General features: G+C 72.3%; 98 protein-coding genes and 4 pseudogenes (2 of these 102 only partly in view). 50 read left to right on the top strand and 52 right to left on the bottom strand.

What is annotated here, in order from left to right; all coding sequences use genetic code 11:
* The 5 genes from eutC to ET495_RS08730 all read right to left on the bottom strand — a co-directional run.
* Positions 1–203, bottom strand: partial view of an ethanolamine ammonia-lyase subunit EutC gene (gene eutC / locus ET495_RS08710; RefSeq protein WP_129204292.1) — the 5' end (the start) only. 727 nt of this gene lie to the left of the window's left edge; only the first 203 of its 930 coding nucleotides appear in the window; it begins with the start codon at positions 201–203; the stop codon falls past the left edge of the window.
* A gap of 4 nt (positions 204–207) precedes the next feature.
* Positions 208–1,575: an ethanolamine ammonia-lyase subunit EutB gene (locus tag ET495_RS08715; RefSeq protein WP_129204293.1), complete on the bottom strand. Its 1,368-nt coding sequence runs from the start codon at positions 1,573–1,575 to the stop codon at positions 208–210.
* Between the two features lie 64 nt (positions 1,576–1,639).
* Positions 1,640–3,094 carry an ethanolamine ammonia-lyase reactivating factor EutA gene (locus tag ET495_RS08720; RefSeq protein WP_129204294.1) on the bottom strand — a complete coding sequence of 485 codons (1,455 nt, stop codon included), beginning with the start codon at positions 3,092–3,094 and terminating at the stop codon, positions 1,640–1,642.
* Between the two features lie 7 nt (positions 3,095–3,101).
* A complete protein-coding gene (locus ET495_RS08725) occupies positions 3,102–3,392 on the bottom strand; it encodes a EutN/CcmL family microcompartment protein (protein ID WP_129204295.1) in 291 nt (96 codons plus the stop codon).
* Position 3,393: 1 nt separating this feature from the next.
* Positions 3,394–4,551 (bottom strand): ethanolamine utilization protein EutH, encoded by a 1,158-nt coding sequence (locus ET495_RS08730; RefSeq protein WP_129204296.1) that lies wholly within the window; start codon positions 4,549–4,551, stop codon positions 3,394–3,396.
* Between the two features lie 475 nt (positions 4,552–5,026).
* On the opposite strand from ET495_RS08730, the gene ET495_RS08735 reads away from it, so the two are divergent.
* From ET495_RS08735 to ET495_RS18625, 5 genes and pseudogenes are all read left to right on the top strand, one after another.
* Entirely contained in the window at positions 5,027–6,607 is a 1,581-nt protein-coding gene (locus ET495_RS08735; protein WP_129204297.1) for a CbiQ family ECF transporter T component, read from the top strand.
* Positions 6,604–8,490: an ABC transporter ATP-binding protein gene (locus ET495_RS08740; protein ID WP_129204298.1), complete on the top strand. Its 1,887-nt coding sequence runs from the start codon at positions 6,604–6,606 to the stop codon at positions 8,488–8,490. Before ET495_RS08735 ends, ET495_RS08740 begins: the two co-directional genes overlap by 4 nt.
* Complete coding sequence (locus ET495_RS08745) at positions 8,477–9,313, top strand: ECF transporter S component (protein ID WP_129204299.1); 837 nt, start codon at positions 8,477–8,479, stop codon at positions 9,311–9,313. The genes ET495_RS08740 and ET495_RS08745 overlap by 14 nt, the downstream gene beginning before the upstream one ends.
* A 298-nt stretch (positions 9,314–9,611) precedes the next feature.
* On the top strand, positions 9,612–10,076 hold the full coding sequence (locus tag ET495_RS08750; protein ID WP_129204308.1) for a hypothetical protein: 465 nt from the start codon (positions 9,612–9,614) through the stop codon (positions 10,074–10,076).
* Positions 10,077–10,287: 211 nt separating this feature from the next.
* Positions 10,288–10,479: pseudogene (locus ET495_RS18625) on the top strand (ISL3 family transposase); the annotation flags it as partial.
* Positions 10,480–10,605: 126 nt separating this feature from the next.
* Here the strand turns inward: ET495_RS18625 and ET495_RS08755 are convergent.
* From ET495_RS08755 to ET495_RS08770, 4 genes are all read right to left on the bottom strand, one after another.
* A complete protein-coding gene (locus ET495_RS08755) occupies positions 10,606–11,118 on the bottom strand; it encodes a DUF6912 family protein (RefSeq protein WP_129204310.1) in 513 nt (170 codons plus the stop codon).
* Positions 11,119–11,145: 27 nt separating this feature from the next.
* Positions 11,146–12,504, bottom strand: a complete 1,359-nt coding sequence (locus tag ET495_RS08760; protein ID WP_245992983.1) for a glycoside-pentoside-hexuronide (GPH):cation symporter — start codon at positions 12,502–12,504, stop codon at positions 11,146–11,148.
* 278 nt (positions 12,505–12,782) lie between these two features.
* Positions 12,783–14,078, bottom strand: a complete 1,296-nt coding sequence (locus tag ET495_RS08765; protein WP_129204314.1) for a hypothetical protein — start codon at positions 14,076–14,078, stop codon at positions 12,783–12,785.
* Positions 14,078–14,734 (bottom strand): CpaB family protein, encoded by a 657-nt coding sequence (locus ET495_RS08770; RefSeq protein WP_129204316.1) that lies wholly within the window; start codon positions 14,732–14,734, stop codon positions 14,078–14,080. The genes ET495_RS08765 and ET495_RS08770 overlap by 1 nt, the downstream gene beginning before the upstream one ends.
* A 131-nt stretch (positions 14,735–14,865) precedes the next feature.
* On the opposite strand from ET495_RS08770, the gene ET495_RS08775 reads away from it, so the two are divergent.
* A complete protein-coding gene (locus ET495_RS08775) occupies positions 14,866–15,075 on the top strand; it encodes a helix-turn-helix domain-containing protein (protein ID WP_129204318.1) in 210 nt (69 codons plus the stop codon).
* 13 nt (positions 15,076–15,088) lie between these two features.
* Here the strand turns inward: ET495_RS08775 and ET495_RS08780 are convergent, their stop codons facing one another.
* A complete protein-coding gene (locus ET495_RS08780; RefSeq protein WP_245992984.1) occupies positions 15,089–15,625 on the bottom strand; it encodes a hypothetical protein in 537 nt (178 codons plus the stop codon).
* A gap of 183 nt (positions 15,626–15,808) precedes the next feature.
* Here ET495_RS08780 and ET495_RS08785 point away from each other — a divergent pair, with 183 nt between their 5' ends.
* Positions 15,809–16,753 (top strand): LysM peptidoglycan-binding domain-containing protein, encoded by a 945-nt coding sequence (locus tag ET495_RS08785; RefSeq protein WP_129204320.1) that lies wholly within the window; start codon positions 15,809–15,811, stop codon positions 16,751–16,753.
* Positions 16,754–16,790: 37 nt separating this feature from the next.
* Positions 16,791–17,333, top strand: a complete 543-nt coding sequence (locus ET495_RS18110; protein WP_211340811.1) for an Rv3235 family protein — start codon at positions 16,791–16,793, stop codon at positions 17,331–17,333.
* 212 nt (positions 17,334–17,545) lie between these two features.
* Here ET495_RS18110 and secA read toward each other — a convergent pair whose 3' ends face one another.
* The 7 genes from secA to mtrA form a co-directional block, all read right to left on the bottom strand.
* Complete coding sequence (gene secA, locus ET495_RS08795; RefSeq protein WP_129204322.1) at positions 17,546–20,494, bottom strand: preprotein translocase subunit SecA; 2,949 nt, start codon at positions 20,492–20,494, stop codon at positions 17,546–17,548.
* An 8-nt stretch (positions 20,495–20,502) separates the two neighbouring features.
* The gene (locus ET495_RS08800; RefSeq protein WP_245992985.1) at positions 20,503–21,969 is read right to left on the bottom strand and encodes a winged helix-turn-helix domain-containing protein; all 1,467 of its coding nucleotides are present in this window, start codon (positions 21,967–21,969) and stop codon (positions 20,503–20,505) included.
* A gap of 47 nt (positions 21,970–22,016) precedes the next feature.
* Complete coding sequence (gene hpf / locus ET495_RS08805) at positions 22,017–22,670, bottom strand: ribosome hibernation-promoting factor, HPF/YfiA family (RefSeq protein ID WP_129204326.1); 654 nt, start codon at positions 22,668–22,670, stop codon at positions 22,017–22,019.
* A gap of 193 nt (positions 22,671–22,863) precedes the next feature.
* Positions 22,864–23,619 (bottom strand): ComF family protein, encoded by a 756-nt coding sequence (locus ET495_RS08810; RefSeq protein WP_129204328.1) that lies wholly within the window; start codon positions 23,617–23,619, stop codon positions 22,864–22,866.
* A gap of 68 nt (positions 23,620–23,687) precedes the next feature.
* Positions 23,688–25,394: an LpqB family beta-propeller domain-containing protein gene (locus tag ET495_RS19150; protein ID WP_129204330.1), complete on the bottom strand. Its 1,707-nt coding sequence runs from the start codon at positions 25,392–25,394 to the stop codon at positions 23,688–23,690.
* On the bottom strand, positions 25,391–27,031 hold the full coding sequence (gene mtrB / locus ET495_RS08820) for an MtrAB system histidine kinase MtrB (RefSeq protein WP_129205951.1): 1,641 nt from the start codon (positions 27,029–27,031) through the stop codon (positions 25,391–25,393). The genes ET495_RS19150 and mtrB overlap by 4 nt, the downstream gene beginning before the upstream one ends.
* A 125-nt stretch (positions 27,032–27,156) precedes the next feature.
* The gene (gene mtrA, locus ET495_RS08825; RefSeq protein WP_129204332.1) at positions 27,157–27,837 is read right to left on the bottom strand and encodes an MtrAB system response regulator MtrA; all 681 of its coding nucleotides are present in this window, start codon (positions 27,835–27,837) and stop codon (positions 27,157–27,159) included.
* A gap of 97 nt (positions 27,838–27,934) precedes the next feature.
* Here mtrA and ET495_RS08830 point away from each other — a divergent pair, with 97 nt between their 5' ends.
* The 4 genes from ET495_RS08830 to ET495_RS08845 all read left to right on the top strand — a co-directional run bounded on the left by ET495_RS08830 (position 27,935) and on the right by ET495_RS08845 (position 33,531).
* On the top strand, positions 27,935–29,779 hold the full coding sequence (locus ET495_RS08830; RefSeq protein ID WP_129204334.1) for a DUF4129 domain-containing protein: 1,845 nt from the start codon (positions 27,935–27,937) through the stop codon (positions 29,777–29,779).
* On the top strand, positions 29,776–30,945 hold the full coding sequence (locus ET495_RS08835) for a DUF4350 domain-containing protein (protein ID WP_129204336.1): 1,170 nt from the start codon (positions 29,776–29,778) through the stop codon (positions 30,943–30,945). Before ET495_RS08830 ends, ET495_RS08835 begins: the two co-directional genes overlap by 4 nt.
* A 130-nt stretch (positions 30,946–31,075) precedes the next feature.
* On the top strand, positions 31,076–32,158 hold the full coding sequence (locus ET495_RS08840) for an AAA family ATPase (RefSeq protein ID WP_129204338.1): 1,083 nt from the start codon (positions 31,076–31,078) through the stop codon (positions 32,156–32,158).
* Positions 32,155–33,531, top strand: a complete 1,377-nt coding sequence (locus tag ET495_RS08845) for a DUF58 domain-containing protein (protein WP_129204340.1) — start codon at positions 32,155–32,157, stop codon at positions 33,529–33,531. The genes ET495_RS08840 and ET495_RS08845 overlap by 4 nt, the downstream gene beginning before the upstream one ends.
* A 7-nt stretch (positions 33,532–33,538) precedes the next feature.
* Here the strand turns inward: ET495_RS08845 and ET495_RS08850 are convergent, their stop codons facing one another.
* Positions 33,539–34,528 carry a stage II sporulation protein M gene (locus ET495_RS08850; RefSeq protein ID WP_129204342.1) on the bottom strand — a complete coding sequence of 330 codons (990 nt, stop codon included), beginning with the start codon at positions 34,526–34,528 and terminating at the stop codon, positions 33,539–33,541.
* Positions 34,529–34,623: 95 nt separating this feature from the next.
* Here ET495_RS08850 and ET495_RS08855 point away from each other — a divergent pair, with 95 nt between their 5' ends.
* Positions 34,624–35,442: an RDD family protein gene (locus tag ET495_RS08855; protein ID WP_129204345.1), complete on the top strand. Its 819-nt coding sequence runs from the start codon at positions 34,624–34,626 to the stop codon at positions 35,440–35,442.
* Between the two features lie 27 nt (positions 35,443–35,469).
* On the opposite strand, the gene ET495_RS08860 is transcribed toward ET495_RS08855, so the two are convergent.
* The 5 genes from ET495_RS08860 to ahcY all read right to left on the bottom strand — a co-directional run bounded on the left by ET495_RS08860 (position 35,470) and on the right by ahcY (position 40,705).
* On the bottom strand, positions 35,470–36,696 hold the full coding sequence (locus tag ET495_RS08860; protein WP_129204347.1) for an acyltransferase family protein: 1,227 nt from the start codon (positions 36,694–36,696) through the stop codon (positions 35,470–35,472).
* 135 nt (positions 36,697–36,831) lie between these two features.
* Positions 36,832–37,491, bottom strand: coding sequence for a response regulator (locus tag ET495_RS08865; RefSeq protein WP_129205952.1), 660 nt, complete (start codon positions 37,489–37,491; stop codon positions 36,832–36,834).
* Between the two features lie 82 nt (positions 37,492–37,573).
* A complete protein-coding gene (locus tag ET495_RS18635) occupies positions 37,574–37,888 on the bottom strand; it encodes a sensor histidine kinase (RefSeq protein WP_245992987.1) in 315 nt (104 codons plus the stop codon).
* The gene (locus tag ET495_RS08870; protein WP_245992988.1) at positions 37,834–38,886 is read right to left on the bottom strand and encodes a sensor histidine kinase; all 1,053 of its coding nucleotides are present in this window, start codon (positions 38,884–38,886) and stop codon (positions 37,834–37,836) included. Before ET495_RS08870 ends, ET495_RS18635 begins: the two co-directional genes overlap by 55 nt.
* A 277-nt stretch (positions 38,887–39,163) precedes the next feature.
* Positions 39,164–40,705 (bottom strand): adenosylhomocysteinase, encoded by a 1,542-nt coding sequence (gene ahcY / locus ET495_RS08875; RefSeq protein ID WP_129204349.1) that lies wholly within the window; start codon positions 40,703–40,705, stop codon positions 39,164–39,166.
* A 253-nt stretch (positions 40,706–40,958) separates the two neighbouring features.
* Here ahcY and ET495_RS08880 point away from each other — a divergent pair, with 253 nt between their 5' ends.
* The 12 genes and pseudogenes from ET495_RS08880 (at position 40,959) to ET495_RS08935 (ending at position 54,387) form a co-directional block, all read left to right on the top strand.
* Positions 40,959–41,498, top strand: coding sequence for a peptidase (locus tag ET495_RS08880; protein WP_245992989.1), 540 nt, complete (start codon positions 40,959–40,961; stop codon positions 41,496–41,498).
* A 300-nt stretch (positions 41,499–41,798) separates the two neighbouring features.
* Positions 41,799–42,761: a sugar transferase gene (locus tag ET495_RS18640; RefSeq protein ID WP_162616417.1), complete on the top strand. Its 963-nt coding sequence runs from the start codon at positions 41,799–41,801 to the stop codon at positions 42,759–42,761.
* Positions 42,758–43,081 carry a sugar transferase gene (locus ET495_RS19155; RefSeq protein WP_129204355.1) on the top strand — a complete coding sequence of 108 codons (324 nt, stop codon included), beginning with the start codon at positions 42,758–42,760 and terminating at the stop codon, positions 43,079–43,081. The genes ET495_RS18640 and ET495_RS19155 overlap by 4 nt, the downstream gene beginning before the upstream one ends.
* A 199-nt stretch (positions 43,082–43,280) precedes the next feature.
* Positions 43,281–44,191, top strand: a pseudogene (locus ET495_RS19405) (glycosyltransferase).
* A 37-nt stretch (positions 44,192–44,228) separates the two neighbouring features.
* On the top strand, positions 44,229–45,428 hold the full coding sequence (locus ET495_RS08900; protein ID WP_129204357.1) for a glycosyltransferase family protein: 1,200 nt from the start codon (positions 44,229–44,231) through the stop codon (positions 45,426–45,428).
* Positions 45,429–45,430: 2 nt separating this feature from the next.
* Entirely contained in the window at positions 45,431–46,705 is a 1,275-nt protein-coding gene (locus ET495_RS08905; protein WP_245993432.1) for a lipopolysaccharide biosynthesis protein, read from the top strand.
* An 8-nt stretch (positions 46,706–46,713) separates the two neighbouring features.
* Complete coding sequence (locus ET495_RS08910; protein ID WP_162616418.1) at positions 46,714–47,829, top strand: glycosyltransferase family 4 protein; 1,116 nt, start codon at positions 46,714–46,716, stop codon at positions 47,827–47,829.
* A complete protein-coding gene (locus ET495_RS08915; RefSeq protein WP_129204363.1) occupies positions 47,826–48,956 on the top strand; it encodes a glycosyltransferase in 1,131 nt (376 codons plus the stop codon). Before ET495_RS08910 ends, ET495_RS08915 begins: the two co-directional genes overlap by 4 nt.
* Positions 48,953–50,308, top strand: coding sequence for an O-antigen ligase family protein (locus ET495_RS08920; protein ID WP_129204365.1), 1,356 nt, complete (start codon positions 48,953–48,955; stop codon positions 50,306–50,308). The genes ET495_RS08915 and ET495_RS08920 overlap by 4 nt, the downstream gene beginning before the upstream one ends.
* A gap of 96 nt (positions 50,309–50,404) precedes the next feature.
* Complete coding sequence (locus tag ET495_RS08925) at positions 50,405–51,784, top strand: tyrosine-protein kinase domain-containing protein (RefSeq protein WP_129204367.1); 1,380 nt, start codon at positions 50,405–50,407, stop codon at positions 51,782–51,784.
* A 90-nt stretch (positions 51,785–51,874) separates the two neighbouring features.
* Complete coding sequence (locus ET495_RS08930; protein ID WP_129204369.1) at positions 51,875–52,372, top strand: CAP domain-containing protein; 498 nt, start codon at positions 51,875–51,877, stop codon at positions 52,370–52,372.
* A gap of 164 nt (positions 52,373–52,536) precedes the next feature.
* Positions 52,537–54,387, top strand: coding sequence for a DUF4012 domain-containing protein (locus tag ET495_RS08935; protein ID WP_129204371.1), 1,851 nt, complete (start codon positions 52,537–52,539; stop codon positions 54,385–54,387).
* A gap of 33 nt (positions 54,388–54,420) precedes the next feature.
* Here the strand turns inward: ET495_RS08935 and ET495_RS08940 are convergent, their stop codons facing one another.
* The 4 genes from ET495_RS08940 to ET495_RS08950 are packed head-to-tail and all read right to left on the bottom strand — an operon-like array spanning position 54,421 to position 58,651.
* Complete coding sequence (locus tag ET495_RS08940) at positions 54,421–56,472, bottom strand: HAD-IC family P-type ATPase (protein WP_245992990.1); 2,052 nt, start codon at positions 56,470–56,472, stop codon at positions 54,421–54,423.
* Positions 56,469–56,969 carry a hypothetical protein gene (locus tag ET495_RS18645; RefSeq protein WP_245992991.1) on the bottom strand — a complete coding sequence of 167 codons (501 nt, stop codon included), beginning with the start codon at positions 56,967–56,969 and terminating at the stop codon, positions 56,469–56,471. The genes ET495_RS08940 and ET495_RS18645 overlap by 4 nt, the downstream gene beginning before the upstream one ends.
* A 24-nt stretch (positions 56,970–56,993) precedes the next feature.
* On the bottom strand, positions 56,994–57,176 hold the full coding sequence (locus ET495_RS08945; protein WP_129205954.1) for a Trm112 family protein: 183 nt from the start codon (positions 57,174–57,176) through the stop codon (positions 56,994–56,996).
* Between the two features lie 11 nt (positions 57,177–57,187).
* Positions 57,188–58,651, bottom strand: coding sequence for a phosphomannomutase/phosphoglucomutase (locus tag ET495_RS08950; protein ID WP_245992992.1), 1,464 nt, complete (start codon positions 58,649–58,651; stop codon positions 57,188–57,190).
* A gap of 98 nt (positions 58,652–58,749) precedes the next feature.
* On the opposite strand from ET495_RS08950, the gene manA reads away from it, so the two are divergent.
* Positions 58,750–59,976: a mannose-6-phosphate isomerase, class I gene (gene manA, locus ET495_RS08955; protein WP_129204373.1), complete on the top strand. Its 1,227-nt coding sequence runs from the start codon at positions 58,750–58,752 to the stop codon at positions 59,974–59,976.
* 186 nt (positions 59,977–60,162) lie between these two features.
* Entirely contained in the window at positions 60,163–60,462 is a 300-nt protein-coding gene (locus ET495_RS08960; RefSeq protein WP_129204375.1) for a hypothetical protein, read from the top strand.
* Positions 60,463–60,517: 55 nt separating this feature from the next.
* Here the strand turns inward: ET495_RS08960 and ET495_RS08965 are convergent, their stop codons facing one another.
* Positions 60,518–60,874: a DUF3499 domain-containing protein gene (locus tag ET495_RS08965; protein ID WP_129204377.1), complete on the bottom strand. Its 357-nt coding sequence runs from the start codon at positions 60,872–60,874 to the stop codon at positions 60,518–60,520.
* 107 nt (positions 60,875–60,981) lie between these two features.
* Here ET495_RS08965 and ET495_RS08970 point away from each other — a divergent pair, with 107 nt between their 5' ends.
* Entirely contained in the window at positions 60,982–61,512 is a 531-nt protein-coding gene (locus ET495_RS08970; protein WP_425471123.1) for a metallopeptidase family protein, read from the top strand.
* A gap of 81 nt (positions 61,513–61,593) precedes the next feature.
* Here ET495_RS08970 and ET495_RS08975 read toward each other — a convergent pair whose 3' ends face one another.
* The 3 genes from ET495_RS08975 to ET495_RS18650 all read right to left on the bottom strand — a co-directional run bounded on the left by ET495_RS08975 (position 61,594) and on the right by ET495_RS18650 (position 66,168).
* Complete coding sequence (locus ET495_RS08975; protein WP_129204379.1) at positions 61,594–63,180, bottom strand: DUF5719 family protein; 1,587 nt, start codon at positions 63,178–63,180, stop codon at positions 61,594–61,596.
* Positions 63,181–63,182: 2 nt separating this feature from the next.
* Positions 63,183–63,743 (bottom strand): hypothetical protein, encoded by a 561-nt coding sequence (locus ET495_RS08980; protein ID WP_129204381.1) that lies wholly within the window; start codon positions 63,741–63,743, stop codon positions 63,183–63,185.
* Positions 63,744–63,813: 70 nt separating this feature from the next.
* Positions 63,814–66,168 (bottom strand): glycosyltransferase, encoded by a 2,355-nt coding sequence (locus tag ET495_RS18650; RefSeq protein WP_129204383.1) that lies wholly within the window; start codon positions 66,166–66,168, stop codon positions 63,814–63,816.
* Positions 66,169–66,612: 444 nt separating this feature from the next.
* On the opposite strand from ET495_RS18650, the gene ET495_RS08990 reads away from it, so the two are divergent.
* A complete protein-coding gene (locus ET495_RS08990) occupies positions 66,613–68,220 on the top strand; it encodes a hypothetical protein (RefSeq protein WP_129204385.1) in 1,608 nt (535 codons plus the stop codon).
* Here the strand turns inward: ET495_RS08990 and ET495_RS08995 are convergent.
* The gene (locus tag ET495_RS08995) at positions 68,201–68,527 is read right to left on the bottom strand and encodes a WhiB family transcriptional regulator (RefSeq protein ID WP_129204387.1); all 327 of its coding nucleotides are present in this window, start codon (positions 68,525–68,527) and stop codon (positions 68,201–68,203) included. The two genes, ET495_RS08990 and ET495_RS08995, sit on opposite strands and share 20 nt — an antisense overlap.
* Positions 68,528–68,668: 141 nt before the next feature.
* Here ET495_RS08995 and ET495_RS09000 point away from each other — a divergent pair, with 141 nt between their 5' ends.
* Entirely contained in the window at positions 68,669–69,442 is a 774-nt protein-coding gene (locus ET495_RS09000; protein WP_245992993.1) for a TIGR03089 family protein, read from the top strand.
* A 3-nt stretch (positions 69,443–69,445) separates the two neighbouring features.
* On the opposite strand, the gene ET495_RS09005 is transcribed toward ET495_RS09000, so the two are convergent.
* Genes ET495_RS09005 through ET495_RS09030 form a run of 7 tightly spaced genes read right to left on the bottom strand, consistent with a single transcriptional unit; the run spans position 69,446 to position 76,665 of the window.
* Positions 69,446–70,189 carry a class I SAM-dependent methyltransferase gene (locus ET495_RS09005; RefSeq protein WP_129204389.1) on the bottom strand — a complete coding sequence of 248 codons (744 nt, stop codon included), beginning with the start codon at positions 70,187–70,189 and terminating at the stop codon, positions 69,446–69,448.
* A gap of 10 nt (positions 70,190–70,199) precedes the next feature.
* Positions 70,200–70,508: a hypothetical protein gene (locus ET495_RS18655; RefSeq protein WP_342770092.1), complete on the bottom strand. Its 309-nt coding sequence runs from the start codon at positions 70,506–70,508 to the stop codon at positions 70,200–70,202.
* Positions 70,509–70,543: 35 nt separating this feature from the next.
* Positions 70,544–71,143 carry a hypothetical protein gene (locus ET495_RS18660; protein ID WP_245992995.1) on the bottom strand — a complete coding sequence of 200 codons (600 nt, stop codon included), beginning with the start codon at positions 71,141–71,143 and terminating at the stop codon, positions 70,544–70,546.
* Positions 71,140–72,273 carry a glycosyltransferase gene (locus tag ET495_RS09015; RefSeq protein ID WP_129204391.1) on the bottom strand — a complete coding sequence of 378 codons (1,134 nt, stop codon included), beginning with the start codon at positions 72,271–72,273 and terminating at the stop codon, positions 71,140–71,142. The genes ET495_RS18660 and ET495_RS09015 overlap by 4 nt, the downstream gene beginning before the upstream one ends.
* On the bottom strand, positions 72,270–73,313 hold the full coding sequence (locus ET495_RS09020) for a glycosyltransferase family 2 protein (protein WP_129204393.1): 1,044 nt from the start codon (positions 73,311–73,313) through the stop codon (positions 72,270–72,272). The genes ET495_RS09015 and ET495_RS09020 overlap by 4 nt, the downstream gene beginning before the upstream one ends.
* A complete protein-coding gene (locus tag ET495_RS09025) occupies positions 73,310–74,953 on the bottom strand; it encodes a glycosyltransferase family 39 protein (protein ID WP_129204395.1) in 1,644 nt (547 codons plus the stop codon). Before ET495_RS09025 ends, ET495_RS09020 begins: the two co-directional genes overlap by 4 nt.
* 41 nt (positions 74,954–74,994) lie before the next feature.
* Complete coding sequence (locus tag ET495_RS09030) at positions 74,995–76,665, bottom strand: DUF2142 domain-containing protein (RefSeq protein ID WP_129204396.1); 1,671 nt, start codon at positions 76,663–76,665, stop codon at positions 74,995–74,997.
* Positions 76,666–76,778: 113 nt separating this feature from the next.
* Here ET495_RS09030 and ET495_RS18665 point away from each other — a divergent pair.
* Both ET495_RS18665 and rfbA read left to right on the top strand, forming a co-directional pair.
* A pseudogene (locus tag ET495_RS18665) lies at positions 76,779–77,453 on the top strand (glycosyltransferase family 2 protein); the annotation flags it as partial.
* 270 nt (positions 77,454–77,723) lie between these two features.
* A complete protein-coding gene (gene rfbA / locus ET495_RS18670) occupies positions 77,724–78,587 on the top strand; it encodes a glucose-1-phosphate thymidylyltransferase RfbA (RefSeq protein ID WP_170220578.1) in 864 nt (287 codons plus the stop codon).
* Positions 78,588–78,651: 64 nt separating this feature from the next.
* Here rfbA and rfbD read toward each other — a convergent pair whose 3' ends face one another.
* Entirely contained in the window at positions 78,652–79,464 is an 813-nt protein-coding gene (gene rfbD / locus ET495_RS09040) for a dTDP-4-dehydrorhamnose reductase (protein ID WP_129205957.1), read from the bottom strand.
* A 113-nt stretch (positions 79,465–79,577) separates the two neighbouring features.
* Between rfbD and ET495_RS09045 the strand changes: the two genes are divergently transcribed.
* The gene (locus ET495_RS09045; protein ID WP_129204400.1) at positions 79,578–80,192 is read left to right on the top strand and encodes a dTDP-4-dehydrorhamnose 3,5-epimerase family protein; all 615 of its coding nucleotides are present in this window, start codon (positions 79,578–79,580) and stop codon (positions 80,190–80,192) included.
* Between the two features lie 39 nt (positions 80,193–80,231).
* On the opposite strand, the gene ET495_RS09050 is transcribed toward ET495_RS09045, so the two are convergent.
* Positions 80,232–81,359 carry a mannose-1-phosphate guanylyltransferase gene (locus tag ET495_RS09050; protein WP_129204402.1) on the bottom strand — a complete coding sequence of 376 codons (1,128 nt, stop codon included), beginning with the start codon at positions 81,357–81,359 and terminating at the stop codon, positions 80,232–80,234.
* 54 nt (positions 81,360–81,413) lie between these two features.
* The gene (locus ET495_RS09055) at positions 81,414–82,541 is read right to left on the bottom strand and encodes a glycosyltransferase family 4 protein (RefSeq protein ID WP_129204404.1); all 1,128 of its coding nucleotides are present in this window, start codon (positions 82,539–82,541) and stop codon (positions 81,414–81,416) included.
* Between the two features lie 109 nt (positions 82,542–82,650).
* On the opposite strand from ET495_RS09055, the gene ET495_RS09060 reads away from it, so the two are divergent.
* The gene (locus tag ET495_RS09060) at positions 82,651–83,781 is read left to right on the top strand and encodes a glycosyltransferase family 4 protein (RefSeq protein WP_281276116.1); all 1,131 of its coding nucleotides are present in this window, start codon (positions 82,651–82,653) and stop codon (positions 83,779–83,781) included.
* Positions 83,778–84,788, top strand: a complete 1,011-nt coding sequence (locus tag ET495_RS18675; protein ID WP_129204406.1) for a glycosyltransferase family 2 protein — start codon at positions 83,778–83,780, stop codon at positions 84,786–84,788. Before ET495_RS09060 ends, ET495_RS18675 begins: the two co-directional genes overlap by 4 nt.
* A 288-nt stretch (positions 84,789–85,076) precedes the next feature.
* Here the strand turns inward: ET495_RS18675 and ET495_RS09070 are convergent.
* From ET495_RS09070 to ET495_RS09090, 5 genes and pseudogenes are all read right to left on the bottom strand, one after another.
* Positions 85,077–86,231: pseudogene (locus ET495_RS09070) on the bottom strand (DUF2142 domain-containing protein); the annotation flags it as partial.
* Positions 86,228–86,581, bottom strand: coding sequence for a DUF2304 domain-containing protein (locus ET495_RS09075; RefSeq protein WP_129204410.1), 354 nt, complete (start codon positions 86,579–86,581; stop codon positions 86,228–86,230). The gene ET495_RS09075 and the pseudogene ET495_RS09070, both read right to left, overlap by 4 nt.
* 11 nt (positions 86,582–86,592) lie before the next feature.
* The gene (locus tag ET495_RS09080) at positions 86,593–87,330 is read right to left on the bottom strand and encodes a glycosyltransferase family 2 protein (RefSeq protein WP_129204413.1); all 738 of its coding nucleotides are present in this window, start codon (positions 87,328–87,330) and stop codon (positions 86,593–86,595) included.
* An 87-nt stretch (positions 87,331–87,417) separates the two neighbouring features.
* Positions 87,418–89,607 carry a glycosyltransferase gene (locus ET495_RS09085; protein ID WP_162616419.1) on the bottom strand — a complete coding sequence of 730 codons (2,190 nt, stop codon included), beginning with the start codon at positions 89,605–89,607 and terminating at the stop codon, positions 87,418–87,420.
* Position 89,608: 1 nt separating this feature from the next.
* Positions 89,609–90,880: a lipopolysaccharide biosynthesis protein gene (locus tag ET495_RS09090; protein ID WP_129204417.1), complete on the bottom strand. Its 1,272-nt coding sequence runs from the start codon at positions 90,878–90,880 to the stop codon at positions 89,609–89,611.
* 37 nt (positions 90,881–90,917) lie between these two features.
* Here ET495_RS09090 and ET495_RS09095 point away from each other — a divergent pair, with 37 nt between their 5' ends.
* Positions 90,918–93,263, top strand: a complete 2,346-nt coding sequence (locus tag ET495_RS09095) for a glycosyltransferase (RefSeq protein ID WP_129204418.1) — start codon at positions 90,918–90,920, stop codon at positions 93,261–93,263.
* A gap of 57 nt (positions 93,264–93,320) precedes the next feature.
* Here ET495_RS09095 and ET495_RS09100 read toward each other — a convergent pair whose 3' ends face one another.
* On the bottom strand, positions 93,321–95,822 hold the full coding sequence (locus ET495_RS09100) for a glycosyltransferase (protein ID WP_245992996.1): 2,502 nt from the start codon (positions 95,820–95,822) through the stop codon (positions 93,321–93,323).
* A 135-nt stretch (positions 95,823–95,957) separates the two neighbouring features.
* On the opposite strand from ET495_RS09100, the gene ET495_RS09105 reads away from it, so the two are divergent.
* Complete coding sequence (locus tag ET495_RS09105; RefSeq protein WP_129204422.1) at positions 95,958–96,263, top strand: hypothetical protein; 306 nt, start codon at positions 95,958–95,960, stop codon at positions 96,261–96,263.
* Positions 96,260–97,897: a glycosyltransferase family 2 protein gene (locus tag ET495_RS09110; RefSeq protein WP_129204424.1), complete on the top strand. Its 1,638-nt coding sequence runs from the start codon at positions 96,260–96,262 to the stop codon at positions 97,895–97,897. The genes ET495_RS09105 and ET495_RS09110 overlap by 4 nt, the downstream gene beginning before the upstream one ends.
* Positions 97,898–97,945: 48 nt before the next feature.
* Here ET495_RS09110 and ET495_RS09115 read toward each other — a convergent pair whose 3' ends face one another.
* Positions 97,946–98,926 (bottom strand): GDP-mannose 4,6-dehydratase, encoded by a 981-nt coding sequence (locus ET495_RS09115; RefSeq protein WP_129204426.1) that lies wholly within the window; start codon positions 98,924–98,926, stop codon positions 97,946–97,948.
* 3 nt (positions 98,927–98,929) lie between these two features.
* Positions 98,930–99,916, bottom strand: coding sequence for a GDP-mannose 4,6-dehydratase (locus tag ET495_RS09120; protein WP_129204428.1), 987 nt, complete (start codon positions 99,914–99,916; stop codon positions 98,930–98,932).
* A gap of 132 nt (positions 99,917–100,048) precedes the next feature.
* Between ET495_RS09120 and ET495_RS09125 the strand changes: the two genes are divergently transcribed.
* The 6 genes from ET495_RS09125 to ET495_RS09150 are packed head-to-tail and all read left to right on the top strand — an operon-like array spanning position 100,049 to position 106,041.
* On the top strand, positions 100,049–100,711 hold the full coding sequence (locus ET495_RS09125) for a NeuD/PglB/VioB family sugar acetyltransferase (RefSeq protein WP_129204430.1): 663 nt from the start codon (positions 100,049–100,051) through the stop codon (positions 100,709–100,711).
* 29 nt (positions 100,712–100,740) lie between these two features.
* On the top strand, positions 100,741–101,820 hold the full coding sequence (locus ET495_RS09130) for a DegT/DnrJ/EryC1/StrS family aminotransferase (protein ID WP_245992997.1): 1,080 nt from the start codon (positions 100,741–100,743) through the stop codon (positions 101,818–101,820).
* A gap of 12 nt (positions 101,821–101,832) precedes the next feature.
* Positions 101,833–102,654 (top strand): DUF4214 domain-containing protein, encoded by an 822-nt coding sequence (locus ET495_RS09135; RefSeq protein ID WP_129204434.1) that lies wholly within the window; start codon positions 101,833–101,835, stop codon positions 102,652–102,654.
* Between the two features lie 2 nt (positions 102,655–102,656).
* Positions 102,657–103,706, top strand: a complete 1,050-nt coding sequence (locus ET495_RS09140; RefSeq protein ID WP_162616420.1) for a glycosyltransferase family 4 protein — start codon at positions 102,657–102,659, stop codon at positions 103,704–103,706.
* Complete coding sequence (locus tag ET495_RS09145) at positions 103,703–104,728, top strand: glycosyltransferase family 4 protein (RefSeq protein ID WP_129204438.1); 1,026 nt, start codon at positions 103,703–103,705, stop codon at positions 104,726–104,728. The genes ET495_RS09140 and ET495_RS09145 overlap by 4 nt, the downstream gene beginning before the upstream one ends.
* A 20-nt stretch (positions 104,729–104,748) precedes the next feature.
* On the top strand, positions 104,749–106,041 hold the full coding sequence (locus ET495_RS09150; RefSeq protein WP_162616421.1) for a glycosyltransferase: 1,293 nt from the start codon (positions 104,749–104,751) through the stop codon (positions 106,039–106,041).
* A 422-nt stretch (positions 106,042–106,463) separates the two neighbouring features.
* Here ET495_RS09150 and ET495_RS09155 read toward each other — a convergent pair whose 3' ends face one another.
* The gene (locus tag ET495_RS09155) at positions 106,464–107,390 is read right to left on the bottom strand and encodes an integrase core domain-containing protein (RefSeq protein WP_245992998.1); all 927 of its coding nucleotides are present in this window, start codon (positions 107,388–107,390) and stop codon (positions 106,464–106,466) included.
* 17 nt (positions 107,391–107,407) lie between these two features.
* On the bottom strand, positions 107,408–107,725 hold the full coding sequence (locus ET495_RS09160) for a transposase (protein ID WP_129202598.1): 318 nt from the start codon (positions 107,723–107,725) through the stop codon (positions 107,408–107,410).
* A gap of 325 nt (positions 107,726–108,050) precedes the next feature.
* On the opposite strand from ET495_RS09160, the gene ET495_RS09165 reads away from it, so the two are divergent.
* The 6 genes from ET495_RS09165 to ET495_RS09190 all read left to right on the top strand — a co-directional run.
* A complete protein-coding gene (locus tag ET495_RS09165) occupies positions 108,051–108,713 on the top strand; it encodes a NeuD/PglB/VioB family sugar acetyltransferase (protein WP_129204444.1) in 663 nt (220 codons plus the stop codon).
* A gap of 29 nt (positions 108,714–108,742) precedes the next feature.
* A complete protein-coding gene (locus ET495_RS09170) occupies positions 108,743–109,822 on the top strand; it encodes a DegT/DnrJ/EryC1/StrS family aminotransferase (protein WP_245992999.1) in 1,080 nt (359 codons plus the stop codon).
* 1 nt (position 109,823) lies between these two features.
* Entirely contained in the window at positions 109,824–112,514 is a 2,691-nt protein-coding gene (locus ET495_RS09175; protein WP_129204448.1) for an FkbM family methyltransferase, read from the top strand.
* Between the two features lie 139 nt (positions 112,515–112,653).
* Positions 112,654–113,535, top strand: a complete 882-nt coding sequence (locus ET495_RS09180) for a glycosyltransferase family 4 protein (protein ID WP_129204450.1) — start codon at positions 112,654–112,656, stop codon at positions 113,533–113,535.
* Complete coding sequence (locus ET495_RS09185) at positions 113,532–114,851, top strand: glycosyltransferase (RefSeq protein ID WP_129204452.1); 1,320 nt, start codon at positions 113,532–113,534, stop codon at positions 114,849–114,851. Before ET495_RS09180 ends, ET495_RS09185 begins: the two co-directional genes overlap by 4 nt.
* A 185-nt stretch (positions 114,852–115,036) precedes the next feature.
* A protein-coding gene (locus ET495_RS09190; RefSeq protein WP_129204454.1) for a hypothetical protein crosses the window boundary here: on the top strand, positions 115,037–115,343 show its start. It continues 1,085 nt past the right edge of the window; the window shows 307 of its 1,392 coding nt (coding positions 1–307); the start codon lies at positions 115,037–115,039; its stop codon lies off the right edge, out of view.

The following is a 115,343-nucleotide window of genomic DNA, read 5'->3' on the forward strand; positions in this document are numbered from 1 at the left end:
GCGATCCCGATGGTGCGCCGGGCCGCCTCCAGGGTCGGGTCGGGCAGGTCGATGACCAGCTCGCCGTCGGTGGCCGTGGCCGCGTGCGGCCGGGTCGCGTCGGGGGTCAGCGAGACTCCCTCGCGGACGAGCTCGGCGATGACCCTCGCCACGAGCTGGTCGATGTTTGCCAGGCCTGCGGCCGGGGTGATGTCGTCGGTCATGGGTTCACCTCTGCAGGAAGAAGGACGGGTCGCCGGCCAGGTCGGTGAGGGCTCCGTCACGCCACAGCCCGATGCCCTCCATCCAGGCCTCGAACTCGGGCAGCGGGCGCAGGCCCAGGGCCTGGCGCAGCGCGGGAGCGTCGTGGTAGCTGGTCGACTGGTACGAGAGCATGGCGTCGTCGCCCATGGGGACGCCCATGATGTAGCTGCCGCCCGCGGCGGCCAGCAGCACGGCCAGGTTCTCCAGGTCGTTCTGGGTCGCCTTGGCGTGGTTGGTGTAGCAGACGTCGCAGCCCATCGAGATGCCCGTCAGCTTGCCCATGAAGTGGTCCTCGAGCCCGGCGCGCGTGATCTGGACGGCGTCGTACAGGTACTCCGGGCCGATGAACCCCACGACCGTGTTGACCTGGTAGGGGTGCCACCGCTTGGCCATCGAGTAGATGCGGGCCTCCAGGACGAGCTGGTCGGCGCCGTGGTGCGCGTCGGCCGACAGCGCCGAACCCTGGCCCGTCTCGAAGTACATGTAGTCGGGGCCCTGCGTCCAGCAGTGCTTGGCCGCGAGCGCCGCCGCCTCGTCGATGAGGCCCACGGACACACCGAAGCTCTCCATGGCCTTCTGCGACCCGGCGATCGACTGGAACACCAGACCGACGGGACTTCCGCGCCGCAGGCACTCCATCTGGGTGGTGACGTGTGCGAGCACGCAGTTCTGCGTGGGGATCTCCCAGCGGTCGATGACGTCCTTGGTCATGTCGAGCAGCCGCGAGACCGAGCCGACCGAGTCGTCGGCGGGGTTGATGCCGATGACGGAGTCGCCCGACCCGTAGGAGAGGCCCTCGTAGAGGGCGGCCCGGATGCCGTCGACCGAGTCCGTGGGGTGGTTGGGCTGGTTGCGTGAGCCGAGCGTGCCGGGCAGGCCGATGGTGTTCTGGCAGTGCCGCACGACGTGGATCTTCTTGGCCGCCAAGATCAGGTCCAGGTTGCTCATGAGCTTCGTGACGGCGGCGACCATCTCACCGGTCAGCCCGTTGGAGACCCGCCGGATCATGTCGGAGTCGGTCGTGTTCGCGAGGATCCACTCGCGCAGGTCGCCGACGGTCCAGCCCTTGATCTCCGCGTAGACCGTCTCGTTGACGCCCTCGTCGATGACGCGGGAGACCTCGTCCTCCTCGATGGGCACCACGGGGTTCTCGCGCAGCACGGACAGCGGGACCTCGGCCAGCACGAACCGCGCGGCGACGCGTTCCGCCTGGCTGTGCGCCGCGATGCCGGCCTGCTGGTCGCCGGACTTCGGCTCGTTCGCCTTGGCCAGGAGCTCCTTGACGGTGCCGAACTCGTAGGTCGTGCCGAACAGCTTGGTGCGCAGGATCATCGCGCCACCTCCTTCGATCGCTCGGGTAGCAGGTGTGGGTACATGTGCCCCTCCCTCGGGTCGGTCACTGGTAGAAGACGAGCGTCTTGACGGAGACGGGCACCACGCGCCCGTCGAACAAGGGCTCGCCGATGTCGATGAAGTCGCCCTCGTCAAGGCCGATCTGGTCGACGACGACGACGGGCTGATCGGGCAGGCGCCCTTTGAGGGTCTGGCCGAGCACCTGCGCGTAGTCCTCCTCGGTGACGAGCACGAGGGGTCGCAACGGCGGGAGGTAGTCGCTCGCGAAGTCGGCGAGCCCGTCGGCGAGGCCGACGACCTGCCGGTAGGCGAGGCGTTCGGGCAGGTCGAGCACGATGGCGAAGGCGCCGTGATCGGCTTCCAGGTCCCAGCGCCGCACCGCTCCGTCGACGGCGGCGCGCACGTCCCGCGGCTCGACATGACCTTCGAGCAGGGACCCGAACCGCGGTTCGACGACGGGCAGGTTCTTGAGCGGCAGGTATTCGGGGTCGGTCCAGATCGTCGAACCGGACAGGGTGACCTGCTGGCTGGAGGCGCCCAGGACGGTGGCCCGCAGCGTCTGCGCCGGCCGCTCGATCCGCAGCGTCTGCCAGCGCGGGTTCTCCCGCAGGGAGCGGGCGAGCAGCGGCCCGACGTCTCCGTACCGGGCGACCTGCGCGAGCGTGCTGCACGGCTGGTCCTCGTAGTAGACGTGCCCGACGCCCCCCGAGACGAAGCACGCCGCCACCGGGCCGTCGAGCGCCAGGGGTGCGGTGAGGGCGACGATCTCGGTCAGGGGCGTGACGTTTCCCAGCACGAGGTCGACGACGACGTCGGCCATGACGTCGGTGAGCCGCCGCAACGCCGCGACGTCGGTGCGCCGTCCGACGACGAGGTCGAGGCCGAGCGCGTCGACGAGGGTCGCCCCTGCCGGCTTGAGGTGGGTCAGGATGCCGGTGGCCGGATCGACCATGGCCTGCCTCCCGCCCACCATGGCCGCGGCGGATCCGATGTGCTTGCCCGAGCGGAACAGGGCCGCGTTCGAGCTTCCGCCCCCGATGTCGACGTTGACGACGGTCGCGTAGTGCTCGGTGGACCAGTCGCACGCGCCCGACCCGCGCCCGGCGATCTGGGCTTCCAGGGCAGGTCCGGCGACGGTCACGACGAACTCGCCCGCAAGGTCGGACAGGCCGTTGAGGATGGCCTCGGCGTTGCGCGTGCGCGCTGTCTCGCCCGTGACGATGACGGCACCGCTCTCGACCTGCGCGGCGTCGATCCCGGCGAGCTCGTACTCCCGGTGGATCATGCCGAGCACGCCGGCGACGTCGATGCGGTCGGGTGCGGCGAGCGGCGTCAGATGGGGCTGCGACTGGTAGAGGACGGCGCGCCCCTCGACCCCGAGCCGTGGCACCAGGCCGCCACGGGCCTGGTTGCTCACGGTCAGGCGCGACAGGACGAACTGGCTCGTCGTCGTGCCGATGTCGATGCCCACGCTGAGCACCTGCCGGGTCTCCGCCACGTCGCCCTCAGCTCTTCCTGAAGGTCACCTGACCCTCGACCTCCACGGAGTCGAGGATCGCCATGATCACGGCGTCGGTGGGTGCGCCCGCGGTGGGCTCGGTGTGCCGGGCAGCGCTGCCCTGGGCCACCAGGACGAGCTCGCCCTGGCCGGCGCCCACGGCGTCGACGGCCACGAAAGGCTCGCCGACGAGCTCGTCGGCGGGCGTCGCGCGGCGCACCACCAGCAGCTTGGCTCCCCGCAGCGACTCTGCCTTGATCGTGCAGACGGCCGACCCCAGGACGCGGGCGATGAGCATGTCAGGCCACCGCGCTGCCGGTGACGGCGCCACCCTGGGCGGGGTCGGGCTCGTACTTGGGCATCGACCGGCCGAAGATCAGCAGCGCCACGACGATCGCGGTGACGCCCGCGACGAGCTTGCCCGCGATGACGGGGAAGATCAGGTCTCGCGAGGCACCGGCGACGAACCCGAGGTGGTCACCGAACGCGAAGGCGGCGGAGACGGCGAACGCGGCGTTGACGACCTTTCCGCGCGGGTCCATGTCCTTCATGATCTGGAACATCGGGATGTTGTTCGCCAGCGTGGCGATCAGCCCGCCGGCCGCGGTGTCGTTGACCCCGATGAGGGTGCCCGCCTTGGCCAGCGGCTTGGAGGCGAACTCGATGATGAGGTGGACGGCCGGGAACGCACCGAGCAGCATCATGGCGATCGAGCCGACGACGGCGATGCCCTCGGACGGCGGGATCAGCTCCCAGCCGGCGGGCATGATCGCGGTGCCCGTGAGCTCCTCGAAGACGCCGATGACCAGGCCGATCGAGATGAGGGCGACCAGGCCCTTGCCGAAGACCTCGAACCCGCGCGTCATGCCGTTGGGGATGAACCACAGGCCGAGCGCGATGAGCACGGCGACGACGATGATCGGTACGAGGTTGGGCAGCACCATCGACATCGGGAAGCCGGCCACCAGGCCGCCGACGAACACGCCGAGCGGGATCGTCACCATGCCGGCGAGGATGCCCTTGGCCAGGTAGCCGCGGTCCTTCTTGTCGATGATCGACAACGCGACGGGGATCGTGAAGACGATGGTCGGGCCCATCATCGAGCCGAGGATCAGGCCGGAGAGCTGCGCGGCCATCGACGGGACGCCGTCGATGCCGGGAGCCATCTCCAACGCCAGCGGCCAGCCGCCCATGTCGCACGCGAGCAGCGTCCCCGCGAACATCGACGGGTCCGCGCCGACGAGCGAGTAGATGGGGGTGATGACAGGGTCGAGGATCCGGGCCAGCACGGGCGACAGCGACATCACGCCGACCATCGCCAGGGCCAGCGGCCCCATCGCGTTGAACCCTTCCTCGAACTGCTGGCCGAGGCCGAAGCGGCAGCCGATCGCGCGGTCCAGACCACCCAGGACCATGCAGATCATGAGGATCCAGACGATGACTTCGTTGATGTCCACGGGTCACTTCCTTGTCAGACCACGAGCACGAGCAGGGCCCCTGCGTGCCGTCCCGGCCCGCCGCCTCGCTGCGGCCGACCCTCGACGGCGACTTCAGGCTAGGGACGCCCGACGTTCTGCGACCGGACAGATCTGGACCAGTTACCCCTCGAACGTCAGGACCACTTCGGCCGGTCGCACCCATGACAATCGCCCGGAAAGCGTGCGTGGCCAGCGCTGACACCGCGTCGGTGCCCGCGCCGCGCGCCGCACCCCTGCCGCGGAGCCGGCCGGCGGACGGGCTACCGTGCACACGTCGGGACGGGAGAATCCGGTGCGAACCCGGAGCTGACCCGCAACCGTGAGGCGCGACGCGCGCCGAGCCGGACCGCCCGCCCCGCACCGCACGACCACCACACCCGTCGCGGACTGCGGGTGGGGCCGCCCCGCGCTGCCGCGGTGCCCACGCCTCCCGCGCCCGTCCCAGGAGGCATCCATGACCGCTGCCCGCTCCATCGGCCGCCGGCTCCCCGCCGCCGCGAGCCTGCTCCTGCTCGCCGCGTGCTCTGCGACACCGGCGTCCAGCCCCTCCCCCGCCGGCCCTCCATCGGGCGACGACGACGTCGCGGCCTGCACGGACGCGGGCGACGTCTGGCTCGTCGTCGCCGCCGAGGACGGCACGCGCCTGGCAGACCAGTGCGTCGGCACGCCCGCGACCGGGACGGCGGCGCTCGACGCGGCTGGACTCGACGTCGCTCGTGACGCGAGCGGCTTCATCTGCGCCGTCGGCGGCGAGCCCGCCCAGTGCCCCGCGGCGTTCGACGGCCGGTTCTGGCAGTACTACACCGCGACCCCGGGCGGCGAGTGGGCTTTCGCCACGGCCGGTTCCGACGAGGCGGTGCCGGCGCCCGGCACGATCGAGGGCTGGTGCTACGGCTCCGCCTGCACACCGCCCGAGATCGCCGATGTGACCGCCCCTCCCCCGCGAGCTGACGAGGTGGGCGCCGCCCGGCCGGGACGCGAGCTGCACCCTGGGGCGTGGTGGGCGTGGGCCGCGGGCGCCGCGGCCGCCGTCTCCCTGACGACGCATGCGCTGCTCGCCGCTCTCGTGGCCGCCGCGGCCGGAGCGGTCGCGCTGCGCCGTCGGCCCGCCGACGGAGCACGTCGCACCTGGTGGCTGTACGTGAGCCTCGGAGCGGCGATCGTCGTCGTGCGGCTGGTGCTCCAGGCCGTGCTCGGGGTCAACCGGGCCGGCACCGTCCTGTTCACGCTGCCCCGGGTGCCGTTGCCGACGTGGGCGGCGGGGATCCGCCTGGGCGGGCCGGTGACCGTCGACGGAATGGCGCTCGCGCTCGGGGACGGGCTGCGGCTCGCCGTCATCGTGATGTGCGTCGGAGCCGCTGCCGTGCTCGCCAGCCCGCGCCGCGCCCTGCGCGCGCTCCCCGCCGCGCTCGGTGAGGCGACCACCGCCATGGCGATCGCGCTGACCGTCGCGCCCCAGCTGCTCGACTCCGCGGCGCGCGTGCGCCGCGCCCGACGGCTGCGTGGGAGCACCCCGGGGCGTGCCCGCCTGCTGCGCAGCCTGGTGCTGCCCGTGCTCGGCGACGCCATCGACCGCTCGGTGTCGATCGCCGCGGCCATGGAGGCCCGCGGCTACGGAGCGACGCTCGACGCCCGCCGCGTCCCGGCGGCGACCGCGGGCCTGACCGCCGCCGCGCTGGGCCTGCTCGGGTTCGGGGCGGTCGCCGTCCTCGGCCTGCCCGGCGCAGGCGCGGCCGGGACGGCGTGCCTGGTCGCCGGGGGCGTGTGCTCGGCCGCGGCCATGACGCTCGCGCGGCGGCGCCTGGCCGTCACCCGCTACCGGCCCACGCCGTGGACGCGCCGCGAGTCGGCCGTCGCGGCCTCGGGTACTGCCACGTTCGCCGTGGCCGCGTGGGCGCTGGCCACCGACCCGGCCGTGATGCGCCCGACGTCGCCGGCGCTGTGGCCAGCCCCCACCCCGGCGATGCTCGCCGTCCCGCTGCTGGTCGCGTGCGCCCTGGCCTGGACGGCGGCGCCCGCGCAGGAGGCTCGATGATCACGTTCGACGACGTCACGCTCACCCCCGCGGGGGCGACCCGGCCCGTGCTCGACGGCGTCTCCCTCACGATCGCGGAGGGCGACCTGTGCCTCGTCGTCGGGCGCACCGGCAGCGGCAAGTCGACGCTGCTCGGCGCCGTCAACGGACTGGTGCCCCACTTCACGGGCGCGACCATGCGCGGCACCGTCACCGTCGCGGGGCGCAGCACGCGCGACCACCCGCCGCGCCAGCTCGCCCGGCTCGTCGGGTACGTGGGGCAGGACCCGGCACGCGGATTCGTCACCGACCGCGTCGAGGACGAGATCGCCTACGGGATGGAACAGCTCGGCATCACGCCCACGGCGATGCGCAAGCGCGTCGAGGAGACGTGCGACCTGCTCGGCATCGGCGACCTGCGCCGCCGCGCACTGACGACACTCTCGGGCGGGCAGCAGCAGCGTGTCGCGATCGCGTCCGTGCTCGCCGCCCAGCCCCGCGTGCTCGTGCTCGACGAGCCCACCTCCGCGCTCGACCCCACCGCGGCCGGCGACGTCCTCGCCGCGATCACCTCGCTCGTGCACGACGTCGGGCTGACCGTCGTGCTCGCCGAGCACCGGCTCGAACGCGTCATGCAGGCCGCCGACCAGGTCGTGTGGCTGCCCGGCGACGGCAGCGCCGTGAACGGGGACGGGCCACAGGTGCTCGCGCGCGCGGACGTGCGCCCACCCCTGGCCGCGCTGGCGCACGAGCTCGGCTGGGCGCGCGTGCCGCTCGACGTGCGGCAGGCGCGACGCACCGTCCGCAGCGAGCACCCCGAGCTCGCGGCGGAGCCCGACGACGTCGGGGGCGTCGCGGGATCTGGGGGCGTCCGGGTGGCGGCGGGACGGGTCGATGCCGGGGCGGTCGGGCGGTCGGCGGGCATCCGGGGCGGGGCGGGGCGGGACGACGCAGGCGCCGTAGCGAGGCGGGACGACGCCGGGGCCGTGACGGGACCCGCGAGCGGCCAGGGCGTGGCGGGACGGCACGACGCCGGGGCCGTCGGACGGCCGGCGGGCACCGGGCGCGACCGGCCGGCCCCCGCCGTGGCCGCGCGCGGGCTCACCGTGCGCTACGGCTCGACGACGGCGGTCGACGGCCTGGACCTGAGCCTCGACGCGGGGCAGGTCACCGTCGTCATGGGACGCAACGGCGCCGGCAAGTCCTCGCTGCTGTGGGCCCTCGCGGGTGCCACGCCGTCGACGGGAGCGCTGACTGTCGCGGGCACCGACCCGCGCCCCCGGGCCGCGAGCGCCGCGCGCCGCGTCGTCGCCCTCGTGCCGCAGACGGCGTCCGACCTGCTGTACCTGCCGACGGTCGCCGCCGAGTGCGCGCAGGCCGACCGCGAGTCCCGGGTCGCGTCCGGCAGCACGGCACGCCTGCTGGCCCGGCTCGACGGCGCCGGCGAGGCCACCGGTGCCCGTGGCCCATTGCTGTGCGCGAGCCCGCATGCCGACCCGGCGGACCTGTCCGAGGGGCAGCGCCTCGGGCTCGTGCTCGCGGTCCAGCTCGTCGCCCGCCCCGCCGTCGTGCTGCTCGACGAGCCGACCCGCGGGCTGGACTACGCGACCAAGGAACGCCTCGCCGGGCTGCTGCGCGAGCTCGCGCGCGAGGGGGCCACCGTCGTCGTCGCGACGCACGACGTGGAGTTCGCGGCCGACGTGGCCGACCGAGCCGTCATCCTGGCCGACGGCCAGGTCGTCGCCGACGGCCCGGCGCGCGAGATCTGCACGGCCTCCCCCGCGTACGCGCCACAGCTCGCGAAGGTGTTCTGGCCGTGGCCGTGGCTCACGCTCGACGACGTGCGCGCGGGCCTGCAGCTCGCGTCGGCGGCAGGCACGGCCGCGACAGGTGGCGTGCGGTGAGCGCAGCGCCGGACCCGCTCACGACCCCGGGCGCGCGGCTGCGCGCCGTCCCCTCCCGCCACGCTCCCGGGTCACCCTGACGGCCGCGGCCCTGATCGGCCTGGTCGCGTTCACGTGGCCGCTGCTGGTCGACCCGGCCGCGCTCGTGGGCGACGACCGCACCGGGGCGAGCATCGCGCCCGTCGTCATGGGCGCGGTGCTGCTGGTGGTCGCGGCGCTCGTGCTGGTCGAGCTGTCGGGGCGCGAGGTGCGCACCACGACGCTCGCGATGCTCGGGGTGCTCGCGGCCATCGGCGCGATCGTGCGCCCGCTCGGCGCGGGCGCGGGCGGCCTGGAGACGGTGTTCTTCCTCATCGTGCTCGGCGGGCGTGCGTTCGGCGCCGGGTTCGGCTACCTGCTGGGGGCGCTGACGATCTTCGCGTCCGCGCTGGTCACCGCGGGAGTGGGCCCGTGGATGCCGTACCAGATGATCGGGGCCGCGTTCGTCGGGCTCGGCGCGGGGCTGCTGCCGCCCACGCGGGCGGGCTCACGCGCCGAGCTCGCGCTCCTGGGCGCGTACGGGTTCGTGGCCTCGTTCGCCTACGGCTACCTGGTGGATCTGGCGTTCTGGCCGTTCGTCTTCGGCACGGGCTCGCAGGCGGGATTCGACCCGTCCGCGGGGGCGTGGTCCAACCTGCGCACGTTCGCGGTGGTCAACACGGTGACGTCGCTCGGCTGGAACCTGGGGCGGGCGGTCACGTGCGTCGTGCTGATCGCGGTGCTCGGCCCGGGCCTGCTGCACGCCCTGCGCCGGGCGTCGCGCCGGGCGGTGTTCGCGGCCTGACGGGCCCCCGCAGGGCCCCATCCGCGACGACGTGACCGGCAACGGGCCGCCCGCCTCCGGCGGCGGCTGCAACCCGAGGTCGAGCTCGTCCTGCCCGCCCGCGAGGGTCTGCCGTGCGACCGTCTTAGGGCGGTGGGGTTACAGGCGGGCAGCAGCACGTACATTTCGGTGATGGTTCTGCACTCAACATTGACGGAACATGGAAGCATGGTGGAGGAGTGCTGACAATGGCTCGGGAACAGTGGCTGCGCGCGAATGGGTGGGAAGTTCCGTAGTGTGTGCGACGCTAGAAGCATGGTTGTCGGTCGCGAAGAAGCGCCTTCGCGACGGTGATCTCGAGTTTTACTTTGACTCGTGTCATATCGACGAGGTCGGTATTCAGTGGTTGGCAATCCGAGACGTTCCGCGCCTTGTTGCCCGCGTTCTCCGCGCGCAAGTGGGCATCGATCCCGGAATGCGGCTCGCGGTTGCCATCCCACTGGAGGAGTCTGTGGAGCCGTACTGCACACCGCCTAGTTTCGACTCTCTAGAAGCGGATGAGTTCGAACCTCCGTCTGTTTATCTCTTCGACGCTAGGCATTTTCAACTGCCGAACGATGACACCGAGCGGGTTAGGCTGCGCTACAGCGGGAACCCTTGGGGGGCAGATTCAGAGAGTGTGTCTGTTGAACTGGTCAGTTGGCGCGACAGCCGTGGACGCAGTCTCGACTGGCCCTACTCAAACACGTTGTGGATCTGGATGGGCAGCAAGCAAAAGGTGTGACTTCACCACGATGGCGTACGACGGGGTCGGGAACCTGACCTCGAAGAAGTAGAGACGATTTGCGGTTCATCCCAGGTGAGCGTGTAGTCGGGTCGCTGGTGGCGGGGCTGGTGTCGGCGCGTCGGTGACCGGGTAGGGGTCGAGGCCTTCCGAAGATGGGGGTTCTCACGCCAACCCATCCGAAAGACCTCGACGTGGACGAACCTACCTTTTGCCCCCTGACCTGACGGCGTTCTGCCGCCTCGACACGCTCGGCCTCGTGGTCGTCGCCCAGCACCTGAGCCCGGAGCGCACGACGCTCGTGTGTCGGGTCGTGCGACGTGATGAGGACCGGTTCTGCAAGCGGTGCGGCGCCGAGGGCGGAGCACGGGACACCGTCACTCGGCGGTTGGCGCACGTCCCCAACACCCTCGAGGCACCTCAGGCCGCTACGCTCGGCCCGGCCGCGCAATCACCGACAAGCGTGTCCAAGATCCAGGGGCAAGGCCCCTAGGCCGCGAGCGCCCGGCCGGGGCGGGCTGCGGGCGCGCTACGCGCGCGGGATCGCCCGCAGCTCCTCGGGCGCGTACCAGAGCAGGTCCCGGTCGGTCACGCGCTGGATCGCGTCGTCGAGCACCGCCTCGGCCTCCGGCGCGTCGCTCGCTGCCGCGTCCAGCACCTCCGCGACGTCCGCGGCCGCCTCGGGCTCGTCGACGTGCACCGCCACGACCTTCGTGCCCGGCAGGCTGCGCGTCACGGTCACCTGGGACGCCGGGCTCCCCTCACCGGGACCGGCCGCGACGGCGTCGTCGGGCACCTCGACGGTGACCACGACGCGCAGCCGGACGCCGTCGGGCGCCCCGGCGATGCGCAGCAGCGAGTCGTGCGCGGCGGCGAGGAACGCGAGCCACTCCCGGCCCTCGTCGTCCTCGTCGGGCAGCGAGGACGCGAGCGCCGCCGTCACCGCGTGGGCCGGCCCGCCCGGAACGGTCCAGGTGGCGGCGGAGGCGGTGACGACGGCGGCGTCCAGCTCGTCGAGCGTGGCAGGCACGTAGAGGCGCATGCCTCGATTGTGCAGGAGCGTGGCCCGTCAGGCCGTCGCGGGCGTTCCCGCGGCGCGCTGCTCGATCTCGGCGTTCATCTGCGTGAGGCGCTCGTCGGTCAGGTCGTAACGGCTGATGATGACCATCGCGACGACCAGCAGCACCGCGGGGATGACGGAGACCAGCCACAGGATGCCGTGCGTGGCCGCGTCCGACTGGGTCCCGGCGTCCGAGCGGTAGCCCGTCAGCGACAGGACGACGCCCGGCACCACGCCTCCCAGGGCCATGCCGGCCTTGAAGAAGATGCCGGTCAGGGCGTTGACGATGCCCGAGATGCGCCGGCCCGTGCGCCACTCGCCGTAGGAGACGACCTCGGGGATGAGCGACCACATGTAGCCGGTGGCGACGATGACGCCCGTCGAGCGGACGAACTGTGCGGCCATGACCAGGCCCACGTGCTCGGCCGGGTCGGGGATGAGGTAGAGCATCGCCAGCCCGAGGATCGCGACCCCGAGGAACCCGAGGAACAGCGGCTTCTTGCCCACCCAGCGCTTGATGCGCGGCACGAGCGGCAGGAACACGAACGCAGGCAGCACGCCCAGCGCGTTGAACCACTGCACCGAGTCCTCGGCGCGCACGACGTCGTTCATGTAGTACGCGGCCCCGGCGTTGCCGACCGACATCATGGCGAACGCCGTGATGAAGAAGAACGCGACGACGCGCAGCGGCCGGTTGCGCCGGAACTCGGTCACCAGGTCGCTGACGCGTACCTGCTCGGCGGTGGCGTCGTCCATGACGACGCGCTCCTTGGTCTGCGTGAACGTGAAGATCAGCACGGCCAGGCCGACGACGGCGTAGATCGCCATTGTGGTCAGCCACCCGCCCGCGGAGGCGGGCGTGTCCCAGTGGCCGTCGGCGGAGAAGAGGCGCACGAGCACCGGCACGCCGAACGCGACGGCGAGCCCGCCGATGTTCGCGAGGAACATGCGGGTCGTGGTGAGCACCGAGATCTCGTCGTTGTCGCGCGTGAGCGAGGAGTTCAGCGCGCCGTAGGGCACGTTGAGCAACGTGTAGAGCATCGACAGGCCCACGTAGGTGACGTACGCGTACAGCAGCGAGCCCGACATGCCCGTCCAGAAGACCAGCACCGCGAGCGCCGACAGGGGGATGCCCGCGAGCACGAGGTAGCCGCGGTACCGGCCCCACGGGGTCGAGCGCTTGTCGACCATGGTGCCCACGATCGGGTCCCAGACCACGTCGATGAGGCGCACCGCGAGGAACATCGTCGCGGCCGCGGCCGCGGACAGCCCGAAGACCTCCGTGTAGAAGAACAGCAGGTACGTCGAGACGGTGTTGTAGATGAGGTTCTGGGCCAGGTCGCCCGACCCGAATCCGATGCGCTGCATCCAGGTCAAGTGATAGAAGCCGTGCTCCTCACCCGGCTTCTGGCGCCCCGAAGCGTCGCCCCCTGGCCCCTGGAGCCTGAGAGCGCTTCCAGCGCTGTCGATGGTCGCCGTCATGGCTGTGCCCTCTCACCGTCGTCGGATTCGCCGCCCGGGGCTGCGGAGCGTCTCGCGGCGCGCGCAGGCAACCCGGACAGGGTGCGCCCCGCAGGCGCCGCACGACAAATCGGCACGCGCCACTGTGGCGAAGGCCACGCCCCCGCTCGGGTCGTCGGCGGCGCTCAGGCCACGGCCCGCCGCAGGCGGTCGGCCACCTCGGCGAACGCCGTCCGCACCGGTGAGCCGGGCGCGTGCTCGGCCAGGCTGCGCCCGGCGAGCAGCGCTCCGTCGACCGCCGGGTCGTCGGGGACGACGACGACGTCGTCGACCCCGGCGTAGCGGGCCATGGCCTCGCGCACGGCCGCTTCGGGACGCGGCCCGACGGCGGCCGCGCGCGCACGGTTGACGACGACGACCGCGGGGGTGGGTACCGGCACGGGCGCCTCGCGCAGCTCCTCGAGGGCCTGCACGAGCCGTTGCACGCCGACAGGGTCGGCGCCACCCACCACGACGACGTCGTCGGCCGCGGCCAGCGCAGCCAGGGTGGCGGCGTTGCGCTGCGGCGCGTGCGTGTCGTACATGAGCAGCTCGTCGGCCTCGATGGGCGAGGCGGTGTCCACGACCGTCCACTCGGCCAGCCGGCGCGCCTGCTCGATCACGACCTCGAGGGCCGAGGCCGGAGCCTCGGGCCACCGGGCCGCGCGCGTCAGGCCCGTGAGCACCCGCAGCCGGGGTGCGACGACCGGGGTCAGGCGTGCGAGCGCGACGACGTCGAGCACACCCTGCCCGGCAGCCCGGCACGCGGCGGCCAGCCCTGGTGCGTCGTCGAGCAGCCCGAGGCGCATCGCCAGCGACGAGCCGTAGGTGTCGGCGTCGACGAGCAGCGTCTCGCCGCCTGCGTCGTCCGCAGGGCGCCCGCGGCCGGGGCCCGGCCGGCGTCCGGCGCGCGGCGGGCCGGACGCGAGCCCCGCGAGCCGGGCCGCGATCTCGAGCGCCGCGGTGGTGCGGCCGGGAGCGCCTCCCGGACCCCACACCGCGACGACGCGTCCCCGTGCGCCGTCGTCGGCCGGAGGCTCGGCGCCCGGATCGGCCGGCGCGGGATCGGCCATCGCGCCGCCCGCCCCTGCCGCCTCGCGTACGGCATCGGCCACGGCACCTTCCAAGGCGGCGGCCGTGGCGTCCAGGACGACGTCGGCCCCGAGCGCGCGCAGCCGCTCTCGGCCGTGCCCGTCGTCGAGCGCGACGACGCGCACCCCGGCGGCGTGCAGCCTCGCGACCGCCTCGCGGTCGAGGCCCGGAAGATCGCCCGAGACGACGGCGACCGTGCCGGCGCCGGCCGCGGCGGCCGCCAGCAGCTCGACGACGTCGCCGCAGCGGCGTGTCACGGTCGCCGTCGAGCCCGGCGCCCCGAGCGCGAGCACCACGTGCGTCTCGGCCGCGCCGCGCACGGCCGACAGGACGGTGACCTCGGCCGCCATCAGGCGTCGGCTCCGGCGACCGGCACGACGTCGACGGAACCGTCGGCCCCGAGCGCCGCGAGCAGGCCCGGGAGGTCGGCGGTGGGGACCAGCACGTGCAGCGTCGTCGAGGAGCCGACGACGAGCTGCGTCCCGGCGTCGTCGACCTGCTCGACCAGGACCCCCTCGACGACCGCCCGCGGGTCGGGGGCGGGCGCGTCCGACCCGGGAGCCGCGTCGGGCACGAACCACACGTCGACCACGCTGCCCTTGCGGACGCGCGCGGACAGCGCGCCGTCGACCGGGACCGCGACCGAACGCAGGTCGAGTCCCGCGGCCTCGCCCAGGGCGGAGCGCGCGACGAGCTCACCGTCGCCGACGGCGCGCGTGACGACGAGCCCGTCGGGCAGGGGCCGGTCCGCGGGCAGGTAGCGGTCGGCACGGTCGCCCAGGCGCACGTCCACGACTCGCAGGGCACCGGGCGTCAGCCTCTCGCCCGGGGTGAGCGCTCCGGCGGCTGCCCACACGGGAACGGTGCGCGACGCCGAGGACACGGCCCACGACCCCAGCGCGACGGAGAGCGCGACCAGGACGATGCCCACGACCAGGCGCGGGTCGCGCCAGGACGGCCGGCGCAGGCGGGGCGCCACGGGGGCGGGAAGTGTCGGGGAGCTCATGGGCGTTCCTTCGTGCTGGTGGTGGGTCGTGTGTCGGTCGACGACATCATCGGTCGTCTACCGTCGCTCAGTGATGGCTGTTGTGGACAAACGTGGTGTGCTGTCGGCACGTGCTGTGCCAGACTGACCGCATGGCCGCCCGATTCCTCTCCCTCGCCGACGTCGAGGAGATGCTCGCGATCTCGTCCCGTCAGGCGTATGCGCTTGTCCGCAGCGGCGAGCTTCCCGCGATCCAGATCGGCGGCAAGGGCGTGTGGCGGGTCGAGGCGACCGAGCTCGAGGCCTACATCGCGCGGCAGTACGCGCGCACGCGTGCGCGGCTCGACTCCGGCCAGATCTGAGCTCACGCCTGACTCACCCGAAGGACGGCGGCGAAGGGGACCGTACGCACGCCGACCGGTGACCGGTCCGTCTCCTCCAGGTCGAGGTGGTCCCCGCCGACGCGCGCCAGCCTCCCGGCCGCCTGCCCCCGGCCGTCCGCACGACGACGCGGGCCCGGTCACGCTGGAGCCCGCGCAGCACGGTGCCCAGCCCGAGCGCGTCGGTGCGCGCCGTCGACGGAACGACGTGCCTGGTCAGACCGGTCACCGACGCGACGGCCGCGAGCGGGACGAGGTGTTCGACCACGCCGCTCGGGCCACGGCCCTCCAGCAGGACCCACGCCGTCGCGACCCGCCGGAGCACGCCCTGGACATGCTCGCCGTCGAGCAGGGTCAGCGCGACCGGCCTGCCGACCACGGCGCGCAGCCGATCGGCGAGGGTCATCGACGCGTGCTCGGCGCGCGTCAGCTCGGCGATCTCGCCGTCCCGCACGACCTGCGCGTGCGCCTCGAACTGCGACTCGAGATCGGCGAAGAGCAGGTCCCATCGTGCGGACCTCGATGCGGTCATCGTCTTCCTTCCGGCATCCGGCATCGGGTGACAGCCCGCGACGCCGCCGCACAGGGTGCCACGGATCGCCGGTCATCCGGGAATCGGCTCGTCCGGCAGGCCTGGACATCGATGACACGGTGTGGTTCTCTTTCGCCCCTGAGGGTCATCCAACGCCATCAAACGTCATCATCGGAGGCTTACGTGAACCATCAACGGCTCACCGGCACCGGGCGACTGCTCGGCCTCGGCGCCGGCCTCGGGGCCGCTGCCATCGCCCTGACGGCCCGTCTCGTCGAGATCGCCCCGCAGGCCGGCTCGCCCGCCGCCCGGGTCGAGGACTGGGTCGAGGTCACCGTCGTCGGTGCCGCCGCGGTCGCGGCCGCGTGGGTCGCCGTCGGCGCGCTGCTCGGGCTCGCCGTCGTCGCCGCCTCCAGGGCGGGCCTGCGCTGGCGCACCGGTGAGGCGGCGATCCAGCGGCTCGCTCCGGGAATCGTCCGCCGGCTCGTGCGCGCGGGGCTCGGCGTCGGCGTCGGCGCGTCGCTCGCCCTCACCCCGGCCACCGCGTTCGCGGCGCCGGACGCGGGCACCGACCCCGCCATCACCGCCGAGAGCAGCCGAGCGGCCGAGGCGCCGACCACGCCCGTGGCACCGCCCGGGACGACTCCCGAGACCGCCGACGCGCACCTGGGCGTCGACCTCGCGTGGCAGCCGACGATCGCTCCGGAGCCCACCGCTCCGGCGCAGGCCGCGCAGGCCGCGCCGACCCCCCGTGACGCGGCAGACGTGGCCCCGGCCACGCCCCAGCCCGCCGCGACGGCCACGACGCCCGCGACGCCCGCCGGACCGCTGCCGACGGCCGGCCCCGCGGCAGCAGAACAACGGACTGACTGGCCGCAGGATGCGGCTCGCACCCCCGACCCCGCCCCGGCGCTCCCGGCTGCGCCGAGCGCCACGCACGACGACGGGACGGTCGTCGTGCTGCGCGGCGACACCCTGTGGGCCATCGCCGCACGCGCCCTCGGCGGCCACCCGACCGACGGGCAGATCCTCGCGGCGACACTGCGCTGGCACGAGGCCAACCGGAGCGTCATCGGCGACGATCCCGACCTCGTCCGCCCGGGACAGATCCTCGTCCCGCCCTCCTGACCCGACGCCCGAGCCACGACCCACCCTGGAGGCCGCGATGTCCAGCACCGTCGACCACGACCCGACACCCGCCACCCGCGCCGTGACCGTGCGCGCCGTGCCCCCACGCCCCGGCATGCCTCCGCAAGCCCCCACGCACCCGCCGCGAGTGCGCAAGGTGCACCTCGGGCGCGAGAGCACGACCGAGCGGAAGGCCGTCGACGACCTTGCCGAGGCGAGGCCCGTCGTCGAGCAGGCCGCTCCACCGCTCCCGGACCCGACCGCGATGTGCTGCTCGGTGGTACGCGCCGCCGTCGAGGTGCTGCGCGGCGAGCGCTCCGCGGTACAGCTCGCCCGCTGGGTCACACCGGCAGTGCTCGACCAGCTCACCGAACGTGCACGCCTGCTGCGCGAGGCCCCGGCTCAGGTGCCGTCGGGCCGGCGACCGGCCCAGGTGCGGCGCGTCCGCGTGGACCGCCGTAACGAGACCGCAGCGGAAGTCACGGTGATCGTCGAGGACAACGGCCGCGTCCGCGCGGCCGCGGCCCGCCTGGAGGCCCGCCGCGGCCAGTGGCGTGTCGCAGTCCTGGAGCTCGGCTAGCTACCGGCCCGCCCCGTCGGCCGGCCGTCGACCCGCGCCCCGCAGTCCAGGGCGACGGACGCGACCACGGGCGCTGGCCGGGGTTCCTCGATCGATCCGCCAGCCGACGGCATCGCCGCGTGCCGTCGCCGTCGGCCACGAGAACGAGAGGTGCCCCTGACACTGTCGATGCAGGTCAGGGGCACCTCCGTGGTGCACGCCTCGTCAGCTGGTCAGCCCTCGTTCAGGCCGTGGCACACCTTGTACTTCTTGCCCGAACCACACGGGCACTGCGCGTTGCGCGGGGTGCCGGGGAAGGTGCGGCCGTCCGCCTCGGCGGCCTGGGCCTCCCCGTGCAGCGCACGGCGCGAGCGACGGGTCGCATCCGTGGCGTCCGACGACGCCGAGACGCCAGTGCTGGACTCGCTCGGCCCGCTGAAGGACAGCGGGACCTGCGGGCCGCGGTCCTCCAGGCCCTTGCCCAGCAGGACCGGCGCCGCCGGCTTCGTCGCGCCCGGCGCCGAGGGAGCCGTGCCCGACGCGTCGGGTGCCTCCTCCGCGGCGGCCTCGGGCTGGGTCGAGGCGTCAGGAGCCGGCGCGGCCGGGGCGAGGTCCGGTGCCGACTGGGCGGCCGCCGCGGCGCCCGCCACGGTCACCGCCGGGGCAGCCTCGGCGGGGGCCTGCTGCACCTGGACCTCCAGGTTGTACAGGAACCCGACCGACTCCTCCTTGATCGCGTCGGTCATGGCCGAGAAGAGCTGGAAGCCCTCGCGCTGGTACTCCACGAGCGGGTCTCGCTGGGCCATCGCGCGCAGGCCGATGCCCTCCTTGAGGTAGTCCATCTCGTACAGGTGCTCGCGCCACTTGCGGTCGAGCACCGAGAGCACCACGCGCCGCTCCAGCTGGCGCATCCCCTGCTCACCGAGCAGCTCCTCGCGCGCCGAGTAGGCGACGACCGCGTCCGAGAGCAGCTCGTCGAGCACCATCTCGCGCGAGACGCGACCGATGCCGCCGGCCTCCTCGACGACGTCGTCGACCGTGATCGACACGGGGTAGACCGACTTGAGCGCCGTCCACAGCCCTTCGAGGTCCCACGACTCGGGCGCGCCATCGGAGGTGGCGCCGTCCACGTAGGCCGTGATGACGTCGGTGCGGAAGTGCGTGATCTGGTCGGCGAGGTCCTCGCCCTCCAACACGCGGCGCCGCTCGGAGTAGATGACCTCGCGCTGGCGCGACAGGACGTCGTCGTACTTCAGGACGTTCTTGCGGATCTCGAAGTTGCGGGCCTCGACCTGCGACTGCGCGGACTGGATGCCGCGCGTGACCATCTTCGACTCGAGCGGGACGTCGTCGGGGAACCCGGCGCGGTTCATCATCGACTCGGCCAGACCCGAGTTGAACAGGCGCATCAGGTCGTCCTGCATCGACAGGTAGAACCGGGACTCGCCCGGGTCGCCCTGACGGCCGGACCGGCCGCGCAGCTGGTTGTCGATGCGGCGCGACTCGTGCCGCTCGGTGCCCAGCACGTACAGGCCGCCGAGCCCGGTGACCTCGTCGTGCTCTGCCGCGACGGCCGCCTTGGCCTCCTCGAGGATGCCGGGCCACGCGTCCTCGTACTCCTCGGCGCGCTCGACGGCGTCGTACCCGCGCTCGGCCATCTTCTGCACCGCGAGAAACTCGGCGTTGCCGCCAAGCATGATGTCGGTACCACGGCCGGCCATGTTGGTCGCGACGGTGACGGCGCCCTTGCGGCCGGCCAGCGCCACGACGGACGCCTCCCGCTCGTGCTCCTTGGCGTTGAGCACCGAGTGCGGCACGCCCGCCTTGCGCAGCAGGCCCGACAGGTACTCCGACTTCTCGACGGACGTGGTGCCGACCAGGACGGGCTGGCCCTTGGCGTGCCGCTCGACGATGTCGGTGACGACGGCGGCGAACTTGCCCTCCTCGTTCTTGTAGACGAGGTCGGGCTGGTCGATGCGGATCATCGGGCGGTTCGTCGGGATCGGAACGACGCCGATCTTGTAGGTGCCCTGGAACTCGGCGGCCTCGGTCTCGGCCGTACCGGTCATGCCCGAGAGCTTGTCGTAGAGGCGGAAGTAGTTCTGGAGGGTGATCGTGGCGAGGGTCTGGTTCTCGGCCTTGATCGCGACGCCCTCCTTCGCCTCGATGGCCTGGTGCATGCCCTCGTTGTAGCGGCGGCCGGGGAGCATGCGCCCCGTGTGCTCGTCGACGATCATGACCTCGCCGTTCAGCACGACGTAGTCCTTGTCGCGCTTGAACAGCTCCTTGGCCTTGATCGCGTTGTTGAGGAACCCGATGAGCGGCGTGTTGAGCGACTCGTAGAGGTTGTCGATCCCGAGGTAGTCCTCGATCTTCGCGATCCCGGGCTCGAGGACGCCGACGGTGCGCTTCTTCTCGTCGACCTCGTAGTCGGCGCCCGCGTTGAGCCGGCGCACCACCTTGGAGAACTCCGTGTACCAGCGGTTGGCGTCGCCCGACGAGGGACCCGAGATGATGAGCGGGGTGCGGGCCTCGTCGATGAGGATCGAGTCGACCTCGTCGACGATGGCGAAGTGGTGGCCACGCTGCACCAGGTCGTCGGTCGACCACGCCATGTTGTCGCGCAGGTAGTCGAAGCCGAACTCGTTGTTGGTGCCGTACGTGATGTCGCACGCGTACTGCTCGCGGCGCTCGGCCGGCGTCTGGCCCGTGAGGATGACACCCGCGGTCATCCCGAGGAACCGGTAGACGCGGCCCATGAGCTCGCCCTGGTACTTGGCCAGGTAGTCGTTGGTGGTGACGACGTGGACGCCCTTGCCCTCCAGGGCGTTGAGGTAGGCGGCCGTGGTGGCGACGAGCGTCTTGCCCTCACCGGTCTTCATCTCGGCGATGTTGCCCAGGTGCAGGGCGGCGCCGCCCATGAGCTGCACGTCGAAGTGACGCTGGCCGAGCGTACGTCGTGCGGCCTCACGCACCGTGGCGAACGCTTCGGGCAGGAGGTCGTCGAGCGTCTCGCCGTGGGTGAGGCGCTCTTTGAACCGGGCGGTCTCCTCCCGGAGCTCCTCGTCGCTCATGTCCGTGAAGCCCTGCTCGAGGGCGTTGACCTGTTGGGCCAGCCCGTGCAGCTTCTTCAGGACCCGGCCCTCGCCGAGCCGGAGCACCTTCTCGAGGATCGCAGGCACGCGTTCTCCTATGTCATGTCGCGGACGCGACAGATCGCCGCTCCTTTGGTCACACCCTCGGCCATCCTAGGCCCGGCCCCCGGGACGTCGGCTCGGGTTCGCCCCTGGGAGAAACGATCGTCCCTCCCGTGTCGCACGTCGCGTCGCCACCTCGGCGCTCCGGCGTCAGCCACGGCCCAGCGCCCCCGCAAGCTCGGGAGCGAGGTCCCCGCCGGCGCGACGACGACGTCGGCGAGGCCCAGCCACCCCGCCATCGCCCGCAGCTCGGCGGCCAGCCGGTGCGCCGTCGCACCCCGGTCCCCCGGTGCCGCCGGCTCGCCGTGCGCGGACTGCACACGCAGGACTCCGCCCCCTGCCGCACGGCGATCGGCCTTGAGGTCGACGCGTGCCGTGATGTGCTCGCCCTCCAGGAACGGCAGCACGTAGTACCCGTGGACGCGTCTGGCCGCCGGGACGTAGATCTCGATGCGGTAGGTCGTGCCGAACAGCTCTTCGAGCCGGGTGCGCTCGAACACCAGCGGGTCGAACGGGCTCAGGAGCGCGGCACCGTCGGCGCGACGCGGCAGCGCGGCGTCGCGGTGCAGGTACCACGGGCCACGCAGGCCCTCGACCTCGACCGGCACGAGCACGCCGTCCTCGACGAGCTCGCGGACCGCGGCCGGGACGAGGGCGTTGGTGACCCCGCGCCTCAGCCGGAAGTAGTCACGCAGGTCGCGCAGCGTGGCGACGCCGTGGGCACGGGCGCCGACCTCGACCAGCCCGCGGATCGCCTCGGCGTCGGTCACGGGCGGCGCATCGAGCACGGAGCGCGGCAGTACGCGCTCGGGCAGGTCGTAGCGCCGCTCGAACTGTGCGGACCGCCCGGCCGAGACCACCTCGCCGGTGAAGAACAGGTGCTCGAGGACTCGCTTGGCCGCCGACCAGTTCCAGCCCCACTCGTCCGTGGCGGGCCTCCCGCCCGCACCGCCCTCGGCGAGCAGCGCGTGGACCTGCGCCGAGGTCACGGGGCCGCGCTCGGCGAGGATCGCGCGCACCGCCGCGAGCTCGGCGGGATGCCGCTCGGCCGCGGAGGCGATGCTGCCCCAGGCGTGGTCGCGGACCGCTCGCCGCCGCCATGCGAGCAGAGGCCACGTCTCGACGGGGACGAACGACGCCTCGTGCGCCCACGCCTCGACGAGCCTGCGCGGGGTGCGCGACGACAGCCGGTCGAGCAGCCCGACGTCGTAGGGCCCGAGCCGCGAGAACGCCGGCATGAGGTGGGCGCGCGCGAGCACGTTGACCGAGTCGATCTGCAGCAGGCCGAGGCGGCGCACGACCGCCGTCACCTGCCGCAGGCCAGGCCCGCTGCCACCGGTCCGCGCCCGGTGCAGGCCCTGCGCGGCGAGCGCCACGCGGCGGGCCTGCGCGCGCGACAGGCGGTCGGGTCGCGCCCGCGCGGGCGCGACCGGCGTGGAGACGACAGTGGCGGCGGTCACCGTTCCATGGTGCCCGCCGCCACCGACATCGGTCGCCGTGCTGCCGGTCAGGTCAGCTCGCTCACCGGAAGGAGGCCCTCGCACTGCTGGTCGAGCTGGACGACTCCGTACGTCCATCCCTTGCGCTTGTAGACCGCCGACGGCCGCGCCGACTCCTTGTCGATGAACAGGAAGAAGTCGTGGCCCACGAGCTCCATCTCGTAGATCGCGTCGTCAACCGTCAGCGGGTCCGCCGAGTGCAGCTTCTGACGGATCACCACGGGCGAGTCGCCAAGCTGGTGCTCGACGGCCTCGCCGTCGGCGACCAGCGAGGTGGACGGCTCGGCAGGCTCAGGCTCGACATCCTTCACCGCGTCGTAGGGGCGGACGTCCACGGGAGCGAGGACGTAGCTGCGGCGGTGGTCCTTGCGGCGGTCCCGGCTGCGGCGCAGCCGTTCGACCAGCTTGTCGATGGCGAGGTCGAGGGCGCCGTAGCGGTCGTCCGCCGCGGCCTCCGCGCGGATCACGGGTCCCTTGGCGCGCACGGTGAGCTCGACGCGCTCGCGCACGTCGGACAGCTTGGGGTTGTTCTCGTGCGTGACCTCGACGTCCACGCGCTGCGCGAGCGGCGCAAGCTGTGTGACCTTGGCGAGCTTGTCCTCCACGTGGCGGCGGAAACGCTCCGGCACCTCCGTGTGCCTTCCGGCGACAACGATCTCCATCGTGTAGCTCCCTTCTTCGGGAGGGCGCCCGCCCACGGGCGCCCGGTGTGGTTCGGCGGCATCCGGTCACCGGATGCCCGTGACGGCACCACCTCCAAGACGCGCCCGAACTCGGGCCAGCGGCTGACCGTGGGTGTGGTTGGCACCCTCGGTGAGACCCCAGGCTAGCCCCGGTCACGGCTCTGCAACAGCGCTACGGGGCGCGTGGCGCATGCAGATCCGCGAAGCGCCCCGGCGGCGGTGTCGCGGCCAGCACGAACGCGCCGACGACGTCCGCCCCCACCGCCTCCAGGCATCGCTCCGAGGCGGCGAGCGTCGCGCCCGTGGTGACGACGTCGTCGACCAGCAGGCAGGCAGGTGCGCCACCGCGACCCGTGCGCCGGCCCGCGGCCGCGAGCGCGCGGACGTCGGCCCTCACGGTCACGTTCGCCCCACGCGCCCTCGCGCCGAGCCCGACCTGGTCGGCCCCGCGACCCCGGCGCAGCGCGGGCGCGACGGCGCCGCCCACGGCCGCCGCGACCACGCGCGCGAGGGGCGCCAGGTGGTCACGCCCGCGGGCACGCCGCGAGGCGGGGCTCGACGGCGCCGGCACGACCAGCAGCGGACGGCGTCCGACGACGTCGTGCAGCGTGGGCGCAAGGCCCGCCGCGGCGCGGGCCGCGGCCCGCACCAGCACGGTGTCGAGGTCCGAGCGGGCGCGGTCCTTCCACGCGACCACGACCCCGCGCACAGGACCTTCGTAGCGGGTGAGCGCCCACACGGGCAGCGGGCCGACGCCGTCGACGCGGTCGAGCCGCGGCACGTCGCGCTCGACGCGGACCGGGTCCTGACCGAAGCTCTCGGCACACGGCCCGCACCACGGCACGTCGGTCGCGCCGCACCCGGGGCACTCGACAGGGACGACGACGCGGGCGAGCTCGCGCAGCAGCGCGACGACGGGGCTGGGCATGCACGCATCGTGGCGCCCCCGCGGCCCTCCCCGTGCGCCCTGTGGACAACCCGTCCGGGTCGACCCGGTCAGCCCGGGAAGGCCGCCAGGGTCACGCCCTGCGCGACCACGGGCCAGACCGCCGAGGACTGGTGCAGGTACAGCACCCCCTGGCCGTCGAGCGCAAGCACCGACCCCGTGCCGACGGTGGCGCTGAGCGACGTCGGCGAGCTCACCCCGCTCAGACGGCGAGCGAGACCGCCGGCCGAGCCGGCCAGACCGCCCACGCCCGCGAGGTACACCACGGCGCCGTCCTCCTGGCCCAGCAGCGCGAGGGCAGCCTCGTCCTGCCACACGGCCTGCGACACGTCACCCACCGACTGCCCGACCGTCACGGGCGTCGCGAGCGCCGTCGGGACGCCGCGCTGGTCGCGCACGATGCCCGCGACCTGGACGGCAGGGCCGCCCGGTCCCGTCGAGACCACGGCCAGCCGGGCGCCGTCCGGTGCGACGCTCAGCGACGTCACGGTGCGGTCCTCGAGCCACGGCGCCGCCACCGAGTAGCGGCCACCGGTCGGCAGGACGGCCTCCACGGGCCCGGCGCGCTCACCGCTCCACGTCACCCCGAACCGGTCGACCGACGGCGCGAGCAGGTCCGCGCCCTCCAGCAGCACGGCACGGTCGCCCGTGACGCGCACGATGCGCGTCGACCCGTCGCGCACGACGACCGTGCTGGCGCCGGAGCCGAGCGCGAGCGCCGTCGGGTCGAGCCCGTCGAGGTTCGCCGCGACGTCGGACTCCACCAGCTCACGCCCCGCGAGCGACCAGAGCTTGCCGTCGCGCAGCACGAGCGCCTGCCCGGTGGTGCGCGGCAGGCTCGGCAGCTCGACGTCGTCGGGCGGCACGATCGGGCCGTTGCGGTCGAGCAGGGTGACGCCCACGCCCTCGCTCACGCCGTCGGAGAGCGTCGCGCGCAGCTGGGCCGCGAACAGCCCGCGCGCCTCGCCCGAGGCCTCGCCGACCTGCTCGGTGAGCGGGACCTGGAGGTTGCCGTCGGGTCCCTCGGTGACCGAGTTGAGCGCGAGCGCCGTGCCTGCCGGCAGCAGCGACGTGACGGCCGCCCCGAGCCACTCGGGCGGTCCCGCGAGGATCTCCTGGACGGCGTTGGTGCGCCACGTCTGCTGCGGGAACCAGCGCACGTCGGGCACCCAGTTCTTCAGGTCGGGCGTCGGGAAGTACAGGCGTGTGCGGTGGTAGGTCGCGTTGAACACCTGGGCCGGCACCAGCAGGCCGTCCTCGAGCGAGGTGATGCGCCACTGACCGCCCTCGCGCGTCAGCTCGAACGTCGTGTCCTTGGTGGTCGGCACGGGCTCCTCGGTGAACGCGCCGCGCTCGTCGAGCGAGGCCACGACCGTCCCCGAGGCGTGCACGACGGCACGATCGGGCTGCTGGTCGAGGCTCTCGGGCGTGCTCAGCTGCACGGGACCGTCGAGCACGACGACCTGGGCGTAGGGCCGCCACTCCGTCACCGCCGACGAGGCCAGGTACTCGCGCGCCACGCTGAACGGCGTCGTCGACGTCGGGCCGGCCTGCGCCGCGAGCAGGAAGCCCCGCACGATCGCGTCCGGGTCGGCGTCGAAGGCGGGACTCGTGGCGATGAAGCCGACGTCGACGCCGCGGGAGACCTCGGAGCCACCGTCGCGGACCCGGCCCGCGACAGGAATCGTCGCGCACCCGGCCGCGAGCGCCGCCACGGCGATCCCCGCGGCCGCGGCCCGCACGCGCCGGCCGATCACGGGCGCACCTGCCCGATGTCGTCGAGCGGCAGCGCGCTCAGGTCCGGGATCGCCGTCGGCGTGGGGCCCTCGGCGGACACGACGACGGGGATCTGCCCCGTGGGCAGGTGGGGCAGCGCACGCGGTTCGGGCACGAGCGGCAGCGGCGGGTCGTCGACCGGCAGGCCCGCGCGGCGCGGCAGCGTGAGCCGGAAGCTCGCGCCCGCGCCGGGCTTGCCCCAGGCTTCGAGCCGGCCGGCGTGCAGGCGGGCGTCCTCGAGCGAGATCGCCAGCCCGAGGCCGGTCCCGCCCGAGGTGCGAGCGCGCGCCGGGTCGGCACGCCAGAACCTGTCGAACACGTGCGCCACCTCGTCGTGGGTCATGCCGATGCCGTGGTCGCGGACGACGACGGCCACCGCGTTGGCGTTGGCGCCCACCGTGATCTCCACGGGCTTGCCCTCCGCGTGCTCGACGGCGTTGACCACCAGGTTGCGCAGGATCCGCTCGACGCGTCGCGGGTCGACGTCGGCGACCGCCGGCTCCTCGGGCAACGTGACCGACAGGAACACGCCCTTGCGTTCCGCGAGCGGGGTGGCCGTGTCGACGACGGCCGCGACGACGCCCTCCAGGTCACGCTGCTCGACGTCGAGCACGGCTGCCCCGGCGTCGAACCGGGAGATCTCCAGAAGGTCGGCGAGCAGCTCCTCGAAGCGGTCGAGCTGTTGCTGGAGCAGCTCCGCGGAACGGCGCGCCCCGTCGTCGAGCTCGTCCCGCGAGGCGTGGATGACCTCGCCGGCGATGCGGATGGTGGTCAGCGGGGTGCGCAGCTCGTGCGAGACGTCGGAGACGAACCGCCGCTGGGCGGCGGACAGCTCCTCCATCCGGCGGATCTGGTCCTGCAGCGACGCGGCCATCTCGTTGAAGGTGCGCGCAAGGGTCGCCATCTCGTCGTAGCCCTTGCCCGGCATGCGCTCGGACAGGTGCCCGTCGGCGAGCCGCGCGGCCGTGGCCGCGGCACGCCGCACCGGGGTGACCGCCTGGCGGGTCACCAGCCAGGTGATGACGCCGATGAGCGCGAGGATCGCCAGGCCGCCGAGCGCGAGCGTGCGCTGCACGAACCGCAGCGTCTCCTGCTCGGGCTGGAGCGAGTAGAGCGTGTAGAAGCCGAACCGGCCGGCCGTCGGCACGTCGACCACCGAGCCGAACACGACGCCCGGCTCGTCACGGCCCGAGTAGGCGAGATCGGCGGGGATGCGTACCGACTGCCACTTCTGGTGCTCCGACGTGAGCGTGGCGCTGCGCAGCTGCGACGAGACGAGCCCGCTGCGCGCCATGCCCTGCGGGAAGGCGATGTCGTTGAGCGCCGCTGCCGGGGTGTCTCCCGCCGAGGCGAACATCGAGCCGCGAGCGCTCGCGGCGCCGTTCCGCTGCGGGTCGGCGAGCGTGATGATCAGGGCCTGCACGTCGGCGCTCGACGTCACGGGCGACGACGCGAGCGCCTCGCGCACCGCGGCCGCCGAGCGCGCCGACTCGATGTCGAGCTGGGAGACACGCTGCTCGAAGAGTCCGTCGCGCACCGAGATCGACAGGAACCCGCCGATGGCCGCGACCGCGACGACGCCGACGGCGAGCGCCGAGGTCACCACGCGCACCTGCATCGACGAGCGCCAGCGGTAGACCGTCGCCCGGGACTGCCGGGCGACCGACACGCGCACCCGCCGCCACAGCACGCCGACGGCCCAGACGCGGCCCCGGGGCGATGCCGAGCCCGTCGCCGCCGCGGTCACGTGGGGGCGCCCGCCTTGTAGCCGACGCCGCGGACGGTCAGCACGATCTCCGGGTTCTCCGGGTCACGCTCGACCTTGGAGCGCAGGCGCTGCACGTGCACGTTGACCAGGCGCGTGTCGGCCGAGTGCCGGTAGCCCCAGACCTTCTCCAGCAGCACCTCACGGGTGAAGACCTGCCACGGTTTGCGGGCCAGCGCGACGAGCAGGTCGAACTCCAGGGGCGTCAGGCTGATGCGGACGCCGTCGCGCGTCACGGCGTGGCCCGTCACGTCGATCTCGACGTCGCCGACCAGAAGCCGCTCGGGGCCCGGGTCCTCCGTGCGTCGCAGGCGTGCGCGGATGCGGGCGACGAGCTCCTTGGGCTTGAAGGGCTTGGGCACGTAGTCGTCGGCGCCCGACTCCAGGCCGAGCACGACGTCGACGGTGTCGCTCTTGGCCGTGAGCATGATGATCGGCACGCCCGACTCGGCGCGGATCTCGCGGCACACCTGGGTGCCGTCCCTCCCGGGGAGCATGAGGTCGAGCAGCACCACGTCGGGCTGCGTCGCGCGGAAGGCGGCGAGCGCACCGTCTCCGTCGGCGCAGAAGACCGGGTCGAATCCCTCGGCGCGCAGCACAATGCCGATCATCTCGGCCAGGGCGGTGTCATCATCGACCACAAGCACACGCGACTTCATGTGGTCAGTCTGCCAGGCGAAGCCTGTGGACGGCGGCCGGTGACCTGGGGTGGCACGCTATCGTGGCCGCACGACTGCACGTCCACACGGGGAGAGCATGAGCACGCCGCAGCAACCTGACGACGTCCGACCAGTGCCGCCCGACCCTGGATCCGTCCCGCCGCCCGCCGGCTGGGGCGACGTGCCGCGCTACGGGCGCTACGGGGCGGCGTCGGCGCAGGCACGCTCGCCCTACGGCAGCCCGGCCGGACCGTCGCCCTACCGCCCTCCGGCCGACCGGCCCGGCATCGTCCCGCTGCGGCCTCTGACGCTTGGTGAGATCTACGACGGCGCGTTCGGAGCGGTGCGGCACAACCCCGCCGTCATGCTCGGGCTGGCCTTCCTCGTCATCCTGGCCGCGACCGTCGTCGGCGTGCTCGTCGGCGAGCTGCTCGTCGCGCCGTTCACGCGCTTTCTCTCCCCGGTCTTCTCCGACCCGGGTCTGCGCGAGACGGAGGACCTCTTCGGCTTCGGCGCGGGCGAGGTGGCCCGCCTGTACGCGACGACGTCCGGGGCCGCCCTGGCGTTCCTTCTCGCCGGGCCGATCGTCAACGGCATCCTCACGGTCTCGGTGAGCCGCTCGGTGCTCGGCGAGAAGGCCAGCGTGCGTGACGTCTGGGCCCGCGTCGGGCCACGCGTGTGGCTGCTGCTCGCCTGGTCGCTCCTTCAGACCGTCGCGCTGCTCGTCGTCGGCTGCGTGCTGTTGTTCGTCACCTTCCTGCTGACCATCGCGGCGGAGCAGGCGTCGACCGCGCTCGCGGTGCTGGTCGTGATCCCCATGCTCCTGGGCACCGTCGCGGTGCTCGCATGGCTCGGCATACGGCTGCTGCTCGTCCCACCCGCGCTCGCGCTCGAACGCGCACCGCTGTGGGCGACCGTGCGCCGCGCCTGGATCCTGACGCGACGCTCGTTCTGGAGGACCTTCGGCATCTACCTGCTCGCCTACGTCATCGTCTCGGTGATCGCCCAGATCATCGCCGGGGCGCTGGGCGTCGTCGGCGGCGTCGCGTCCCTCTCGTCCCAGTCGGTGGGCATGGCGGTCTTCGTCACCACCGTCGTGACGACGGTGATCAGCACGGCCATCTCGACGATCTTCCTCGCCGGCGTGGTCTCGCTGATGTACATCGACCTGCGCATGCGTCGCGAAGGTCTCGACGTCACGCTCGCGGCGACCGCCGCCGCCCGGGGGACTGAGTCGGTGCGGGTGCCGCTCACTCTCGCCGGGATCGTCCTGACAGACGTGCCTGTCGTCCCCGACCGCGACACGGCGCGCCGCTGGCTGGTCGAGGAGCTGTCGCGGTCCGAGTACGCGACCGAGTCGTCGCTGCTCCGGCGGCTCTGGGAGTGGTTCATGGGGCTGTTCGACGGCATCCCGGCGCTCACCGCCCCCTCGTGGCCGGTGCTGCTGGGCACCGTCGTCGTCGTCGCAGCGGTGCTCCTGGTGGCCCGCTGGGTCACCGGACCCGTCCGGCTCGCGCGCACGCGCGCGAGTGCCGCGCCCCTGGTCGCGCCCGACGACACCCGCACCGCCGCCCAGCTGCGCGCGGCGGCCGACGCCGCAGCCGCACGCGGCGACTGGTCGACGGCCGTCGCCGACGGGTTCCGAGCCGTCGTGCGCGGGCTCGAGGAGCGCACGGTGCTCGACGTGCAGCCGGGCCGCACCGCGCAGGAGGCCGCACAGGCGGCCACGGCCCGCCTGCCGGCACTCGACGCACCCCTGCACGCGGGCGCCACGCTGTTCGACGACGTCGTCTACGGGGAGCACGGCGCCGGGCCCGCCGACGCCGCGTCCGTGCGCGAGCTCGACGTCGCCGTCGGAGCCGCACGGGTGGGCCCTCTGCGCGCCACGGCCGACGCCCTGACCGGCGCAGGCGCGTCCCTGGACGGACGGGGACCGACGTGACCGCCGTCGTCGGGGATCGGACCACGGCCCTCGACCGCGCCGGGCGACGCTGGCGCCGCGTCCGCTGGACGCTGCTGGTGCTGGCACTGTTCGCACTGGTGGTCGCCGTCCTCGCGGTCGCTCGCCCCACCACCACGACCGCGGCGTACTCGCCCGACTCGGTCGCACCCGACGGCTCGCGCGCGCTGGCGCAGGTGCTGCGGCGCCAGGGTGTGGACGTGCGGCACGTGACCACCGTCGACGAGGCCGTGCGCGCCGCCGCGCCGGGGACGACCCTCCTGGTCGCACCCGCGCCGCTGCTGACCACCGAGCAGGCCGAGGCGATCGCGCAGGTGCCCGCCGACGTCGTGCTGGTCGCCCCCGGCGGAACCCTCCTCGACCTCGCGACCGACGGCACCGTCGGCCTGTCGGTCCAGGCCGACGGCGGTGACCTCGCACCGGGCTGCGACGACCCCGCCGCCCAGGCGGCCGGAACGGTGCGCCTGTACGCCCCGCTGCTGGTTCTCGACGAGACCGTGACCGCCTGCTATCCGGCCGGCGACGGCGTCGGCCTCGCGCACCTCGACGCCTCCCGCACGGGCCGCGGGAACGTGACCGCCGTCGGCGACCCGGCGCTGCTGCGCAACGACAGCGTGACCGCACAGGGCAATGCGGCGCTCGCGCTGCGGCTGCTCGGCGCGAACGAGCGCCTGGTGTGGTTCGTTCCCGATCCGTTCGACACCACCACCGGCGAGGGGGTGAGCGCGCAGGGCGGCGTCCTGCCCCGCTGGGCGGGCGTGATCGCGCTGTGGGCCCTGCTGTGCGCCGTGGTCGCCGCGGCATGGCGCGCGCGCAGGCTCGGACCGCTCGTCGCCGAAGACCTGCCCGTCGTCGTCCCGGCCGCCGAGACGACGCGCGGGCGCGGACGGCTGTACCGGCGAGCCCGGGCCCGCGGGCACGCCGCCGCCGCGCTGCGCGCCGCCGCAGCCGACCGCATGGCCGGACGTCTCGGCGTCTCGCGCGGCGCCGGAGCCACGACGCTCGTCGACGCCGTCGCGCAGGCGAGCACGCGCGACCCCCACGAAGTCCGGGACCTGATGTACGGACCGCCACCCGCCGACGACGCCGCGCTCGCCGCGCTCGCACGCCGGCTCGACGACCTGGAGAGCGAGGTTCACCGACAGTGACCACCCCCGACGAGTACATCACCCGCCCGGCGGGCGGGCAGACCGACCCCAGCCGGCGCATCCGGGCGGACCCGTCACGGCACCGGCCGGCGTCCCGCCGACGGCAGCCACCGGCCCCGGGCCTGCCCCGGTGGCGCAGGCGCCCGCGCTCGCGCCGGTGGCACCGCCCGCCGGGCCGGTCGTCACAGGGCCCGTCGTCGCCGGGCCTGTCGTCGCCGGGCCTGTCGTCGCCGGACCTGTCGTCACCGGGCCGACGTCCGGCGAGCCCGACCTGCGGCGCGCTCTCACCGGGGTGCGCGCCGAGGTCGGCAAGGCCGTCGTCGGCCAGGACGGCGCCGTCACGAGCCTGCTGATCGCGCTGCTGTGCCAGGGCCACGTGCTGCTGGAGGGCGTGCCGGGCGTCGCCAAGACGCTGCTCGTCCGCGCCCTGGCCGCATCGCTCGACCTGGGCACCAAGCGCGTGCAGTTCACCCCCGACCTCATGCCGGGCGACGTCACCGGCTCGCTCGTCTACGACACGCGCACCGCGCAGTTCTCGTTCCGCGAGGGCCCCGTCTTCACGAACCTGCTGCTCGCCGACGAGATCAACCGCACACCTCCCAAGACGCAGGCGGCGCTGCTCGAGGCCATGGAGGAGCGTCAGGTCTCCGTCGACGGTCAGCCCCGGGCCCTGCCCGACCCGTTCGTGGTGGTCGCGACGCAGAACCCGGTCGAGTACGAGGGCACCTACCCGCTGCCTGAGGCACAGCTCGACCGTTTCCTGCTGAAGGTGGTGCTCAACGTCCCGCCGCGTGAGCAGGAGATCGAGGTCCTCGCCCGGCACGCCGCCGGCTTCGACCCGCGCGACCTGGCCGCGGCCGGGATCCGCCCCGTCGCGGGAGCGGGCGACCTTGCGGCCGCGCGCGCACAGGTGCGCCACGTCGCCGTCGCCCCCGAGGTGCTCGGCTACGCCGTCGACGTGTGCCGGGCCACGCGCCAGTCGCCGTCGCTCTCGCTGGGCGTCTCGCCACGCGGTGCCACCGCGCTCCTGGCGACCTCACGCGCCTGGGCGTGGCTCAACCGGCGCGACTACGTCACGCCCGACGACGTCAAGGCGCTGGCTCACCCGACGCTGCGCCACCGGGTCCAGCTTCGCCCCGAAGCCGAGCTGGAGGGCGTGACGGCCGAGACCATCCTGTCCTCGGTCCTGGCGACGGTCCCGGTACCCCGGTGACGATCACCGGCCGGGCCGTGCTGCTCGCCGTCGCCGGGCTCGTGCCCGTGGCCCTGTGGCCCGTGCCGGGAACCGTCGTGGCGTGGGCCGGGTTCGTCGTCGTCGCCTGCGTCGCCGACGCCCTGATCGCCGCGTCCCCGCGGCGGGTCGAGCTGACGCGGCACGTCCCACCCTCCGTCCGGCTCGGGCAGGGTGCGACGTCCGAGATCGCGGTGGTCAACCTGGGCGGGCGCACGCTGCGCGCGCTCGTGCGCGACGCGTGGCCGCCGTCGGTCGCCGTCGGCGCCGCGTCGGCCGAGGGCGGCGACGCAGCAGGTGCCGCCGTCGGTGCCGCGGCCGCGAGAACCGTCCGCACCGCACGCCACCACGTCAGGCTGCGCGACGGGGACGGCGCCCGGCTCGCCACGCCGCTGCTGCCCACCCGGCGCGGTGACCGTGCCGCCGGACCCGTCACGGTGCGCTCCTTCGGCCCGCTCGGGCTGGCGGCACGGCAGGCCACGCTCGCGGTGCCCGCACGGCTGCGCGTCCTGCCCGAGTTCTCCTCCCGGCGCCACCTGCCTTCGCGGCTCGCACGGCTGCGCGAGATGGACGGCCGCTCCGCGGTGCAGGTGCGCGGTGAAGGCACCGAGTTCGACTCGCTGCGCGAGTACGTCGTCGGCGACGACGTGCGCTCGATCGACTGGCGGGCCACCGCGCGCCGCGCCGACGTCGTCGTGCGCACCTGGCGGCCGGAGCGCGACCGGCGCGTGCTGATCGTGCTCGACTCGGGCCGCACCTCCGCCACGCGCATCGGCAGCGGGGCGGGTGGCACCGGCTCACCGCGCCTCGACGCGTCGATCGAGGCAGCGCTCCTGCTCGCCGCGCTCGCCGACCGGGCGGGCGACCGCGTCCAGGTTCTCGCGTTCGACCGCACGCTGCGCGCCCGCGTCGCCGGCGCCTCGGGACGGCGCCTCCTGCCCGAGCTGGCCGACGCGCTCGCGGGCGTCGAGCCCCGGCTGCTGGAGACCGACTGGCCGGGGCTGGTCGGCCAGGTCCGCACGCACGTGTCGCAGCGGGCGCTCGTCGTGCTGCTCACCGCGCTCGACCCGGCGGCGGTCGAGAACGGGCTGCTCGGCGTCGTCGACCAGCTCGCAGGAACGCACCAGGTGGTGGTCGCGGGAGTTGCGGACGCCGAGGTGGCGGCGCTGCGCGCGGGCCGCGACTCGGTGTCGGTCTACGACGCCGCCGCCGCCGCCCGTGGCGACCTGGAGCACGCGGCCGTGGCGGCGGTGCTGCGCCGCCACGGCGCGCAGGTGGTGGAGGCTCTCCCGGAGACGCTGCCCCCCGCGCTGGCGGACACCTATCTGTCGCTGAAGGCGGCGGGTCGCCTGTGACGCGCGGTCAGCCCGCCGTCGGGGTCACCGCGCCCGCCTGATCCTGGCTCAGGTCGCCCGTCGCACCGGCCCGGACGGCACGGCGGCCGAGCAGCAGGACGTACGCCCAGAAGCCCGCGAGCGCGACCGTCCCGATCGCGATCTTGAGCCACCACGCCAGGCCCGAGCCTGTGACGAAGCCCTCGATCAGTCCGGACACCGCGAGCGCCCCCGCGAGCCCGATCGCGCACGTCACCAGCGCGCGGCCCTCCTGCGCGAGCGCGAGCGACCGCTTGCGCGGCCCGGGGTCGACGATCGCCCAGAAGGTCCTCAGCCCGGCCGCTCCCGCCACGAACACCGCCGTCAGCTCCAGCTGCCCGTGCGGCGCGATGAGCTGGAGGAAGGTGTCGAGCTCGCCATAGGCGGCCATCATGCCGCCCGTCGCGCCGACGCTGATCGCGTTCTCGGCCAGGACGTAGAGGGGGCCGATGCCCGTCACGCCGAGCGCGATCACCTGCGCGCTCAGCCAGGCGTTGTTGGTCCACACCATCGCCGCGAACGACGCACGTGGGTCGTAGTACGCCACGAAAGCTTCGCGCACGTACGCCTCGCGCTCGGCGGGGGTACCCATGGCGGCGAGCGCGTCAGGGTCGGTGGCGACGTGCACCCCCACGACGACGGCGACGGCCAGGCACGCGACGACGACGCCGAGCGTCCACCACCGCACCCGGTACAGTGCGGCCGGCACGGTCACGACGGTGAAGCGCACGATGTCGGCCCACGCGGGCTCGTGAGCACCGGCGATGCGGGCGCGGGCGCGTGTGAGCAGGTCGCTCAGGCGTGTCACCAGCACGGGGTCGGGTGCGGCCGACCTGACGGTCGACAGGTGCGTGGCGACCTCCTGGTAGAGGCGCACCAGCTCGTCCGACTCGGCGCCGTCGAGACGCCGCCGGCGTACGAGGGCGGCGAGCCGGTCCCACGCCGGTGTGTGCACGGTGGAGAAGGCGTCGAGGTCCACGGCCGCTACCCTGCCACAGGACGTCCGGCTGCCGCGCCTGCGTGCACAGGCGGCCGAGGCGTGGAGCACGCGACAGCACGACGAGGGAGGCACGGGTGTACGACGGGATCCTCATCGGGGAGGGAGTGGTGCTCGACGCGCGCCCGGCGTCGTTCGTCACGCGCGCGCTCGGTGGCCTGCTGGACGCGACGGCGACGTTCGTGGCGTTCCTGCTCATCGGGTTCTTCGGCGGCCTGACCTTCGAGACGTTCGGTGCGCAGTGGGCCCAGGTGGGTGGCATCGTGCTCGTCGTCGTGATGTTCGTCGGTGTCCCCGTCACGGTCGAGACCCTCACCCGCGGCCGGTCCCTGGGCAAGCTCGCCACCGGCGTTCGCGTGGTACGCGACGACGGCGGCCCGGTCAGGTTCCGGCACGCGTTCATCCGGGCGATGGTCGGGGTGGCGGAGCTGTGGATGACCTTGGGGGGCGTGGCGCTGGTGGTGTCGCTCGCCAACGCCAAGGGCAAGCGCCTCGGCGACCTCGTGGCGGGCACGTATGCGATCCGCATCCGCGGCGGCAGGGGATGGCAGGTGCCGCTGCAGATGGCCCCCGAGCTCGCCGGTTGGGCCAGGGCCGCCGACATGCGTCGGCTGCCCGACGGCCTCGCGCTTGCCGCGCGGCGCATGATCGACCGCGGCCCACGGCTGGCGCCCGGGTCGCGCATCGCGCTCGCCGACGACCTCGCCGGGCGTGTCGAGCCCTACGTCGCCCCCGCCCCACCCCCGGGGACGCCGCCCGAGGCATTCCTGCACGCGGTGCTGTTCGAGCGCCGGGACCGCGAGCTGGCGAGCGCCCTGAGTGAGCGCGAACGCGCCGGCGAGCAGGCGGCGGCTCTGCACCGCCTGCCCTACGCCATCCCCGATCCGCCCCACTGAGGCGCGGTCCGCTGCGCGGCGGCGGCCTCAGGCGCGCAGCGAGCGCCCCCGCCGGGACTCGAACCGGCCGAATACGCGCACGAGGCCCCACAGGGCCAGCGCGAACGCGCCGAACCAGACCGGCCGGGTGGACCACCAGTCGGTGCTCCACGGCTCCGGGAGCCGTTCGTGCAGCCCGAGCATCACCCCGGCGACGACGGCGAACATCGCGGTGAGGTGCCACAGGTAGACGGTCATCGCCCGGCGCGCCAGCGTGTCGACGACGCGGCGGCCGCGCCCGGTCGCCCACCGGGTGATCGCCTCCCGTGCGAGCAGCACGACGGCGACCTGCATGACGGACTGGGCCACGACGGGCGCCGTCGGCGGTGCGAGGTTGGAGATCGCGTCGCCGGGCATGCCGATCAGGCTCGGCGGGTAGGGGCCGAGCACGACCAGGGCGCAGAGCGCGGCGAACGCGAGCACGGCGGTGGCGCCGAGCGCGAGCCGGCGTGCCGGGGCCGGTGCGGTACGCCGGGCGCGGCCGGTTCCCGCGTCGGCGTACGCCGCTCCGGCGAGGAACGGCACGGCCCACACGAGGATCACGTTGGCCCAGCCGAGGGCGTCGATCCCGGCGCCGAAGCGCAGCAGGTCGACCAGGAGCGGCGCGGCGACCGCGACGCCCAGCGCGCCCCACCGCCAGCGTCGCCAGGCCCGCAGCAGCGCGGGGGTGAGCGCGACGAGCACCACCCACACCCCGAGGAACCACAGGAGCTGCGGCGCCATCGTCGCCAGGCGCCAGACCGCGCCGTCGGGCACGCCGGAGACGAGCAGCGCGCCGACCGCGGCAGCCCACGCCACGGCGAACGCGCCCACGGGCCGGGCGACGCAGCGCAGCCGCGCGCCGAGCACGCGGCCCCACCCGATCCCGGGCAGGCGGGTGTGCTGGTAGGCGGCCGAGGCGCCCGCGGCGAAGAAGAGCAGCGGCAGGACCTGCAGCACCCAGGTGATCGTCCATGCGCTCCCGTGGCCGAGGGCGTTGCCGATCCCCAGGGTCTGCCCGTCCCACGTGGCCTCGGGCATGAGCCAGTGCACGGCGACGATCCCGAGCGTCGCCAGCGCCCGCACGCCGTCGACGAACCGGTCGCGCCGGCCGGCGGCGCCCGGTGCCGGCCGGGGCTGGACGACGTCGGGCGCCGGCCGCGGGCGGACGACGTCGGGCGCCGGCCGGGGCTGGACGACGGCGCCGAGGACGGGCGGGGTCAGGGTGACGGCCATCGGTGGGCTCCTGGCTGGTGGGGAACGAGTCCCCTCCAGCCTCCTGACCTGCGTGTTCATCCGGGAGCCGGTGGGCCTCCGCGGCCGGGGCGGCCTCCCCCGGCGCCGGGCGGGGGTTGTCCCCCCACCGGGCGGTCAGGCGCCCAGGTACCGCAGCACCGCCAGGACGCGCCGGTGGTCCGCGGCGTCGGCCTCCAGACCGAGCTTGGCGAAGATCGAGGCGACGTTCTTCTCGACCGCGCCGTACGACAGGTACAGCCGCTCGGCGATCGCGCCGTTGGAGCGGCCCTCGGCCATCAGCCCGAGCACCTCGCGCTCGCGTGGCGTCAGGCGTGCGAGCCCCGGGTCCCCCGCCGACGACGCCCCCATGAGCTGGGTGACCACCTCGGGGTCCAGCACGGTCTGGCCGTCCGCGACCCGGCCGAGCGCGTCGAGGAAGTCACGCACGTCGGCGACGCGTTCCTTGAGCAGGTAGCCGACACCTCCCGCGCCGGCGGCCAGGAGCTGGCCGGCGTACCGGGTCTCGATGTACTGGGAGAAGACGAGCACGGGCAGGCCGGGGTGCGCCGCGCGCAGCGCCGTCGCGGCACGCATGCCCTCGTCGGTGAACGTCGGCGGCATGCGGATGTCGGTGACGACGACGTCGGGCAGCGACCCGGCTGTGGCCTGCTGCTCGACCTCGCGCACGAGGGCCTCGCCGTCGCCCACCGCCGACACCTCGTGCCCGCGGCGCGCGAGCAGGGCGACGAGCCCGTCGCGCAGGATCGCCGAGTCCTCGGCGACCACGACGCGCAGCGTCGGCGCGCCGTCGTTCACGCCCGTGCCCGGTGCGCGGACGCCCTCGTCCCCTCGCCGGGCACGGCTGCCTGCGGTGGGGTCATGGGCGCGTCTGGGTCGGCAGTGTCACGTCGACCACGGTAGGGCCATCGGGCGGGCTGGTCAGGTGGAACGCGCCGTCGACCGTCGCGACGCGCTCGGTGAGCCCGGCCAGGCCGGTGCGGCGTCCGTCGGTCCCGCCGGTGACGACGACGGCGCCGCCGCACCCGTCGTCGCGCACGCGCAGGTGCAGCGTGTGCGGGTCGGGGAGGTCGACGAGCACGTAGGCCCCGCTCGCCCCGGCGTGCTTGACGATGTTCGTCAGCAGCTCGGCGACCGTGTAGTAGGCGATCGACCGCACCGCAGGGGACAGCACGCCGGGGGTCTCGACGGCCGGGTCGACGTCGACCGTGACGGGCAGCGGGGTGCGCGCGGCGAGCGTCTCGAGCGCGACGGCGAGGCCGTCGTCGAGGGCCGGCGGGTGGATGCCCGGGCGATCTCGCGCAGCTCGGTGAGCGCGTCCTTGGTGGAGGTGTGGGCGGTGTCGATCAGCCCCGCGGCGAGCGCCGGGTCGCCGCCCGGTGCCAGGTGCTCGCGTGCCTCGCCCAGCTGCATGGCGACCGCGACCAGGCGGGCCTGCGTGCCGTCGTGCAGGTCGCGTTCGATGCGGCGCAGCCTGGCCTCGGCGTCCTCGACGGCGGCGGCGCGCGAGGCGCGCAGCTGGGCGACACGGATCGAGCCCGCCGTCGGGCCGAGCAGCCCGCGCGACAGCAGGCGGAACAGGCTGGCGAAGCCGCGGTTGAGGAACGGCCAGATGACGAGGAACGCGAGCCCGCCGAGCGCGACGACGCCGATCCGCGGGGGTGTGTCGGCGAACCAGTACCAGTCACCCGCCATGATCGAGAAGCCGCGGTGCTGCGTGCCGTCCGTCATGGTCTGCAACGGCAAGAACCGCCACCACACCCCGTAGGTGAGCCCGCCCAGGCCGACCGCGAGGAACGTGGTCGAGATGACGAAGGCCGGGATCGACAGCGGGAACACCACGATCAGGAACAGCAGCGCCCGCCACCCGGTGCCGTCGAACAGCATCGCGCTCAGCGAGCGCCAGAAGCCGCGCGGCCGCACGAACGGGGGCGGGTCGGCGATCGGCTCGTCCAGCATGCCGGCGGCCAGGCCCCGGTAGGCGGCGGCCCAGCCCCGGGCGCCGAGCACCAGCCCGCCGGGGGCGAACAGTCCCGCCACCGTGACGACCAGGCCCGAGGCGGTCGCGGGCACGAGCAGGAAGTACGCCAGCCCGAACGGCGCGAGCAGCAGCGCGAGCCACAGATACCCGTACTCGCGCCAGGTGCGGCCGGACAGGGCGGTGGGGATCATCGTGTTCACCCTGCCAGCCTCCCCGATTCGCCTCCCGCGCAGCACGGGGAGCGCCGCCGCGCTGGAGGGGGGACAACCCCCGTCGCTCCGGTCACCCCGCCTCCGCTCCCGCCGCGCTCATCGTCGGCAGGCCGGGTCTCCCCCGGCCTGCCGGACCCGCGGCGGCCGCGTCAGGATGTCAGCGCGCCCCGAGGACGACGACGCGGCCCGGGCGCGCACGCAGGCGGCGGCCCCAGGCGTCGACACCCCCAGGGCCGGCCTCGAACAGCCGCGCGGGTCAGTACCGGTAGTGCTCCGGCTTGTAGGGGCCCTCGACCGGGACGCCGATGTACTCGGCCTGCTCCTTCGACAGCTCCGTGAGGCGCACGCCCAGGGCGTCCAGGTGCGTGCGGGCCACCTTCTCGTCGAGCACCTTGGGCAGGCGGTACACCTGGCGCCCGTAGGTGCGCTCCCCCTCGGGCTTGGCCGCGTCGAGGAACAGCTCGATCTGCGCGATCGTCTGGTTGGAGAACGAGTTCGACATGACGAACGACGGGTGCCCGGTCGCGTTGCCCAGGTTGAGCAGGCGCCCCTCAGACAACACGATGACCGACTTCCCGTCCGGGAACGTCCACTCGTGCACCTGAGGCTTGATCTCGGTCTTGACGATCCCCGGCACCCGCTCGAGGCCGGCCATGTCGATCTCGTTGTCGAAGTGGCCGATGTTGCCGACGACGGCCTTGTCCTTCATCGCCGCGATGTGCTCGGCGAGGACGACGTCCTTGTTGCCCGTGGTCGTGATGAAGAAGTCGGCCTCGTCCAGGACGTCCTCGATGCGGGCGACCTGGAAGCCGTCCATCGCGGCCTGCAGCGCGCAGATCGGGTCGATCTCCGAGACGATGACGCGCGCACCCTGGCCGCGGAACGCCTCCGCGGCGCCCTTGCCGACGTCGCCGTAGCCGGCGACGAACGCGACCTTGCCGCCGATGAGGATGTCGGTGGCGCGGTTGATCCCGTCGGGCAGCGAGTGCCGGATGCCGTACTTGTTGTCGAACTTCGACTTGGTCACCGAGTCGTTGACGTTGATGGCAGGGAACAGCAGCTCGCCCGCCTCGGCCAGGTGGTACAGGCGGTGCACGCCCGTCGTCGTCTCCTCCGTGACGCCCTTGATGCCGACGGCGACCTCGGTCCAGCGCAGCGGGTCCGCCTCCAGGGCGCGGCGCAGCAGGTCGCGCACGACGTTCATCTCGTGCGTGTGGTCGGGCTCGCCCGGCAGCGTGTTCGGCGGCACGACGCCGGCGCGCTCGTACTGCAGCCCGAGGTGGACCAGCATGGTCGCGTCGCCGCCGTCGTCGAGGATCATGTTGGGGCCGGTGCGCCCCTCCTCGCCGTTCGTCGACGGCCACACGAGGATCTGCTCGGTGCAGTCCCAGTACTCCTCGAGCGTCTCGCCCTTCCAGGCGAACACCGGGACGCCCTGCGGGTCCGACGGCGTGCCGTGCGGCCCGACGGCGACGGCGGCGGCCGCCTCGTCCTGCGTGGAGAAGATGTTGCACGACGCCCAACGCACCTCGGCGCCGAGCGCGACGAGCGTCTCGATGAGGACGGCGGTCTGGACCGTCATGTGCAGCGAGCCGGCGATGCGGGCGCCCGCGAGCGGCTGGGACTCGCCGAACTCGGCGCGCAGCGCCATGAGGCCGGGCATCTCGTGCTCGGCGAGGCGGATCTGGTGGCGGCCGGACTCGGCCAGCGCGAGGGAGCGGACCTTGTAGCGGCCGGGAGCCTCGTCGAAGCCAGGCGAGTCCGGGCGCGCGGGCGGAAGCGGCGCAGTCGTGGGCACGGAGAACCTCCGGGAACGGTCTGGGGGTGGTCTGCGGTGCGCTGGGGGCTCCCGTGTGCGCGTGACCTCAGCCTAACGGGCGAGACAAGTAGTCACCCCACGACACAGGTGCGCCAGACCGCGCAACTCGCACCACGGAAACGCAAATGACGGCAACACTGCGGGGCATCCGCGTATCGCCTCGGCAATGCGCACTCGTCGAGCCCTATGTACACCGAGTTCAGGAGTTGAATCCATGCCCCACCTCCGCAGGTTGAGCACCCTCGTTCTGGCCGGAGCGCTCGCCACGGTGCCCGTCGCGAGCGCCGTCGCCGACACCTACCCCGCGACCGAGTACAACGCCACCGTCTCCGACTCGGCTCCCTCCGTCGGCACGCCATTCACCGTGACCGCCACCGGCCCCGTCGGCAACCACGAGCTGACGCTGACCATCACGAGCTCGACACTGACCGACTCGCAGATCCAGATCGCCGGGACCAAGTCGCTGACCAAGCCGGCCGTCAACGGCGTCGCCACGTTCCAGGTCACCCTGGCGGCCGAGGGCACGTGCGACCTTGCCGTCTACGACGCCGCCGGCAAGGAGATCAGCCGCCAGACGATCACCACGGACGGTGCCGCTGCGGCCGCCAAGGGCGCCGCGGCCGGCACGAACGCGTCCGCGGCTGGTGACGCCCTGCCCAGGACGGGTGCGCCGAGCCTTGAGCTCGCCGGACTGGCCGGAGCGCTCGCGCTGGCCGGCGCCGGCGCCGTCGGCCTCGCGTCCGCCCGGCGTCGCCGCTTCGCGCGCGCCTGACGACCGACCACCGATGCCTGGGCCCTGGCGGTCGTCGACCGCCAGGGCCCAGGCATCGCGCTGTGCCGCCTAAGTCGACGGGGGATCACATATGGGGGCAATGACCGACGCCGAGGCGAACAGGGCTGCATCGCTGCTGCCGCACGGGGTACGGGGTGGGCGGGCGCAGGGCGTCGCCCGTCCCGCATGGGAGCGGTCGATCAGTCGGCGCGCCATGGCGGCCGACGCCCTGGCGATCGCCGTCGCCGTCACGATGGCCTACCTGGTGCGCTTCGACCTGCTCGCCCGGGCGACTACCTCATGTCGGGTACGAGCGCCGACTACGTCGTCGTCTCGGTGTGCCTCGGCGTGCTCTGGTTCGTCGCGCTCAGCATCGCCGACACGCGCGACCCGCGCCTCATGGGCACCGGCATGGACGAGTACGCCCTCGTCGTGAACGTGACCCTCGGCTTCTTCGGTCTGATCGCGGTCGTCTCCTACCTGACCAAGTTCGAGCTCGCCCGCGGATACGTCGCGCTGGCGCTGCCTGCCGGCTGCGCGCTGCTGGTGGTGTGGCGATGGGCCGTGCGGCAGACGCTCGTCACCGAGCGCACCCAGGGCCGAGCCCGCACCCGCGCACTGGTCGTCGGAGGGCACGGCACGGTCACCCACATCGTCAACGAGCTCACACGCAACGCGTGGGCTCCCTACCACGTGGTGGGGGCCTGCGTGCCGGACGGCGACGAGGACGCGCTCGCGGGGCGCGTACCCATCGTGGGCACCATCGCCGACGCCGCCCGCGCGGCGCGCGAGGCCAACGTCGAAGCCGTCCTCGTCACCGGCTCCGACGAGATCACCCCCGCGATCCTCAAACGGCTCGCGTGGGACCTCGAACCCACCGGGACCGACCTGCTGCTCGCCTCGGCACTCACCGACGTCGCCGGCTCGCGTGTGCACCGGCGCCCGGCACCCGGGCTCTCCTTGCAGTACGTCGAGGCGCCGCGCTTCGCCGGTGCCGAGCTCGCGCTCAAGCGCACCTTCGACATCGTTGTCGGGATGCTCCTCGTCGTGGTGACCTCGGTGCCGCTGGTCGTGACCGCCGTCGCGGTCAAGGCGACCAGCAAAGGGCCTGTGCTGTTCCGGCAGCAGCGTGTGGGCCAGGACGGCCGGCCCTTCACGATGCTGAAGTTCCGCTCCATGGCCGCCGACGCCGAGGCGCGGCTCGCCGAGGTGCTCGGCGGCGAGGTCGGGGTGTTCTACAAGCCCAAGCACGACCCCGGGTGACGGCCGTGGGGCGGGTCATCCGCAAGTACTCGCTCGACGAGCTGCCGCAGCTCTTCAACGTCGTGGGCGGGTCGATGTCCCTGGTCGGTCCCCGCCCGCAGGTGCCCCTGGAGGTCGCGCAGTACGACGCCGAGATCGGCCGCCGGCTGCTCGTGAAGCCGGGCATGACCGGCCTGTGGCAGGTGAGCGGACGCAACGACCTCACGCTCGAGGAGAGCGTGCGGCTGGACCTGTACTACGTGGAGAACTGGTCGATGGCGACCGACCTGATCATCCTCGCCAAGACGTTCCGAGCGGTGGTGGGGCATGGCGCCTACTAAAGGTCTTCTGGTGCACGAGTGGATCGAGAAGACGGGCGGATCGGAGAACGTCCTGGATCAGTTCGCCGCAGTCTTCCCCGAAGCACCGCTGCTCTGTCTCTGGGACAACTCAGGTGGGCGTTTCGCCGCCACGCGCGTGATCGAGTCGCCCCTCGCCCGAACGCTCCTGCGCGGGCGCAAGGCACTGTCGCTGCCTGCCATGCCAGCCGTCTGGCACGGCGGCTGGGTCACGCCCGGCGACGTCGACTGGGTGCTCGTGAGCTCGCACTCCTTCGCCCACCACGTGTGCGGCAACCCGCGGATCCGCGCTGCCCGAACGCTGGCATACGTCCACACGCCCGCGAGATACCTCTGGGCTACCGAGCATGATCCCCGCGGAAGCCGCTGGGTCGTGCGGCCCGTCGCGCCCACGCTGCGCCGCCTGGACAGACATCGGGCCGCCCACGTCAGCGAGGTGGCGGTCAACAGCGCCTTCGTCCAGGAGCGCGTGCGTCATGCCTGGGAGCGCGACGCGCAGGTGATCTATCCCCCGGTCGCCGTGGAGGCCATCGCCGCCGTCCCGGACTGGCGAACCGAGCTCACGGAGGACGAGCTCGCGACCCTCGACTCGCTCCCGGATCAGTTTCTCCTCGGCGCTTCGCGTCTGGTGGAGTACAAGAGGCTCGACGCTGTCATCACGGCCGGCGAAGCGACGGGCCTGCCTGTCGTCATCGCAGGCGCTGGGCCCCAGGCGAAGGCCCTCCGTCATCAGGCGGAGCACACGCCCGTCGAGGTTCGGCTTCTCGGCCACGTCAGCGACGCGATGCTCCGCGCGCTGATGCAGGCCGCACTGGTGTACGTGTTCCCCCGGTCGAGGACTTCGGCATCATGCCGGTCGAGGCGATGGCCCTCGGGACCCCGGTCGTGGTCAACCGCGTCGGTGGCGCACGAGAAAGCGTCGAGCGGTTGGGGCTGGGTGCCGTCACGGCGTCGCTCGGCAGGCATGACCTCAGAGCCGCCGTCGAGCAGGCCGCCGAGCGTGAGGTCCCGGACGTGCGCGACGCCGCCGTCGCCACCTTCGGAGAGTCCCGCTTCCGTCACCAGATCCGAGAATGGGTGAACCGTGGCTAGCGCACACGAGACGAGCGGGCGCCGCCCCTGCCCGGTCGTGATTCTTTCGACCGCCGACTTCGACAGCCCGGTGTGGACCAACAAGCAGCACCTGGCTCGCGGGCTCGCAGCCTCGCGGGACGTGTACTACATCGAGTCGCTGGGACTGCGGGCTCCGCGCCTGCGCGCCGCCGACATCCGCCGGGCGCTCGACCGCCTTCGCGGACGCCGGTCGTCGGCTCTGCGGCACCACAGGCCTAAAGGACTCGTGGTGCTCTCTCCGCTCGTCATCCCCTTCCATGGACTGAGAGCCGTCCGAACGATCAACCGCCTCCTCCTGCGGATGTTCGTGACCTCCCGCCTCCCGAAGGGCGCGGTGTTCTGGACGTTCTCACCGGTCGACTATGAAATGGGTGACGAGTTCTCAGGACTCGTCTACCACTCGGTCGACCTCGTCCACGAGACTCCCGGCACGCCACGCGACACCCTTCTCGCGTCGGAGCGTTCTCTGATCGAGCGGGCCGACGCAGTCGTCGCCAGCTCCAAGGTGGTGGCCGAGCACCTGGCTCACCTCGGGGCCGCCGACGTGCACCTGTGGGAGAACGTCGCGCAGACGGAACTGTTCTCCGCCGTTCACCGGGAGCGCGAGGATCGCGCGGTCTTCGCCGGCAACCTGACTCCCGTCAAGGTGGACTTCGATCTGCTGCTCGGCGTACTCGACTCGGGCGTGAAGCTCGACCTGGCCGGCCCCATCTCCATCGACGGGCAGGGCCTCGGCGCGGCCGGCGAGAAGGTTCTGGCCCACCCGAACGCCCGCTATCGGGGCCTGCTCTCGCTCGACGAGCTCGCGGACCTCTTCGCGCGGGCCAGGGTCGGGCTGATCCCCTACGAGCTCAACAGGTACACGGACGGCGTCTTCCCCATGAAGGTCTACGAGTACCTCTCTGCCGGGCTGCGCGTGGTCGCCACGCCCCTGCCGAGCCTCGCCGGTCTCGAAGCCAAGGGCCTTGAGACCGCGCCCCGAGAACAGTTCGGCGACCGCGTCCTCGACGCGATGAACGACCGAGACGTACGCAATGCAGAGCTGCGTTCGCAGGCAGCACAGGCCCGGTCGTGGACGCACCGGACAGCCCAGGCCGACGAGCTCGTCGAGGCACTGGCCGCTCGAGCGGCCAGAAGGCCCGTCCCAGGAGAGGCGGGGGCCTCCCGTCGCCTCTCCCGTCACGGGCGCGCGCTCGGCAAGACCGGTGAGTCGTGAGGATGGCGACCGAACGACGTACGGCACCCACGTGGGTGCAGTTCCGCGGCATCATCGCCTACAGCCTCGGGCCCGTTCTTGGACTGGCGAGCGGGCCGATCCTCGCTCGGGTCATGGGGCCCGAGGGACGCGGGGAGTTCGCCACGATCATGCAGCCGCTGACGGTCGCGGGCGCCCTCGCCGGGCTGGGGGTCCCGGCCGCGACGACGTACTTCATCGCGAGCCGCAGGAACTCGCCCACCGCCGCATATCGGCGCGGGCTGTGCGTCGTCAGCGTGCCGAGCCTGGCCGTGTTCGCCTTCATGGTCTGGTACTCCGGCGTCGTCTCCGAGACGCAACCGATCGCCCGCTACATCCTGGTGCTCGCCTGGACACAGGTGGTCGCGCAGGCGGTCGTCTCCGTCCGCCGGGGCTACTGGCAAGGTCTCGCAGGCTGGGCGGTCCTCGACCGCGAACGGTCGGTCTTCGCGGTGCTGCGCTTCGCAGCCATCGCCGTCCTGGCACTGATCGGGGTCAGTGCCGCAAGCCTCTTCGCCGCGGGAGCGCTGGCGGCGTTCGTGGTGGCTGCGGCGCTCCTCTGGTCTCCCGTCCCGAACGTGCCGGCGCGGGCACCCGCGCGCGGGGCCGGACCCACCAGTGAGAGCGATGGCTTGCGACCGTTCTTGCTCTACTCGCTTGCGACGTCTGCAGGGACGATCTGTATCGCTGCGAACAGCAGGCTGGACCAGATGCTCATGCCTGGTCAGGTCTCGAGCCGCGAGATCGGCCTGTATGCGGTCGCCGTCACGGTGGCCGAGGTCCCTCTCATCCTCGCCACGCTCGCCGGTCGCGACGCTCTGCAGATGTCCGGTGCAGGGGCCTCGGCACGTGACATCGCCCGTCACTCCGCCCTTCACCTTGGCCTGATGGCAGGGCTCGCACTGCTCCTCGGGACGTGCGGCGCCTGGTACGTCCCGATCGTCTTCGGGCGCGGTTTCGAAGCCGCCGTGCCCGTCGTGACGGTTCTGAGCATCGCATCGGTCCTCAACGGTGTCGCAGTCGTCATCGGGGCGGTCATCAACGGACGTGGGCGTCCCACCCTCGGGTCCGCCATCCCGATTGCGGGGCTGCTCGTCACCCTGGTCGGTTTCGCCTCGATGTGGGGCCACGTCGACGCCTGGGTCAGCGGGCTGATCGGACTGGCGAGCCAGGGTGTCAGCGCGGCCGTCGCGCTGGTCGTCCTCGCGACTCCGCGACGAACACGCGTACGACAGAAAGACAAAGGGGTCCCAGCATGAGGATCGCGGTGATCGCACGTTCGCTTCCTGCGCACGGCGGCGGCGGGATGGAGCGGGTCACGGAAGACCTGGTCACGCGGTGGGCTCGCACCGGCCACAGCGTGACCGTCGTGACCACTCCCTTCTCGGTGAAACCTGGGGACGGCTCCTCGGACCCGTATCCCGGCCTTCTGGACGTGGTGACCCTCCCTGGCCGGCCCGGGCGCTACAGCTCACGCTGGGGCAAGGCGCTGGCGAGGCTCAGCTTCGACGAGTTCGACGTCGTCTTCTCGGTCAGTTCTGCCGCGCGCACTCTCCTCGGAGCGAAGACCACCAGACCGGTCGTCCTTCAGGCGCACGGGACGTCGCTCGACGAGATCCGCGCCAAGATCGCCAACCGATCCGTCCGCAGTCTGGTACGCCTGCCGAAGAACCTGTTCTGGCTGGGCCGCGACCTTCACGACTACGCCCGTTACGACGCCGTCGTCGGGGTCGGCCCTGCCGTGACGCAGACGCTCACGCGAACCCTGCCCCGCCGGTTCCGGCCCCGCACCTACATCGAACTGGGCAACGGGGTGCCGAAGTCGGCCGAGGACTCCGAAGGTGCGATCCGCGCGGGGGCCGTGTTCGTGGGGCGACTGCACCGCGAGAAGGGCGTGGACCTTGCCGTGCGCGCCGCGGTCTCGGCGGGCGTCCCCCTGCTGATCTGCGGCGACGGACCAGAACGTCACAGACTGGAGAGGCTGCGAGACCGTCTGGGAAGCACCAGCCCCGTCGAGTTTGCCGGGCATCTGGCGCCGCCAGAGGTGCGCCGAGCGGTCCGCCGGGCGGCCGTCATGCTCGTGCCTTCGCGCCGCCGCGAGGTGGGTCTGAACCTGGCCGTGCTCGAAGCGCTGACCGAAGGCACCCCGGTCGTCATCAGCCGGGCCCTCGCCGAGAGCTTCGGCGGCGACCTTCCGACAGGCGTCACCATGGCGGATGGCGTCGCCGACCTCACCGCGGCACTGCGCAGGACTGTCGACGGCACGGTCGACAACGCGCTCATCGCCGCCGGCGCGGTCGGGTTCGACGTCGATCGAGTGGCAGAGCGCTACATCGATGCCTTCCGCGAGGTCGTCGCTCACGCCCAGGAGGGCCAGGCGTGAGCACCCTGAAGGTCGCCTTCTTCCGACACACCGTCTTCCTTCCGTCCGAGCCGTTCATCCCGCTGCAGATGCGGACCGTCTCGGACGACACCGTGCTGATCGCGCGAGACCCCGTGCAACGACCGGTCGACGACATCCCTGTCATCACGCTGAGCGATCAGGGGCGAACCGCGCGGGCGGCCCACATGCTGGGCCGGTCCCGACCGCTGCGGTCCGCTCTCCGCGTGGCTGATGCGGATGTGCTCCATGCGCAGTTCGGAGTAGAGGGCCTGTACTCGATCGCCGCGGCCCGACGGGAGGGGATCGCGCACTTCACGACGTTCCACGGATACGACGCCGCACTGGACCGCAACGCCCTCCTGCGAGCCAGGAAGGTGGCTTGGGTCCGGTACGCCGCCCAGAGACGCGCTCTGCTGCGGTCGGAGTCGCACCTGCTGGCGGTGTCCGAATACGTGGCCCGGAACCTGGTGCGTCACGGTGCACGGCCGGATCGCGTCCGAGTTCACTTCCTGGGCACGGACGTCGACGCGGTCACGCAGTCGCCGGTTCCCGAAGCCCCGACCATCGTGCACGTGGCCCGCCTGGCCGAGGTCAAGGGCGGCGTCTACCTGTTGCGGGCCATGCGTCACGTGCTGCGCGCAGTACCCGATGCCACGCTGCGGCTCGTCGGAAGCGGACCCCTGGAGCACGACCTGCGGACGTTGGCGGACGAGCTGGGGATCAGCTCGTCCGTCACCTTCGAGGGTGCGCTCCCCCACGACGAGGCCATCGACAGCATCCGGTCGGCTCGTGTCGCCGTGTTGCCAAGCATCACCAGCGGAGCCGGACAGGCCGAGGCCGCGTCGCAGGTGCTGCAGGAGGCCGCCGCCCTCGGACGTCCCGTCGTGGCCACTCGGAGCGGCGGCATCCCCGAGGTGGTGGTCGACGGCGTGACGGGCCTGCTCGTGCCCGAGCGCGATGTCGGCGCCCTCGCGGAGAGGATCACCCACCTGCTTCAGTCCCCGGTCGACGCTCAGAAGCTGGGCAGCGCAGGACGACGGTACGCGGAGCAGCACTTCAACGCCCGGGTCCAGGGTGCCCTCCTTGCGGGGCTCTATCGCCGCGCCCTGGACGGGAGAGCACTGTGAGGCCCGTCCTGCTCGCAGTCGCGGGACTGGCGTACCTCGTCGTGCTGTGGTCGCTCCACCCACGGCTCCAAGCGTGGTGGCTTGCCTTCCTCATGGTGCCGCAGGTCTATCTCCCTGGCCTGCCCCTGACCCTGGCCGAGGCCACCGCGGCCGCCGTCGTGGTTCAGGCGCTCGGCCGCCAGCGACGCGCGATGAGCAACCGACCCGTCGTCGCCGGTGCCGTCGTCTGTGCGCTCGCCTCGTTGATCGCCGCGGCATACTCGCCGGACCGCAACGCCGCCCTGTCGACGGCCTTCCGGTTCGCTCTCTTCGCCGGCCTGATCCACGCGAGCGCCTCACTGTTTCCGGAACGGTCCGATCGCCTCAGGGCGATGTGGGCGTTGGCACCCTGGATCGCCCTGGAGGCGGCGCTCGCCATCTACTTCCGCGCCCGGCCCGAACAAGAGCTCGTCTTCATGCGGACCCGCGTCGCCGACACCATCGTCGGCCCCTGGGCAGCCGGGCTCTTCGATGGTCAGGTGAACAACGTCCTCGACCCGCTCAAGTCCGGAGGGCTCTTCGTCAACGGAAACGTCGCCTCCATGTTTCTCGGCGCTTCGATGTTCTTCTGCCTGCTCCTGTTCCGGCTGTCACGGCGGCGTGCCGCCCTCTTCCTTGCGTGCCTGTCAGGCGTCGCGGCGATCGCGACCGGATCGAAGACCGGCGCGGTTCTCACCGTCGTGCTGCTCGTCGTGGCCGCATTGCTTCAGTGGGCGAGAACGTGGTCGCGGCTGGCGTTCGTGCTGGCACTGCTGCCGCTGCTCCTGCTGATCGCCGTGCAAGGGGCGAACAGGCTCGAGCGTGCGATCCCGGTGTTCGGCAAGGAAAGCCTCGACTCGCTCGACTCACGGCTACCGCTGTGGCGCCTCGTCGAGCAGGTGTTCTTCGCCCATCCCACGCTCGGGCTCGGCTATGGCGGTTGGCAGGAGGCCGCTCAGACCACCCTTCCACCCCACAACCTCCTGATCGCCGCATGGGCGAACGGGGGTCTTCTCCTGCTCGGAGGGGTGCTGCTGACCATCGGTGCCGTGCTCCGGAAGTGCCTGCAGGCACTGGGTGACGCGCGCGTCCCCCGGCTGGCCGGAACCGCGGCCACCTGCATCTTCACATGGGTGTTCCTGCACGGGATGGCCGACAACACCGCGATCTACGGCGAGTCCAAGACGATGATCTTGCTGGTGCTCGCACTCTCGTGGGTCACACCTGCCCGCGAGACCAGCGAGGAAGGGCCGGCGGCGAACGAGCCCCGGTCCGTGGTCACGGACGCGGGTCGACGCTCCCTCGTGCCGTCGCTGGAGGGCGCGTGCGTGTGACAAGACCGCTTCGCGCCCAGCCCTCTCACTGCAACAACGACGCGCCCGCGTCTCAGATCGAACCGGCAGACGCCGAGAACGAGGGAAACAGTCTCGATGGAACTCAGTGACATTCTCGCCCTGCTGCGGAAGCGATGGATCACCGTCGCCGTCGTCGGGATGCTCGGGATCACCGTCGGTCTCGCACTCTCGTTGTTGACGACACCGAGGTACTCGGCCACCTCGCAGGTCTTCGTGTCCGTACGGGGCTCGGACAGCACAACGGACCTGCTGCAGGGATCGAACTTCACGGTGCGCCAGGTGAAGTCGTACACGGAACTCATCTCATCGCCCCGGGTGCTCCAGCCAGTGATCGACGACCTCGGGCTCTCCATGAACGCCTCCGCTCTCGCCGAACAGGTCCACGCCGACTCACCGACCGACACCGTCCTCATCAATGTGAAGGTCAGCGACGCATCACCGGAGAAGGCCGCCGCGATCTCGAACGCCGTCGCCGGCTCGCTCGCCACGGTGGTGAGCGAGCTCGAGACACCGCCTGGCGGCGGCAACTCTCCCGTCCAGCTCTCGACGGTCCGGCAGGCATCCGTTCCGATCTCGCCGACGTCCCCGAACCTGAAGCTGGACATCGTCGTCGGACTTCTCGCCGGGGTGGGCGTCGGCGTGGCGCTGGCCATCCTTCGGGATCTTCTGGACACGCGCGTACGCAGCCGCTCCGACGTCGAGAACATCGCGTCCGACTTCCCGTTGCTCGGCGTCATCGGACTTGAGCCGGGCATCGCGAACCGCCCCCTCGTCATCCAGGACTCGCCCCACTCGCTGCGCGCCGAGGCGCTACGGCGCCTGCGGACCAACCTGCAGTTCCTCAGCACCGGGAGTCACGACCACACCTTCGTGATCACGTCCTCGCTGCCTTCCGAGGGCAAGTCGACGACGTCGATCAATCTCGCGATCACCCAGGCCGAGGCTGGTGCGCGGGTCGTGCTGGTCGACGCCGACCTCAGGCGCCCGTCGGTCGCGAGCTACCTCGGCATCGAGGGATCCGTCGGGCTGACGACGGTGCTGATCGGCCGCGCAGGGATCGACGACGTCGTGCAGCCGTGGGGCAACGGGAACCTCGACGTCATCACGGCTGGCCAGATCCCGCCGAACCCGTCCGAGCTGCTCGGCTCGCAGGCGATGTCGGACTTCCTCGCCGACCTGAGGCGGCGGTACGACGTCGTGATCGTCGACACCGCCCCCCTGCTGCCCGTCACCGACGGCGCGATCCTCGCCCGTCTCGCCGGAGGGGCGATCATCGTCGTCGGCGCCGACACCGTGCACCGGCAGCAGCTTGAGGCCGCGCTCACCACGCTCGGGACGGTCGGCGCGCCCGTGCTGGGCCTCGTGCTCAACCGTGCGCGGGCGCGCGCGACGGGCAGCGAGTACGGGTACTACGAGTACACCTCGTCGGGGGGCACGACCGTTCCGGCCAGGTGAAGCACAAGAGGCGGCGCAAGAAGAACCAGCGGCGTGGTGCCGGCACGCCGCCGGAGATGGCGGGCGCACGCGGTCACGGGCGTTCCTGACATGCCCGGACCGCGAGCGTTCTGGGCCGGCGCCCTCGTGCCGACGGCGGCGCTGGTCGCGCTGTGCGGCGCGTGCGCCCCTGCACCCGCGCCGGCCACGGCGCCGCCGACGCCGGCCGATCCCGTCGCCTACGCCTCCGCGCTGGTGCAGGCCACCAACGAGGCGCGGGCCGCTGAGCGCCTGCCCGCGCTGCGCACCTCCTCGTGCGCCACCGACCAGGCACGCCAGCGCCTGGGGCCTCTGCTGGGCGGGCGCAAGCTCACCCATGCCTCGCTCGTGCCCGTCACCCACGCGTGCGCTCCCCCGTCGGGCATGTCCGCCGAGAACCTCAGCCGTGCCGCGGCCTCCCCCGGCGCGGTCGTCGACGCCTGGCTCGCATCCCCCGGTCACCGTGCGAACCTCCTCGACCCCGACCTCACCGAGGTGGGTGTCGCGTGCACCGCCGACGGGGACCGCGCCGATGCACCGATGCTGTGCTCCCAGGTCTTCCTCGGCTGAGCCGTGCCCCGTGGCGGCGTCCCGGTGCCTCGGTGCCCTCACGCGACGTCGGCGGCGCGGTTTTCGCTCTTGGTCGAACGGCGACATCCGCGGCCCCTCGCGTCTGGGGCCGTCCACTATTGCCACGTGCCGTGAGCGCGGCGCGGGTCTGACGAGGGAGAACGATGGCTCACGACGGCTGGGGAGACGGGTGGTCGGACGTTGCCGTCGGCCGGGCACCGAGACGCCCGCTCGCCGAGACGGCCGAGTTCCGTCGGACGCGGCGTCGTCGGCGCCTGTGGGTCGTCTCCGGGATCGTTGCCGTCGTCATCGGCGTGGCGGCCTATGGCGCGTGGCTCGCGTCCGACGTGCTCCGCGCACGCGACGCCCTGGACCAGGTCGCGGCCGCCGTGCCCGGCCTCGAGCGGCAGCTGCGCGAGGACCCGCAGGCCGCCGAGGCCGCACTGGCCGACGTCCAGCGCTCCGCTCACACGGCCAGCGCCGCCACGCACGGCCCGCAGTGGACGCTGGCCTCCGCCCTGCCCTGGGTGGGTGACGACGCACGGGCCCTGGGCACGTTGTCGACGAGCGTGGACCACCTCGTCACCGACGTGCTGCCGCGCCTCTCGGCTGCGGCCGAGGCGGTACGCCCCGACGCCGTGACCCCCCGCGACGGCCGCCTCGACCTCGCGCCGCTGATCGCGGTGAGGGACGACGTCGTGTCCGCCGACACGACGGTCAAGGGCGAGCTCGACGCGGTGAGCAGCCTCGATCGCGACGGGCTGATGGGACCGCTCGCGCAGGCCACCGCCCAGGTGGAGGACCAGCTGCGCTCGGTGCATTCGGTGACGGCGACGGCGGCACGCGCCGCGGTGCTGCTGCCGGCGATGCTCGGGGCCGACGGTCCGCGCGACTGGCTGGTGATCGCGCAGAACAACGCCGAACCTCGCGCCACGGGCGGCATCCCCGGCGCGATCCTGCACGTGCGGGCGGACGACGGACGCCTGACGGTCGTCGAGCACGTGGCGGCCGGGAGCCTCGGACCGTTCGACCAGCCCGTCCTGGCGCTCGACGACAGCGAGGAGGCGCTGTTCGGCACCCAGCTCGGCCGGTGGAGCCAGGACGTGACGCTGACGCCCGACTTCCCGCGAGCTGCGACGCTGCTTCAGGCCATGTGGACGAGCGCGGGGCATCCGGACGTCTCGGGCGTGCTCTCCGTCGACCCGGTCCTGCTCCAGTCGCTGCTCGCAGCGTCCGCACCGGTCTCGTTCACCGACCCGGACGGGGAGTCGGTCACGCTGGACGGCACGAACACCGCGCAGTACCTCATGGCGGACGTGTATGCGGCCTTCCCCGATCCCGCCGAGCAGGACGCCGTGTTCGGCCTGGCCAGCGAGGCCGTTCTCACGCAGTTCCAGACGGGGACCAGCGACGGCGGAGCGCTGATCGACGCGCTGGCCGAGGGCGCCCGCCAGGGTCGCCTGACGGTCTGGTCGGCCGATCCCCAGGAGCAGAAGCTCGTGCACGGCACGGTCCTGTCCGGCGAGCTGCGTGGCGTGGTCCCCGTCGGCGAGACCAACGCGCCTCTCGTCGGCGTCTACCTCAACATGACGACGGCGGGCAAGACGGGCTACTACCTGAGCACCGAGGCCGAGGTGACGGACGCCGCACCTCTCGACAACGCCGCGCAGGCCCTCACCGTGCGGGTCCGGCTGACCAACCGCCTCTCGCCCGCACAGGCCGCTCACCTGCCTGCCTACGTGCTCGGCGACGGGCCGTCCGACGGGACCGTCCGAGTCAACGTGCTCGTGTACGCGCCGGCGAGCGGCGCCGTGGACTCCGTCACGCTCGTCGCGGACGGCAGCACCGGCGTCTTCGCCCAGGAGCAGGACGGGCTCGACGTCGGCGCCCGTACGGTCACCATCGCGCCGGGGCAGACGCAGGAGCTGGAGGTTCGCCTGCGCACGGGGCCGGGCCAGCCGCTCACCCCGCACCTGCGTGTCACGCCGGGCGTGCTCCAGGGCACGGCCCCGTAGGTCGCGGGGCGTCCGTCGCAGGCCTCTCGCCCCTCACGACGGCCCAGGCTTGGGGCCCGGCGGCCGCCCGCGCGGCGGCGCGCCGCTCCCCGCCGCGCGGGCGGCGGCGCGGGCGGCGGCACGGGCAGTGACCCGGTGCACCACCTCCACGAGTGCCGCCCCGGCCGCCCCGACGACGACGGCGACGGCGAGGCGGGCCGGCGTCACGGCCAGCAGGAACAGGTGCCGGGCGACCGGAGGGACGAGCACGGCCGCGGCGCCGGCGGCGGCCAGGCCCAGCACGAGCAGCGCCTTCCACCGGTTGAACGGTCGCGCGAGCACACCCACCGTCCACAACCCGATCAGCAGCACGACGATCGTCGACACGGTGCGCGCGTGCACGGGAGTCGTCCCCGGCTCGACCACCTGGGCCACCCGGAACCCCGTGTAGGCCGCCGCAGCGACGAGCACGCCGACGGGTACCGCGAAACGCAGCACGCGGCGCAGGAACCCTGGCACGTACCGCCGGTCGTTCGGCGCGAGCGCCAGGAAGAAGCCGGGCACCCCGATCGTCAGCGCCGAGATCAGCGTGAGCTGGATCGGCTCGAGCGGGAACGTGCTGCCGGTGACGGCCACGCTGAGCGCGAGGACCAGCGAGTACACGTTCTTGGTCAGGAAGAGGTTGGCGGCCCGCTCGATGTTGGCGATGACGCGCCGCCCCTCGGCCACGACCTGCGGCAGGTGGGCGAAGCGGCCGTCCAGGAGGACGAGCTGCGCGACGGCCTTGGTCGCGGCCGAGCCCGACCCCATCGCGACGCCGATGTCGGCGTCCTTGAGGGCGAGGGCGTCGTTGACCCCGTCTCCCGTCATCGCCACGACGTGGCCGCGGCTCTGGAGCGCCCCGACCATCGCGCGCTTCTGCTGCGGTGTCACGCGACCGAAGACGGAGTGCCGTTCGAGCACGTCGGCGAGGGCGTCGACGTCGTCCGGGAGGGTCGTGGCGTCGACGGCGTCGTCGGGCCCGGACACCCCGGGCACCCCGACGCGCGCGGCGACCGCCCCCACGGTCCGCGGGTTGTCGCCCGAGATGACCTTGAGGGCGACCCCCTGGCGGGTGAAGTACGCGAGGGTCTGCGCGGCGTCGGGCCGCAGACGCTCGGCGAGCACGACCAGCGCCACCGGGTCCAGGCCCCCGGGCAGCGTCGCCCCGGCCGAGGCGTCCACCGCGAGCGCCGAGGCCGTCCGCGCCAGGACGAGGACCCGGCTGCCCCCCGACGCGATCTCGTGGGCGCGCGCGAGCATCGTGTGCGCGCGCTCGCCCTCCGGCGCGACGAGCACCCGCTCGGGCGCTCCGAGCACCCACGTCGCGTCGGCGACCGACACGGCGGCCCACTTGCGCACCGAGGAGAACGGGATCGTCGCCACGACCTCCCACGGGCTCGGGTCGAACGCGTCGGCGACGGCCGCGCCGGTCGCGTTCGGCTCGTCCCGGAACAGTCCGAGCGCCGCCCCGACCACGCCCGCCCCGACCACGTCCGCCCCGACCACGTCCGCCCCATCGGGTCCGACGGCCTCGACCCTGTCGAACACGATGTCACCGTGGGTGAGCGTCCCGGTCTTGTCCAGGCACACGACGTCGACCCGTGCGAGCCCTTCCACGGCCGGCAGCTCCTGGACGAGCGTGCTGCGCCGCGCGAGCGTGATCACGCCGAGCACGAAGGCCAGCGACGTCAGCAGCACGAGCCCCTCCGGCACCATGCCGACGAGCGCGGCGACCACCGCGGTGAGCGCGTCACGCCACCCGTGGTTGGCAGCGCTGCGCATCTGGCTCCACACGAGGACGGGCGCCACGGCCACCATGAGCAGCGAGATCCAGCGCAGCAACCGGTTGGTGCCGGCCTGCAGCTCGGAGCGGGTCAGCGAGAACCGGCGCGCCTCGGCGGCGATCCGCGCCGCGTACGAGTCGGCGCCGACGCGCGTCACCTGGACCCGGCCCTGCCCGGCGACGACGATCGAGCCCGACCGCACGTCGTCGCCGGGTGGCTTCGGCACCGGGTCGGACTCCCCGGTCAGGAGCGACTCGTCGATCTCCAGGCCCGCGCTCACGCGCACCACGCCGTCCGCGGGACCTGGTCGCCCGCCCGCAGCTCCAGCAGGTCGTCGAGCACCACCGCCTCGACGGGTCCGGCCGCGACGACGCCGTCGCGCACGGTGCGCGCCGTGGGCGTGGTGAGCATCGCGAGCCGGTCGAGCGTGCGCTTGGCGCGGATCTCCTGGACGATCCCGACCACCGAGTTCGCCACGACGACGCCGACGAACAGGCCGTTCTGCCAGCGCCCGGTCGCCAGGACGACGCCGAAGAGCCCGACGAGCAGCGCGTTGAACGGCGTCAGGACGTTGGCTCGGACGATCTGCCCGAACGTGCGGCTCGGCAGCTGGGCCGTGTCGTTGGCCCGGCCGTCGGCGACGCGCTGGGCGACCTGCGCGGCCGTCAGCCCCCGGGCGGGGTCAGGCTCCCGGCTGGCAACGCGTCGGCTCGATCCACGACCCGAACCTACCGACCTGCACGCGCCGCGCACCCGACGACGTCGGGATTCGGCCACAGGTGATGCGTGCTGCGGATGACGTCAGTGCGGCAGCGGCCGCGCGTCCGACTCCAGCAGCACGGGGATGCCCTCGCGCACCGGGTAGGCCAGCGGGCGCTGCGGGTCGGTCGAGTGCAGCTCGGGCTCGCCCGCCGGGCTCACGCCGTCGACCAGCGTGGCGCCGGTCACCGGGCAGCGCAGCAGGTCACGCACCCACGGGTCCATCGCGACGCCGCTCACGCCGGCTCGCCCCCGTCCTGGCGCACGAGCGCCAGCACGTCGTCGCGCACCTTCTCCATGACGTCGGCGTCGGCGGCCTCGACGTTCAGGCGCAGCAGCGGCTCGGTGTTCGAGGCGCGCAGGTTGAACCACCAGCGCGGCTGGCCCTCCCAGTGCGAGACGGTCGCGCCGTCGAGCTCGTCCACCTCGACGCCGGGGTAGGCCGCCCGGTACGCGTCGAGCACGCGCGCGCGGGCCGCGGGCACGTCGGCGACGCGCGAGTTGATCTCACCCGAGGCGACGTACGGCTCGTACATCTCCGCCAGCGCCGACATCGGGTGCTCCTGCCCGCCGAGCGCGGCCAGCACGTGCATCGCTGCCAGCATGCCCGTGTCGGCGAACCAGAAGTCGCGGAAGTAGTAGTGCGCGCTGTGCTCGCCGCCGAACACGGCCCCGTGCTCGGCCATCTGCGCCTTGATGAAGGAGTGGCCCACCCGGGTGCGCACCGTCGTCGCGCCCGCGGCCGTCAGCAGCTCGGGCACGGCGCGCGAGGTGATGAGGTTGTGGATGACGGTCACCGGCTGCCCGTCCGCGAGGCCCGCCGCCTGCTCCTTGGCGAGCTCGCGCAGCCCCACGAGCGCCGTCACGGCCGACGGCGAGACGGCGCGGCCGTTCTCGTCGACCACGAAGCACCGGTCGGCGTCGCCGTCGAACGCCAGGCCCAGGTCGGCCCCGTGCTCGACCACGGCCTTCTGCAGGTCCACCAGGTTGGCGGGCTCGAGCGGGTTGGCCTCGTGGTTGGGGAACGAGCCGTCGAGCTCGAAGTACAGCGGCACGACGTCGAGCGGCAGCGCGGGCAGGCCCGCGCCCGTGCCCAGCACGGCCGGCACGGTGTGGCCGCCCATGCCGTTGCCGGCGTCGACGACGACCTTGAGCGGGCGGATCCCCGACAGGTCGACGAGGGAGCGCAGGAACGCCGCGTAGTCGCCCAGCAGGTCGACCTCGCTCACCGTCCCGGGCACCTCGACCGCGGCAGGCAGGCCCTCGTCGAGGAAGGTCTGCGCGAGCTCGCGCACCTGCGCCAGGCCCGTCTCCTCGCCCACCGGGCGCGCTCCGGGGCGGCACAGCTTGATGCCGTTGTAGATCGCCGGGTTGTGCGACGCGGTGAACATCGCGCCCGGCACGTTGCGCGCACCCGACGCGTAGTACAGGCCGTCGGTCGAGCACAGGCCGATGCGGACGACGTCGACGCCCGCCGCGGTGAGCCCGCGCGCGAACGCCTCGACCAGCGCGGGCCCGGAGTCGCGCATGTCGTTGCCGATGACGACCTCGGGCCGGACGCCCTCGACCGCTCCGGGGAGCACGACGACGCGCGCGAACGCCGCACCGACCGCCTCGGCCACCGCGGGAGAGAAGGGGTCCGGGACGGTCCCGCGGACGTCGTAGGCCTTGATGATCGTCGAAAGGTCGATGCTCGCCACGCCGCCAGGCTACCGGTCTGGTTCGAGGCGGGCCGCCACGGGTGGCGGCTTCTGACGTCCGACGCCTGCGGCGAGGCGCCTGCGTCTATCCTGACTCGGTGTCTCGTGTCGTCCCGCCTCGCCCGCTGCGCCTGACCAACACCGTGCAGCGCTACGACTGGGGATCGGTCGACGCCATCCCCGCGCTGCTGGGTGTCGCGGCGGACGGGGGCCCGATGGCGGAGCTGTGGCTCGGCGGGCACCCGAGCGCGCCGTCCTTCGCAGACGTCGACGGCGCATCGGTCGACCTGCCCACCCTCATCCGTGAGGCACCGTCGGCGATGCTCGGCCGCCGGATCGCCGACGAGTTCGGCCCACGACTGCCCTATCTGCTCAAGGTTCTGGCAGCGAGTCGTGCCCTGTCGCTGCAGGTCCACCCCAAGCCTCACGCGGCGCGCGAGGGCTTCAACCACGAGAACGCGCTGGGGCTGCCCGTCGGCTCGCCCAAGCGGTCGTTCCACGACGACCAGCACAAGCCGGAGATGGTCGTCGCGCTGTCCCAGTTCGAGGGCCTCGCGGGGTTCCGGTCGCCGCGCACGATCCTGGCGATCCTGGAAGGCCTCGACGGACGGCTCGTCGAGGCGGTCCGCGCACGGCTGCGTGCCGACCGGAGCGACGCCAGCATGCGCCAGGCCTTCCAGGTCCTCCTCGGTGCGCGCAGCGAGGCGACCTGCCGAGACGACATCGACGTGACCGTGGCGGCCGTCGGCGAGCGCCTCGCGTCCGGATCGCCCTTCGCGCGGGCCGACAGCACCGTCGTCGAGCTCGCACAGCAGCACCCGGGCGACCCGGGGGCGATCGCCTCGCTCATGCTCAACCGGGTCACCCTGGAGCCCGGCGAGTCGATGTTCACCCCGGCCGGTGAGGTCCACGCGTACCTGTCGGGCCTCGGCATCGAGGTCATGGCGAGCTCGGACAACGTGCTCCGCGCCGGCCTGACCACCAAGCTCGTGGACGAGGAGGCCCTCGTGCGCTGTGCGTCGTTCGCACCGCGCATGCCGGTGCTCCCGCAGGTGCACACGTCGGGCAGCCGCGGCCAGGTGCAGACCTACCGTGCCCCCGTGCGCGAGTTCGCCCTCACGACCGCCGACGTCGACCCCTCCGAGGAGGTCGCGCTTCCGGTCGAGGGCCCTCGCGTCGTCCTGTGCCTGGACGGCCAGATCGACCTGCGCACGGCGTCGGGCACCGTCAGTGCGAGACATGGGCAGTCCGTGTTCGTCCCCCACGCTGCCGGTCCCGTGGCCGTCGCGGGCACGGGACACCTCGTGTGCTCGTGGGTTCCGTGACGGCGTGATGCCGTCGTAGATCGCCGGGTCGTGCGACGCGGTGAACATCGCGCCCGGGCGTGTCCGTCGTCAGGACCGCGCAGGACGGGTTCTTCCGCGCGGCATTCCGGGTCGTGGTCGACGAGCCCTTCGAGGACGAGTGGGGCGCCCCCTGCCGTCACCCAGACGCTCAGCGTGCCGTGGGCGATGAGCGCCGACCTGGGCTCCGACTCCGGACGGAAGGTCACGTTCTCCGCGACCTCGGCCGAGGCCCTGGTCACCGTCTGGATGACTGCCGGGCTGATCACGCTCGGGATCCTCGCGCTGCTCCTGCTCGTCGTGGCCGGACTCGCCGTCGTGCTCCGCGGGCGGATCGCACGTCGGCGGCGTGCGGCAGCGGATCACCTGCGGCAGGCCAGGGCCAACCGCACCTCCGCGCCGGTGGGCGCCTGGTCGAGCGACGCGCAAGCGGCGGTCACGGGGTGGACAGAGGCAGACCTGCAATGACCAGGCCATGCGCGAGCAGGCGCTCGGGAGCTCTCCGCCCCCGAGCGCCTGGCTGCTACTCCGCTTCGGTCCGCAGCACCCGCAGGTGCCCGCGTCGCGTCGTCTCGACGGCTCCGACCTCGGGCTCGACCGGGCGCCGCACCCGCCCGGCCTCACGCACGGCCTCGGCGAGCGCCGACAGGTCGTCGGGTGTGGGGCCGGCGTCGGCGTACTGCGGGCTCAGGCGCACCACTTCCCAGCCACGAGGCGCCGTCAGCCGCTCGGCATGCTCGGCGCACAGGTCGTAGCTGTGCGGCTCGGCGTGCTGCGCCAGCGGCCCGAGGACCGCCGTCGAGTCCGCGTACACGTAGGTGAGGGTCGCGACGGCAGCGCGCTGGCACGCCGTCCGCGAACACTGCCTGACCGATCTCACGCCGTGACCTTACGCCCCCGCGCCACCGCGCCTGCCGCCCCACGCCGCGCCGTGACCGGACCGTGTCCCGCGCCGGACGGTCGGGCGGTCGCAGGTAGGCTCGCCGAGTGGGATTCTTCGGCTCGTCACGCGGTGCGGCCCCGTCACCGCGACCGCACGGCCACTCCCGGCGCCTGCGGACAGGCCCCGGTGCTCTCCCCGAGGTCGGCGACCCGGCGCCGGCGCTGCCGACGCGCCGCCGCGACCGGCGCGGCCGTGGACTGCGTGGACCGCTCCTGCCGGCGGTCCTGCCCGCGCACCGCACGCGCGCCGAGGTGTTCGACGACCTCGTGCTCGACGCCGTCGAGGACCTGGAGCGGGGCTGGGCGCGCGAGCTGGCCGGCACGGAGTTCGCGGTCGAGGACGTGCCGCCGTCGGACCCCGCGCCGTGGGAGTCGGGCGGTGCGCCCCTGGGCCGCTGCTACCCGGAGGACTCGGGGCGGGCCGCGCGCGTCGTCGTCTACCGCCGCCCGGTCGAGCTGCGTGCCGAGGATCCCGACGACCTCGCGGACCTGGTGCACGACGTCGTCGTCGAGCAGGTGGCACACCTGCTCGCGCGGACGCCGGAGGAGATCGACCCCCACTTCGAGGGGCGCTGAGGGCGGACGCTCGGGCCCGGCGGCCGCGACGTCGCCGACGCCGGCACGGCCAGCCGGCACCGCGTGGGCTCTCGGTGGGCCCTAGCCCCGCACGTCGACCTCGCGCACGTGCGCGGCCCCCGGCGCGGGAACCGACGCCGTCGGCGCGATGGACGCCACCAGACGGTCGTGCTCGGCGCTGCCGTCCTCGGCGGTGAGCTCGACGGCCCACGCGACCTGTGCACCCGCGGCGGCATCGACGCTGACCAGTGCGGGCGTGCCGCCCGCGGCGAGGGAGCCGACGGCGACACGCGCGACGGTTCCGGCGTGCACGGTCAGCGTCTTCTCCCCCAGCGCCGTCCCGTCGGCGCCGTACACGCGCACGACTGCCTTCGCGGTGCCGGCCGGTGCCGCGGACCCGCGTTCGGCCGGCACCGCGGTCAGCGACACGACGGCCGAGGTCCCTCCGGGCAGTGCCGCCTGGGCACCCTGGCCGGGCTCGGGAAGCGGCTGTCCGCTCACCCACGCGATGTCGTACGGCTGCCCCTGGACGACGGCGTCGGCCGGGATGGGCGCGCTGCGGCTGAAGCTCGCGGCCGCGACCACGGGGACGTCGGCGTCGATCACGATGCCGTAGCCGCCCGCTGCCAGGCCGCCGAGGGGCAGGTCGATGACCGCGCCGGGCTGCAGGTCCACGGTCTCGGCGCCGCGGAGCCGTGCGATGCCGTCGGCGCCGTAGATCGTCACATGGGCCGTGCCGGCCGACTCTCCGGGCGCGAGGATCCTCAGCACCGGGGCGCGCGGGTCGTCGAGAGTCTCGCCCGCCGAGAGCAGCCCGGGGACGGCGACCGACGTCGCGGGGGCGGCGCCGGGCGTCAGGATGTCGACGCCCTGCGGCACCAGGCCGTCGAGGCGCTGCACCTGAAGGCTGGCCGCGACGCGTGCCCCGGTCGAGGTGACGTGGACGGCGACGCGGCGCTGGTCCGGGGCCACGGCCTCGATGCGCGTCGTGCTGCTCTGCCCAGGCCCGAGCACGAAGGTGCCCTGGCTGCCGAGAGCGACCTGACCCGAAGGGCCGAAGACGTCGAGCGCGACGGTCGCGGTGCTCTGGCTCGGGTTCTGCACGGTGAGCACGGCCGTCGATCCCACCTCGGTGCCGCCACCGACGATCCACTGCGAGATCGCGGGCGCGGTGCACGGCGCCGCGGCGAGCCCGCGCAGGTCGCCGCCCGTGGTGACGGACGCCGTCGCGCCCGCGGCGCGGAACGCCTCCTCGGCGACGGGCTGGGCCTGCAGGACGCTGCCCTCCGGGCCAGGATCGCCGACACGGACGGCGGCGCCCCTCCCCGCGGTCAGCGCTCCCGGCTGGCCGCCGAGCGCGCCCCAGGCCGCCGAGGTGTCCGCCGCGCCGAGCACGCCGGCGGCGAGCTGCGTCGTCGTCGTCACGGGAGTCGCGGAGAACTGCGAGTCGCCGACGTCGGCACCCTCGGGGAGCGCGGCCGCCGGCGGGCACGCGAGCAGCGAGGGCGCCGGAGTCACGCCGACGGAGCGCACCGGGTCGGTGGCGACGCCGGTCCCGGTGAGCGCGGTGGCCCACGGGCCGGCGAACAACGCGGCGGCGGCGGTGGCGCCGACCACGACGACACCGGTGGACGTCGCGCCGAGCACACGAAGGAACGAGCGGGCCATGGTCACCTCCCCCGCCGGCGCCCGGTGGGCAGGGCCAGCAGCACATACACCAGCAGGACGACGCCGGCGCCGGCGAACCACCACGGCTGGCGCGGGTCGACGTGCTCGACGGAGAGCCGGCCACCCTCGGCCGGCAGGGCGAACGCCTGCAAGCCGTCGGCGTCGACCACGGGAAGGCGCTGCCCGTCGAGCGTGGCGCGCCAGCCGGAGTCGGCGACCGCGGCGAGCACGAGGGTGCGCTCCTGGTCGGGACTCGCGGCCGGCGGCACCCGGTCGTGCACCTCGACGCCTTGCGACGGCAGGACGGCGAGCGTCGTCGGGCGCCGGTCGGCGGTCGGCGCCGCGTCGGTCACGCGCGCCCAGCCGGGCGCCGGCTCACCGGCGACGGCGACGCGCCACAGCCGTGTGCCCTGCCCCTCGGTGACGCTCTCGAGCCCGGCCACCATGTCGAGCGTCGTCACGAGGTCGCGGTCGGCGCCCGGCGGCGTCTGCACGGCGCCCACGCCGACGTCGGCCAGCCGCGCCGCGAGATCGGTCGCCTGCCCGGTGCCGAGCTCGGCCACGAGCGAGTCGAGGCGGTCGCGACCGGCGCGCTCGGGAGCGTCGACGGTGCCCGCGTCCCTCCCCGCACGATCACGGAGGAGTCGATGAGCGAGGTGCCGTCGGCACGCATGAGGGCGTAGTCGAGCACGCCGTCGTCGCCGCGGTCGACCTGAAGGACCCGCGCGCTGCGGCCGGTGTCCTGCATCTGCCGCCCGACGGCGGGCACGGCGGCGACCGCCGTCGCCCGCAGGTCGCCGACGTCGCGGCCGTCGACGACGGCGAGCGCCCACGAGGCCGCACCCGCGCCGGGCAGCAGCACGAGCGCGCCGACGGCGGCGAGCGCGCCGGCCGTCCGCACGCGGGAGCGTCGTGCCCCGTCGTCGTTCGCGGCGGCCTCGCGCCCCGCGGGCGCTCCGAGCAGCGCGGCTCCCCGAGACCGAGCAGGACGACGCTCACGCCGACGCCGGGCCAGGTGCCGAGCGCGACGGCGAGCAGGCTCGCGGCGAGCCCGATCGCCGCCAGCGCCCAGGCGGCGCGGACCGCGCCGAGGACGCCGGGCCGCACGAGGGCGACGAGAGCGAGGACGACGACGATCCCGCCGAACACCCACGGCGCCACGCCGGCCGCCGTCGCGAGCCAGGCGTGCGCGTCGCCCGCGGCGCCGAACCAGGCGCCGGGCACCTGGGCGTGGCCGAGCAGCAGCTGCCACCCGGCCGGCGCCTCCCCGGGGGCCACGGGGACGCCCGGCTCGGCGAGCAGCAGCCGCCAGCCGCCGTCGGTCCAGGTGCGCGCGACGTACGCCCAGAAGGGCGCGGCGACGGCGAGCGCGGGGACGAGCGTCAGCGGCAGGTAGCGGCGGTCGCGAGGCGCGGCCATGATCCCGACGATCACGCCGACGGCCGCGACCGGCAGCAGCACCGGCGCGCCGCACACGGCCACGGCGAGCAGCAGCCCCGCCGCACCGGTCGCGCCGAGCGATCCGCGGCGCGGGCGTTCCGGGCGCCAGCGCTGACGGCCTCGGGCCACGGCGTCGGGGTGCTCCGACTCGGGCACGTCGATCTCGTCGCGCGCCTGGGCGCCGACGGCGCGCACGAGCGCGAGCGCGGCCCACGGCAGTGCCAGGTGGGCGAGCAGCGCACCGAGCCGGCCGGACTGCAGCGCGCCGAGCAGCGCGGGCGACCCGGCCCACGCGAGGGCGGCGACGGTGCGCGCACTGGTCGAGCGGGTCACGGCTCCGGCAGCGAACCACGCCCCGAGCGCGGCCAGCGGCAGAGCGGCGACCACGAGCAGGTTGACGGCCGTCTGGAGCGAGCCGCCTGCCAGCCAGGCGAGCACGGTCAGCGGCAGGAGGATCGGGTCGCCGGGGGCGCGCGCGCCGAGTCCGCCGTCGACCCACCCCGACGTCGCGGCCTCCCACACCGCGCCCGCCCCGGCGGGCGCGGGCAGCAGCGCGCCGCCGACGACGCGCCCGCCCTGGGCGAGCACGCCCTGCCAGCCTCCGAAGATGGCGACGGCGAGCCCGGCGGTCGCGAGCAGCGCGACCGCCAGCCCGGCGCGGCGGCGCGCCGCGAGCCGGCGCAGCTCGACGCGCTCGAGCTCGCTCGGCGCCCAGCGGGTGCGGTTCGCCTCGGCCCGGGACAGGCGGGCGTCGCGGCGCTCGGCGTACACCTGGCGCCAGCTCGCCAGCAGCGGGTGCAGCACGCGGCGTGGCAGGGTCGACGTGCGTGCGACGCGACGCCGTGCTCGGACGAGCGGTCCGACGCGTACGGCGTTCCACAGCGCGGCGACGATCTCGTCACGCGCCTCGCCGGGGCGTTTGAGCGCGAGCCGGTGCATCGCGGCGAAAGGCGCCCACAGCAGCATCCCGATCACGGCCGGCAGCACCAGCGGTGAGGGCACGTGCACGAGGCGGTGGTGGAGCTGGGAGCGCCGCCGCGGCCCGTACGACGCGGCCTCCTCCGGCGCGCGGCCGCGCCCGTCGCGCAGTCCCAGCAGCCCGGCCTGGGCATGGTGCACGACGGCCCGCGGCACGACGACGACGCGGTGCCCGGCGCGCCGCGCGCGGCGGCACAGGTCGAGTCCGTCGCCGAAGGCCCCGTACTCGGGGTCGGTGCCGCCGAGCTCGCGCCAGACGCGAGTGCGCACGAGTGCGCCCACGAGACCGACGGCGAGCACGTCCTCGCGCGCGTCGTGCTGCCCCTGGTCGATCTCGGTGTCGTCGACGCCCGTCATGCGGCGCCCTAGCGGAGACACCGTGTGGCCGACCTCGACGAGCACGCCGCCGTCGCGCGCGGTGCGTGCGTCGAGCGGCGTCCCGTCCTCGGCGACCGCCCACCGGCGCTGCTTGCAGCCCGCGATCGCGACGGCCTGCGTGTGCTCGACGGCGCGCAGCAGCGCGGCGAGCGCGCCGGGTTCGGGTGCGGCGTCGTCGTGCAGGAGCCACATCCAGCCGTCGGGGGGACGACGCCCGCACCGAGCGCGACGTCGACGGCCTCGCCGAACGTGCGCGCGCCCTCGGCGGCGACGAACCGGGCGCCGTCGAGGCGCAGCCCGAGCGTCGATCCGGTGGACCGTGGTGCATCCACGTCGATGACGACGACGTCGTCGGGCATGCGCTCCTGGTTGCCGAGCGCGGTCAGCGCGGCCTGGAGGAACGGGCTGCGCCCGCGCGTGACGACGACCGCCGTCACGGTCACGACCTGCGGGATCGCCCCGGTGAGGGCGTGCACCACGTCGAGCGCGGCGCCCCTGGCCGAGGGGTCATCGGGGGCAGGCCGCGAGCCTGGGTCATGTCGAGAGGAGTCATCGCGTGTCGATCATCGGCCGCAGCGCGCTCGGATCGCGGGATTTCGGCGCGTCGGCGGGTCGGGGCGGCCCTACCCTGAGCGCGTGCCAGACAGCGCCGCCACGGGTGGCCTCCCCCGCATCCGGCGCGCGGGCGTGCCCGCGGCGGTCTGGCTCGTCGTGCTTCTTCAGGTCACCGTGTGCCTGCTCCAGACGGCCGTGTTCCCGAACGGCCGCTCGCCCGACGAGGCCAAGCAGGTCGACCTCGTCGTCCAGGTCGCCGAGGGCACCGCGTGGCCGTGGCCGTCGCCGGGCACGCTCGCCACGACGGCGGGCGTGCGGGCCGGTGCGGTCCTGCCCCCGGACCGGCTCCACGGTGCCGCGCACCTGGCGGACCGCGACTTCCGGCCGCGCGGTGAGCGCCCGTCGTGGGCGCAGGCGGGCGGTGCGGCGCCGTGGCTTGCCGACGGTGCGCCGCTCAACAACCAGCTCGTCCAGCATCCGCCGCTGTACTACGTGCTCGGCGCGGCCGTCGTTCAGGCCGTGCCCGGCTGGCACGACCTGCCGTTCGACCGAGTGTGGATGGTCTTGCGCTGGGTCAACATCCTGCTCGCGGCCCCGCTGCCGCTGCTCGCGTGGGCGACCGCGCGGCGGCTGCGCCTGCCCGACCCGCTGCCGCTGGCCGCGGCGGGCGCCGTCGTCGCGATCCCCGAGCTCACGCACATCGCATCGTCGGTCAACAACGACAACCTGCTCGTGCTGCTCGGCGCGGCGGCGACCTGGCTCGTGGCGCGCGTGCTCACCGGCGACCACACCGCGCGCACCGCGCTCGCCCTGGGCGGCGTGACGTCGCTGGCGCTCGCGACCAAGGGGTTCGCACTCCTCCTTCCGGCCTGGGTTGCCGCCGCCTACGCTGCCGCCTGGTGGCACGGGCGGCGCACGCGCGGGTCGGCGCACGGCACGCTCGCGGCGTCGCTGTGGGCGCTGGCCGCGATGCTGCCCGGGCTCTCCTGGTGGGCACGCAACCTCGTGCTCTTCGGAGCGCTCCAGCCGCACGGCACCCATGCCGACCAGGGGTACCTGCAGTCGGGCGAGCGCTACACGTGGGCCGACGGCGGGGCGGCATGGCTGCACCGGCTCGTCGACCGGCTGATCACCCTGTTCTTCGTGCAGGACCAGGCTGCGCACCTCCGCCACGACGCCTCATGGTGGGCGTCCAGGGCGGGGCTCGCCGCGCTTGCCGTCGGCATCGGCGTCGCGCTGGTGCGCGGGCCGCTGCGGCGGCTCGACGCGCTCGTGCTGCTGGCGCCCGCCGCGGCGCTCACGGCGATCGTCGCCAAGGGCTCGTACGAACAGTTCGTCGCGTTCCGCAACCTGGGTGCCGCGCAGCAGGGGCGGTACCTCTACCTGGCGGTGGTGGCGATCGTCGTGGTCGCGGTCGCAGGGGCGGTACGGGCGCGCCGCTGGGCGCCCGCGATCGTGCTGGTGCTCGGACTGGGCCTCCACGCAGCCTTCCAGGCTGACGCGTGGGCGGTTCTGTGGCTCCCGGAAGGGCCGGGGTCACCGGCCGCGATCGGCGCGGCGGCCGGCGCGATGGTTCGGCTGCACCCCTTCGGGTGGGCGGCGCTCGGGCCCGCCGCGATCGTGACGACGGCGGGCCTCGCCGTGGCCACGGCCGTGGCGGTGAGCCAGATCAGACGGCGCGGCGCTTGAGCTTGCGGCGCTCGCGCTCCGACAGACCGCCCCAGATGCCGAAGCGCTCGTCGTTCGCGAGCGCGTACTCCAGGCATTCGGCGCGTACCTCGCAGCCGGCGCAAACCTTCTTCGCGTCACGCGTCGAGCCGCCCTTCTCGGGGAAGAACGCCTCCGGGTCGGTCTGGGCGCACAGCGCCTTGTCCTGCCAGCCCAGGAGCGTCTCGTCCTCGACCGGCGTACCGAAGAGCGGGAGCACAGGGGCAACGCGCTCCGGTGCGCGCTGGGCATCGGACGCGAAGTCGTCCTCGTCGAGCAGATTCCACATGGCGGGTCCTCCTGGGCTTTACGGAAACCGCATAAGTGGAATTACACGCGTGTCTTTCGGACGCGTCAAGCCGGATTGTGCTAGCGAGGCCGCCCTCACACAACCTCTCCCGCATTTACACGATGCTTATACCCTGTCCTCGTGAACACCGCGACCGCAGGGCCCAGGACGATCGACGCGCTGATGAACGTGCTGGTCAGCGACCCAGGGCGGCCGCGCCTGACCTGGTACGGCGACGACGGCGAGCGCGTCGAGCTGTCCGGCGCGGTCCTCGCGAACTGGGTGAACAAGACCACCAATCTGCTCGTGGAGGAGTTCGACGCTGGCGCAGGACGACGCATCCTGATCGACCTCGTGCCGCACTGGCGTTCGGCGGTCTGGGTTCTGGGCGCGCTGCGCTGCGGCGCGACCGCGGTGCTGGCCGGCCCCGGCGGGCGCACCCCGGACGGCCACGACCCCGACGTGACGATCACGACGCGCCCCGCCGCGCACACCGGCGACGTCGTCGCCGTCGCGCTCCCGGCGCTCGCACGCCGCTTCGACGGCGACCTGCCCCCGGGCACGATCGACGCCGCCTCTGCCGTCATGACCTACGCGGACACGGTCGGTTGGGCCCCCGCGACGGACCCGGGCGAGCCGGCGATCGTCGCCCCGGCGGCGACGGCGCCCGTGCAGGGCGTGCTGTTCGGGGACCTGTTCGGGTGGGCCTCAGGGGCCGAGCCGCGCGGCCGCGTGCTGCTGGACGGGCGTGCGCCGCTGGTCGAGACGCTGCGCTCGATGCTGGGCGCCTGGTCGGCCGGGGGTTCGGTGGTACTCACCTCCGCGGCGACCGCCACCGCCTTGGCGGGCGACCCCGCCCGCCTGACCCGGCTCGTGGCACAGGAGGGCGTCACCGTCACGCCGTCCGGCCGCTGAGCCTCAGCGCGGAGCCGTCCCCCAGCCGATCAGCCCCGTCCCGTGCTGCGGGAACGCGCGCTGCACGAGCCGGAAGGGCCACGTCCCCGCGGCGATGACGGCTCCCTGGACCGTGGTCGACGGCTGGAACAGCCGTCCGCTGCGTGCCGTCCGGTCGGCCACGGCGTCCTCCCGCACATCGAGGCGCCGCGACGCGATCCGGTTGCGCACCGCCTCGAGCGCGTAGCCGAGCGGCATCCCGTACAGGCGGGTGCCGACGTCGCCCAGGCCCGCGCCCGCGAGCAGGGCCGCCAGCCGCACGGGCTCGTAGCGGCGGAAGTGCCCGACCGCGTCGTCCATCGCCCCGAATCGCGACGGCCAGGCCGGGGTCGAGACCAGCAGGAGCCCACCCGGCCGCAGCCGGGCGGCCCACTCGGCGAGCGCCGCGGCGTCGTCCTCGATGTGCTCGACGACCTCGAACGCGCACACGAGGTCGAAGCCCGACGCGTCGATCGAGTCGAGCGGGCCGTGGACGAGCGTCGCGTCGACGCCCGCGGCCGCCGCGCGTCCGCGGGCGGCCGCGAGGCTCGCGCCGTCGAGCTCGACCCCGGTGTAGCGGTGCCGCTGCGCGAGCCGGACCCCGACGGCGCCCTGACCGCAGCCGACCTCGAGCACGCGGGCGCCCTCTGCGGGCAGCGCGCGTGCGACGAGGCGGGACGCGACGTCCCAGCGCAGCCGAGCGTAGGGGGTCAGCGGCGGCAGCGGCACGGCGCGCAGCCTAGCGGCTCCTCGCGGGACGGACCAGCATGCCCACGGCCGCGAAGACGAGGTCCACCACGGTGAGCAGCGCACGCGTGAGCAGCACGACCAGCAGCACCGCGGCGTGCGGAAGGGCGCCGGCGAGGAGCGCGAGCAGCACCGCCTCACGCACCCCGGCGCCCGCGGGCACGAACACGACGACGAACCCGGCGACCCACGCGAGCGCGTACCCGCCGACGAGCATGACGAGCGTGCGCCCGGTCGCGTCCAGGCCGAGGCCTGTCGCCAGCAGCCACACGTGGACGCCCGCGACCACCCAGCTCAGCACCGACCAGCCGACCGCGACGCCCAGGCCGCCCCAGCTCAGCGGCCGCTCCAGCGGGGGCGTCGCAGCAGCCGCAGCCCGACGCCCACCAGGCGCCCCAGCACCGCCGGAACCAGCAGCACCAGCAGCAAGGGAGCGACCCACGCCAGCCACCCCCAGCCGTGCAGGTCTCCCGCTCCGGCGACCGACAGGCACACGGCCGCCGTCACCGTGCCCGAGACCACCCCGAGCAGCACCGCCAGCGCCATCGCCGCGAGCGACCGGGCTCGCGGCACCTTGTGGTCGGCCCCGATCTCTGCCGCGGCCACGACGTTCCAGACCCCGCCGGGCACGTACTTGCCGATCTGGCTCACGCCGAACACGGCGACCGCCGGTCGCAGCGGCAGCGGCGAGCCGAGGTCGGCGAGCAGCGCCCGCCACGACAGGAAGGTGCACCACACGTAGACGAGCCCGGCGGCACCGGCCCCGGCCAGGTGGGCGCCCGGCATGCGCCGCGCGGCCACGGCGAGCTCGTCCCACGACGCCGCGACCGCGACGACCGCGAGCGCGACGGCCGCCACGAGGAACACCCACCTCACGACGGGCGAGCGCAGCACGGCCAGCGCACGGCGGGCCGACGGGCGGGCCGCGGTGGTCATGCCGCCGCGCTTCCGAGGCTGGCGGCGAGCCGGCCCAGCAGCGGCGCGACGACGACGGCGGGCCGCACCTCGTCGCGGCCGGCCCTCGCCCGCGCTGCCGCGGCGGCGTAGCGGGCCGGGTCCGCGAGCTCGGCGAGGCGGGCCGCGAGCGCCGCCGCGTCCGCCGGTGGTACGAGCTCGAGGTGCTCGCCGAGCGCCCGGCGCTGCGGAGCGGTGTCGGAGGTGACGACGACGCGCCCGGCCGCCAAGCCTTGGTACACCTTGTTGGGCACGACGCGCAGCCCCTTGGGCGTGGCGGAGAAGATGCCGAGGCACACGTGGTGGGAGGCGACGATCCCGGGCAGCGCGGCCGGGTCGATCCACTCGTGCCAGGTCACGCGCACCGAGCCGGCGGTGCCCGACGGCGCGGCGGCCCGGGTCGCGGCGAGGTCCTGGCCGCTGCCGACCATCGTCACGTCGAGCGGCGTCCCGGCGGCGGCCGCGAGCGTGAGCGCCGCTCCGATGACGGGCGCGCCCTGGAGCGGGGTGAACAGGCCGAAGAAGACGACGCGCAGCGGCTCGCCGTCGGCGGGACCCGCCGCGGCCGCGTCGGGCTCGCCCGCCGCGAGCCACGCGTCGGGTGCCCCGACCGGCACGACGACGCCCTTGCCGGGGTCGCGAAGCATCGCCAGGTGCTCGGCGGTGTCGACGAGCACGACGTCGGCGGCCCGCGTCGCCGCGCGGTCCAGCAGCCCCAGCACGCGCACGCGCAGGCCGCGGGCCCCCCGGTCGAGCGCGGTGTCGGCGGCGAAGACCAGGTGGTCGAGCACGAGCGTGGTGCGCGGGTACAGGACGCGCGCGAGCAGCACGTCGAAGTGCCCGAGGTACCCGACGAGCACGGCTGCGGGCGTGCCGCGGCGGGCGCGCAGTGTGACGGCGGCGGCGGTCAGGCGCGCCCAGCACGTGAGCATCCGCACGAGCAGCACGGGCAGGCGCCACGGCTCGCGCAGCATGCGCACGCGTTCGGCCGTGGTGAAGCCGAGCGGGCGGTTGACCTCGACGACCTCACGCCCGTGGGCGCGCAGCCCCGCGACCAGGATCCCGGCGCGCGGGTGACGCGCGGCGTCGTACGTCCCGAAGGCGACGATCACGGGCGGCTCTCCGGGGCGTCGGCCGGCCGGGGCGTCGTCGGCGAGGTCCTGGCCGTGCCGTTGGCGGCGTCGCGGCCGGGATCGCGCACGAGCTCGGGTGCGGGCCCGTACTGGAGCTCCTTGGTGCGTTCGAGGATCTCCTCCGACAGTGTCCGGTTGGTGCTCAGCAGGTCGGCGATGACCAGGAGCGCGAAGCACAGCAGCGAGCCGACCAGCATGGTGGTGCCGAACACGACGGACTGCACGTGCCCGGCCCCGTGCCCCTCGGTCCACAGGACGAGGAACCGCACGAGCGGCACGATGCCCGCGACCCCGAACACGGCCCCGAGCGTGAGGAACACGCCGTACGGCTTGTACATCACGTAGCTGCGGGCGATGGCCTTGCCCGACTGGCCCATGTGCTGCCAGATGTTCTTGAACAGCCGCGACGGGCGCGTCCTGGCGTTGGTGGTGATGGGCACCGAGGCGATCCGCAGTCGCTTGTTGCCCGCCTGGATGATGGTCTCCATCGTGTAGCTGAACTGCGTCAGCACGCTCAGCCGCATGAGCGCGGCACGCGAGTACGCGCGGAAGCCCGATGCGGCGTCGGGCAGCGACGTGCCCGCGGCGACCGACACGACGCGTGACCCGACGCGCTGCATGAGCTTCTTGAACGGCGAGAAGTGCGCGATGGTCGCCGTCTGCCGGTCGCCGATGGCGATGTCGGCCTCACGCCGCAGCAAGGGCCCCACCAGCGCCGGGATCATCTCCTGCGGGTACTGGTTGTCGCCATCGGTGTTCACAACGATGTCGGCGCCGTGCCGCAGCGCATAGTCGATGCCGTCACGGAACGAGCGCGCCAGGCCTATGTTGCGCGTGTGCCGAACGACGTGCTCGACGCCGAGCGCGCGCGCGACCTCGACCGTGCGGTCCGTCGAGCCGTCGTCGATGACGACGACGTGCACCTCGTCGATCCCGGGGATCTCTCGCGGGATCGACGCCAGAACGAGGGGCAGCGTGGCCTCCTCGTTGAGGCACGGGATCTGCACGAACAGCTTCATCGACGGCCTCCAGCCTCGGGAACGGGGGAACTCCGCCGTGCGACGACGGCGCTGCGTACGACGACGGCGACGGCTCCCACGGCGAGCGCCGCGGCGGCACCGACGGTCGCCGCCAGCCAGCCTGGGCTCAGCGGGCTCCACGCCGCCCAACGCGCGAGGGCGTCACCGAAGGTGTCATCCGCACAACGGTAGAACGCCCCAAACGCCCAGGCGAGCCCGCTGGCGCCGGAAAGCAGCCCGAGCCCGGTCACGACGACGAGCGTCACCCGCGCGCGGTCCTCACGCCGCCTGACCGTGTGCCACAGCCCCACGGCGAGCAGCGCGCCGAGCGCGGCCAGGCCACCGTAGACGTACCGCCCGTGCAGCGCGACGAGGCGGTCGGTGTCTCGCCAGAACTGCCACGCGTTGAAGATCACCCCGAACGTCAGCCCAGCGGGCAGCGCGGCGAGCACCAGCGCTCCGCGGCGCGTTCCAGGGACGGTCAGCGCGACGACGCCCGCGGCCGCGAGCAGCACCGATCCCAGCACCACGAGCCGCAGGTCGAGCCAGATCTCGAGCCACGAGAGGTGACCCCAGAACGACTGTGCGACACGCCGCACCGCCGTGGGCAGCACGTCGGCCGCGGGCACGATGTCCAGCCGGGACACGTCCCGCGGGCGCCCCACGGGCTGCACCGCACCGAGCACGAGCACGTTGCGCACCCACCACCATCCGCCCGCGGCGAGGGCGGTTCCCAGCGCGGTCGCGCACCGCGCTGCGCGCGGCCAGAACGTGCCCCGCCAGTCGACCCGCCAGGGGCGCGGCGCGGGCCGCCCTCCCCAGGGGGCGAGCGCGTAGGCCGCGACGACGCCGGGCACGGCGAACGCCGGCATGACCTTGCCGAGCAGCCCGAGCCCGAGCACGACGCCGAGCGCCACGGCCGTGCGCCAGCGCGTGTCACCCGTGACGACGCGCACGCTGAGCCAGGTCACGACGGCGAGAGCGATGACCACGATCGCGTCGTTGTTGGCCGAGCCGAGGATGTTGCCCACCCCGGGCGCGAACAGCGGCAGCGGCGCGGCCACGAGCGCCGCGGGCCACGACCCGGTGAGCCGCCGCGCGGAAGCGGCCGCGAACGGCACGGCGGCGGCGAGCATGGCGACGTCCATGAGCCGCAGCGCGAGCAGCGCCTGGTCCCAGCGTGCGTCGGCGAGGCCTGTGACGCGCAGCAGCGCGGCGCCGACGGCGTACCAGCCGGGCGGGTGCTGGGTCATCTGGTCGACGACGGCGTCGGCGGGCGGCGGCGTCGGGGTCACGGCGTTGCCGGCGTCGATGCGTGTGCGTTCGGCGCGCACCGACGGCGTCCGGTCGACGAACTGCGGCTTGCCGGGCCGCACGATGCGCCGTCCTGGCAGGTCACCGGGCCAGCCGGCCTCACGCTCGGCGTCGGCGACGATGGGCGGCACATACGCCTCGCCCGGCGGGGGCCACCCTCCGCCGTAGGCGATCCGCAGCACGGAGCCCAGGTGCGTCTGCTCGTCGGGTGAGCGGAAGGGTGGGGTGAGCACCGCCCAGCAGACCCCCCATGCGGCCACGAGCACGAGCAGCGCGGCCAGAGCGCGTCGCCAGGCGACGTCGCTCCTCGCGTCCTGAGTTCTCATCGTGCCCGTCTGACGCCTCTGTTCTCTCCACCAGGTGCGGCCTATCGGCGCACAGTCTCGCAGAGTGCGGCGGCATCTCCCTGCGTGACGGGCGCCCTCGGTCGCCGCGCCGCCTGCGCGACCGCGGCAGCGAGCGTGACCGCACCGACGACGGACGTCGCGGCGCCCACGGTCGCGAGCGCCGCTGGCCCCACGGGGCTCAGCACCTCCCAGCGCTCCCAGGCACGCGCCACGGTCCACCCCGCCGGCCGGAAGAAGCCCTCGAACGCGAACCACAGCCCGTAGGCGGTGATCGCGAGCCCGCCCAGCAGCACCACGGGAACAGCGACCCGCATGCGCGCCTCCAGCCCGCCGACCAGTCGCAGCACGGCGACCGCGACGACCACCGCCAGTGCCGCCAGCGCACCGGACAGGTAGCGCCCCTGGAGGCCGACCATCATCCCGTGCTGGTGGTAGTAGCCCCATGCGTTGGCGATGATCGCGCCGGTGAGGATGGTGGGCAGCGCGATCAGGACGAGGGCGGCCCGCCAGGTCCGGCGCGAGGTGAGCGCGACCACGCCCAGCGCGAGCAGCACCAGGGTGGCCGTCAGCCAGAACGCCTGCGGGGTGCGCAGGTCGAGCCACCCGAAGTCTCCGAAGAACGACAGTGCCAGGGTCCGCCACGCCTTGACGACGTACGTCGTCGCGGGCCGTACCACCAGGTCCACGGGCACACGGTCCATCCCGACGGGCTGCACCGTGCCGTAGACGACGACGTTGCGCACCCACCACCAGCCCCCGACGGCGAGCGCGACCCCGCCGGCCAGCAGCACCCGGCCGACGTCCGCGCCCAGGGCGCGCCTGCGCCCGACGGTGCGCGGCCCCAGCACGCCTCCCGGCGCGGTCAGGTACGCCAGCGCCACGACCGGAAGCAGGAACGCGGCCATGACCTTGGTCAGCAGCCCGATGCCGACGACGACGCCGATGACCGTGGCCGTGCGCAGGCTCCGGTCCCCGGTCAGCACCTTGACCACCAGGGCGGTGACCACCGCCCCGACCAGGGTGACGAGAGCGTCGTTGTTGACCGCCCCGAGGATGTGCTGCATCTGGGGCACGAGCAGCGGGAACGTCGCGGCGACCGCTCCCGCCGCGACCGACCCGGTCAGCCGCCGGGCCGACCAGGCGGCGAGCGGCACGAGCGGCGCGAGCAGCGCGACGTCGAGCAGGCGCAGTGCGAGCACCTGCTGGTCCCAGCGCGCGTCGACGAGGCCGGTGGCGTGCAGCACGGCGGCGCCGAGCGCGTAGTAGAGGGGCGGGTGCTGGCTCATCTGGTCGACGTCCTCGGGCCGCGTCGCCGGCCCCCGCGGCAGCGCCGTGGCCGCGTCGACCCGGGCGCGCTCGGCGGCCGGGACGATCACCGCGTCCGCGAACTGCGGCACCGCGATCCGGTCGGTGAACCGGCCGGGGACGTCGGTCTCCAGCGCGACGTCGATGCGCGCCTGCTGGACCGCCGGTGCCATGACGGCGTCGCCTGGCTGCGGCCAGCCTCCGCCGTAGGCGAGGCGCAGCACGCTGTTGAGGTGCTGGGGCTCGTCGGGTGCGCGCAACGGTGGCGTGAGCAACGCCCAGGTCGCGGCGACTCCCACCACCAGCAGGGTCAGCAGGAGGTCGAGGCGCCGGTGGCCGCGCACCTGGCCGACGCTCGACCCCGGCACAAGTCCGGTCAGGTCCATGGTGACCAGTCTGACGCGATCCCCCGCCCGCACGGCAAGTGCCGGACCCCACCGACGGCCGACCGCCAGTTTGGCAGCGAGCGCTCAGATCGCACGGCTAGGCTCGGGTCCCGATGTCCCAGCACCCTTCCGCCGCACCGTCCGGCGCCCTAATCCGCGTCGTGTGCGTCGTCTTCAACCCCGGCGACGAGCTCCGCTCGTTCGTTTCGTCGCTCGCCCTGGCGACGCGGCTGCCGTACGAGCTGGTGATCGTCGACAACGGCGAGTCCACCGACGTCGTCGACGAGCTCGATGCGGCCGGCGAGGCACGGGTCGTGCGCCATCCCGGTGGCAACGTCGGCTATGGTCGCGCCGCCAACGAGGGCGCGGCAGGGACGACGGCACCGTGGCTCGTCGTCGCGAACCCCGACGTCGTCTGGGAGCCCGGCTCGCTCGACCGGCTGGTCGAGGCCGCGACCGCCGACCCGGGCGCCGGAAGCCTGGGGCCGCGCATCCTGAACACGGATGGGACGACGTACCCGTCGGCGCGCTCGCTCCCGTCGCTGACCGTCGGCGCAGGCCACGCCCTGCTGCACACCGTCTGGCCCTCCAACCCGTGGACGCGCGAGTACCGCCAGAGCGAGGCCATCGTCTCGGCGGACGCCCCGCGCGCAGCGGGCTGGCTCTCGGGGGCCTGCCTTCTGCTGCGCCCCGCCGCGTTCACCCAGGTCGGCGGGTTCGACGAGCGCTACTTCATGTTTTTCGAGGACGTCGACCTCGGCGACCGGCTCGGGCGCGCCGGCTGGCGCAACCTCTACGTGCCGGCCGCTCGCGTGACGCACCTACAGGGCGTGTCGTGGAAGCACTCGCCCGCGCCGATGATCCGCGCCCATCACGCGAGCGCGAAGCGGTACCTGTTCGACCGGTGGGGGCGTGGTGGCAGGCGCCGGTGCGGCTGGTCATGGGCGTCGGGCTCTGGGTGCGGGAACGGGCCGAGGTCGCGCTGTCGGAGCGCGAACGACGCCGCGAATCGCGGTAGCGCGACGCGGGCCGCCGCGACTGCGGCACAATGGGGAACCATGCGCGGAATCATCCTCGCCGGCGGCTCCGGCACCCGACTGCACCCCATCACCATGGGCGTGAGCAAGCAGCTCGTGCCCGTCTACGACAAGCCGATGATCTACTACCCGCTCTCGACGCTGATCCTCGCGGGCATCCGGGACATCCTCGTCATCACCACCCCGCACGACGCCGAGCAGTTCCACCGCCTGCTCGGCGACGGCTCGCAGTTCGGCGTCTCCATCAGCTACACGGTGCAGGCCGAGCCCAACGGTCTCGCGCAGGCTTTCGTTCTCGGCGCCGACTTCGTGGGCACCGACTCGGTCTCGCTGGTGCTGGGCGACAACATCTTCTACGGCCCCGGCCTGGGCAGCACGCTCATGCGCTTCCACGACATCGACGGCGGCGCCGTCTTCGCCTACCGCGTGTCCGACCCGACCGCCTATGGCGTGGTGGAGTTCGACGCGAGTTTCAAGGCGCTCTCCCTGGAGGAGAAGCCGGCGCACCCGAAGTCGAACTACGCCGTGCCCGGCCTGTACTTCTACGACAACGACGTCGTCGAGATCGCCAAGAACCTCAAGCCGTCGCCCCGCGGTGAGTACGAGATCACGGACGTCAATCGTCGCTACCTCGAGGCGGGCAAGCTGCAGGTCGAGGTGCTGCCCCGCGGCACCGCGTGGCTCGACACGGGCACGTTCGACTCGCTTCTCGAGGCCAGCGACTACGTGCGCACCATCGAGAACCGCCAGGGCCTGAAGATCGGCAGCCCCGAGGAGGTCGCGTGGCGCCGCGGCTTCCTGTCCGACGACGAGCTGCGCGCCCGTGCGCAGAAGCTCACCAAGTCGGGGTACGGGACCTACTTGCTGGGTCTGCTGGATCAGTGACGACGTGCGAGAGCCCTCCCCGCCGCGCCGGCGGGGAGGGCTCTCGCACGTCGTCGGGCGGTGCTCAGGCCAGGACGACGGGCGCCGCGACCTTCCAGCGGTCGGCCCAGTCCCCGATCGGCTCGACGCCGACGGCCCGCAGCGCGTCGTGGCCGAGCACCGAGTAGGCGGGCCGTGGCGCCTTCGCGGCGAAGGCCGCCGAGCTCACCGGGTCGACGCGCGCGCTCAGCCCGGCGGCGGCCATGATCTGCTTCGCGAACCCGTTCCAGGTCACCTCGCCCGATGACGTGCCGTGGTACGTGCCTGACGGCACCGCGGCCGCCACGAGCCGCACGATGAGGTCGGCCAGGTCGACCGTCCAGGTCGGCTGGCCCTTCTGGTCGTCGACGACGGTCAGCACGTCGCGCTCCGCCCCGAGGCGTGCCATGGTCTTGGGGAAGTTGGGCCCGCCGGCGCCGTAGAGCCAGGCGGTGCGGACGATCAGGTGGTCCGGGTTGCCCGCCCGTACCGCCCACTCCCCCGCAGCCTTGGTGCGTCCGTACGCCGACGCGGGCGCCATCGGTGCGTCCTCCGCGTAGGGCGAGGTGCCGTGCCCCTCGAAGACGTAGTCGGTCGAGATCTGCACGATCTTCGCATCGGCTGCGGCCGCGGCCCTCGCCAGGTTGTGCGGCCCGACGGCGTTGACCGCGAACGCGGCGGCCTCCTGGTCCTCCGCCGCGTCGACGGCGGTCCACGCGGCACAGTTCACGACGACGTCGTAGCCACGCACCCCCGCGAGGGCGGCGGCAGCGTCGGTGATGTCGAGGTGCTCGCGGTCGACGGCGTCGACATCGGCACCGGCGGCGCGGGCGGCGGCCACCACGTCCTGGCCGAGCATGCCGTGCGCGCCGACGACGAGCCAGCGGCCCGTGAGGGAGGGATTCGCGGAGGAGTTCACGCGTAGGATCCTAGAGCCCGCGTCCCGCCCTTCCGACGAGGAGACGTTTCCCGATGCAGATCCGCGAACTTGCCGTGCCCGGCGCCTTGGAGATCACCCCGAGACAGCTCGGCGACCCGCGCGGCGTGTTCCTCGAGTGGTTCAAGGCGCCGGTGTTCGAGGAGGCCGTGGGGCATCCGCTCGACCTGCAGCAGGTGAACTGCTCCGTCTCGGCAGCCGGCGTGCTGCGCGGCATCCACTTCGCCGACGTCCCCCCGGGCCAGGCCAAGTATGTGATGTGCACCAAGGGCGCGGTGCTCGACGTCGTCGTGGACATCCGCGTCGGCTCGCCGACGTTCGGCCGCTGGGACACCGTCCTGCTCGACGACGCCGACCGCCGGGCGATCTACCTCGCCGAGGGTCTCGGCCACGCGTTCATGTCGCTCGAGGACGACTCGACGGTCATGTACCTGTGCTCGGCCGGCTACAACCCGGGCCACGAGCACGGTGTGCACCCGCTCGATCCGGCCGTCGGGATCGAGTGGCCGACGACGGACCGCCACGGCAACGCGCTCGAGCCGCTGCTGTCCGAGAAGGACGCGACGGCCCCGACGCTCGCCGAGGCCGCCGCGCAGGGCCTCCTGCCCGACTACGCCGCGGTGCAGGCGTACGTCGAGTCGCTCGCCTGACGCCGTCGGCGTCGACCTCGATCGCTGCCTGCCACGCGGTCAGAGCAGCTCGTCCAGGCCCGCCTCGCGGACGGCGTCCACGACGGACTTGACCTGCTGCGCGCGCGCCCGCGTGGTCACGAGCAGCGCGTCGGGCGTGTCGACGACGACGAGGTCGTCGACACCCAGCAGCGTGATCACGCGCCCCGTCCCCGGCACGACGACGGTGCCGCCGACCTCGATCCGTACGACGTCGGACCCGTCGCCCACGACCTTGTTGCCGGAGTCGTCGACGCTCGGCAGCAGCGCCGCGAGCGAGTTGAAGTCGCCGATGTCGTCCCAGGCGAAGATCCCGGGTACGACGGCCACGCCGCCGGCGGCCGCGACGGGCTCGGCGATCGCGTGGTCGATCGCGATCTTCTCCAGGCTCGGCCACACTCGCGCCATGACCTCGTCCCGCGCGCCGGTGTCCCACGCGGCGGCGATCTCGGTCAGGCCGGCGTGCAGCGCGGGGCGCTGTTGCGCGAGGTGGCCCAGCAGCACCGAGGTGCGGACGACGAAGATGCCGGCGTTCCAACGGTAGTCGCCGGACGACACGTACTCGCGCGCCGTGGTGGCGTCCGGCTTCTCGGTGAACCCGAGCGCGTGCAGCGCCGACGGTGCGCCTGCCACGCCCAGCGGGCCGCCCGACTGCACGTAGCCGAACGCGACGGACGGACGCGACGCGGCGATGCCGATCGTGACGACGTACCCCTCGCGCGCGGCGGCGACCGCCTCACGCACGGTGCCCTCGAACGCTGCCTTGCCGTTGATCACCTGGTCGGCGGCGAACGACCCGACGACGACGTCGCCGTGCCGCCGCTGGAGGACTGCCGCGGCCAGGCCGATCGCGGCCATGGAGTCGCGGGGGGCGGGTTCCGCGAGGACGTCGGCCTCGGCGAGCTGCGGGAGCTGCGCGCGGCAGGCGGCGACATGCTTCTCGCCGGTGACCAGCATCTGGCCCCGGGCGATCGGCGCCAGGCGGGCGAAGGTCTGCTGGATGAGGGTCTGACCCGCACCGGTGAGGTCGTGGAGGAACTTCGGCGCGCCCTGCCGAGACAGCGGCCACAGGCGGGTGCCTGCGCCGCCCGCCGGGATGATCGCGTAGAAGTCGTCGATCGGGCCCCCGGGAACCTGCTGCTCAGTCATGCACCGAGCATAGGAGACGACGTCCCTCGCCCCGGCGTGACGGCGCTGCGGACGTCACGGCCTCCGGTGTGCTGCAACGTCGTAGGCCTCCACGTGGGCGGCGGCGGCAGCCTCCCAGGTGAACGATCCTGCGCGCTCGACTGCTGCCGTGGCGAGCCGGGACCGGCGCTCACCGTCGTCGATCAGCGCGCGCAGCTCGGCGCCGATCGACGCGTCGTCCGTGCCGCAGTAGGCGACGGCGTCGCCGCCGACCTCGGGCAGCGAGAGCTCGCGCGTCGTCAGGACGGTGGCTCCGCACGCCATGGCTTCGAGCACGGGAAGGCCGAACCCCTCGCCCAGGCTCGGGTAGGCCAGGACGGTGGCCCCGGCCAGGAACCCGGGCAGGTCGTCGAGCGGCAGGTACCCGGGCCGGCGCACCGTCAGGCGGGCGGGCACGGCGGCGACGGCGGCGTCGATCGCGTCGTCCCAGCCCTTGCCCCCGGCGAGCACGAGCGCCGGCGGGTCGTCGAGGTCCGCGCACGCCCGCACCCAGCCCCGGACGAGCGCGGGAACGTTCTTGCGCGGCTCGAGCGTGCCCAGGAAGCCGACATAGGCGGCGTCCCCGATGTCGAGCGTCGCCCGGACGCGCGCCGCGTCGGCGGCGGGCACCGCGTGGAAGCGGTCGTGGTCGACCCCGTGATACGCGACATGGAAGCGCGCAGGGTCGGCCCCGACGAGCCGCACGACCTCGTCGCGTGTGGCCTTGCTGGGCGTCACCAGGGCGGCCGCGCGCCGTGCCGCGACGCGGATCGCGTTGCGGAAGAACACCGCCTTGGACCGCAGGTGCAGCTCGGGCGTCGTGAAGAAGGTCGCGTCGTGCAGCGTGACGACGACGGGAACCCGCGTGGCGAGCGGCATCGTGTAGTGCGGGCTGTGCACGACGTCGGGGCGCACGCGGCGGGCCAGCGCGGGCAGCCCCGTCTGCTCCCAGAGCATGCGCCGGGCGCGGCTCTCGAGCGTGGCGGGGACCGCGACGACGTCCCCCCGTGGAGCGATGCGGCCGAAGAGCTCCGCGTCGCGGGCCTGGGCGGCGATCGTCAGCCTGATCCCGCTTCGGTCGAGCTCGGGCACCAGCTCGTCGACGTAGCGGCCGACGCCGCCCCGGTCGGCGGGGACGGCGGTGGCGTCGAGCAGGACGTGCATCCAGGACTCCAGGTGGTTCGGCGGGCCGTACGAGGCTACCGTGCCGACGGCGCCACGACCGCGGCCGCCTGTCTCGGATGCGTCGGCGCGCACGGCTAGGCTCAGGGCCGTGCGCGCCTCCGACATCCTCGACGTGGCCATGACGGTGGAGCAGCTGTGGCAGCCCGTCCCCGGGGGCTCTGGGACGTATATCCGCGAGCTTGCCGCGGAGCTCGCCGAGCGCGGCGACGTCGTGCTCACGGGGGTACGCGCACGAGGCTCCGACGACGACCTGCGCGGCTTGCCCGGGTCGATGACGCTGCGCCGCTCCCGGCTGCCCCGGGCCGTCCTCTACGAGGCGTGGACGCGGTGGCGGCGCCCCGCCGTCCCCGGCCCCCGCCCGGCCGTGCTGCACGCCACGACGTGGGCCGTACCGCCGCGCACCGCCCCGATGACGGTCACCATCCACGACGTCGCCTTCCGCCGCAGCCCTGAGCACTTCACCAGGCGCGGCGTCTCCTTCTTCGAGCGTGCTCTGGAGATCGCACGGCGCGAGGCCGACTCGATCGTGGTCCCGTCGATCGCCACCCGGGAGGACTGCGTCGCCGCGGGCATCGACCCCGCGAGGATCCACGTGGCACCGCACGGGGTCACGGCGCATTCGGTCGATGACGCCCAGGTCGCAGCCTTCCGCGGGCGCCACCGCATCGAGCGCCCCTACGTCATGTGGTGCGGGGCCATCGAGCCGCGCAAGAATCTCGGGGTGCTTCTGGAGGCGTTCGCCGGCGTGGTCGGCGACACCGATCTCGACCTGGTGCTGGTCGGCCCTGACGGCTGGGGCCGTGCGGCCGACGATCTCCGAGCGCGTCTCGACACACTGCCCGCCGAGCGTGTCCACGTCCTGGGCGCACTGAGCTGGCGCGAGCTGCACGAGGCCTACGCTGCCGCCCACGTGTTCTGCTTCCCGTCCCTCTGGGAGGGCTTCGGCATGCCCGTCCTCGAGGCGCAGGCCCACGGTGTTCCCGTGGTCACCTCCCGCGCGACGGCGATGGAGGAGGTGGGGGGCGAGGGCGTGGTGCTCATCGACCCGCGCGATCCGCACGACGTCGCGGCCGGCCTGCGCGAGGCGGCGGGCCCCCGGCACGCCGCGCTCTCCGCCGCGGGCCAGGTCAACGCCAGCCGCTACACGTGGGCACGTTCGGCCGAGCGGCACATCGGCGCGTACCGCGCGGCACTCGACCACGCGGGCGAGAGGGCATGAGCGGCCCCAGGGTGCGCGCCGTCGTCGTCACCTGGAACGGCGCACACCTGCTGCCCGCGTGCCTTGACTCCTTGCTCGCTCAGGACCTCGGCCCAGAGGTCCTGGAAGTCCTCGTGGTCGACAACGCGAGCTCGGACGGGACGGCACGCCTGCTGGCCGAGCGCTACCCGAGCGTGCGCGTCCTGACCCTCGGCGCGAACCTCGGTTTCGCCGGAGGCGTCGCCGCCGGCACCGCTGACCTGCTCGATGCGGCCGCCGGCGGACGACCCGAGTACGTGGCCCTGCTGAACAACGACGCACGCTTCGAACCGGACGCCGTGCGCCTCCTTGTCAAGGCGGCAGACGCCGCCGCTCTGGCGGGCGAGCACGTCGGAGCCGTCACGGCGACGGTGCTGCTCGAAGAGCGCGACAGCATGGGCAGGGTCCTGGTGAACTCCACCGGCAACGTGCTGACCGGCACCGGCGCGGCCGCCGACCGCGACTACCGCGTCCCGCTCGACGAGGTACGCCCGGAGCGGGAGGTCTTCGGTTTCAACGGGGGCGCCTGCCTGCTGCGCACCGACGCGCTGCGCGAGGCCGGCGGCTTCGACCCGAGCCTGTTCCTCTACTACGAGGACACGGACCTGTCGTGGAAGCTCCGCGAGCACGGCTGGACGGTGATCCATGAACACGCAGCCCGCGCCCACCATCGCCACATGGCCTCGACCCAGGGCGGGGTGAGCCCGACGTTCCGGTACTACAACACCCGCAACTCGCTCGTCGTCATGGCGAGGCACGCTCCCGCGCGCCGCGTGCTCGCCAGCTACGTCAGGCAGTCTGCCGGCGCTGTACGCCGCACGGTGCTCGGCGGCGAGGACCGCCGCGTCACGCTAGCGCGCTGGCGCGGCCTGCGCGATGCTCTCGTCCCCGCTCTCAGAGGGGTCCTGCGTGCCTCCCGCGTCCGGGATGTCCGGAAGGTCCGAGCCTCGCACCAGGAACAAGCCGATCACCAGGATCGCGAAGCCTAGGCTGCCCAGCACCAGCGTGGCCATCGGTGAGACCGGGGAGGCCCACCACTCGACGTTCCAGTCCAGGTTGAAGTAGGGCGCGTCGAGACCCGTGACGAATCGCCGGATCTGCGTGTGCAGCGCGGCAGCGTTCGCCACGACGAGCGCAACCGCGACGACGAGGGTCTGCACTCGGGTCAGCCGGTCGACCCCGTTGCGGATCGGGTTCCACAGGGCCGTCATGACGATCACGGGAACGATCGGCGTCAGGTACCGGCCCTGCACCTCGGCACCGACGGGCGCCCCAGAGACCTGGAGCAGCAGGAGCGGGAGCGCGCAGAAGGCCACGACCATTCCCAGCAGCGCGATTCCCTTGCGCCAGTTCATCGACTGCAGGCCCCAGAACACCAGGGCCGTGGCGAGCATCGTGACGGGAACCCACGTGATCGCGGGCATCGGGGTGTCGAGCCAGTTGAGGGGACCGGTCAGCGAGTCGAGCAGGAGCGCGGGCAGGGCTCGGATGTTGCTCAGGAGCAGCCCGAGGTCGCCTGGCGGATAGTCGGTCAGACCGCTGGACACCGCCGAGCTCTGCGTGCCGGACAGGAAGCCGGCCACGCCGATCGCCGCGACCACCACGGGTGCGGCGACGCGCTTGAGGTCGGCGCGGATCCGGTCCAGGTGCAGCACCGTGGCGGCCACGGCGACCAGGGCGGCGAACGCTCCTGCGTCGCCGCGCGACGCGGCAGCAAGCACGGCCCCGAACGCGGCGAGGCCGGCCAGCGTGTAGCGCCGCCAGGCCTGCGACTCGGTGAAGAACCCGTGCAGGCCGATCCAGGCGGCTGCCACACCGGTGATCGCCCAGCCCGACGGGTTGATGGAGGCAACGAGGTAGACGACCATGGGCGCGGCGACGACGAGACCGCCATAGGCGACAAGGCGTCGGTTCCCGGGTGACAGCAATGCGACGAGCGCGCCCAGGAGCGCTACCCCGAGCGTGCCGTTGACCAGCCGCATCATCATGACCGACGCCGTCATGTCCCCGCCGACGAACCAGTGCATCACGTCGTAGAAGCCGCCCGGGTAGGCACCGTTGTCGACCCGGTTGGTCCAGGCCGGCTCCGTGCCGAGACCGTCGACGCAGGCGCCCGAAGCCGCAGGGTTGAAGGCCGTGCAGGCGGCGGCCGACACGATCTTCTGCGGCACCTTGACGGACGTCGTCTGGTCGTCGTTGACCTTCGTGGAACATGCCCCGTCCAGCGGCGTCGGGCACCAGATCGAGGCGAGGTGCCAGTCCTCGTCGGGCGACGACCCCGGAGGTGACGCCGTGGCCCAGCTGAAGACGAAGAGGAGCGCACCGATCACGGTGACCGCCGCTGCCCCGGCCCGCCAGGCCCGGGAGGAACGCACCGGCCCTCGCCCGGACGGCGACCGAGCGCCGCTGCGGCGTGCGTGGCGGTCGTTCACCGCGCTGAGTCCTTCGTCAGGAAGTCCCGCTCGGCGTTCTCGATCGCGACCGCACGAGCCAGGAGCGTGGTTCGGCGCGCGCCTTCAGTGGCGCGACGTGAGTTCATCGCGAGGCTGCCCACGAAGACGACCACGAGCACGTAGAGCACGAGGTCGGTGCCGCGACCGATACCGACGAGGTCGGCGAGCGCCTGCACCCACGACGGGAACAGGATGGCGAGGACGGCGACGACCAGGAAGGCGATGAGGAACAGCCGCCGGAACGCAATGTTCCGCGACGACGTCGTGATCCGTCCGAGCAGGAACGTGACCACCACCATTCCGGCGACCAGGAGGATCTGCGAGAGCATCAGTTCTCCAGCTAGTTGACGATGAGGTCGATCAGGATGTTCACCGAGTTCCAGAGCGACTGCCCCTTCGCCCGCGAGTAGTCCGTGTAGAGGACATGCACTGGATGCTCGCGCCACGCAAGCTTGGTGTCGGCAAGCTGGTTCACGATCTCGGACGCGTGCGCCATGCGGTCCTGCTTGATGTCGACCAGCTGCAGTGCGTCGTCGCGGATGACGCGCAGGCCGTTGTGCGCGTCGGTGAGCTTCAGGCCCGTCGTCCAGCGCGTGAACAGGACGGCGAGCCCCAGCACGATCTTCTTCAGGAAACCCGGGTCGGTCCGGTCGTCGAGGAATCTCGACCCGAAGACGATCGAGACGTCCTCACGGCGCGCGACGGCCACCATGTCGCGCGCATCCGAGACCTGGTGCTGACCGTCGGAGTCGAAGGTCACGACGTAGCGAGCCCCGCGGCGCCGCGCCCAGACGAACCCGGTCTGCAGCGCAGCGCCCTGGCCGAGGTTCATCGGGTGCCTGACGACGACCGCGCCGGCCGCCTCAGCAACGGCCGCGGAGTCGTCACTCGAACCGTCGTCGATGCAGACGACGTTGCTGAAGGTACCGAGAACGTCCTCGATGACGGAGCCGACGACGGTTGCCTCGTTGTAGAGCGGGATGACCACCCAGACGTCGGGGTTGCGGGGTCCTGAGGGTGGCTCCGCGGGGCTCTCGGCTTCCGTGGGGCGAGGCGTCCCTGAGCCTTCGGATCTCATGGCGTCATGATGCCAGAGTCGCAATACCTGACGACCTTGTGCGTCGCAGCCGGGCGGGCGGTTCCTGACGCAGACGACTCGCAGCGGTCACTCGTAGAGCTCCCGGATCTGGCGCCGGTATCGATCGAGGTCCGCGTAAGGCTCGACGATCTCGGCACAGGCGTCCTGGTAGGCCTGGTAGACGACCGGGTCTTGCAGCTCCACGATCTTCGCGGCGTACTCGTCGACCGTTGCGCAGAGGAACTCCGGGTGGGACGCGAAGAGATCGCCCAGCCCGCCCGCGCCCGAGTTCAGCACGGGGACTCCGAGCGCCAGACACTCGATCGCCGAGAGCCCGAGCCCCTCGTACGTCGATGGCATCAGCGCGACTCGCGCGGCACGGACGAACGGGAACGGGTTGTCCTGGAACCCCTCGAGGAAGACGCGATCGCCGAGCCCGCGCTCGGCTATTTCGCGTGCGCACTCGTCCCGCCGGTCGCCGTCCCCGACGAGCCTCGCCGTCAGTCCCGGGACGGCGGAGCTTGCGGCCGCCACCGCCCTGACCACCACGCGAGGTTGCTTGAGCGCGGTGAGCCTGCCGAGGAACAGCACGCCGGTCGCCGGGATCTGCCTCTCCATGGAGAGCGACGTCACCCGGTCGCGATCGACCACGTTGTAGATGACCCGCACCTTGTCGGCGATCGAGTCGGCGAAGACCGTCCCGCGCGTCGCCTCGTCGGACACGAACACCACGCGACGGAAGCGCCGGCACGCCACCCGGAACACCGCGCTCAACGGGTTCCACGACTTGACGAAGCCCGGGTTCGAGTGGAGGTGCGAGACGATCGGCCCGCGGAAGCCCACGAGCGTCGCCACGACGCTCGCCTTGAAGTCGTGCGCGTGGATCACGTCGACGCGCTCGGTCGCCAGGACCGAGCGCAGACCCGCAGGCGTCAGCCGCGGCAAGGGGACGAACGCAAGGTCGCGCGCGGCGAGCACGTCGCGGATCGGCCCGTCGAGCGAGCAGTACGTCATCTCGAAGTCGGAGTCGCGCAGCAGCTCCATGAGCGTGATGATCACGTTCTCCGCGCCCGAGACACGGTCGGTCCCCAGCAGGTGCAGCACCCGCTGTCGTCGCGGCGCGGTGTCGGTGAGGCGGAGGTCCCGCTCCATCTGGTCGACGACGCGGGCCGTGGTGAACCGTGAGAGCACCTCGGCGTGGAGCGCCTGCGCCAGGCGGTGGCGGCGCTCCGGGGACTCGATCAGTGAGGCCAGCGCCCGTGCCAGCTCGCTCGTCGACGAGCCGACCACGAGCCCGGTCTCGTCGTTGCGCAGGATCTCGACGATCCCGCCCTGCGGCGTGCCGACGACCGCGCACGCCGCCGCACCGGCCTCGAGCAACGAGCTGGGCAGTCCTTCGGGAACGACGGGGGCGTAGACGAAGATGTCCGTTCGAGCAAGGAGCTCGTGGACCTCGCTCTGGGAGATGCGCCCTCGGAACTCGACCCCGGGCACGCGCCCGTACCGTTCCTGGAGCTCCGGCAGGTAGGCGCCGTCTCCGGCGATGACGCACTCGAGGTCGTACCCGCGGTCCGACAGCTCCGTCTGGACGGTCGCGAATGCCTCGAGGAGGGTGTCCACGCCCTTCTGGCGGATCACCCGTCCGACGTACGCGACCGTCAGCCGCGAACGGGCAGGCCGTGGACTCGCCTCGGCGTCGTTCTCGTCGAGGTCGATGCTGTTGTACCAGACGCCTGCGGGCGTGATGCCGAACCGCTCCTGGACGTGCGCGGCGGCTGCCTGCGAGACGCCGTAGACGTCGGTGACGCTGCCACGGATCAGGCGGGTCAGCACGCGCTCGACGACGTCGAGGCCGGTGTCGAGCACCTTGGAGTCCAAGGTCAGCGGCGCCGAACCGTGCTCGATGAGCGAGACCGGGACGCCCAGGCGACGCCCGAACCATGCGCCGACGAGGCTCGTCACGTAGAAGCGCGTGTTGACGACGACGCGCTCGATCCCGGCCCGGCGCAGGTACGCCATGGTGCGGAAGAACCGGCGATCAGGCTTGACCAGCGGGTAGCGGCTCCGCGCGACGGGGAACACCGGCAGGCGGATCTCCTCGATCCCGGCGACGACCTCCTTCCACGGGCCGTCGTCGTAGCGCGCGGACACCACGATGACCCGGTAGCCGCGCTTGACCAGCTCCTCCGCGACGCGCCGGGTGTAGGTCTCGACGCCTCCCACGTGCGGCAGCGAGAAGCCTGAGAAGAAGGCGATCGTTCTGGGGTTCTGCCTCACGTCACGCAAGGTCACTCCGTCTGTTTCGGATCACGATTGCCAGGACGGTGGCGAACACCACGCACTGGACGGCGAAAAGCACCAGGTACAGCCAGCTTGCCCCGAGCAGGCCACCGCGCCGGACCCAGAGCTCGCCCGTGAGGCCGACGGCGGCCGCCACGAGAACGCCGATCGTGTACCAGACCTGCTGGCGCACGATCGTCAGGACCGTGGAGTAGAAGCCCGCCCAGGCCGACAGGCCGCCGGCGACGAGCAGGACGAGAAGCTCGGTGCGGTACGGCGAGAAGTCCCAGCCGCCGGTGATGAGCTCGAGGAGCGGGACCCCCACGACCCAGCCTCCGGCGACCGCGAGGGCCGCCACCGCGCCGATGAGGGCGGTCAGGCGCCAGGTCCACGAGCGGAACGCGCGCAGATCACCCGTGGTCCATTGTGTCGCCATCTTGGTGATGACGGGGTTGAAGATGATCAGGCTCAGCAGCGTGATGAGGAACGGCGCCATCGACAGCCACGTGAAGAACCCCTGGGCCGTCGAGTCCATCGCCGCGTTGATGGCGTACCGCGGCGCGTTCGAGACGTAGAGCGCCACGAAGGTGCCTGCGAACAAGGGGAAGCAGGTGCCGAGGAGGCGCCAGACGCGTGCTCGTGCGATGGCCTTGTCCTCGCCCGAGAGCGGGCTCGCGAACGACTTCGGGAGCATCGCCAGCAGGAGCGCCAGCGACACGATGGTCCCGAGCGCTACCGAGAGCGCCACGTCGCGCGTCACGATGATCGCGACGACGATGACGACCGTGGACAGCACCGAACGGCAGGTCGACATCTTCGAGCCGATGTCGAGGCGTCCGATCTGCTGGAAGTACCCGAGGTAGACATCTTCGAACGCGTCGACCGCGCGCAGGGCCAGCACCAGCAGCACGAGGACCACCGTGTCGCCGGTCGCTCCGTCGGTCAGGAGGTTCACGGCCGCGTACGCGAGGCCGGCCAGGATCATGGCGCCGAGCGTGATCCAGCGCGAGGCGAGGTACTCGTAGAACGAGAACCGGCGCGTCACGTCCGAGGCCTGATAGCGCCGCATCCCGTAGATGCCGATGCCCCAGAACAGGTACGCCTGAGCGACCGCAAACGCGAACGTGCCCGTCGCGCTCGCTCCGAGCGTGTGGGTGATCACGAACGAGATGAGGGTCGGCTGGACGGTGAACCAGATTCCGACGACCGTGTTCCACACAAACCCGGATCGATCGACGTTCCGCGTCTGGGTAAGGATTCGGTGGAGCATCGCCGGGATTCTATCGGCTCTCGGCTAGGGTCTCGCCATGAGAGTCGCAGTCACTGCAACCGCTGACACGGCCGCCCACGCACGAGTGACCGTCCAGTCGCTGCAGGCAGTGGCACCTCATCTGACGTGCCACGTGCTCGACGTGGACGACACGTATCTCCGGGTCGCCGACGAAGAGATCGCGCAAGTCGGCGACCTCGCCGTCGCCGCGAGGACGATCGCGCTCACGCATGACGACGACGCGCATGCCCCGGGGCTGACGGTGGCCTGGGCCGCGGCGCTTCTCGAACACGCCGACGAGGCCGTCGTCGGGATCGCTCCGGGCATCGTGCTGCTCTGTTCCCCCGAGAGGCTGGTGACGGACGAGGCCACCACAGTCGCCGTGACGCGCCGCGCGCGCGCCGGCGCCGGTGTCATGGCGCAGCCCTCCGTGCTCTCCACCGACCTCTTCGTGCTGGGCACGGCGGCTCGGGCGCACCTCGACGAGCTGCGCAGCCTGGCCGAAGGCTGGGCCAGCGCAGCGCGGTCGCTCGACACCATCGTGGCCTACGTGCCCCACCGGCTGGTGGTGGACGACGCCGTGATCGTCTCCCGGTGGAACTGCGACCATCGGACCCGCCTGGTTCCTGGCACCCGTACGACGCTGGCCCGCGAAGGCCGGGATGTCGTCGCACTCGACCTCGCCGAGCACGATCCGTCCGTCCCGTGGCTCTTCAACACGGCGCGCGCCGGATCGACCGGCCCGTGGCTGAGCCGGAACCCCGAGCTCGCCGCCATCGTCGCGGCTGCTGACCTGCCGGGCCCGGACATCGCCCCGGGCAGGCAGGACGCACAGCTCGTGCGCTCGATCGCGCGCACCGCCCAGGTGCGGGGCGACGACCTCGACGACGTGTACGGCCGGCTCGACGAGTGGCTCCTCGAGCTCGTGCCGGCGGGCGACCGGACACCGGTCGCGCGCTACCTCGAAGGGATCTACGCGACGCGCCCCGACCTCCGGGCGGCCTTCCCGTCCGTGCCCGGCCGGGACAGCGCCCACCTGGCGCAGTGGGCCCGCGACCACGGCGTGCGCGAGGCGGCCTACGACCCGCACCTCCTGGCACGCGCCGCCGAGCTCACGGCGAGCGCCCAGCCGGAACCGGAACCCGAAGGAACGATCCGCCCCCACGGCGTCAATCTCGTCGGCTACCTGGCCGGAGAGGTCGGCGTCGGGACGTCGGCGCGCCTCATGGACGCCGCGCTCGCTGCTGCGGGAGTTCCGACCAGCACGTTCGCCGTGACGAAAGACCTCCAGTCGCGAGCCACCGCACGGTTCCGCCACACCGAACCGGTCCGGTTCGACACGACCCTCATCGCCGTCAACGCCGACCAGACGCCGGCCGTCTCCGCGGCCGTGGACGACGTCGTCGCCGGCACCCACCGCATCGGGATGTGGTACTGGGAGGTGGAGGCCTTCCCGGCCGACCGGGACCACGCGTTCGCGCACGTCGACGAGATCTGGGCGGCCACCGACTTCGTCCGGGACGCGATCGGCGCCCGGTCCCCCGTTCCCGTGCGCACCGTGCCGCCGCCGCTGCCGCAGCGCACGGACGGCGACGCCCCCGAAGTCCCCGCGCGGCTCGGGATCCCCACCGACAGGCCCTGGTTCTTCTTCGCGTTCGACTACCTCTCCACGGCCGAGCGCAAGAACCCGTGGGGTCTGGTGGCCGCGTTCAGCCGAGCGTTCGCACCCGGCGAGGGTCCGACGCTGGTCGTCAAGACGCTGAACGCCGGCCGCCGCCCGGCCGAGGCGGAACGCCTCCGGCTGCTCGCGGCGCAGCGCCCGGACGTCATCGTCATCGACGAGTACCTGCACCAGGACGAGCTGACGGCGCTCTCGGCGCGGTGCACCGCCTACGTCTCCCTGCACCGCGCGGAGGGCCTGGGGCTGACCATCGCCGAGTCCATGGCGTGGGGCCGGCCCGTCGTGGTGAGCGCCTACTCCGGCAACATGCAGTTCACGACGGCCGCCAACGCCTACCTTGTGCCGTGCTCCCCCGGGGTGATCCCGCGGGACGCCGAGCCGTACCCGGCAGGGACACCGTGGGGCGATCCGGACCTCGACGTCGGGGCCGCGCACATGCGGCGCATCGTCGAGTTCCCCGACGAGGCCGAGGCGCGCGGGCGGCAGGCCGCCGAGGACATCCGCACGCTCCACTCGCCCGAGGCCGCGGGAGTCGGCATCTACGAGGCGCTCGACATGGCGCGCGCGGCGAGGGCTGCATGTCTCGAACGACGCGAGGCCGCCGCCGAGGAGGCCGCGCGTGCGGCAGCCGCGGCCGAGGACGCCGCCCGGACACTGCGCGGGCGTCTGCGGCGGCGAGTGTCCTCGATCGGCTCTCGCTGAACCTCCTGCGCACACGAGGCGCGGGGCCCGGCAGCGTCCCGGGCCCCGCCGCTCGCCTCAGTTCTTCTGTGCGATCCGGCGCACACGGCCGGCAGCGCGTCGCACGACCTCCGTCATTCCCCCCGCCTGCGAGTACTCGCGCAGGAGCCGGAGATCGCCGAGCACGCTCCAAGGCTTCGGGTGCGCGGACGCGCCGATCGTTACGTCCGCTCCCGTGTGCTCGAGATCCGCGGCGCGTCGCGGGAACCGGCAGAACTCCACGAGCGGCCGGAGCACCGACGCCCAGCGGAGGCTGTCGGCGAAGTCGCTCACCGCGGCCCGGGCTGCGGTGATCGCCTCGTCGTCGAACAGGTACTTCTCGAGCGCTGCCTCGAGAGCGTCGACGTCCTCGGGCGGCACCGTCTGGCCCAGGCCGTGCTCCGTGATGAGGGCGTCGAAGGTGTCGCCGCCTGTCGCGACGATCGGCAGGCCGGCCCACAGGTAGTCGAGGATGCGGGTGCGGAAGCTGAACGCCGTCTCGATGTGGTGGAAGTGCGTGGAGACACCGAGGTCGGCGTCGAGCAGGTAGTTCGCCCGCTCGTTGTAGGGCACCCACCCCTCGTTGAAGAAGACGTTCTTGTCGGTGAGTCCCAGCTCTCCGGCCAGCTTCTTGAGCTCCCACGCGATGCGCATGTCGGGCACGCCGGGGTTCGGGTGCTTGAGCCCGAGGAAGTACAGCTTGACCTCGGGGTGCCGTTTCACGAGGCGGTCGACGGCGCGGACCAGGGTCAGCGGGTCGAACCAGTTGTAGACGCCGCCGCCCCAGAGGATGACCTTGTCGTCGACGCCGATCCCCGGCACCGTGCCCTTGATCGCTCGCGCCGTCTGGATGGGGGCGTCGTCGGCGACGCCGAACGGGACGACGGCGATGAGCGAGTCGAGCGAGTGGTCCTCGTCGTAGACCAGAGCGTTGATGCGCCCCTGGCCGGCGAGCTGCCCGAGCCAGAAGTCGCGCTGCTTCTCGGACGCGCAGAGGAAGAAGTCCGCCCGGGCAAGCTGCTTGTTGAGCGCCTCGGTGGTCCCGCGCACCGCGAGAGCGCGGCCCTCCGGACCGAGGTCACGCGCCTGTTCGAGCTGCTCCAGGTGCATGGGGTCGTAGATGTCCGCGACGAGGATCTTGCTCGAGCTCATCAGCCACGGCGCGCCCTCGAGCAAGAACCCCTGGAAGACGATGACGTCGGCCCAGTCGGTGTCCTTGCGCAGCTGCGGGCCGGCGGCCGTGACAATCTCGAAGTCGGGGCTGGTCACCGTCGCGTCAGACGTCGACAGCAGCCGCACGTCGGCGACGGGGCTCAGCGCCTTGGCGATCTCCCAGGCGCGGATGGCCGGCCCGGCGAGCTTCTCGCCGAGCGGCTCGCCCGTGACGACGAGCACCCTCTGCCGGGACGCGAAGCGCTTGTCGATGCCGAACGCCTGGACGAGCGCGTCATGCCCGGTGTTGTACCCCTCGAACGCATACGCGGCCTCGATCGCCTTGCGGTAGAGGGGGGCGATCTCGCGGTCGCTTCGCCGGCGCCGGGCCTGGATCTCCAGGCGCGCGTCGTGCAGCCCGTCCTCGATCTGCTCCACGAAGTAGTCGAGGGCCAGCGGCCCGGTCAGGGCCATCTTCTGAACCTCGACCGTGCCGACGCCGTCGCCGCCGGGGCGGACCTGGAGGTCGAGCATCCGCGCGTCCGTCGCCGTGCGCGCCATCGAACGGCGAACGGCGAGCGCCATCGCCGCGGGCAGCGCCTGGGCGAGCGACTCGTCGTCGAGGTTCTTGTACATGCTCAGGAGCGCGTTGCGCTCCAGGAGGTACGTCTCGCGGAAGTTCCCGAACTTCTTCATCGTCACGTGGTGCTTGTGGTACGCGAGCGACTCCGGCACGTACCGCACGCGGTAGCCCAGCACGTTGAGGCGCCAGCCGAGATCCACGTCCTCGTAGAACATGAAGAAGCGCTCGTCGAACCCGCCGACCTCGCGGTAGAGGGCCGCCGGTACGAACATCGCCGCGCCGGTGCCGTACAGCACGTCCTTCGCGACGTCGTACTGCGGCCCGTCGGGCTGCTCGGCCTCACGCTTGTACCCTGCGCCCCACCACGTGAGCGAGCCGTCGACGTAGTCGACGAGGTTGCCGTCCCAGTCGAGCACCTTGCTCGCCACCGCACCGATCGTGGAGTCCGCCCGCATCGCCGCGACGGCTGCCGAGATCCACTGCGGCCCGGGGCGCGCGTCGTTGTTGATGAAGCCGACGTACTCGCCGCTGGCGTGCGCGACGCCCGCGTTGCAGCCGCCCGCGAACCCGAGGTTTCCCCCCGACTCGACGACCGTCGCGTGCGGCACTGCCGCCCGGATCTTCTCGGCGGACCCGTCCTGGCTGTCGTTGTCGACGACGATGAGCTCGAGGAGGTCGCGGGGCCACTCGACGTCATCGAAGTAGCCCAGGCACGTGATCGTGTCCTCGGCGCCCTTGTAGTTGACGAGGATGACCGAGACGACGCCCGGACGGGTCGTGTGTGCTGGGCTTTCGGCTGTCGTCACAGGTCGTTCCTCATCGTCGCTCGGGATGCTGCGGCGCCGCGCCCGCCGGTGCCGCGCAGTCCGCGCACCCGGATACGCTGGTCGGCGTCCGGCACCCATTCTTGCCCATCCGGAGACAGCGTGAACAACCCTGGCGTGAGCCCCACACCCGCCGAGACTCCCGCCACCGACCCAGGCCCTGCGGCGTCGGCGCCCACCGAGCAGCAGTTCCGCGAGCTCAAGGCCCGCGTGGAGCAGCTGGAGCACGCGCTCTGGGTCGAGCGTGACCGCGCCATCGGCCTCGAGGCCCAGCTCGAGGCGGCACCCGGCAACGCCGCCCGGGTCGAGCAGATCCTCGCCGAGTTCCACGCGTCGAAGGCCTACCGGACGACCCGCGTCGCGACGATCCCGTTCCGCGCGGCACGCAAGGTCGTCCGCATGGCGACGGGGCGGAGGCCGTGACGACGCCACGCTTCTCGATCGTCACGCCCGTCTACGACCCGGACATCGCCGTTCTCGAGAGGACGATCGCGTCCGTCGTCGGCCAGACGTACCGGGACTGGGAGTGGATCACCGTCGACGACGCCTCCCCCGATGCGCGTGTGCGTGACGTGCTGCGGCAGGCCGCACGCCGTGACCCACGCATCGTCGTCGTCGACCGGGCGACCAACGGTCACATCGTCGCGGCGTCGAACGACGGGGTCGCCCGTGCGCGCGGCGAGTTCGTCGCCCTCCTGGACCACGACGACCTGCTCGCCCCGCACGCGCTCGCGTCGATGGCCGCGGCGATCGACGCCCACCCTCGGGCGGACTACCTCTACTCCGACGAGGACAAGGTCGACGCTCAGGGCCGGCACTACGACACGTTCCGCAAGCCCCCGTGGTCGCCCGAGCGCCTGCGCGGCCAGATGTACACCGGCCACCTCCAGGTGCTGCGCACCGACCTGGTGCGGGAGGTCGGCGCGTTCCGTGAGGGGTTCGACGGGTCGCAGGACCACGACCTCGCGCTTCGCGTCACCGAGAAGGCGCGGGAGATCGTCCACGTGCCCGAGGTCCTGTACCACTGGCGGGCCGTCGACGGCTCGACCGCCGCCGACGAGAACGCGAAGCCCTACACGTGGGAGGCGGGCCGCCGTGCGGTCGCCGAGCACTGTCGGCGCACGGGGCTCGCGGCGCGCGTCGCGCTCGGCCCCCAGACCGGGACGTACCGCGTCACGCGCACCGGTGCCGTCGACGGGGTCGTCTCCGTCGTCATCCCGACGCGCGGCGACGCCGGCGTCGTGTTCGGGCAGGAGCGGGTGTTCGTCGTCGACGCCGTACGCTCCCTGGTCGACCTCGCAGGCGACGTCGACCTGGAGATCGTCGTCGTCTACGACCCTCCGACACCGGCCACCGTGCTCGACGAGCTCCGCGAGATCGCCGGCACGGACCTCGTCCTGGTGCCGTACACCAAGCCGTTCAGCTACTCGGAGAAGTGCAACGTCGGCGTCGCTGCGTCGTCGGGCACCTACGTCGTCCAGCTCAACGACGACGTCGAGATTCTCTCGCACGACTTCGTCACCCAGCTGGTGCTCCCGCTGGCCGATCCGCCCACCGCAGGCTCGCGCGTCGGCATGACGGGCGCGCGCCTCCTGTTCGAGGACGGGACCCTCCAGCACGCCGGGATCAACAACCGGTTCGGCGGGCCGTACAACGCGCTCCAGGGGATGCCCGACGGCGCCGCCGGACCGTTCGGCGCCCTCCAGATCGACCGCGAGGTCACCGCCCTGACCGGAGCGTGCATCGCGTTGCGGCGCGAGACGTGGGACGCCGTCGGCGGGTTCACCGAGACGCTGCCCGTCAACTACAACGACGTCGACCTGTCGCTCAAGGTCGCCAGGCTCGGCCTGCGACGCGTCTGGCTCGCACACGTGCGCGCCTTCCACTTCGAGTCGAAGTCACGGGTGGCCGGCGTCGCGCAGTGGGAGATCGACAGGTTCCGGGCCCGGTGGGGGTTCGGGGCCGAGCGGGACCTCTATCTGCCGGAGGAGCCGCCGGTACCCCTGGGGAGGCGGCTGGCCGACGCCGTGCGCCGCCGCATCGCGCACCGCGGCTGACGATCGAAACCTCGCCTGACGTCCCGCGTACCCGGACCCTCGCGCCGATCAGCGCGAGGAGTCCGGGTGCGCGGTCAGGAGCTCAAGGTCGTGGTCCACCATCCGGCCGACGAGCTCGTCGAACGCGACCGAGGTACTCCACCCGAGTACTCGCTGGGCCTTGCCGGCGTCGCCAACCTGGACCGCAGCGTCGGCGGGCCGGACGAACCGGGGGTCGAGCTCGACATGGGCCTGCCAGTCGTCGATGCCCGCACGGGCGAAGGCCGCACGGACGAAGTCCCCGACCGAGTGGGTCACGCCGGTCGCGACCACGAAGTCGTCCGCCTCGGGATGGCGGACGGCGCGCACCATGGCGTCGACGTAGTCCGGAGCCCAGCCCCAGTCCCGGCGGGGTTCCAGGTTTCCCATCGCCAGCACGCCACCGCCGTCGCGGGCGATGCGCGCTGCAGCCGCGGTGATCTTGCGCGTCACGAACGTCTCCGGACGGCGCGGCGACTCGTGGTTGTAGAGCACGCAGGTGGCGACGTGGACACCGCGACTGCGATATACCGCGGCGCTCGTGTGGGCGTACGCCTTGGCAGCGCCGTACGGCGAGACGGGACGGATCGCGGTCTGCTCGTCCTGGGGAGTGCGGTCGGGCGTCCCGAAGATCTCCGCGCTCGAGGCTTGCACGACACGCACCTGCTGGCCCGTCTCGTCCTGGAGCCTGCGCGCCGCCTCGAAGACACCCACGGCACCTAGCCCACTGACCAGGCCGGTCAGGACGGGCTCGTCCCAGGAGAAGCCCACAGAACTGATCCCGCCCAGGTTGTAGATCTCGTCCGGGCGCACCTCCTGCACGATCTGAGCGACACGCCCGGTGTCGCTCAGATCGCCCAGGTGCGGCGTGACACCTGCTCTGTCAGACAGGAGCACACGCTCGGGCTCGTCACGCACGAGCCCGTGCACGTCCACTCCCTCGGCCACGAGGCGCTCGGCGAGGTAGGAGCCGTCCTGACCCGTGATGCCTGTGATCAGGGCGGTCGCCACGGCTTACTTGCCAGCCAGGTCGGCCTGCTCGCGCAGGTCGTTCTCGACCATCATCGTCACGAGGCCCGGGAAGTCGACCTTGCGCTCCCAGCCGAGCTTCTCGTGCGCCTTGGTGGGGTCACCGATGAGCAGGTCGACCTCGGCAGGCCGCATGAAGCGCGGGTCCTGCTTGACGTACGGGGCCCAGTCCTCGATGCCGACGTGCGTGAACGCGATGTCGAGCAGCTCGCCGATCGAGTGCGTCTCGCCCGTCGCCACGACGTAGTCGTCGGCCCGATCCTGCTGCAGCATGCGCCACATGGCCTCGACGTAGTCGCCCGCGAAGCCCCAGTCGCGCTTGGCGTCGAGGTTGCCCAGCGTCACGTCTTCCTGCAGGCCGAGCTTGATGCGCGCGACGGCGGCCGTCACCTTGCGCGTGACGAACTCGAAGCCACGACGCGGCGACTCGTGGTTGAAGAGGATGCCGCTCGAGGCATGCATCCCATACGACTCGCGGTAGTTGATCGTCATGTAGTGCCCGAAGACCTTCGCCACGCCATAGGGCGAGCGCGGCCACAGCAGCGTCGACTCGCGCTGCGGAACCTCCTGGACCTTGCCGAACATCTCCGACGACGACGCCTGGTAGAAGCGAACCTTTTCCACATCGTCGCCGGCGTACAGACGCACCGCTTCGAGGATGTTCAGCACACCCTTGCCCGTGACGTCCGACGTCACCGATGCGTTCTCCCACGAGTACGCGACGAACGAAATCGCACCCAGGTTGTACACCTCGTCCGGCTGCGCGACATTGAGCGCGCGAACAAGAGAAGAAAAGTCGGTCAGGTCGCCGGTGAGCAGCTTCACACCCGGGACGGTCGCCTCGACCATCTCGCGCTTCGGGTTGTTCTGACCACGGATCAAGCCGTAGACCTCATACCCCTTGCCGAGGAGCAGTTCCGCAAGGTAGAGGCCGTCTTGTCCAGTGATTCCTGTGATGAGGGCGCGTGCCATGAGTTCCTCTGTGTGCGTTACGGTCTCGGACGGGTCAACATTACCGGGGCAATCTTCGACCGAACGGCACACCGCGTCGCAGGACGGTCGTTGAGGCGCCACTCCGGCGTCGCCCTAGGTTAGCCTCTGCGCATGGCCAAGCCCACTCTCCCGTCGGGGGCGCCACGTGTCGTCGTCGTCGGCAACTGTGGACACTCTCGTTCCTGCGTCGATGCGTGCAGCGACGAGACCCTTGGCCTGCTGGTGGGCTGCACGGGTTCCCGGGACGGCGAGCACGGCGAGCTGCGCTATCTCGGAACGGACGCCGTCCTTCCGAGGCTGCTGGCAGAGGGCACGGCCACCCATGCCTTTGTAGCCATCGGTTCGAACTCGCTGCGCCAGCGACTGACCGCATCGGTGACGGAGCTCGGGTATCAGATGGCGAGCATCGTCAGCCCGACCGCACAGGTGAGCCGCACCGCGACGGTCGGCGCCGGCGCCGCCGTGCTGCACGGAGCTGTTGTCGGCGCCTTCGCGACGGTCGGCGAGGGTGCGATCATCAACACCGGATCATCAATCGATCACGACTGCATCGTGGGAGATTTCGCCCATATCGGTCCGGGTAGTCATCTCGCCGGGGGCGCTATTGTAAGCAGCGGCGCCTTTCTCGGCGTCGGCGTCAGCGTCATTCCAGGCGTCACCATCGGCGCAGGGGCCGTCATCGGAGCCGGCGCGGTCGTGATCCGCGACGTCCCCGCCGGCACGGTCGCCGTCGGCATCCCAGCCCGCAACATCCGGAAGGCTCAACCCGAATGATTCCCGTCGCCAGTCCCGTTCTTTCGGGTATGGAAAAGGCGTACGTCGCCGAGTGCATCGACAGCACGTGGATCTCTTCCGCCGGAAAGTTCATCGGGAAGTTCGAGGCAGCGTTCGCGGCGCTCTGCGGCTCCGAGTACGCGGTCGCCTGCAACAACGGGACGACGGCGCTCCACCTCGCCCTCGCCGCGGTCGGCATCGGCCCCGGGGACGAGGTGATCGTCCCGACGCTCACGTACATCGCGACGGCGAACGCGGTCCGCTACTGCGGCGCGACCCCGGTCTTTGCCGACTCCGAGCCGGACACGCTCAATGTCGATCCCACCGACGTGAAGCGCAAGATCACCGAGCGCACGAAGGCGATCATCCCCGTGCACCTGTACGGCCACCCGGCCGACATGACCGCGCTCATGAACATCGCGGACGAGCACGGGCTGACCGTCATCGAGGACGCCGCCGAAGCCCACGGCGCCGAGGTCGACGGCCGCCGGGTCGGCTCCATCGGACACATGGGTGTCTTCTCGTTCTTCGGCAACAAGATCGTCACCACCGGTGAAGGCGGCGCCGTCACCACCGACGACCCCGACCTCGCTGCACGCCTGCGCCTGCTGCGCGGCCAGGGAATGGACCCCAAGCGCCGGTACTGGTTCCCCGAGGTCGGCTACAACTACCGCATGACGAACATCGCGGCAGCCATCGGCCTCGCCCAGCTCGAGCAGTTCGACGCTTTCGTGGCCCGCCGCGACGAGATCGGCGCGCTCTACGACGAGCACCTCGCCGACGTCGAAGGCCTCGCACTCCCGATCCAGCGTCCCGACGCCCGCCGCGTCCACTGGCTGTACACGATCAGCGTCGAGGACTTCACCGACGCCCAGCGAGACCAGCTCATCGAGGCACTCCACACAGACGGAGTCGAGACCCGCCCAGTCTTCTACCCGCTCCACGTCATGCCCCCCTACCTGGAAGAGACGCGCTACCCCGTCGCCGAGCACCGCGGCGCCACCGGAATCTCCCTGCCCACACACGTCGGACTCAGCGACCACGACATCCACGAGGTCTGCGAGAAGCTCATGCGGCATCTGGCCATCGTCCGTGCCGTCCAGGCCTGAGCGCGGCCCTTGATGAACACCGAAACCAGCACTCCGGAAGCCGAACTGACGCCACCTTCGGCGCCGCCTGCCGTCGAGCCGTCGCTCCGTTCGTCTCGCCGACGCCAGACCTTTCGGGACATCCTGGAGGCCCCTGTCGAACGACTCGTCGTCGAGGCACGCGTGGAACCTCGGCGCCGACGACTGCTCGGGGTCGACGTCTCCGAGTTCGGATCCGCGCCGGCGGAAGCAGTAGTCACCACGCTGTACCGGGAGATCCTTGGGCGCGAGCCCGACGAGCCTGGCCTCATCGCCTGGTCGAACCACCTCACCGAAGGCACACCGATCGACGAGTTGGCCAGGGGTCTTGCCTCTTCGGATGAGGCAAGGAACGCGTCGCCAGAGCAGCAGGTCCGCGCGCAGCGCCTGCTCCATCGGATCGGCCTGTTCAGAACACTCGAGGACCTGGGTGCGTACTCCGCACACGCGTACTCCGGGGGCCGACCTGGCCTCTGTGCAGACCAGGTCTTCGTCGCGGCACTGTACGAGGTGGCACTTCGTCGACAACCGGCGCCGGCGGAGCTCGACGCAGAGGCCGCGAAGCTGGAGCACGGCGTCTCGCGTGAATGGATGCTCCGTGCTTTCGCGAGCCGCCGCGAAGTGAAGTGTCGCTTGATCGGGGCGCGCGGCCGGACGCCGAGCAGCGTTCTGCGCTACCTGGTCCACCGCGTCGGATACCTGCGAACCTTCCGCGACATGGTGAACGCAGCCGAGTCCCGAAGGATCGCGGCACTCACCCGCGCCTTCGCCGATCACGCCGAGATACCCGACCAGCACGACGGAAGGACTGTCTGATCGTGCGAGTCGCCATCGCTTCCACGACCGTACCCAACATCGATGGAGGCGGCCGCCTGATCGTCCGGTGGACCGCTGACGCGATTCGGGCCGCCGGCCACGAGGTCGAAGAGTTCTACTTCCCGTTCCCGCCCGGAGTCCGCCCCACGATGGCCGCTCTGGTCGGGTTGAGAGCCGTGCCGCTCGCGACGAGCTGTGATCGGCTCATCGCGATCCGGTGGCCCGCGCATCTGATCCGCCACGAGAACAAGGCGACGTGGTTCATCCACCACTATCGCGAGTTGTTCGACCTCTGGGACACCAAGTACAGAACGCATCCGGACACACCGGAGACCCGAGCGTACAGACGCGCCTTCCGCCAGTTCGACAACCTCGGGCTTGGCGAGTCTCAAGACGTGTTCACCAACTCACTGATCGTGCGTGACCGCGTGAAGCGGTACAACGAGATCGACGCGACACCCCTCTTTCCCCCGCTAGGGGGTGACACCTCGCGGTTCCGGAACGACGGGACCGGCGACTTCATCTTCTACCCGAGCCGCGTCACTCTCATCAAGCGGCAGTTGCTCGCCGTAGAAGCGATGCGTCACACGACATCCGGCGTGCGTCTCGTCATTGCCGGCAAGCCCGAGAACCAAGGCTACGCGGACCTCCTCCGGGAGAGGGTCCGCGAGCACGGCCTGGAGGACAAGGTCACCTTGGAACTCGATTGGATGGAGGAGTCGCTCAAGGTCGCACTCATGGCGTCGAGCCTCGCAGTGGCATACCTTCCGTCGGACGAGGACTCGTACGGGTATCCATCCCTGGAGGCGTCGCACTCCGGCAAACCCATCGTGACGGTGGCCGACGCCGGAGGGGCGCTCGAGTTCGTCCGCGACGGCGTCGAGGGTTTCGTCGCAGAGCCAGATCCGAAGGCGCTGGCAGCGGCATTCGACCAACTCTACGAAGACAAGTCCGCCAGCGAGCGCATGGGTCTCGCGAGCTACGACCGGCGAGCGGAGCTTGGCATCTCCTGGGAGAACGTCGTTCCTCGCCTGCTTGGAGTCGCCCCGTGAAACTGCTGCTCGCCACCAACGCCGCCCCGTTCGTCAGGGGCGGCGCAGAACTGATGGTCGACCGGCTCATGCGCGAGCTTCGCGACGCCGGCCACGAGGTCGACCTGCTGCGGATCCCGCTGGGCAACACCCCTGAGGAGATCGTCGACTCCACGATCTACGCATCACTGCTTCAGGCCGTCAACGTCGACCGTGTCATCGGGCTCAAGTACCCCGCCTACCTCATTCCCCATGAGGATGTAGTCATCTGGCTGGTTCACCAGTTCCGCCAGGCCTACGAGCCGCCACCTGTGGGCTGGCCGTCCGATCCCCAGCTTGACCGCGTTGTTGACGTCGTGCGCACCGCCGATGCGAATGCACTCCCACGCGCGAAGCGCATCTACGCGATCTCACCCATGATCGCCGACCGCCTTGAGGAGAACAGTGGCATCCGCGCCGGTATTCTCATGACCCCGCCACACTCCGACACCGACTACCGCACGGCGCCCGCCGAGGACTTCATCGTCGCGCTCGGGCGAGTGTCCGACGGCAAGCGGCAACGTCTCGCGATCGAAGCGATGCGCCACGTGCGTTCCGATGTCAGGCTGGTCGTCGCAGGCGCGGCCGAGAGCCCTCAGGTCGCCGCTGACCTTCGGAACCTGATCGAGACCAACTCGCTGGGCGACCGCGTCGAGCTGATCGATCGGTTCATCTCGGACGACGAGAAGGTCGACCTGCTCTCGAGGTGTCTGGGATCGGTCTACCTACCGATGAACGAAGACTCGTACGGATACGTCTGCTACGAGGCGGCGATGTCGCGCAAACCTTCGGTCACGTGCTCGGACTCCGGCGGGACGCTGACGCTGGTGAAGGACGGTCGCACCGGCCTTGTTCCCTCGCCGCATCCGCAGCGCATCGCCTCCGCATTCGACAAGCTTGCAGGCGACCGAGACCGCGCCCGCGAGATGGGCGAGAACGCCTACGCGCTCGCGCTCGAACTCGACCTGTCCTGGGCCCAAGTCGTGAAGGAGCTGACCCGTTGAGAGTCGCGATGGTGACACCGATGGCTCCAGAGAGCGCGATCGCCGACGTCATGACGCAGGCCGTCGCCCATCTCGCCACCGAATGGGAGATCGACATCTGGTGCCCGGGGTCGCGGACGCTCCGGCCGTCGCCCGTCAGAGTCGTTCCTTTCGCCCAGCCAGATCTTGAGACTGCGACGGCCTTAGGCGCCTATGACCTGGTCATCTACGCCCTGGGCGACAGCTCCTTCCATGCCGCGATCCTGCCGCTGGCGAGGCGCGTGCCCGGCCTGGCTGTGGTCCACGATGCCTCACTGACGAACCTTGTCCTGTTCACGGCAAGGCAGGACGAATGGCTCGAGGACCTCGTCGCCCACGTCCGCCGCGAGCACGGAGCGGACAAGGCCGCCTACCTTCGTGACCCCGGGGACAGCGGTGGTACAGAGACATGGCTACGGTTGTGCGCAGAGGTAACGCTCGCTGACGTCGCGGTCGAGCACTCTCTGGGAGCGGTGGTCCACTCTCGATGGCACGCGCAGCAAATCGATGGCCGCCTGCTCGGAGACGTCTCGGTCGCACGGCTCCCTGTCCCCCACGCCCACGGCGGGAACGACGAAGAGATTCGCGAGGTCATTCAGGACCGCCTCGACGCGCTCGATGACGACGCTGTGCTTCTCGTGACCGTAGGGCACGTCAACGCCAACCGTGGCCTTGGCGTGCTGCTCGCTGCGATAGCCGAAGATCCTGCGCTTAAGAACGTTCACCTGTGGGCAGTCGGGACTCACGGGGCACAGGTAGGGACCGTCGTGCGCCTTGCCGACGAGTTAGGACTCGGAGCCCGGTTTGAGGTTCCCGGCCGCGTCTCCGACGGTGAGCTTCGTGCCATCCTTCACCGCGCTGACATTGCGGCAGCCCTGCGAGAGCCGGTCCTTGAGGGCCAGTCAGCCAGCGTCCTGACCCAGATGCAGGCCGGGCTACCGGTCATTGTCTACAATCACGCACACTATGCGGAGTTGCCCGACGACGCGGTGGTCAAGGCCTCTCCGGTAGACCGGATCGCATCCGTCCGGGAGGCGATCAGGTCACTGGCACACGACTGTGATCTGCGCACCGCGAAAGGAACGGCCGCACGGGAGTACGTCCTGGGCGGTTCGACCGGGGCGGCCTACGCAGACGGCATCCGGCGGGCCGCCGATCTCGCTCTGGCCCGCCGGCCTTACGTCCACCTGGCCGAAGACCTAACCAGCCAACTCAGGCGGAATGGACTGTCTCGAAAGAGTGTCGTCATCGACAACGTGACATCGATCTCGCTCGAACTGTTCGACCTCGACTGAGCGCCCCCCATATCGAGGATCCCGGCAGCTGATCCTGGTTCACTCCAGGATTTCCGAGTCGATGCGGCTCGTCCCAGATGAGCGTGTAGTCGGGTCGCTGGTGGCGCGGCTGGTGTTGGCGCGTCGGTGACCGGGTAGGGGTCGAGGCCTTCCGAAGATGGGGGTTCTCACGCCAACCCATCCGAAAGACCTCGACGTGGACGAACCTACCTCGACACGCCCGCCACTGGGCCCGATGTGTCACGACACCATCGACGCCCCCACACCCTCATCTGCGATGAGCCTACAAGGCCCCAAGGGGCCCGGCATGCCCCCTTCGGCCTTCTGACCGACTAGCACGTCGCCCGCATCGCGGCTGTGCCGCAACGGGCGTACGTCACCAACGCGGCCCGGGTCCGTCATGTGCGCATCAGTGTCTCGCGTCAAGCGGCTGGCAGGATTTGGGTGTTCTCAAAGTTGGGGATGGTGGGGTCGGCCAGGCCGAGGTGCACCTCCAGGGGCCGGTTCCAGGCGATCGCCTCGTGCGGGCGCACGGTGTTGTAGTCGTCGCGGTAGTCGTCGGCGTGCTCGACGAGGGCCAGGACGTCGTCGATCTCTTCGAGGAAGAGCCGCTCGTACTTCAATGACTGGAAGCCGCGTTCGCGTGACCCGTTCTGCCCGGGCGTGCGCACGCGGGTGCGCACGTGCCGCAGCTCGGGGTGGGCGGTGATGAAGTGCTCGAACCTAAGCGAGCGGAACGGGCCGCCGTTGTCCGTGACGACCGTGACCGCCGAGATGACGTTCCCGTCGCCGTCTCGCTCGCAGGCGTCGATCAGCGGGCGGCCGAACATCGTCTCGTAGTCGGTCAGCGCGAGCTCGATCGCGGCGATGGCGTCGTGCTGGTTCGCGGTCGGGGACACATGCCAGGGGTGCTCGTACTTGCTCCAGTAGTCCCGGCACCCGGCGATCCGCCACGTCCCGCCGGTGGTGGTCTCGAACTCGGAGAAGTCCAGCTGCCACACCTGGTTCGGCCCCGTCGGCTCGGTCGCGAACGCCGCCTTCCTACGCGCGGCGAGCTGGCGGCGTTCACGCTGGTAGGCCGCGGGCAGGATCAGCCCCTCGTCGCGCAGCAGCCGCAGCACGGACGCCTGCGATGCGGTGTGACCCTCGTAGCGGCACATGGCCCAGATCTTGCGGTGCCCCCACGCGGGATGCTTGAGCGCGTGCCGACGGGCAGCCTCGGCGACACTCTCGCGGGCCGGGAGCGGCCACGGCCCCTTCGTCGGTGCTCCGGTGCGGGCGCGGGCCTGCCAGCGCCGCCACGTGCGTTCGGGCACGCCGATCAGAGAGCAGAACCTCGTGGTCGGCATGCCCGCATCCAGACGGATCACCTCGAGGTCCTCGAAGGGCCCAGCCGGCCCTCCGCGGACTTCTTCCACACCCGGACCTCCAGGTGCGCCTCGCCCAAGGCCTGCGTCAACTCGGCGACCTCGGACTCCAGCTGCTGCTCCCGCGTCGAGGGGCCCGACTTCCCCGCCGCCAGGCCGGTCTTGCCAGCCTCGAGGAATTGCCGCTTCCAGTTCCCGACCGACTGCTCGGACACCTTCGCCCGCCGGGCGGCCTCGGCGACGGTGACCTCCCCGGCCAGGACCGACAACACGATCCTGGTCTTCTCCTCAGCCGGAACGGCCGCTGGTCTTGCCATGAACGATCAGACTCCTCACAGGTCAGGCCCGCAACCAACGGGCCCTGCCACATAGCCTGACGCGCGACACCAGAGGCCATAGCACTATTCGTGGAGCGTCGTGCAGTTCTTCCGAATGCCGGAGTCCGAGATCGCTACCAGGCGCCTCGGGACGCGACCAGGGCCAACATCACCTTCGTCACCATCGCACTCGCCGCGACCCTCGTCCACGCTATCTTCAACCAATCCGTCATGTGCACCACGGCAAATGAGCAAACTTGCACACCGCGTCGCGGGACGGTCGTTGAGGCGCCACCCCGGCGCTGCCTTAGGTTAGCCTCTGCGCATGGCCAAGCCCACTCTCCCGTCGGGGGCGCCACGTGTCGTCGTCGTCGGCAACGGTGGACACTCTCGTTCCTGCGTCGATGCGTGCAGCGACGAGACCCTTGGCCTGCTGGTGGGCTGTACGGGTTCCCGGGACGGCGAGCACGGCGAGCTGCGCTATCTCGGAACGGACGCCGTCCTTCCGAGGCTGCTGGCAGAGGGCACGGCCACCCATGCCTTTGTAGCCATCGGTTCGAACTCGCTGCGCCAGCGACTGACCGCATCGGTGACGGAGCTCGGGTATCAGATGGCGAGCATCGTCAGCCCGACCGCACAGGTGAGCCGCACCGCGACGGTCGGCGCCGGCGCCGCCGTGCTGCACGGAGCTGTTGTCGGCGCCTTCGCGACGGTCGGCGAGGGTGCGATCATCAACACCGGATCATCAATCGATCACGACTGCATCGTGGGAGATTTCGCCCATATCGGTCCGGGTAGTCATCTCGCCGGGGGCGCTATTGTAAGCAGCGGCGCCTTTCTCGGCGTCGGCGTCAGCGTCATTCCAGGCGTCACCATCGGCGCAGGGGCCGTCATCGGAGCCGGCGCGGTCGTGATCCGCGACGTCCCCGCCGGCACGGTCGCCGTCGGCATCCCAGCCCGCAACATCCGGAAGGCTCAACCCGAATGATTCCCGTCGCCAGTCCCGTTCTTTCGGGTATGGAAAAGGCGTACGTCGCCGAGTGCATCGACAGCACGTGGATCTCTTCCGCCGGAAAGTTCATCGGGAAGTTCGAGGCAGCGTTCGCGGCGCTCTGCGGCTCCGAGTACGCGGTCGCCTGCAACAACGGGACGACGGCGCTCCACCTCGCCCTCGCCGCGGTCGGCATCGGCCCCGGGGACGAGGTGATCGTCCCGACGCTCACGTACATCGCGACGGCGAACGCGGTCCGCTACTGCGGCGCGACCCCGGTCTTTGCCGACTCCGAGCCGGACACGCTCAATGTCGATCCCACCGACGTGAAGCGCAAGATCACCGAGCGCACGAAGGCGATCATCCCCGTGCACCTGTACGGCCACCCGGCCGACATGACCGCGCTCATGAACATCGCGGACGAGCACGGGCTGACCGTCATCGAGGACGCCGCCGAAGCCCACGGCGCCGAGGTCGACGGCCGCCGGGTCGGCTCCATCGGACACATGGGTGTCTTCTCGTTCTTCGGCAACAAGATCGTCACCACCGGTGAAGGCGGCGCCGTCACCACCGACGACCCCGACCTCGCTGCACGCCTGCGCCTGCTGCGCGGCCAGGGAATGGACCCCAAGCGCCGGTACTGGTTCCCCGAGGTCGGCTACAACTACCGCATGACGAACATCGCGGCAGCCATCGGCCTCGCCCAGCTCGAGCAGTTCGACGCTTTCGTGGCCCGCCGCGACGAGATCGGCGCGCTCTACGACGAGCACCTCGCCGACGTCGAAGGCCTCGCACTCCCGATCCAGCGTCCCGACGCCCGCCGCGTCCACTGGCTGTACACGATCAGCGTCGAGGACTTCACCGACGCCCAGCGAGACCAGCTCATCGAGGCACTCCACACAGACGGAGTCGAGACCCGCCCAGTCTTCTACCCGCTCCACGTCATGCCCCCCTACCTGGAAGAGACGCGCTACCCCGTCGCCGAGCACCGCGGCGCCACCGGAATCTCCCTGCCCACACACGTCGGACTCAGCGACCACGACATCCACGAGGTCTGCGAGAAGCTCATGCGGCATCTGGCGGTCGTACGCGGCACGGCCAACTGAGGTGGACACGTTCGTCTCGTACGCGCAGCACGGCGAGGACGTCATCCTCTGGCGAGCCCTCGGTGCTCGCTCCGGCATTACGTACGTCGATGTCGGCGCCTACGACCCGACTGAGGAATCCGTCACCCGCGCGCTCTACGAACGCGGCTGGCGAGGGGTGAACATCGAGCCGCAGCCCGAGCGGCTGGCGGCGTTCGAGAACGACCGCCCCGACGACACGAACCTGGCGATTGCGATCGGCTCCAAGGACGGCTCGGTGGAGCTCGTCATCCCGTCGAACCCCGGCTGGACCACGGTCCAAGGCACCGGGTCGCTCGTCTCGGACGATCCGGCCGCGCACCGTATCCGGGTGCCGATGCGTCGGCTCGGCACGCTGCTGCCAGAACTCGGGCTCGAACACGTCGATGTTCTGAAGATCGACGTCGAATGCGGAGAGTCGGACGCGGTACGGGGCCTGCTTGACGGTCCGGTACGCCCGACGGTCTGCGTCATCGAAGGCGTCGGCCCGGGGTGCGGCCGCACCGAGGGTGACCGCGCGGTGGAACTGCTCGTCGCGGCGGGCTACACGCACTGCATGTTCGACGGCCTCAACCACTACCTCACCACGGACCCCGCTCTCATCGCGGCACTGTCGGTGCCCGCTAACCCTATCGACGGGTACGTGCACCGCGCGATCCCCGCGTTCGCGACCGAACGCAGCCACCTCCACGAGACCATCGCGGCGCTGACCGCCGAAAACCTCGAACTGCGCAGCAAGCTCGCGACATCATCGAGCGAGGGCAACGGCGCAGCGCCCGAGGAGCCCGCAGCGACGTCGTCTGAGCAGACCACGGCGACGACCGCGGCCACCGACGATGCACCTCTGCCCGTCTCCGCGCCTGCGCCCACGGCCGCATCGCCGCGACCCGCGCCAAGAGCTGCGCCTCACATCGTCGACGACGAGCGTGCCCGCCGCCGCCGCGCGCTCTTCCTGCGGCTCATCGGCACCAGGGTCGCGGCCGACGCCGGACGGCAACCCGCCGTCGACATCCCTCACCTGTTCGACGCCAGCCCTGAGTCCGTCGTCCGGACGCTCTACCTCTCCGTTCTGGGTCGCGAGCCCGACGACAGCGGGAGCGCCTCCTGGATCCACGAGATCGCCAACGGAAGGTCGCCGATCGACGTGGCGCGCGTACTGGCCCGTTCGGACGAGGCGGCTGCCGCGTCAGAGAGCCAGCGTCGTCGCGCCGATGCCTTCATAGAGCGACTGGACCGGTTCGGCCTTCTGGACAGCTTTGGGCTCGGCACGTTCTACTCGAAGGGCCACAGCGCATCGGTCGTCGCCGACCAGATCTTCATCGAGTCTCTCTACGAGGTTGCCCACCTGCGCCGTCCTACTCACGCCGAGCTGGAGAACGACCTGAACAGGATCCGCATCGGCGTCGGCCGCCAATGGATGCTGCGCGCATTCGCCGACCGGCCCGAGGCACGCGCCCGCCTCCTCGGCACGGCCGGCGGGGTGCGTACGCGGATGAAGCGCCTGGGCGCCCGCATGTCGTACCGCCGAGATTTCCAGACACTGGTCGTCGCGGTCGAGTCCCGCCGCATCGCTGCGCTCCTCACGGACCTCAGCGCCACCGACCACTCGATCGCCGGGGGAACTGAGATGCGCGTCATTCTCGCGACCACCACGATCCCGCACATCTCAGGTGGCGACCGGCTCATCGTTCGCTGGACGGCGGAGGAGCTTCGCGCCCGCGGGCACGAGGTCGAGGAGTTCTACCTGCCGTTCCCGCCATCTGCCCGGTACACGCTGCCCGCGCTCGTCGGGCTGCGCTCGACGCCGTTTGCGGGCGCCGGCGACCGGCTCATCGCCGTCCGATGGCCGGCGCACATCCTTCGGCACGAGAACAAGGCGACGTGGTTCATCCACCACTTCCGCACGCTGTTCGACCTGTGGGACTCCCCGTACCGCGACGTCCCGGACAACGCCGAGGGCTACGCGTACCGTGACGCGATCCGCCGCATCGACAACCTCGGGCTCGCCGAGTCGCGCGACGTCTTCTCGAACTCCAACGTGGTTCGAGACCGCCTGCGCGAGTACAACGACGTCGAGGCGACGCCCCTGCTCCCTCCCATCGGCGGGGACACTACGCGCTTCCACACGGACGCCTACGGCGACTACATCTTCTACCCGAGCCGGGTCGCGCCCATCAAGCGGCAACTGCTCGCGGTCGAGGCGATGCTGTACACCCAGTCGGGCGTGAAGCTCGTCATCGGCGGCTTGGCCGACGAGGACTACCAGGAGGACATCGTCCGGTTCGTGCGCGAGCACGACCTGGAGGGCAAGGTCGACCTTCGTCTCGGCTGGATGCCGGAGGACGAGAAGGTCGACCTGCTGGCCGGGTGCCTGGCAGTCGCCTACCTACCTCGCGACGAGGACTCGTACGGGTACACGTCGCTCGAGGCGTCGCACAGCCGCAAGGCGATCGTCACCGTGACGGACTCCGGCGGTGCCCTGGAGTTCGTCCGGGACGGCATCGAGGGGCGTGTCGTCGCCCCGACGCCTCATGCGCTGGCGGCGGCGTTCGACGCGCTTTATGAGGACCGCCAGGCCGCCGAGAGGCTGGGCTACGCGAGCCACGATCGACGCGCGGCGCTCGGCATCACCTGGGACAACGTGATCCCGCATCTCCTGGGGGTGACTGAATGAAGTTGCTCGTCGCGAACAACGCCGCACCTTTCGTGCGGGGAGGGGCAGAGCTCCTCGCCGACAGGCTCGTCCTCGAACTGCGCCGGGCGGGCCACGAGGCCGAACTCCTGCGCATCCCGCTGGGCGACACCCCGACCAGGTGCTCGACTCGACGATCGCCGCGGGCCTGCTCCAGGCCGTGAACGTCGACCGTGTCATCGGGCTGAAGTTCCCGGCGTACCTGATCCCCCACCCGCACATGGTCATGTGGCTGGTCCACCAGTTCCGCCAGGCGTACGAGCCCGCGCCAGTCGGGTGGCCCGACGACCCGCACCTGAACGAGATCGCCGCAGTCGTCCGCACCGCAGACCGCCGCGCCTTCGCCGACGCCGAACGCATGTACGCGATCTCCCCGATGATCGCGGAACGGCTCGCAAAGTCGAACGGAATCCGGGCCGACGTGCTGATGACACCGCCGCACGCCGACGCCGAGTACCGAACGGTCCCGTCGGAGGACTTCATCGTGGCTCTCGGCCGCGTGTCCGGCGGGAAGCGCCAACTGCTCGCGGTCGAAGCGATGCGGCACGCACGCCCCGGCTATCGGCTCGTAGTCGCAGGAGCGGCGGACACGCCGCAGCTCGCCGACGAGGTCAAGCGCCGCATCGCCGAGTGGGGACTCCAGGACCGCGTCGAGTTCATCAACCGCTACATCACGGACGAGGAGAAGCTCGATCTTCTCGCGCGGTGCCGCGGGTCCGTCTACCTTCCCGTGAACGAGGATTCGTACGGGTACGTCTGCTACGAAGCCGCGATGTCGCGCAAACCCTCGATCACGGCCACCGACTCGGGTGGGACGCTCACTCTCGTCGACCACGGCCGTACCGGGCTCGTCAGCGACCCCGACCCGCGCTCGCTCGCCGCAGCGTTCGACGACCTCGCCGCACACCCGGACCAAGCTCACGGCATGGGCGAGAACGCCCGGACGCTTGCACTCGAGCTGGACCTCTCGTGGTCCCGCGTCATCAAGGAGCTCACCCGATGAAGGTCGCCATGGTGACGCCGATGACGCCTGAGAGCGCCATCGCCGACGTGATGCTGCAGGCCGTCCCCTACCTGATCGAGAAGGGCTGGGACCTCGAGATCTGGTGTCAGAACGCACCGGCCCTGCGGCCCTCACCAGTCCGGGTGCTGCCGATCCAGGCGATCGACGAGACCACAGTCGCGGCCCTGCGGCGCTACGACCTTGTCGTGTACGTCCTCGGAAACAGCCCACTGCACAGCCAGATCATGGAACTCGCACGACTGGTGCCCGGCCTGGTTGTGCTGCACGACGCGTCCATCACCGACATGGTGCTGCTCAGTGCCGGACAGGCTGGTGAGCGCGCGGCGCTCGCCGCACTCGCCGGGGCGGTCTACGGCGACGAGGTTGCCGAGAAGGTCCGTCGTCCGTCGAACACCGACCCGGGGGCCTGGATGCGGTTCTGCGCGGACGTTCCGCTCACGGAGTGGGCGACCGAGCACGCCATCGGGGCGGTCGTGCACTCGCAGTGGCACGCCGCGCGCATCGACGGAACACTGATCGGCGACGTCACCGTGGCGCCCCTGCCCATTCCCTCGGCCCGAGTCGGCTTCGACGACAGCCAGAACCACGAACTAGGGACACTCCTCTCCGAGCTCCCCCCAGACGCCATCCTGGTCGTCACCGTCGGGCACGTGAATGCGAACCGGGGCCTGGACGTCCTCCTCCAAGCCGTCGCAGGAGACGAGAAACTCCGGCAGGTCCACGTGTGGGCGGTCGGCCCCAACCAAGGACCGGCCGCGGCCACCGCACTGCGCCAAGCCAGCAAACTGGGACTGGCGAGCCGCTTCGCGGCGCCAGGCGCGGTCGGAGATGCCGAACTCGCTCGCGTGCTCAGTCGCGCCGACATCGCCGCAGCGCTCCGGGATCCCGTCATCGAAGGGCAGTCGGCGTCGGTGATGACCCAGATGCTCGCCGGCAGACCGGTCATCGTGTTCGACCACGCGCACTACTCCGAACTCCCCGACGACGCCGTGGTCAAAATCGACCCAGCGGCCGGCGCGCCCGGAATCCGCGCAGCGATTCGCAACCTCGTCAAAAAGCCACGGGATCGCGAGCGACGCGGCGAAGCCGCGCGACGCTACGCGCTCACAACCCGCAGCGGTGCTGCATACGCCGATGCGTTGTATCGCGCGGGCGTCCTTGCACTCGCGGCGAAGCCTCACATGCAACTTGCCCAAGACCTCGCGCACTACGTGCGGAGACTTGGAATCGAGACCGCCAGCGTGGCTACAGAACGTATGGCTGACATCACCTTTGAGTTGTTCGAACTGGGTTGAGAGCCGGAACGAGTCGGTCTCGCCCACGTACCCAAGAACCGCCCAGCATTACGACTATGGACTAACCAGTGCGCACAGACATCCACCCTGCCACAGCGATACGTTCGGCCACACCCCCCTCAGAGAGACGGACCAGAGCTTCCGCAATCGCCTTCTGGGGAACCTTGACCGCGGCGTCGGTCCTCGTGTTCCTCGTGCACTTCCGTCCTTGGCAAGGAGGCCTGCTCGAGGACTGGGGATTCGTGCAAGCATGGGATGCCACAGGCTTCGCCGCCTACCGACACTTGATTGAGTTGACGGCTGGTCGCCCATTGCACCTCCTCTGGACCTTCCTTGGTCTCGGCATCAGCGGGGGCGGGTTCGTGGGCATGTTCCTCGTGCTGGGTCTCGTGGCCGTCGCGCAGCTCCTGGGCACCGTCTGGGCACTCGCTCCGGTTGTGCGGAACCGTTGGGTGTTGATCTTCCTCGGGCTCGCCATTGCCCTCCACGCAT

This window comes from Xylanimonas allomyrinae (genome assembly GCF_004135345.1).
In the GTDB taxonomy this organism is placed as follows: Bacteria; Actinomycetota; Actinomycetes; order Actinomycetales; family Cellulomonadaceae; genus Xylanimonas; species Xylanimonas allomyrinae.

Bases quoted from the DNA above. Each gene is read 5' to 3' on its own strand.
- ET495_RS09185 (WP_129204452.1), top strand. From the start codon at position 113,532: ATGAAGGTCGCCATGGTGACGCCGATGACGCCTGAGAGCGCCATCGCC.
- ET495_RS09020 (WP_129204393.1), bottom strand. From the start codon at position 73,313: ATGAAGCTGTTCGTGCAGATCCCGTGCCTCAACGAGGAGGCCACGCTG.
- ET495_RS09045 (WP_129204400.1), top strand. From the start codon at position 79,578: ATGCAGATCCGCGAACTTGCCGTGCCCGGCGCCTTGGAGATCACCCCG.
- ET495_RS09025 (WP_129204395.1), bottom strand. From the start codon at position 74,953: ATGAGAACTCAGGACGCGAGGAGCGACGTCGCCTGGCGACGCGCTCTG.
- mtrA (WP_129204332.1), bottom strand. From the start codon at position 27,837: ATGAAGTCGCGTGTGCTTGTGGTCGATGATGACACCGCCCTGGCCGAG.
- ET495_RS09160 (WP_129202598.1), bottom strand. From the start codon at position 107,725: ATGGCAAGACCAGCGGCCGTTCCGGCTGAGGAGAAGACCAGGATCGTG.
- ET495_RS18110 (WP_211340811.1), top strand. From the start codon at position 16,791: ATGTCCAGCACCGTCGACCACGACCCGACACCCGCCACCCGCGCCGTG.
- ET495_RS18675 (WP_129204406.1), top strand. From the start codon at position 83,778: ATGAGCGGCCCCAGGGTGCGCGCCGTCGTCGTCACCTGGAACGGCGCA.
- ET495_RS09050 (WP_129204402.1), bottom strand. From the start codon at position 81,359: ATGACTGAGCAGCAGGTTCCCGGGGGCCCGATCGACGACTTCTACGCG.
- ET495_RS09090 (WP_129204417.1), bottom strand. From the start codon at position 90,880: ATGCTCCACCGAATCCTTACCCAGACGCGGAACGTCGATCGATCCGGG.
- ET495_RS08860 (WP_129204347.1), bottom strand. From the start codon at position 36,696: ATGGCCGTCACCCTGACCCCGCCCGTCCTCGGCGCCGTCGTCCAGCCC.
- ET495_RS08715 (WP_129204293.1), bottom strand. From the start codon at position 1,575: ATGATCCTGCGCACCAAGCTGTTCGGCACGACCTACGAGTTCGGCACC.
- ET495_RS08725 (WP_129204295.1), bottom strand. From the start codon at position 3,392: ATGCTCATCGCCCGCGTCCTGGGGTCGGCCGTCTGCACGATCAAGGCA.
- ET495_RS09170 (WP_245992999.1), top strand. From the start codon at position 108,743: ATGGAAAAGGCGTACGTCGCCGAGTGCATCGACAGCACGTGGATCTCT.
- ET495_RS09130 (WP_245992997.1), top strand. From the start codon at position 100,741: ATGGAAAAGGCGTACGTCGCCGAGTGCATCGACAGCACGTGGATCTCT.
- ET495_RS08905 (WP_245993432.1), top strand. From the start codon at position 45,431: ATGGCGACCGAACGACGTACGGCACCCACGTGGGTGCAGTTCCGCGGC.
- ET495_RS09150 (WP_162616421.1), top strand. From the start codon at position 104,749: ATGGCTCCAGAGAGCGCGATCGCCGACGTCATGACGCAGGCCGTCGCC.
- ET495_RS18650 (WP_129204383.1), bottom strand. From the start codon at position 66,168: ATGTGGCTCCTGCACGACGACGCCGCACCCGAACCCGGCGCGCTCGCC.
- ET495_RS08775 (WP_129204318.1), top strand. From the start codon at position 14,866: ATGGCCGCCCGATTCCTCTCCCTCGCCGACGTCGAGGAGATGCTCGCG.
- ET495_RS18660 (WP_245992995.1), bottom strand. From the start codon at position 71,143: ATGACCACCGCGGCCCGCCCGTCGGCCCGCCGTGCGCTGGCCGTGCTG.
- ET495_RS08735 (WP_129204297.1), top strand. From the start codon at position 5,027: ATGACCGCTGCCCGCTCCATCGGCCGCCGGCTCCCCGCCGCCGCGAGC.
- ET495_RS09155 (WP_245992998.1), bottom strand. From the start codon at position 107,390: ATGCCGACCACGAGGTTCTGCTCTCTGATCGGCGTGCCCGAACGCACG.
- ET495_RS08995 (WP_129204387.1), bottom strand. From the start codon at position 68,527: ATGTGGAATCTGCTCGACGAGGACGACTTCGCGTCCGATGCCCAGCGC.
- ET495_RS09055 (WP_129204404.1), bottom strand. From the start codon at position 82,541: ATGCACGTCCTGCTCGACGCCACCGCCGTCCCCGCCGACCGGGGCGGC.
- ET495_RS09135 (WP_129204434.1), top strand. From the start codon at position 101,833: ATGAACACCGAAACCAGCACTCCGGAAGCCGAACTGACGCCACCTTCG.
- ET495_RS08935 (WP_129204371.1), top strand. From the start codon at position 52,537: ATGGCTCACGACGGCTGGGGAGACGGGTGGTCGGACGTTGCCGTCGGC.
- rfbA (WP_170220578.1), top strand. From the start codon at position 77,724: ATGCGCGGAATCATCCTCGCCGGCGGCTCCGGCACCCGACTGCACCCC.
- ET495_RS08960 (WP_129204375.1), top strand. From the start codon at position 60,163: ATGAGCGCCGACCTGGGCTCCGACTCCGGACGGAAGGTCACGTTCTCC.
- rfbD (WP_129205957.1), bottom strand. From the start codon at position 79,464: ATGCTCGGCCAGGACGTGGTGGCCGCCGCCCGCGCCGCCGGTGCCGAT.
- ET495_RS08780 (WP_245992984.1), bottom strand. From the start codon at position 15,625: ATGACCGCATCGAGGTCCGCACGATGGGACCTGCTCTTCGCCGATCTC.
- ET495_RS08830 (WP_129204334.1), top strand. From the start codon at position 27,935: ATGAGCACGCCGCAGCAACCTGACGACGTCCGACCAGTGCCGCCCGAC.
- ET495_RS08945 (WP_129205954.1), bottom strand. From the start codon at position 57,176: ATGGACCCGTGGGTGCGTGACCTGCTGCGCTGCCCGGTGACCGGCGCC.
- ET495_RS08765 (WP_129204314.1), bottom strand. From the start codon at position 14,078: ATGGCGGCCGAGGTCACCGTCCTGTCGGCCGTGCGCGGCGCGGCCGAG.
- ET495_RS08930 (WP_129204369.1), top strand. From the start codon at position 51,875: ATGCCCGGACCGCGAGCGTTCTGGGCCGGCGCCCTCGTGCCGACGGCG.
- mtrB (WP_129205951.1), bottom strand. From the start codon at position 27,031: ATGCAGGTGCGCGTGGTGACCTCGGCGCTCGCCGTCGGCGTCGTCGCG.
- ET495_RS08925 (WP_129204367.1), top strand. From the start codon at position 50,405: ATGGAACTCAGTGACATTCTCGCCCTGCTGCGGAAGCGATGGATCACC.
- ET495_RS09165 (WP_129204444.1), top strand. From the start codon at position 108,051: ATGGCCAAGCCCACTCTCCCGTCGGGGGCGCCACGTGTCGTCGTCGTC.
- hpf (WP_129204326.1), bottom strand. From the start codon at position 22,670: ATGGAGATCGTTGTCGCCGGAAGGCACACGGAGGTGCCGGAGCGTTTC.
- ET495_RS08760 (WP_245992983.1), bottom strand. From the start codon at position 12,504: ATGCAGCGCATCGGATTCGGGTCGGGCGACCTGGCCCAGAACCTCATC.
- ET495_RS09080 (WP_129204413.1), bottom strand. From the start codon at position 87,330: ATGAGATCCGAAGGCTCAGGGACGCCTCGCCCCACGGAAGCCGAGAGC.
- ET495_RS09095 (WP_129204418.1), top strand. From the start codon at position 90,918: ATGAGAGTCGCAGTCACTGCAACCGCTGACACGGCCGCCCACGCACGA.
- ET495_RS18640 (WP_162616417.1), top strand. From the start codon at position 41,799: ATGTCGGGTACGAGCGCCGACTACGTCGTCGTCTCGGTGTGCCTCGGC.
- ET495_RS08870 (WP_245992988.1), bottom strand. From the start codon at position 38,886: ATGATCCCCACCGCCCTGTCCGGCCGCACCTGGCGCGAGTACGGGTAT.
- ET495_RS08755 (WP_129204310.1), bottom strand. From the start codon at position 11,118: ATGCGCCTCTACGTGCCTGCCACGCTCGACGAGCTGGACGCCGCCGTC.
- ET495_RS09075 (WP_129204410.1), bottom strand. From the start codon at position 86,581: ATGCTCTCGCAGATCCTCCTGGTCGCCGGAATGGTGGTGGTCACGTTC.
- ET495_RS08740 (WP_129204298.1), top strand. From the start codon at position 6,604: ATGATCACGTTCGACGACGTCACGCTCACCCCCGCGGGGGCGACCCGG.
- ET495_RS08810 (WP_129204328.1), bottom strand. From the start codon at position 23,619: ATGCCCAGCCCCGTCGTCGCGCTGCTGCGCGAGCTCGCCCGCGTCGTC.
- ET495_RS09120 (WP_129204428.1), bottom strand. From the start codon at position 99,916: ATGGCACGCGCCCTCATCACAGGAATCACTGGACAAGACGGCCTCTAC.
- ET495_RS09125 (WP_129204430.1), top strand. From the start codon at position 100,049: ATGGCCAAGCCCACTCTCCCGTCGGGGGCGCCACGTGTCGTCGTCGTC.
- ET495_RS08770 (WP_129204316.1), bottom strand. From the start codon at position 14,734: ATGAGCTCCCCGACACTTCCCGCCCCCGTGGCGCCCCGCCTGCGCCGG.
- ET495_RS09030 (WP_129204396.1), bottom strand. From the start codon at position 76,665: ATGGACCTGACCGGACTTGTGCCGGGGTCGAGCGTCGGCCAGGTGCGC.
- ET495_RS08975 (WP_129204379.1), bottom strand. From the start codon at position 63,180: ATGGCCCGCTCGTTCCTTCGTGTGCTCGGCGCGACGTCCACCGGTGTC.